Origin of the sequence: Streptomyces sp. Ac-502 (genome assembly GCF_045222935.1) — a bacterium.
In the GTDB taxonomy this organism is placed as follows: Bacteria; Actinomycetota; Actinomycetes; order Streptomycetales; family Streptomycetaceae; genus Streptomyces; species Streptomyces monomycini.
In genome coordinates this window covers 9,286,722-9,402,064 of record NZ_JBHFFO010000001.1, presented here as the reverse complement: position 1 = coordinate 9,402,064, position 115,343 = coordinate 9,286,722, and the positions used below count along the sequence as shown (strand labels likewise).

Annotated in this window: 91 protein-coding genes, 20 pseudogenes and 1 CRISPR repeat array (3 of these 112 running past the window's edge); of the genes and pseudogenes, 66 read left to right on the top strand and 45 right to left on the bottom strand. The window is 71.0% G+C overall.

Going from position 1 to position 115,343, the window contains the following annotated elements; genetic code table 11:
* Together ACEXOX_RS42820 and ACEXOX_RS42815 are read right to left on the bottom strand one after the other, a co-directional pair.
* On the bottom strand, positions 1-40 hold the 5' end (the start) of the coding sequence (locus ACEXOX_RS42820) for a hypothetical protein (RefSeq protein WP_406526018.1). The gene continues 2,099 nt to the left of window position 1, outside the view; only the first 40 of its 2,139 coding nucleotides appear in the window; it begins with the start codon at positions 38-40; the stop codon falls past the left edge of the window.
* A gap of 69 nt (positions 41-109) precedes the next feature.
* On the bottom strand, positions 110-541 hold the full coding sequence (locus tag ACEXOX_RS42815) for a DNA-binding protein (protein ID WP_406526017.1): 432 nt from the start codon (positions 539-541) through the stop codon (positions 110-112).
* Positions 542-656: 115 nt separating this feature from the next.
* Here ACEXOX_RS42815 and ACEXOX_RS42810 point away from each other — a divergent pair, with 115 nt between their 5' ends.
* Entirely contained in the window at positions 657-983 is a 327-nt protein-coding gene (locus tag ACEXOX_RS42810; RefSeq protein WP_406526713.1) for a hypothetical protein, read from the top strand.
* A 127-nt stretch (positions 984-1,110) separates the two neighbouring features.
* Positions 1,111-1,315: pseudogene (locus ACEXOX_RS42805) on the top strand (winged helix-turn-helix transcriptional regulator); the annotation flags it as partial.
* Positions 1,316-1,398: 83 nt separating this feature from the next.
* Here ACEXOX_RS42805 and ACEXOX_RS42800 read toward each other — a convergent pair.
* Together ACEXOX_RS42800 and ACEXOX_RS42795 are read right to left on the bottom strand one after the other, a co-directional pair.
* Complete coding sequence (locus tag ACEXOX_RS42800) at positions 1,399-3,363, bottom strand: PAS domain S-box protein (RefSeq protein WP_406526016.1); 1,965 nt, start codon at positions 3,361-3,363, stop codon at positions 1,399-1,401.
* 262 nt (positions 3,364-3,625) lie between these two features.
* Positions 3,626-3,856, bottom strand: a complete 231-nt coding sequence (locus ACEXOX_RS42795; protein WP_030019628.1) for a cold-shock protein — start codon at positions 3,854-3,856, stop codon at positions 3,626-3,628.
* Between the two features lie 432 nt (positions 3,857-4,288).
* On the opposite strand from ACEXOX_RS42795, the gene ACEXOX_RS42790 reads away from it, so the two are divergent.
* The gene (locus ACEXOX_RS42790; protein WP_406526015.1) at positions 4,289-5,539 is read left to right on the top strand and encodes a cytochrome P450; all 1,251 of its coding nucleotides are present in this window, start codon (positions 4,289-4,291) and stop codon (positions 5,537-5,539) included.
* A 43-nt stretch (positions 5,540-5,582) separates the two neighbouring features.
* Here the strand turns inward: ACEXOX_RS42790 and ACEXOX_RS42785 are convergent, their stop codons facing one another.
* Positions 5,583-6,152, bottom strand: coding sequence for a TetR/AcrR family transcriptional regulator (locus tag ACEXOX_RS42785; protein WP_030019627.1), 570 nt, complete (start codon positions 6,150-6,152; stop codon positions 5,583-5,585).
* 168 nt (positions 6,153-6,320) lie between these two features.
* Between ACEXOX_RS42785 and ACEXOX_RS42780 the strand changes: the two genes are divergently transcribed.
* The gene (locus tag ACEXOX_RS42780; protein WP_406526014.1) at positions 6,321-7,322 is read left to right on the top strand and encodes an alpha/beta fold hydrolase; all 1,002 of its coding nucleotides are present in this window, start codon (positions 6,321-6,323) and stop codon (positions 7,320-7,322) included.
* A 57-nt stretch (positions 7,323-7,379) separates the two neighbouring features.
* On the opposite strand, the gene ACEXOX_RS42775 is transcribed toward ACEXOX_RS42780, so the two are convergent.
* From ACEXOX_RS42775 to ACEXOX_RS42765, 3 genes are all read right to left on the bottom strand, one after another.
* The gene (locus tag ACEXOX_RS42775; RefSeq protein WP_406526013.1) at positions 7,380-7,940 is read right to left on the bottom strand and encodes a GNAT family N-acetyltransferase; all 561 of its coding nucleotides are present in this window, start codon (positions 7,938-7,940) and stop codon (positions 7,380-7,382) included.
* The gene (aac(3), locus tag ACEXOX_RS42770; RefSeq protein WP_406526012.1) at positions 7,937-8,797 is read right to left on the bottom strand and encodes an aminoglycoside 3-N-acetyltransferase; all 861 of its coding nucleotides are present in this window, start codon (positions 8,795-8,797) and stop codon (positions 7,937-7,939) included. Before aac(3) ends, ACEXOX_RS42775 begins: the two co-directional genes overlap by 4 nt.
* Before the next feature lie 77 nt (positions 8,798-8,874).
* A complete protein-coding gene (locus ACEXOX_RS42765) occupies positions 8,875-9,786 on the bottom strand; it encodes a DMT family transporter (RefSeq protein ID WP_406526011.1) in 912 nt (303 codons plus the stop codon).
* Positions 9,787-10,119: 333 nt separating this feature from the next.
* Here ACEXOX_RS42765 and ACEXOX_RS42760 point away from each other — a divergent pair, with 333 nt between their 5' ends.
* Both ACEXOX_RS42760 and ACEXOX_RS42755 read left to right on the top strand, forming a co-directional pair.
* Positions 10,120-10,314 carry a hypothetical protein gene (locus tag ACEXOX_RS42760; protein WP_030019622.1) on the top strand — a complete coding sequence of 65 codons (195 nt, stop codon included), beginning with the start codon at positions 10,120-10,122 and terminating at the stop codon, positions 10,312-10,314.
* A 105-nt stretch (positions 10,315-10,419) separates the two neighbouring features.
* Positions 10,420-12,248, top strand: a pseudogene (locus ACEXOX_RS42755) (hypothetical protein).
* 17 nt (positions 12,249-12,265) lie between these two features.
* Here the strand turns inward: ACEXOX_RS42755 and ACEXOX_RS42750 are convergent.
* On the bottom strand, positions 12,266-12,640 hold the full coding sequence (locus ACEXOX_RS42750; RefSeq protein ID WP_406526010.1) for a hypothetical protein: 375 nt from the start codon (positions 12,638-12,640) through the stop codon (positions 12,266-12,268).
* 66 nt (positions 12,641-12,706) lie between these two features.
* Between ACEXOX_RS42750 and ACEXOX_RS42745 the strand changes: the two genes are divergently transcribed.
* Entirely contained in the window at positions 12,707-13,249 is a 543-nt protein-coding gene (locus tag ACEXOX_RS42745) for a hypothetical protein (protein WP_406526009.1), read from the top strand.
* A gap of 29 nt (positions 13,250-13,278) precedes the next feature.
* Here ACEXOX_RS42745 and ACEXOX_RS42740 read toward each other — a convergent pair whose 3' ends face one another.
* Complete coding sequence (locus tag ACEXOX_RS42740; RefSeq protein WP_406526008.1) at positions 13,279-14,781, bottom strand: PLP-dependent aminotransferase family protein; 1,503 nt, start codon at positions 14,779-14,781, stop codon at positions 13,279-13,281.
* Positions 14,782-14,908: 127 nt separating this feature from the next.
* Here ACEXOX_RS42740 and ACEXOX_RS42735 point away from each other — a divergent pair, with 127 nt between their 5' ends.
* The 4 genes and pseudogenes from ACEXOX_RS42735 (at position 14,909) to ACEXOX_RS42720 (ending at position 18,477) form a co-directional block, all read left to right on the top strand.
* A complete protein-coding gene (locus ACEXOX_RS42735; RefSeq protein ID WP_406526007.1) occupies positions 14,909-15,619 on the top strand; it encodes a YitT family protein in 711 nt (236 codons plus the stop codon).
* A 190-nt stretch (positions 15,620-15,809) separates the two neighbouring features.
* Complete coding sequence (locus tag ACEXOX_RS42730) at positions 15,810-16,736, top strand: LLM class F420-dependent oxidoreductase (RefSeq protein ID WP_406526006.1); 927 nt, start codon at positions 15,810-15,812, stop codon at positions 16,734-16,736.
* Between the two features lie 145 nt (positions 16,737-16,881).
* Positions 16,882-17,702 (top strand): annotated as a pseudogene (locus tag ACEXOX_RS42725) (glycerophosphodiester phosphodiesterase family protein).
* 391 nt (positions 17,703-18,093) lie between these two features.
* A complete protein-coding gene (locus tag ACEXOX_RS42720; protein ID WP_030019614.1) occupies positions 18,094-18,477 on the top strand; it encodes an RNA polymerase-binding protein RbpA in 384 nt (127 codons plus the stop codon).
* Positions 18,478-18,997: 520 nt separating this feature from the next.
* Here the strand turns inward: ACEXOX_RS42720 and fxsA are convergent.
* Positions 18,998-19,591, bottom strand: a complete 594-nt coding sequence (gene fxsA, locus ACEXOX_RS42715) for an FxsA family membrane protein (RefSeq protein WP_406526005.1) — start codon at positions 19,589-19,591, stop codon at positions 18,998-19,000.
* Between the two features lie 58 nt (positions 19,592-19,649).
* Positions 19,650-20,018, bottom strand: coding sequence for a VOC family protein (locus ACEXOX_RS42710; RefSeq protein WP_406526004.1), 369 nt, complete (start codon positions 20,016-20,018; stop codon positions 19,650-19,652).
* Between the two features lie 138 nt (positions 20,019-20,156).
* Between ACEXOX_RS42710 and ACEXOX_RS42705 the strand changes: the two genes are divergently transcribed.
* Positions 20,157-20,405, top strand: a complete 249-nt coding sequence (locus ACEXOX_RS42705) for a hypothetical protein (protein WP_406526003.1) — start codon at positions 20,157-20,159, stop codon at positions 20,403-20,405.
* A gap of 97 nt (positions 20,406-20,502) precedes the next feature.
* Here ACEXOX_RS42705 and ACEXOX_RS42700 read toward each other — a convergent pair whose 3' ends face one another.
* The 5 genes and pseudogenes from ACEXOX_RS42700 to ACEXOX_RS42680 all read right to left on the bottom strand — a co-directional run bounded on the left by ACEXOX_RS42700 (position 20,503) and on the right by ACEXOX_RS42680 (position 26,907).
* The gene (locus ACEXOX_RS42700; protein WP_406526002.1) at positions 20,503-21,468 is read right to left on the bottom strand and encodes an LLM class F420-dependent oxidoreductase; all 966 of its coding nucleotides are present in this window, start codon (positions 21,466-21,468) and stop codon (positions 20,503-20,505) included.
* Positions 21,469-21,648: 180 nt separating this feature from the next.
* Complete coding sequence (locus ACEXOX_RS42695) at positions 21,649-22,407, bottom strand: polyprenol monophosphomannose synthase (RefSeq protein ID WP_406526001.1); 759 nt, start codon at positions 22,405-22,407, stop codon at positions 21,649-21,651.
* Positions 22,404-24,016: pseudogene (gene lnt, locus ACEXOX_RS42690) on the bottom strand (apolipoprotein N-acyltransferase). Before lnt ends, ACEXOX_RS42695 begins: the two are co-directional and overlap by 4 nt.
* A gap of 618 nt (positions 24,017-24,634) precedes the next feature.
* Complete coding sequence (locus ACEXOX_RS42685; protein ID WP_406526000.1) at positions 24,635-26,275, bottom strand: amidohydrolase; 1,641 nt, start codon at positions 26,273-26,275, stop codon at positions 24,635-24,637.
* A 191-nt stretch (positions 26,276-26,466) separates the two neighbouring features.
* Positions 26,467-26,907 carry an Lrp/AsnC family transcriptional regulator gene (locus tag ACEXOX_RS42680; RefSeq protein WP_026170119.1) on the bottom strand — a complete coding sequence of 147 codons (441 nt, stop codon included), beginning with the start codon at positions 26,905-26,907 and terminating at the stop codon, positions 26,467-26,469.
* 207 nt (positions 26,908-27,114) lie between these two features.
* Between ACEXOX_RS42680 and ACEXOX_RS42675 the strand changes: the two genes are divergently transcribed.
* Entirely contained in the window at positions 27,115-27,537 is a 423-nt protein-coding gene (locus tag ACEXOX_RS42675) for a hypothetical protein (protein WP_406525999.1), read from the top strand.
* A 195-nt stretch (positions 27,538-27,732) separates the two neighbouring features.
* Here ACEXOX_RS42675 and ACEXOX_RS42670 read toward each other — a convergent pair whose 3' ends face one another.
* On the bottom strand, positions 27,733-28,839 hold the full coding sequence (locus ACEXOX_RS42670; RefSeq protein WP_406525998.1) for a phosphotransferase family protein: 1,107 nt from the start codon (positions 28,837-28,839) through the stop codon (positions 27,733-27,735).
* A gap of 55 nt (positions 28,840-28,894) precedes the next feature.
* Positions 28,895-30,025, bottom strand: a pseudogene (locus tag ACEXOX_RS42665) (hypothetical protein); the annotation flags it as partial.
* 375 nt (positions 30,026-30,400) lie between these two features.
* On the opposite strand from ACEXOX_RS42665, the pseudogene ACEXOX_RS42660 reads away from it, so the two are divergent.
* Both ACEXOX_RS42660 and ACEXOX_RS42655 read left to right on the top strand, forming a co-directional pair.
* Positions 30,401-30,985, top strand: a pseudogene (locus ACEXOX_RS42660) (pyridoxal-phosphate dependent enzyme); the annotation flags it as partial.
* On the top strand, positions 30,877-31,593 hold the full coding sequence (locus ACEXOX_RS42655) for a pyridoxal-phosphate dependent enzyme (RefSeq protein WP_406526661.1): 717 nt from the start codon (positions 30,877-30,879) through the stop codon (positions 31,591-31,593). The pseudogene ACEXOX_RS42660 and the gene ACEXOX_RS42655, both read left to right, overlap by 109 nt.
* Positions 31,594-31,704: 111 nt before the next feature.
* Here the strand turns inward: ACEXOX_RS42655 and ACEXOX_RS42650 are convergent, their stop codons facing one another.
* Positions 31,705-32,877 (bottom strand): acyl-CoA dehydrogenase family protein, encoded by a 1,173-nt coding sequence (locus ACEXOX_RS42650; protein ID WP_406525997.1) that lies wholly within the window; start codon positions 32,875-32,877, stop codon positions 31,705-31,707.
* Between the two features lie 516 nt (positions 32,878-33,393).
* Between ACEXOX_RS42650 and ACEXOX_RS42645 the strand changes: the two genes are divergently transcribed.
* Positions 33,394-34,662, top strand: a complete 1,269-nt coding sequence (locus ACEXOX_RS42645) for a glycoside hydrolase family 18 protein (RefSeq protein WP_406525996.1) — start codon at positions 33,394-33,396, stop codon at positions 34,660-34,662.
* A 501-nt stretch (positions 34,663-35,163) separates the two neighbouring features.
* A CRISPR array of direct repeats spans positions 35,164-35,435; the repeat unit is 28 nt; unit sequence GTGGTCCCCGCGGGTGCGGGGGTGTTCC.
* Between the two features lie 123 nt (positions 35,436-35,558).
* On the opposite strand, the gene ACEXOX_RS42640 is transcribed toward ACEXOX_RS42645, so the two are convergent.
* The 3 genes and pseudogenes from ACEXOX_RS42640 to ACEXOX_RS42630 form a co-directional block, all read right to left on the bottom strand.
* Positions 35,559-35,903 carry a hypothetical protein gene (locus ACEXOX_RS42640; protein WP_406525995.1) on the bottom strand — a complete coding sequence of 115 codons (345 nt, stop codon included), beginning with the start codon at positions 35,901-35,903 and terminating at the stop codon, positions 35,559-35,561.
* 421 nt (positions 35,904-36,324) lie between these two features.
* Positions 36,325-38,959: pseudogene (locus ACEXOX_RS42635) on the bottom strand (PA14 domain-containing protein).
* A 375-nt stretch (positions 38,960-39,334) separates the two neighbouring features.
* A complete protein-coding gene (locus tag ACEXOX_RS42630) occupies positions 39,335-39,994 on the bottom strand; it encodes a TetR/AcrR family transcriptional regulator (protein WP_406525994.1) in 660 nt (219 codons plus the stop codon).
* Positions 39,995-40,251: 257 nt separating this feature from the next.
* On the opposite strand from ACEXOX_RS42630, the gene ACEXOX_RS42625 reads away from it, so the two are divergent.
* The 6 genes and pseudogenes from ACEXOX_RS42625 to ACEXOX_RS42600 all read left to right on the top strand — a co-directional run bounded on the left by ACEXOX_RS42625 (position 40,252) and on the right by ACEXOX_RS42600 (position 45,757).
* The gene (locus ACEXOX_RS42625; protein ID WP_275127355.1) at positions 40,252-40,773 is read left to right on the top strand and encodes a DUF6230 family protein; all 522 of its coding nucleotides are present in this window, start codon (positions 40,252-40,254) and stop codon (positions 40,771-40,773) included.
* Entirely contained in the window at positions 40,764-41,753 is a 990-nt protein-coding gene (locus tag ACEXOX_RS42620; protein WP_406525993.1) for a DUF6114 domain-containing protein, read from the top strand. Before ACEXOX_RS42625 ends, ACEXOX_RS42620 begins: the two co-directional genes overlap by 10 nt.
* Positions 41,750-42,067 (top strand): hypothetical protein, encoded by a 318-nt coding sequence (locus ACEXOX_RS42615; protein ID WP_406525992.1) that lies wholly within the window; start codon positions 41,750-41,752, stop codon positions 42,065-42,067. The genes ACEXOX_RS42620 and ACEXOX_RS42615 overlap by 4 nt, the downstream gene beginning before the upstream one ends.
* A complete protein-coding gene (locus tag ACEXOX_RS42610; protein WP_406525991.1) occupies positions 42,064-42,666 on the top strand; it encodes a hypothetical protein in 603 nt (200 codons plus the stop codon). Before ACEXOX_RS42615 ends, ACEXOX_RS42610 begins: the two co-directional genes overlap by 4 nt.
* A gap of 219 nt (positions 42,667-42,885) precedes the next feature.
* Entirely contained in the window at positions 42,886-44,274 is a 1,389-nt protein-coding gene (locus tag ACEXOX_RS42605) for a GAF domain-containing protein (RefSeq protein ID WP_406525990.1), read from the top strand.
* A pseudogene (locus tag ACEXOX_RS42600) lies at positions 44,235-45,757 on the top strand (aldehyde dehydrogenase family protein). The gene ACEXOX_RS42605 and the pseudogene ACEXOX_RS42600 overlap by 40 nt, the downstream one beginning before the upstream one ends.
* A gap of 333 nt (positions 45,758-46,090) precedes the next feature.
* Here the strand turns inward: ACEXOX_RS42600 and ACEXOX_RS42595 are convergent.
* The gene (locus ACEXOX_RS42595; protein ID WP_406525989.1) at positions 46,091-46,351 is read right to left on the bottom strand and encodes a hypothetical protein; all 261 of its coding nucleotides are present in this window, start codon (positions 46,349-46,351) and stop codon (positions 46,091-46,093) included.
* 145 nt (positions 46,352-46,496) lie between these two features.
* Here ACEXOX_RS42595 and ACEXOX_RS42590 point away from each other — a divergent pair, with 145 nt between their 5' ends.
* From ACEXOX_RS42590 to ACEXOX_RS42580, 3 genes are all read left to right on the top strand, one after another.
* Positions 46,497-47,885, top strand: a complete 1,389-nt coding sequence (locus ACEXOX_RS42590) for an IS701 family transposase (protein ID WP_406525988.1) — start codon at positions 46,497-46,499, stop codon at positions 47,883-47,885.
* Between the two features lie 76 nt (positions 47,886-47,961).
* Entirely contained in the window at positions 47,962-48,207 is a 246-nt protein-coding gene (locus tag ACEXOX_RS42585; protein WP_406525987.1) for a hypothetical protein, read from the top strand.
* Between the two features lie 8 nt (positions 48,208-48,215).
* Entirely contained in the window at positions 48,216-48,383 is a 168-nt protein-coding gene (locus ACEXOX_RS42580; RefSeq protein ID WP_406525986.1) for a hypothetical protein, read from the top strand.
* A gap of 216 nt (positions 48,384-48,599) precedes the next feature.
* Here ACEXOX_RS42580 and ACEXOX_RS42575 read toward each other — a convergent pair whose 3' ends face one another.
* The gene (locus ACEXOX_RS42575) at positions 48,600-49,430 is read right to left on the bottom strand and encodes an alpha/beta hydrolase (RefSeq protein WP_406525985.1); all 831 of its coding nucleotides are present in this window, start codon (positions 49,428-49,430) and stop codon (positions 48,600-48,602) included.
* 594 nt (positions 49,431-50,024) lie between these two features.
* On the opposite strand from ACEXOX_RS42575, the gene ACEXOX_RS42570 reads away from it, so the two are divergent.
* The 12 genes and pseudogenes from ACEXOX_RS42570 (at position 50,025) to ACEXOX_RS42515 (ending at position 66,397) form a co-directional block, all read left to right on the top strand.
* On the top strand, positions 50,025-50,270 hold the full coding sequence (locus ACEXOX_RS42570; RefSeq protein WP_406525984.1) for a hypothetical protein: 246 nt from the start codon (positions 50,025-50,027) through the stop codon (positions 50,268-50,270).
* A gap of 51 nt (positions 50,271-50,321) precedes the next feature.
* Positions 50,322-51,830 (top strand): ABC1 kinase family protein, encoded by a 1,509-nt coding sequence (locus tag ACEXOX_RS42565; protein ID WP_406525983.1) that lies wholly within the window; start codon positions 50,322-50,324, stop codon positions 51,828-51,830.
* 88 nt (positions 51,831-51,918) lie between these two features.
* Entirely contained in the window at positions 51,919-53,178 is a 1,260-nt protein-coding gene (locus ACEXOX_RS42560; RefSeq protein WP_406525982.1) for a wax ester/triacylglycerol synthase domain-containing protein, read from the top strand.
* A gap of 99 nt (positions 53,179-53,277) precedes the next feature.
* Positions 53,278-53,676: pseudogene (locus ACEXOX_RS42555) on the top strand (beta-ketoacyl synthase N-terminal-like domain-containing protein); the annotation flags it as partial.
* Positions 53,677-53,904: 228 nt separating this feature from the next.
* Positions 53,905-54,959: pseudogene (locus ACEXOX_RS42550) on the top strand (beta-ketoacyl-ACP synthase III).
* A gap of 48 nt (positions 54,960-55,007) precedes the next feature.
* On the top strand, positions 55,008-55,277 hold the full coding sequence (locus tag ACEXOX_RS42545; RefSeq protein ID WP_406525981.1) for a hypothetical protein: 270 nt from the start codon (positions 55,008-55,010) through the stop codon (positions 55,275-55,277).
* Positions 55,274-56,506 carry a beta-ketoacyl-[acyl-carrier-protein] synthase family protein gene (locus ACEXOX_RS42540; RefSeq protein ID WP_406525980.1) on the top strand — a complete coding sequence of 411 codons (1,233 nt, stop codon included), beginning with the start codon at positions 55,274-55,276 and terminating at the stop codon, positions 56,504-56,506. Before ACEXOX_RS42545 ends, ACEXOX_RS42540 begins: the two co-directional genes overlap by 4 nt.
* Before the next feature lie 62 nt (positions 56,507-56,568).
* On the top strand, positions 56,569-63,159 hold the full coding sequence (locus tag ACEXOX_RS42535) for an SDR family NAD(P)-dependent oxidoreductase (RefSeq protein WP_406525979.1): 6,591 nt from the start codon (positions 56,569-56,571) through the stop codon (positions 63,157-63,159).
* Positions 63,041-63,808, top strand: coding sequence for an SDR family oxidoreductase (locus ACEXOX_RS42530; RefSeq protein WP_406525978.1), 768 nt, complete (start codon positions 63,041-63,043; stop codon positions 63,806-63,808). The genes ACEXOX_RS42535 and ACEXOX_RS42530 overlap by 119 nt, the downstream gene beginning before the upstream one ends.
* Entirely contained in the window at positions 63,757-64,221 is a 465-nt protein-coding gene (locus ACEXOX_RS42525) for a hypothetical protein (RefSeq protein ID WP_406525977.1), read from the top strand. Before ACEXOX_RS42530 ends, ACEXOX_RS42525 begins: the two co-directional genes overlap by 52 nt.
* Complete coding sequence (locus tag ACEXOX_RS42520; protein WP_406525976.1) at positions 64,200-65,240, top strand: TIGR03617 family F420-dependent LLM class oxidoreductase; 1,041 nt, start codon at positions 64,200-64,202, stop codon at positions 65,238-65,240. Before ACEXOX_RS42525 ends, ACEXOX_RS42520 begins: the two co-directional genes overlap by 22 nt.
* Positions 65,237-66,397, top strand: a complete 1,161-nt coding sequence (locus ACEXOX_RS42515) for an acyl-CoA dehydrogenase family protein (RefSeq protein ID WP_406525975.1) — start codon at positions 65,237-65,239, stop codon at positions 66,395-66,397. Before ACEXOX_RS42520 ends, ACEXOX_RS42515 begins: the two co-directional genes overlap by 4 nt.
* A gap of 88 nt (positions 66,398-66,485) precedes the next feature.
* On the opposite strand, the gene ACEXOX_RS42510 is transcribed toward ACEXOX_RS42515, so the two are convergent.
* The 7 genes and pseudogenes from ACEXOX_RS42510 to ACEXOX_RS42480 form a co-directional block, all read right to left on the bottom strand.
* On the bottom strand, positions 66,486-66,662 hold the full coding sequence (locus ACEXOX_RS42510; RefSeq protein WP_406525974.1) for a hypothetical protein: 177 nt from the start codon (positions 66,660-66,662) through the stop codon (positions 66,486-66,488).
* 184 nt (positions 66,663-66,846) lie between these two features.
* Positions 66,847-67,176: a hypothetical protein gene (locus tag ACEXOX_RS42505; RefSeq protein WP_406525973.1), complete on the bottom strand. Its 330-nt coding sequence runs from the start codon at positions 67,174-67,176 to the stop codon at positions 66,847-66,849.
* 72 nt (positions 67,177-67,248) lie between these two features.
* A complete protein-coding gene (locus ACEXOX_RS42500) occupies positions 67,249-67,416 on the bottom strand; it encodes a hypothetical protein (protein ID WP_406525972.1) in 168 nt (55 codons plus the stop codon).
* Positions 67,417-67,569: 153 nt separating this feature from the next.
* Complete coding sequence (gene istB, locus ACEXOX_RS42495; RefSeq protein ID WP_402271166.1) at positions 67,570-68,376, bottom strand: IS21-like element helper ATPase IstB; 807 nt, start codon at positions 68,374-68,376, stop codon at positions 67,570-67,572.
* Positions 68,369-69,766, bottom strand: a complete 1,398-nt coding sequence (locus ACEXOX_RS42490; RefSeq protein WP_406525971.1) for a transposase — start codon at positions 69,764-69,766, stop codon at positions 68,369-68,371. Before ACEXOX_RS42490 ends, istB begins: the two co-directional genes overlap by 8 nt.
* A 367-nt stretch (positions 69,767-70,133) precedes the next feature.
* Complete coding sequence (locus ACEXOX_RS42485; protein ID WP_406525970.1) at positions 70,134-71,027, bottom strand: DUF5655 domain-containing protein; 894 nt, start codon at positions 71,025-71,027, stop codon at positions 70,134-70,136.
* A gap of 439 nt (positions 71,028-71,466) precedes the next feature.
* Positions 71,467-72,197: pseudogene (locus ACEXOX_RS42480) on the bottom strand (transposase); the annotation flags it as partial.
* 142 nt (positions 72,198-72,339) lie between these two features.
* Here ACEXOX_RS42480 and ACEXOX_RS42475 point away from each other — a divergent pair.
* Both ACEXOX_RS42475 and ACEXOX_RS42470 read left to right on the top strand, forming a co-directional pair.
* On the top strand, positions 72,340-72,459 hold the full coding sequence (locus ACEXOX_RS42475) for a helix-turn-helix domain-containing protein (protein WP_406525969.1): 120 nt from the start codon (positions 72,340-72,342) through the stop codon (positions 72,457-72,459).
* 142 nt (positions 72,460-72,601) lie between these two features.
* A pseudogene (locus tag ACEXOX_RS42470) lies at positions 72,602-73,080 on the top strand (transposase).
* A 16-nt stretch (positions 73,081-73,096) separates the two neighbouring features.
* Here the strand turns inward: ACEXOX_RS42470 and ACEXOX_RS42465 are convergent.
* The 4 genes and pseudogenes from ACEXOX_RS42465 to ACEXOX_RS42450 form a co-directional block, all read right to left on the bottom strand.
* A pseudogene (locus tag ACEXOX_RS42465) lies at positions 73,097-73,309 on the bottom strand (transposase); the annotation flags it as partial.
* A gap of 36 nt (positions 73,310-73,345) precedes the next feature.
* Positions 73,346-75,190, bottom strand: a complete 1,845-nt coding sequence (locus ACEXOX_RS42460) for an FG-GAP-like repeat-containing protein (RefSeq protein ID WP_406525968.1) — start codon at positions 75,188-75,190, stop codon at positions 73,346-73,348.
* Positions 75,191-75,257: 67 nt separating this feature from the next.
* Positions 75,258-75,977, bottom strand: coding sequence for a hypothetical protein (locus tag ACEXOX_RS42455; protein WP_406525967.1), 720 nt, complete (start codon positions 75,975-75,977; stop codon positions 75,258-75,260).
* Positions 75,978-76,075: 98 nt separating this feature from the next.
* Positions 76,076-76,261, bottom strand: coding sequence for a hypothetical protein (locus tag ACEXOX_RS42450; protein WP_406525966.1), 186 nt, complete (start codon positions 76,259-76,261; stop codon positions 76,076-76,078).
* A 101-nt stretch (positions 76,262-76,362) separates the two neighbouring features.
* On the opposite strand from ACEXOX_RS42450, the gene ACEXOX_RS42445 reads away from it, so the two are divergent.
* Positions 76,363-77,463 (top strand): hypothetical protein, encoded by a 1,101-nt coding sequence (locus tag ACEXOX_RS42445; RefSeq protein WP_406525965.1) that lies wholly within the window; start codon positions 76,363-76,365, stop codon positions 77,461-77,463.
* 43 nt (positions 77,464-77,506) lie between these two features.
* Positions 77,507-78,004 carry a hypothetical protein gene (locus tag ACEXOX_RS42440; protein ID WP_406525964.1) on the top strand — a complete coding sequence of 166 codons (498 nt, stop codon included), beginning with the start codon at positions 77,507-77,509 and terminating at the stop codon, positions 78,002-78,004.
* 55 nt (positions 78,005-78,059) lie between these two features.
* Here the strand turns inward: ACEXOX_RS42440 and ACEXOX_RS42435 are convergent, their stop codons facing one another.
* A complete protein-coding gene (locus ACEXOX_RS42435; protein ID WP_406525963.1) occupies positions 78,060-79,586 on the bottom strand; it encodes an RICIN domain-containing protein in 1,527 nt (508 codons plus the stop codon).
* A 150-nt stretch (positions 79,587-79,736) separates the two neighbouring features.
* Here ACEXOX_RS42435 and ACEXOX_RS42430 point away from each other — a divergent pair.
* The 9 genes and pseudogenes from ACEXOX_RS42430 to ACEXOX_RS42390 form a co-directional block, all read left to right on the top strand.
* Positions 79,737-80,397, top strand: a pseudogene (locus tag ACEXOX_RS42430) (IS21 family transposase); the annotation flags it as partial.
* A gap of 1,081 nt (positions 80,398-81,478) precedes the next feature.
* Positions 81,479-81,767 (top strand): annotated as a pseudogene (locus tag ACEXOX_RS42425) (hypothetical protein); the annotation flags it as partial.
* 759 nt (positions 81,768-82,526) lie between these two features.
* Positions 82,527-83,180: a hypothetical protein gene (locus ACEXOX_RS42420; protein WP_406525962.1), complete on the top strand. Its 654-nt coding sequence runs from the start codon at positions 82,527-82,529 to the stop codon at positions 83,178-83,180.
* A gap of 40 nt (positions 83,181-83,220) precedes the next feature.
* Positions 83,221-84,726, top strand: coding sequence for a glutamate--cysteine ligase (locus ACEXOX_RS42415; RefSeq protein ID WP_406525961.1), 1,506 nt, complete (start codon positions 83,221-83,223; stop codon positions 84,724-84,726).
* Positions 84,726-86,462, top strand: coding sequence for a flavin monoamine oxidase family protein (locus ACEXOX_RS42410; protein ID WP_406525960.1), 1,737 nt, complete (start codon positions 84,726-84,728; stop codon positions 86,460-86,462). The genes ACEXOX_RS42415 and ACEXOX_RS42410 overlap by 1 nt, the downstream gene beginning before the upstream one ends.
* Before the next feature lie 92 nt (positions 86,463-86,554).
* Entirely contained in the window at positions 86,555-87,787 is a 1,233-nt protein-coding gene (locus tag ACEXOX_RS42405) for an amidohydrolase family protein (RefSeq protein WP_406525959.1), read from the top strand.
* 1,103 nt (positions 87,788-88,890) lie between these two features.
* The gene (locus ACEXOX_RS42400; RefSeq protein WP_406525958.1) at positions 88,891-89,571 is read left to right on the top strand and encodes an ATP-binding protein; all 681 of its coding nucleotides are present in this window, start codon (positions 88,891-88,893) and stop codon (positions 89,569-89,571) included.
* Entirely contained in the window at positions 89,568-90,923 is a 1,356-nt protein-coding gene (locus ACEXOX_RS42395) for a hypothetical protein (RefSeq protein WP_406525957.1), read from the top strand. The genes ACEXOX_RS42400 and ACEXOX_RS42395 overlap by 4 nt, the downstream gene beginning before the upstream one ends.
* Positions 90,904-91,728 carry a response regulator transcription factor gene (locus ACEXOX_RS42390; RefSeq protein WP_406525956.1) on the top strand — a complete coding sequence of 275 codons (825 nt, stop codon included), beginning with the start codon at positions 90,904-90,906 and terminating at the stop codon, positions 91,726-91,728. Before ACEXOX_RS42395 ends, ACEXOX_RS42390 begins: the two co-directional genes overlap by 20 nt.
* 139 nt (positions 91,729-91,867) lie before the next feature.
* On the opposite strand, the pseudogene ACEXOX_RS42385 reads toward ACEXOX_RS42390, so the two are convergent.
* The 6 genes and pseudogenes from ACEXOX_RS42385 to ACEXOX_RS42360 form a co-directional block, all read right to left on the bottom strand.
* Positions 91,868-92,697 (bottom strand): annotated as a pseudogene (locus ACEXOX_RS42385) (dTDP-glucose 4,6-dehydratase); the annotation flags it as partial.
* The gene (locus ACEXOX_RS42380; protein ID WP_406525955.1) at positions 92,694-93,758 is read right to left on the bottom strand and encodes a glucose-1-phosphate thymidylyltransferase; all 1,065 of its coding nucleotides are present in this window, start codon (positions 93,756-93,758) and stop codon (positions 92,694-92,696) included. The pseudogene ACEXOX_RS42385 and the gene ACEXOX_RS42380, both read right to left, overlap by 4 nt.
* A 316-nt stretch (positions 93,759-94,074) precedes the next feature.
* Entirely contained in the window at positions 94,075-95,088 is a 1,014-nt protein-coding gene (locus ACEXOX_RS42375; RefSeq protein ID WP_406525954.1) for a cytochrome P450, read from the bottom strand.
* Positions 95,085-95,249, bottom strand: a complete 165-nt coding sequence (locus tag ACEXOX_RS42370) for a hypothetical protein (RefSeq protein WP_406525953.1) — start codon at positions 95,247-95,249, stop codon at positions 95,085-95,087. Before ACEXOX_RS42370 ends, ACEXOX_RS42375 begins: the two co-directional genes overlap by 4 nt.
* A gap of 43 nt (positions 95,250-95,292) precedes the next feature.
* Entirely contained in the window at positions 95,293-95,565 is a 273-nt protein-coding gene (locus tag ACEXOX_RS42365) for a glycosyltransferase (RefSeq protein ID WP_406526660.1), read from the bottom strand.
* On the bottom strand, positions 95,526-96,551 hold the full coding sequence (locus ACEXOX_RS42360; protein ID WP_406525952.1) for a glycosyltransferase: 1,026 nt from the start codon (positions 96,549-96,551) through the stop codon (positions 95,526-95,528). Before ACEXOX_RS42360 ends, ACEXOX_RS42365 begins: the two co-directional genes overlap by 40 nt.
* A gap of 365 nt (positions 96,552-96,916) precedes the next feature.
* Here ACEXOX_RS42360 and ACEXOX_RS42355 point away from each other — a divergent pair.
* The 14 genes and pseudogenes from ACEXOX_RS42355 to ACEXOX_RS42290 form a co-directional block, all read left to right on the top strand.
* Positions 96,917-98,167 (top strand): annotated as a pseudogene (locus tag ACEXOX_RS42355) (flavin monoamine oxidase family protein); the annotation flags it as partial.
* Positions 98,168-98,220: 53 nt separating this feature from the next.
* Positions 98,221-98,469, top strand: coding sequence for an FAD-dependent oxidoreductase (locus tag ACEXOX_RS42350; RefSeq protein ID WP_406526712.1), 249 nt, complete (start codon positions 98,221-98,223; stop codon positions 98,467-98,469).
* Positions 98,466-99,383 (top strand): hypothetical protein, encoded by a 918-nt coding sequence (locus ACEXOX_RS42345; protein ID WP_406526711.1) that lies wholly within the window; start codon positions 98,466-98,468, stop codon positions 99,381-99,383. The genes ACEXOX_RS42350 and ACEXOX_RS42345 overlap by 4 nt, the downstream gene beginning before the upstream one ends.
* Positions 99,275-101,710 carry a ferritin-like domain-containing protein gene (locus tag ACEXOX_RS42340; RefSeq protein ID WP_406526659.1) on the top strand — a complete coding sequence of 812 codons (2,436 nt, stop codon included), beginning with the start codon at positions 99,275-99,277 and terminating at the stop codon, positions 101,708-101,710. The genes ACEXOX_RS42345 and ACEXOX_RS42340 overlap by 109 nt, the downstream gene beginning before the upstream one ends.
* A 100-nt stretch (positions 101,711-101,810) precedes the next feature.
* Positions 101,811-103,067 (top strand): cytochrome P450, encoded by a 1,257-nt coding sequence (locus ACEXOX_RS42335; RefSeq protein WP_406525951.1) that lies wholly within the window; start codon positions 101,811-101,813, stop codon positions 103,065-103,067.
* Positions 103,068-103,108: 41 nt separating this feature from the next.
* Entirely contained in the window at positions 103,109-103,936 is an 828-nt protein-coding gene (locus tag ACEXOX_RS42330; RefSeq protein WP_406525950.1) for an SAM-dependent methyltransferase, read from the top strand.
* Positions 103,937-104,017: 81 nt separating this feature from the next.
* A pseudogene (locus ACEXOX_RS42325) lies at positions 104,018-105,450 on the top strand (NDP-hexose 2,3-dehydratase family protein).
* A gap of 66 nt (positions 105,451-105,516) precedes the next feature.
* On the top strand, positions 105,517-106,452 hold the full coding sequence (locus ACEXOX_RS42320; RefSeq protein WP_406526658.1) for an NAD-dependent epimerase/dehydratase family protein: 936 nt from the start codon (positions 105,517-105,519) through the stop codon (positions 106,450-106,452).
* 85 nt (positions 106,453-106,537) lie between these two features.
* Complete coding sequence (locus ACEXOX_RS42315) at positions 106,538-107,647, top strand: DegT/DnrJ/EryC1/StrS family aminotransferase (RefSeq protein WP_406525949.1); 1,110 nt, start codon at positions 106,538-106,540, stop codon at positions 107,645-107,647.
* A 52-nt stretch (positions 107,648-107,699) separates the two neighbouring features.
* Entirely contained in the window at positions 107,700-108,317 is a 618-nt protein-coding gene (locus ACEXOX_RS42310; protein ID WP_406525948.1) for a dTDP-4-dehydrorhamnose 3,5-epimerase family protein, read from the top strand.
* A gap of 314 nt (positions 108,318-108,631) precedes the next feature.
* Positions 108,632-109,471: an SAM-dependent methyltransferase gene (locus ACEXOX_RS42305; RefSeq protein WP_406525947.1), complete on the top strand. Its 840-nt coding sequence runs from the start codon at positions 108,632-108,634 to the stop codon at positions 109,469-109,471.
* An 87-nt stretch (positions 109,472-109,558) separates the two neighbouring features.
* A pseudogene (locus ACEXOX_RS42300) lies at positions 109,559-111,191 on the top strand (FAD-dependent monooxygenase).
* A 597-nt stretch (positions 111,192-111,788) separates the two neighbouring features.
* The gene (locus ACEXOX_RS42295) at positions 111,789-112,214 is read left to right on the top strand and encodes a hypothetical protein (protein WP_406525946.1); all 426 of its coding nucleotides are present in this window, start codon (positions 111,789-111,791) and stop codon (positions 112,212-112,214) included.
* Entirely contained in the window at positions 112,211-112,534 is a 324-nt protein-coding gene (locus ACEXOX_RS42290; protein ID WP_406525945.1) for a transcriptional regulator, read from the top strand. The genes ACEXOX_RS42295 and ACEXOX_RS42290 overlap by 4 nt, the downstream gene beginning before the upstream one ends.
* Before the next feature lie 100 nt (positions 112,535-112,634).
* Here ACEXOX_RS42290 and ACEXOX_RS42285 read toward each other — a convergent pair whose 3' ends face one another.
* Positions 112,635-113,267 (bottom strand): hypothetical protein, encoded by a 633-nt coding sequence (locus tag ACEXOX_RS42285; RefSeq protein ID WP_406525944.1) that lies wholly within the window; start codon positions 113,265-113,267, stop codon positions 112,635-112,637.
* A gap of 912 nt (positions 113,268-114,179) precedes the next feature.
* On the opposite strand from ACEXOX_RS42285, the gene ACEXOX_RS42280 reads away from it, so the two are divergent.
* Both ACEXOX_RS42280 and ACEXOX_RS42275 read left to right on the top strand, forming a co-directional pair.
* Positions 114,180-114,350, top strand: a complete 171-nt coding sequence (locus ACEXOX_RS42280; RefSeq protein WP_234317722.1) for a hypothetical protein — start codon at positions 114,180-114,182, stop codon at positions 114,348-114,350.
* 466 nt (positions 114,351-114,816) lie between these two features.
* Positions 114,817-115,343, top strand: partial view of a hypothetical protein gene (locus tag ACEXOX_RS42275; protein WP_406525943.1) — the 5' portion only. It continues 22 nt past the right edge of the window; the window shows 527 of its 549 coding nt (coding positions 1-527); the start codon lies at positions 114,817-114,819; its stop codon lies beyond the right edge, outside the window.
* A pseudogene (locus tag ACEXOX_RS42270) lies at positions 115,327-115,343 on the bottom strand (hypothetical protein) (its annotated part continues 130 nt past the right edge of the window); the annotation flags it as partial. The gene ACEXOX_RS42275 and the pseudogene ACEXOX_RS42270 overlap by 39 nt on opposite strands.

Below are 115,343 nucleotides of genomic sequence, written 5' to 3'. Positions count from 1 at the left end.
CGTCGTCGAGCAGCTTGTCGAATCCGAGATCGTCAGGCACGGGTCCCCCGATGCGTCACCGACCGTACCGCTTGTGATGACACGTCAGGTTAGTGCAGAGCCCCGGCCTTCAGGGAGGGTCGGTCCCGGCCGAACCTTCCGTCACAGCGCCGCCGTCCGCCGACTCCCCTTCCGTCTCCCCCGTGGCGCGGACCCGGTCGGCCAGCCGCTCGTAGCGCTGCCGGGCCGCCTGCGGGGTGCCCAGGCCCAGCCCGAAGGCCACCTCGGGCCAGGTCATGCCGCGCCCCCGGGCCATCCGCAGCAGCCCGGCCTCCAGTTCGTCCAGCTCGCCGCGCACCAGCGGCAGCAGGCTCAACGCGGCGGTGATGTCCGCCCGGTCCACCTCCGGCTCGCCCTCGTCGAGCCGTGCCGCCCCGCTCATCAGGAACGCCACCAGCCGTACGGCCTCGTGGGGGCCGAGGACGGCCGGATGCGTCTGTCGCGCACGCTGCTTCTCGGTGGCCGCATGCCGCTCCGTGACACGGAAGAGCGCCGCGTGCACCCGCTACGCACGCGCCTGCCGCGCGTCCGGCGGCGAGAAGGGGTCCGTACCGGATGGTCCGTCGTTCTGCTCGGGGGTGGATGCCATGGAGTCAGCGTGGAACCACCACGGAAGCATGTCGACGCTTCGTTGCAAACGAATTGTTTGCACGACGCCGACCCGCACCCCCGATTCGCTCAACTCCGGTGTCACCGCCGACGTTTCCGACGGGGCGGCGGCCCAGCCGCGCGCTCATGGACGGCGCCGCCACGGCAAGGGCGGACCGGGGCGCCGTCGTCACCGGCCTTCTGCCGCCGAACGCCCCCGGCCCGCCTGGGCCTCGTTCATCTTCCCCGAGGAACGAAGCGAGGCGATACTGCCCACCGCCCCGGCCCTCATGCGCACCACCGCGACGATCACCCGGTCGGCGCAGCACCGGCGACGGCCATGTCCGGAGACCTGATGGCGCGCCAATTCCGGCACAGCCCTCGTCTTCGGCCTCGCTCTGCTCGACCACCTCCCGGAGCCTGGGCGAACTCACGGCTGGGGCGTGTGTCCGTCGACCTGCTCATCGACTCCACACGCGCTCGACACAGCACCTGCGCGAGATGGAGGAGGACGGTCCCGTACACCGCGAGATCCATGCCGAGGTGCCGCCACGGGTGGAGTAATCCCTGACCGAGCAACGGGCACACGCTCCATCAAGCGCTCGGACCGCTCGGCGTGTGGGGCGCCGAGCGGATGCGTCGCGAAGACTGGGAAGCGGCCGCCGTGGCCGAGGCCTCCCACGGGTGAGCGCCCCGGCCGCCGGTCCCCTGCGGGCGCGGCCCCTGTGCCGCAGCAGCGGTGCGGTCGCTTCGTGAAGCGTTTTTCCCCGGTCAGGAGACCGGATCGGCCACCGCCACCGCCTCTTCGCCGCCGCGCGGAGCCGGAGCCGTGTCGCGCAGCCGGGCACCGGCGGCCAGGGCCGAAGCCGTCAGCAGCGTGAACCAGACGGTCTTTCCGACCACGCCGGGGCGCGTGCCCCAGGCGTCGGCGAGCGCTTCGACGAGCATCAGGCCGCGGCCGCTCTCCTCGGCGCTGTCCGCGAGCCGGGCCCGGGGCCGGGGCGTACTGCCGTCGACGACCTCCACGCCCAGCTCCCGGGCGCTGTACCAGACGCGCAGCGTCAGCGGCCCCCGCGCGTGACGCACGGCGTTGGTCAGCAGTTCCGACGACAGCAGCAGCGCCGTGTCGGCGAGCGCGGCCAGGCCCCACGCCCGCAGGGTGCGGAGCAGGAAGTGGCGTCCTTCCGGGACCGAGGACGGCTCGCCCGGCAGGTCCACCGCGGCGGTGTCCAGCGGGGCGGCGGGGAAGCCGACCAGCAGGAGGGTGACGTCGTCGGCGAACGTCGCGGTGTTCGGGAGCAGGGTGCGCAGGACGCGGTCGGCGGCCTCCTCCAGGTCCGTCGTGACGGTGAAGACCTCGCTCAGGGTGGTGGCCAGCAGGTCCAGCTGGGTCCCGATGTCGCTGTGCGGCGTCTCCACCAGGCCGTCGGTGTAGAGGGCCAGCGTCGTACCCGCCCGTAGAGGCAGGCGGACCTCCTGGTGCGGTACGCCGCCCACCCCCAGGGGGATGCCGGTCGGTACCGGCAGGGCACCGACCGTCGCGTCCGGGGCGACGAGCCAGACCGGCAGATGCCCGGCCGAGCAGGCGGTGACCTCGCCCAGCGCCGGATCCGCCTCCAGGTAGGTGCAGGTGACGAATTGTTCCGGCAGCCCGCGGGTGAACGTGTCGAGCGTATGGATCAGCTCGCACGGCGGTGTTCCGGCCAGCGCCAGCGCCCGGGCGGCGGAGCGGAGCTGGCCCATGACCACGGCCGCGTCCAGGCCGCGCCCCATGACGTCCCCGATGATCACGCCGACCCGTCCGGCGCCCAGGTCGATCAGGTCGAGCCAGTCGCCGCCCACGCCCTGCCCCTGGGTGGAGGGGAGGTAGCGGGTGGCCGCGCGGGCTCCGGGGATCTGCTCGGAGGCGCCCATCAGACGCAGGGCGAGGGCGATGTGCCGCTGCTGTGCGTACAGTTCGGCGAGTTCCCGTCCGGCCTTCTTGCGGCCGGTGATGTCCCGCATGGTGGAGCAGGCGCCGGTGATCATCCCGTCCCGGTCGCGGATCGGCCACAGGGTCACGTCGACGTCCAGCACCCGGCCGGCGCTGGTGGCCCGCCGCGTCTCGTAGTGCTCGATCCGTTCACCCCGGCCGATCCGTTCCAGCAGACCGGCCTCCTCGTCCTGGAGATCCGGCGGGATCAGCCGCCCGATGTGCCGGCCGACCATCTCCTCCGCCCGGTAGCCGTACAACCGCTGCGCCGCCGCGTTCCAGAACGTGACCTGCCCGTCCAGCGTCTTGATGAGGATCGCGTCCTGCGCCGATTCCACCACCCCCGCCAGCTCGTCGATCCGCGCCTCAGCCTTCTTGCGGTCGGTGATGTCCCGGGTGATGGAACAGGCGGCGTGCACGACGCCACGCCGGGAACGGACCGGCCACAGGGCCACGTCCACGTCCAGCACCCGGCCGCCGTTCGCGACCCGCCGCGTCTCGTAGTGCTCGATCCGCTCGCCCCGGCCGATCCGTTCCAGCAGACCGGCCTCCTCGTCCTGGAGATCCGGCGGGATCAGCCGCCCGATGTGCCGGCCGACCATCTCCTCCGCCCGGTAGCCGTACAACCGCTGCGCCGCCGCGTTCCAGAACGTGACCTGCCCGTCCAGCGTCTTGGTCAGAATCGCGTCCTGCGAACACTCCACCAGCCCCCGGAACAGCTCCTGCTCGCCCGCGCCGTTCCGCGGAGCCTCCACTGCCGTCATCCGTGCCTCACTTCATGACGCATCGACGCCCCGGGCAACGAGAGTGACGACCTCCCGTCACGGCACCCGCAGCCGACCCGAGTACGTCCCGGCCGTGCCCCGCAAACCCGTGCCTGCGAGAGTGCGGACATTGGAGCACGCGCCGCCCGGCATCATCGGCCTTGTTCACTTTTGTACAACACTGGACTGAACCTTTCTGCTTTCCCGCCCGGTTGCGCCTGGAATCGTGAGGCAGTCGCACGGCGCAGCCGGACGGTCACCGTCAGGCGGGGGAGCGGTACCGGCCCGGGAGACGGTAGATGTTCTCCGCCCGGATGCCCTCGAAGTCCTCCACGAGATTGAAGGAGACGCGCTCCCCCGACGTCAGCGTGCGGGCCGGTTCGTCCCCCTGGATCGCCGAACGGTAGGCGAGGACGTCCGGTCCTCCCCCGGTCTGGGCGACCAGACCGGCACCTCGTTCGTGGTCGAACCACTTGACGACGCCATGGGGCACAGCAATCACCTCTGTCGGGTGGAGTGAGCGGGACATCCCACGGGTGCCCTCTCACCGGTGGTTAAGGGGGCGCATTCACAGGCGCACGTAGCTCGGCCCCGGCGCCCGGCACGGCCCTCGCACAGGCGCGCGCCGCCTCCACGCCGGAGCCTGTACCGGAGCCCGGCCGCCGCTCCGGCCGGCCAGGCCGCTACCGCGGAAGCGCTTCGATCAACTCCACGCCGCGTACGGCGCCGCCGCACCGCCGGAGGGTGTCGCGCACCCCGTCCACAGGAATACTTCCGTTGGTGAACAGGTCGTGTGAACTATTGCGACAAAGGGGAAATGCCTAGAAAAGGCGGGACGTTGCGTGAGCGGCTGCTGCGACGGCCGCGGCCCAGGACAGCGGCGGACGAGACGCCATGGGGCGTCCCGCAGGAAAGGCGGAATCCGGTGCCGAGCACACCGCAGTCGTCCGACAACTCCCCCTCGTCGCCGCCCCGGCAGACGTCACCCCCGCAGACACCGCCCTCGATCGAGCTGCCCTTGCCGCCACCGGGCACCATGGGGCCGCCCGCCGAGTACGTCCGGCTACGTCGGGAGTGTCCCGTCGCGCGCCTACGGGACGAGGACACGCCCAGTTGGTTCCTGACCCGGTACGACGACGTCCGGGCGGTGATCGGGGACGCGCGGCTGATCAGGCCGACCGTCAACGGCTGGTCCTTCCATCCGGAGCAGGACCGGCCGGACGGTCCTGAACTGGTCACGATGATGGAAATGGAGGGCCCACAGCACAGGGCCCTGCGCAGGGCCCTGTGCGAGGCGTTCAGCGCCCGGACCGTGCGGCGCCGCCTGCCGCGGCTCCGCGAGAACGCCGAATGGTTGCTGGACGCGTGCTCCGACGGGGGGCCGCCCGCCGACCTGATCGCCGGGTACACCGAGCCCTTCCCGCTCCTGGTGATGTGCGAGTCGGTGGGCATCCCGTACGAGGACCGCGACTACTACCTCCCCCTGGCGGATGTGGCGCTGGGGGCGCTGCTCACCACGGCGGAGGCGCGGCGGGTCACCCCGCTGCTGCGGGACTACGTACGGTCGCTGATCGTCCGGAAACGACGGGAGCCCGCCGACGACATCCTCAGCGATCTGGTCGGCAGATGCGACCGCGGCGAGCTGGACGAGGAGAGCGTGCTGGGCTTCGGGCTGTCGATGCTCGTCGCCGGCTACCGGACGACGACCATGTTCCTGTCCGACGCCGTCCTGACGCTGCTGGCCGAGCCGGTGCAGTACGCCCGGCTGCGAGACGACCGCACTCTGCTGCCCGGCGCGGTGGAGGAGTTCCTGCGCTACGTACCGGTGATGAACGGTGTGGTGGTGCTGCAGGCCGTCGAGAACTTCGAGCTGGGCGGGCAGACGATCCGGGCGGGAGACGCGGTCCTTCCGGCGCTGGCCTCCGCCAACCTCGACGAGACCGTGTTCACCGCGCCCGAGCGGCTCGACCTGGGTCGGCGGCCGAACCCGCACCTCACGTTCGGCCGTGGCACGCACAACTGCATCGGCGCCCACCTGGCGCGTGCGGAGCTGTCCGTGGGCCTGGAAGCGCTGATGGACCGCTTCCCGCACCTGCGCCTGGCCGCGGGACACAGCCCCACCTGGGACGACGCCTCCCCCGCCAAGTCGCCGCTCACCCTGCCGGTCGACTGGTGACATCGCACCGGCACGGACACACCGCCCCGCCCGCCACCGCCGGTCAGGCCACGCCCGCCGCGTCGAGCAGGGCGGCCGCCGTGGTCACGGCCAGCCCGGCCAGGCTCTCCACCCGCGCCCCGGCACGCGCGCTCGCACCGTCGAAGACCAGGGTCAGCTGACGCGCCAGCAGCCCGGGATCGTGCGCCCCGCCCCGCTCGGCCTCCGCCCGGAAGGCGTCGGTCAGATGCTGCTTCACTTCCTCGGCGACGATGCTCGCCGGATGCCCGGGGTCCTTGAGTTCGACCTGTGCGGCCAGGAAGGGGCAGCCCCGGTAGTCGGCCGTCTCCGCCAGCTTTTCGAGCCGTTCGAAGACGTACAGGATGCGCGTACGCGGCGGGCCCGCCTCGACGGTACGCAGGGCGAGCTGCTCCTCGTAGGCGGGGGCGCGCCGCCGCAGACTGGCCGCGAAGACCTCGTCCTTGCTGTCGAAGAGCTGGTACATCGAGCGCTTGGAGACCCCGGCCGTCCTGCACAGCGTCTCGACCCCGATGGAGGCACCCTCGCGGTAGAAGAGTTCGGCCGCCGCGTCGAGCAGCCGGTCCCGGGTGGACGCCGCGCCTGTACTGGACATGCGGGGAGACTACCGCCGCGCGCGCCTCGTGGAAACTGCCCGGTGTACCCCTGAGTGCAGTACACAAGCATCGCAGGGTCTACCGTTCTCCCACGGGAAACCGATCGGTTTCCCGTGCTGGACGACAGGCAACGGCGCCAGCCGCCGCCCCGAGATGCCGGAGGACACGTGACCGTCACCGTCAAGCACCGCTCCGTGGAAGTCAACGGAGTCAGGCTGCACATCGCCGAGCAGGGCGAGGGGCCGCTGGTCCTGCTGCTGCACGGATTCCCGGAGAGCTGGTACTCCTGGCGCCACCAGTTCGGCCCGCTCGCCGCGGCCGGATACCGGGTCGTGGCGCCGGACCAGCGGGGCTATGCGCGCAGCGAGCAGCCCGCGGACCCCGACGCGTACAGCGTGCTGCATCTGGCCGGTGACGTGATCGCCCTGATCCACGCGCTCGGCGAGGAGCAGGCCGTCGTCGTCGGACACGACTGGGGCGCGCCCGTCGCCTGGGTCACGGCCATGCTCCGTCCCGATGTCGTGCGGGCCGTGGCGGGACTCAGCGTGCCGCCCGTCCTGCCCGCGGGCATGGCGCCGCCGGAGGTCACCCGACGGCTCTACGGTGACGGCTTCTACCAGTGCTACTTCCAGCAGCCGGGCGTCGCCGACGCGGAGCTGGCGCGCGATCCGGCCTCGACGTTCCGCCGCATCCTGGCCAGCGGCTCGGGCGACAACCCGGGCGCCGGCACTCCGCGCCCGTGGATCGTTCCCGACGGTACGACCCTCATCGACTCGGTCCCCGAACCGGAGCACCTGCCCGCCTGGCTCACCCCGGACGACATCGACGCGTTCGTCCGCGACTACGCGGGCCACGGGGAGCGGGCGTTCACCGGCCCGCTCAACTGGTACCGGAACATCCAGCGGAACCACGAGCTGCTGGCCGCCTTCCGGGGCCGCGGCATCGACCAGCCCGCGCTGTACATCGGCGGGGACCGCGACATGGTGATGTCGCTGCACGGCATCGGCGAACTCCTCGCCTCGCTGAAGACGATCGCGCCGAAGCTGCACCGCAGCATCACCCTCCCCGGCTGCGGACACTGGACCCAGCAGGAACGGCCCGCCGAGGTCAACGCCGCGCTGCTCGACTTCCTCGGCCACCTGCCCGGCTCGTCACCGGCCCAGGGCTGACGTCCGCGTCACCTGCTGACCGGCCGCGGGTCACCCGCTGACCGGCCGCGTGTGTCATCAGCTGTCCGGCCGCGTCCGTTGCGCCGCCGGCCGCGCCGCACGGTAGACGTAGTGCGCGCGGCCGGCGGCGGGGCTGTCCGGTTCGAGTTCGCCTTCGGCGACACGGCACAGTCCGGCCTTCTCCAGGGCCCGCCAGGGAGCCTGGTTGGCGACCGGTACGGGGATCAGGACGGCCGGTGCGTACGGATGGTCGCGCCACGTCGCCCGGAGGACGGCCCGGATCATGCGCGGGCCGTGCCGCCGCCCCACCTGTTCCGGGTCGCCGATGAGGTAGTCGAAGGTCATCGTCTCGCCGGTCACCTCGGTGACGGCGGCCACCTCGTCCCGGTAGGCGGGGTGGTCGGCGAACCGGGACCGCTGGACCAGGCCGAGGGGGCGGCCGTCGAGGAGGACGAGCAGGTCCTCGGCGGGCTCCTCACCCCTGGCCACCGGGCCAAAGTCGCGCGCCACGCCCTCCTCCGAGGTGTCGTGGTTCCACCACCGGGCCACGTGCGGCTGCGCCAGCCAGTGCCACAGGAGCGGGAAGTCCGCTTCGGTGACCCGACGCCAGGTGATCATCCGCCGGGCCCCCGGCCCAGCTTCTCCTCCATCCAGGCCACACCGAAGTCCACCACGTCGCGCGCTTCGAAGAGATGACTGTCGGCCGCCCCGACCGTCCCCCTGCGGCCGATGCCCGCGGCGCGCATGTCCCGTCCGATGATCTCGAAGGCTTCCGTCCCTTCGGGCACGAGGGCGGAGTAGTCGAACGCCCCGTCCTCCGAGTCGATGTCGTGGAACCGCCGCCACACCCGTTCCCCGTCGACGAATATCGGCTGCTCGTAGTCCACGAACCGCTTGCCGGGCGCTTCGGCCAGGGCCTCGGCGTGGTGCAGGAGTGTGAGCGCGTCCAGCGGGGCGCCCAGCAGAAGCACCCGGCCGCCCATCGCGACCAGCCGCGCCAGCGGGCTGTCCGTGCCGTGCGGGTCGTCCCACGGGTGGTCAGCCGTCAACGCGGTGGCCGCCGCGCCGAGCGCCGCGAAGCTCGCGTCGGGGTGGCGGCTGCGGACGGCTCCGGGCCAACGGCGCAGCGCTTCCGGAAGGCGGCCGTTGTTGTGGTCCGCCTCGCTCAGCGCGGGGTCGTACGCCGGGTGTTCGGCCCGCAGGGCGTCCTGCCAGGCCTGCGGCCAGTCGGTGAAGCCGTACGGCGGGGCGTCGTTCCAGCCGCAGGTCACCATCAGGGTTCCGCGCTCGCCCACGACGTCGCGGAGGGCGCCGATGACCGTCTCCGGGCCGCCTGACACGTAGCCGATGGCGGACATCTGCGTATGGAACATCACGGTGTCACCGTCGCCGAGGCCGAGCTCGGTCAGGTCCCGGGCGAGGCGGGTACGGGTGACCGGGCCGTCGGAGCGCTTGAGCAAGGCGAGTTCGTCCATGGACGGGAAGGTAGCCGTCGCCCCCGGTCCACGACACCGTATTTCTCCGCGAACCCCCGGGCGCCCTCGGGCGCGGGTCAGTTGCCGGACTGCCCGGCGGACGCCCCTCCCTCCCCCTCCTCAACTCCCTCTCCTTCCGCCCCTTCCGTGTCAGCCCGGGGCAGCACCACGACACCCCACGTGACCATGACCGCGCCGACCCCTTCGAGGATCAGCCACCAGCCGGTGCGCACCCGCTCCCCGTACACCACCATCCCGAGGGCCAGGCTGACCAGCGCCTCACCCAGGGTGAGCGCGGGCTGTGACGCCACCAGCGGGCCGGACTCCATGGCGTTGGCGAGCAGGAACAGCGCGCACCCGCCCGCCGCGACGAAGGCGTACGTCTGCCAACTGGCGAAGAACGCGCCGGGCCCGTGCCGGTCGAAGACGTCGGTCGCCGCCTTCATCAGCGTCGCGGTCAGGGCGTACCCGATCGCGGAGGCGGAGCTGAACAGGGCCGCACGGGTCTTGCCGCGGGGCCTCGGCAGGGCGGCCAGCACGCAGGCGGCCATGACGCCCCCGGAGACGAGCAGCGTCAGCACCCACTTCCCGGCGGGTACGTCGGTGCCGCCGCCGTGCGGTGCCGCCGCGGCCAGCCCCAGCCCGAGTCCGGCGGCCACCATGACCGAGGCCGCCCAGCCGGCCGCGGGCAGCCGCCGCCGCGCCACCGCACTGGCGATGAGCAGCGTGAACGGAAGCTCGGTGACGAGGATGGGCTGCACCAGTGACAGCGAACCCAGCGTCAGCGCCAGGGCCTGGCACGCCGCGGCGCCGACGATGACGGCGATCCCGCCCAGCCACGCCGGGCTGCGCAGCAGATGCCGGAACAGCCGGACGCTGAAGGCGTCGCCCGGCGGCACCTTGCGTGCCGCGATCCGCTGGAGCACGGTGCCCGTGGCGTTGGCCACGGCCGTCAGCAGGGCGAACAGCGCGGAGAGCACAGCTGGCACGAAGGGCTCCTGCGGTCCGGCGCAGCGGTCACCGGCCGCCGCTGCCCCCACGGTGCCAGATCCGCCGCCCGGCGCGGAACCGCACCACCGCGCGCCCCGGACCCGCGCCCCCGCGCCCACCGGACGGCCTTGTCCGCCGGGCTTTCTCCGGCTCCCGCCACTAGCGACCTGACCTGCAATTATGCGGCCCCTGGGGGCCATCCGGGCAGTTGTGTTGCGCCGGCCGGGGGTTTCGCCGGTGAATCACCCGTTCGCAGCTTTTTGCGGCTTGATACGTGCTGTGAGGCTGGAAGGACTGAAGGTGACCGTCCCCATCACCGAGGAGAGAACTCCATGATTCTGTCCATCTCCGGCGTCGTTCTGCTCGGCATCATCGTCTTCCTGTTCTTCCGCAAGGACGGGCTCAAGGTGTCCCACGCCCTGGTCTGCGCCCTGTTCGGCTTCTACCTCGCGGGTTCCGCGATCGCCCCGAGCATCAAGGCCGGCGGGGCGAGCCTGGCCAACCTCCTGGGCGGCATCAAGCTCTGACCTCCGGTCCTCTTCCCCCCTTGCGCCCCGCCTGGCGGGCGGCATCCGGCCGCCCGCGGTCCCCGGAGGGTGGAGCGGCTACCGCACGATCCCCCAGGAGATGATGTGGCCCGGCGTCCACTGCCCCGCATCCTGACCGACAGTGCGCCGATCGCGCGCGGGCGCGAGTTCGCGCGGACCGCGGCGGACAGTGCGGCCGACGTGTTCCATCCGCTGATCACCATCAGCCGCGGACTGCGCCGGCTGCTGGCCGCCGGACGCCGGCGCTGGTCCGCCACGCCCAAGGAGCGGCGCGGCTCACTGCTGTTCGTCGCCGCCGGCAGCGTCCTGGCCGTGGCGCTCGTCCCGTACGGGCCCGTGCTCGCGCTGGTCACGGTGATGGCAGCGGCGGCGTGGGCGGGTCGGGAGCAGCCGGCCGAGGAGCCCGCCGCCGGTCCGGGGAGGCGGAGACCGGCCGCCTGCAAGCGCTGTACGAAGCGCTGGTGCCGTACTTCGCGATCGAGGGTGATCCCAGCCCCCTGTACGCCCACGACGGGGACTGGGAGAGCGCCTTCACCGAGTACGCGTTCGACGAGGCCGGGCGCCCGGCCCGGCTGACGCTGCGCTACCCGGCGTACTTCACCGACGGCGACGCGGCGTCCCGGGCCCGTATCGAGCAGGTGCTGTACGCCAAGTCGGGGCGCGGCAGGGAATACCACTTCGCGTGGGACGAGGAGTCGAACCAGCTGACGCTGGCGGTGCTGCCGCCGCTGCCGGCCGACATCGCGGCGCAGCGGTTCGTGACGACGCACGGCGAGACCGTCCTCGGGTTCACCGATCCCGAAGCCGTCCAGCGGACGCTGCCGGTGGAGGCCGGTGACGAGACCCGGGACGTGCCGCCCGTCGTGTGGCGGACCGGTCTGCGCTCGACCGAGCCGCACCTGCTCGTGCTGGGGCAGCCGGGCGCCGGCACCACGACACTGCTGCGGTCCATCGCGCTGCAGGCCCTGCCGTACGGCGACGTCCTGGTGATCGACGGCGGTGGGACCGGCGAGTACGCGTGTCTGGCGGGACGGACCGGCGTCATGGGCGTCGAGTCCGGGCTGTCGGGCGCGCTGGCGACGCTGGAGTGGGCGGCGCACGAGACCGAGCGGCGGCTGATCACCGCCAACCGTGCGCGGCAGGCCGGTCGGCAGGCCCCGGACGACATCCGCTGGCCGCTGTGGATCATCCTGGACCGGCCCTCCGCGCTGGCCCATCTCGCGGTGGCCGAGGGGCGGGACGACCCGCAGAACCTGCTGCACGTGCCGTTGCGGCACGGCCGGGCGGCCTACGTCACGGTGGTGGTGGCCGACCAGCTCGACAGTGCCGGGCTGCTGAGCGAGCCGGTGCTGACGCACACGCGGGCCAGGGTCGTACTGGGACCGGCCACGCCGGAGGACGTGCAGGCGGTACTCGGCGCGCCGCCGCACACCACACCGGCTGCCGACGTACCGCCGGGGCGCGGCTACGCGCGGCTGGGCACCGGACCGGTGCTCCGCCTCCAGGTCCCGGCCACACCCGACCCGTACGACGACGCCACGAGCGAGGCACACCGGCAGGCCGTACTGGACCTGCTCCCGGAACCGGCGGCCTCGGTGGAGGAGGACGCGACCGAAGACCTGAGCGCGGCAGCCGGCATGGCCAGGTCGGACGCCGCGGGCGGGACGGACGAAACCGTCGCGGACGGGGTGGACGGCGCCGTCACGGGCGGGACAGATGGTGTCGTCACGGGCGCGGAGGGCGGAACCGTGGCGGGTGGTGCCGTCGGGGTCGACGTCCTGTTCGGCGCCGTCGGCCCGGCCGCGCCGTCCGGCTCCGAGGCGGTCACCGAGCCGTCCGGACCGGCACCGGCACCGGCACGGTCGACGCGGGGCACGCGGAGGGCTGAGCTTCGCCAGGCTCGGGGCGGCTGAAGCTTCTTGCCGACCGGTCAGCGACCGCGCCTCAGCCGCGCCGCCCAGCGGCCGGCTCCCCGCCGTACGCGGTGCGGACGCCGCTGGTACGACCGGCCCTCCGCCGCGCCCGCCGGTCCGCTCCCGCCGGGGCTCCGTCCCCAGTGGCCGTCAGGCGACAGGGCCGGTGCCGTACGTTCCGCCTGGGCCCGGATCTCCAGGTGCGACTCGTGAGCCGTGACGCGGAACGCCTCCTCGTACGAGGCCAGGGCCCCGCTCATGGCCCCGCCGGCGAGGCCCCGGCGGCGGATGTGCACGGCCGGCCACGCGCAGCCGCCCAGAGCCGCGGCGAAGAAGCCCAGGATGATCAGTAACGTCAGGTCGCGTCCATGGTCACGAGCCTGCTGGGCCACGCGGTGCACCGTCCCGGGCCGCCCGTGCCCCGACGGGAGCCGAAGCGGTCCCGGTACCGTTCCCTCATGATCGGCCCCCGGCTTCCCCTCCTCTTCCTCGACGTCGACGGCCCCCTCATCCCCTTCGGGGCGTCCCCGCAACAGCTTCCCGGCGGGTATCCGACGTACGGCCCGGGACGGCGGCAGCCCCGGGGAGCCGGCTCGAATCCGCTGATCAGCAGGATCGATCCGGCCCACGGCCCACGGCTGTCGGCCCTGCCGTGCGCGCTGGTGTGGGCCACGACGTGGATGTCCGACGCGAACGACTGCGTCGCACCGTGGCTCGGCCTGCCGGAACTCCCGGTGGTGAGTTGGCCGGAGCCGTCCGACGAGGACGGAGCGGGGCGGGTGCACTGGAAGACCCGCGTCCTTGTCGACTGGGCCGCCGGGCGTCCGTTCGCCTGGGTCGACGACGAGATCACCGACGCCGACCGGACGTTCGTGGCGGCACACCATCCGGGGCGGGCCCTCCTCCATCACGTGGATGCCCGACGAGGCCTCGTGGAGGCGGACTTCGCCACCCTCGGCCAGTGGCTACGGACCGGCGTACCGGCACGAGGTGACCACTGACCACACCCTGGGACCGTGCACGCGCCCCCTCACGCCACGAAGCTGTGCGGCGTCTCCACCTCTCCGGCGGCCGTCCCGGACGCCACGTGCCGAGCGGCGGCGGCCAGCCGGGACGCGGCCTCGTCGGCCACGGCTCCGCTGACGGTGAAGGGCAACCGGACGAACCCTTCGAACGCGCCGTCCACGCCGAACCGCGGCCCCGAGGGCACCCGTACGCCGAGCCGCTCCCCCGCCTCCGCGATCCGCGAGCCGGACAGGCCGCCGGTCCGGGCCCACAGGGTGAGACCGCCGGCCGGCACGCTGAACTCCCAGTCGGGCAGGTGGCGGCGGAGCGCCGCGACGATCGCGTCGCGGTTCTCGCGGGCCTGGTCGCGGCGGATCCGCACGGCCTGCTCCCAGCCGTCGCCCTCCAGGAGCGAGACGATGGCGAGCTGTTCGAGGACCGGCGAGCCGAGGTCGGCGAAGGCGCGGGCGGCGACGAGGCTGCGGATGAGGTCGGGGGCGGCCCGGACCCAGCCGATGCGCATCCCCGCCCAGAACGCCTTGCTGACGGAGCCGACCGTGATGACGTTGCTGCCCGCCGGGTCGAAGGCGCAGACGGGCCGCGGCATCTCGACGTCGTCCAGGCGGAGTTCGGCCATGGTCTCGTCGACGACGAGGACCGTACCGGCGGCGCGGGCGGCGTCCACCAGGCGGCGGCGCTGGTCCTCGGTGGCGAGGGTGCCGGTCGGGTTGTGGAAGTCGGCGACGACGTACGCCATCCGGGGCGCGGCGTCCCGCATGACCTGGCGCCAGGCCGGGATGTCCCAGCCGGCGAGGCGGTCGGTGAGGGCGACGGGGACGAGCCGGGCGCCGGCGTCGCGCATCAGCTGGAGGATGTTGGCGTACGACGGGGAGTCGACCGCGACCCGTTCGCCGGGCCGGGTGATCTGCCGGCAGAGGGCGGCCACCGCGCCCATGGCGCCGGTGGTGACCATGATCTGTTCGGGCATCGTGGGGATGCCGCGGGCGGTGTAGCGGTCGGCGAGCGCCTGGCGCAGGGCCGGGAGGCCGGCCGGGTAGTCGCCGTGGGTATGTGCGTACAGCGGGAGGTGTTCCATGGCGCCCTGCACGCCGCGCGTCAGCCAGGGCTCGGGGGCCGGGAGGGCCGCGCAGCCGAGGTCGATCATGGAGCCGGCCGCCTCCGGGGGCAGCGGTTCCAGGCCGCGGGTGGGCAGCGGGTTGCCCGCGGGGACGGCGGTCCAGCTGCCGGAGCCGCGGCGGGACTCCAGGAAGCCTTCGGCACGCAGCGCTTCGTAGGCCGCGGCGACGGTGGTGCGGCTGACGGACAGCGCGGCGGCCAGTTCGCGTTCGGCCGGGAGGCGGGCGGCGACCGGAACCCGGCCTTCCAGGACGAGGAGGCGGACGCCGTCCGAGAGGCCGCGGTAGGCGGGGATGCGGCGGCCGGCCGGCGCCACGGCGTCGCGGGTGTCCTGCGACCGGAGCAGCCGGGCGAGTTGCGACGCCCCCACTGCTGAAGTCCACTGCGCCATTGTAAGCAGTCCACCTTTCCCGGATTGGCCCTGGAAACTGATCATCTCCGAGCCACAGAGTGTCACGCGCCAGTCCAATCATGCCAGGAGGGGGAAGGTCTTGTTCAGCACACGGAGGTCCGGCGCCGTGGAGGGCGCAAGCGACAGCGAGGGGGACGCGCCGTCCGGACGCCACGCGGACCCCACGCCCGCCCGGCGGCTGCCGCGCCGTCTCGTCCACCTCTACACCGGACTGGTCCTGTACGGCCTCAGCATGGGCCTGCAGCTGCGCGCCGGGCTCGGCCTGGAGCCGTGGAGCGTCCTCAACCAGGGCATCTCCGGGCACGTCGGCCTGTCGATCGGCACCGTCACGATCGTCTCGGGCGCGCTGATCCTGCTGCTGTGGATCCCGCTGCGGCAGCGTCCCGGACTCGGGACGGTCTCCAACGCCGTACTGCTCGGCCTGGTGATGGACGCGACGCTCACCCTCGTACCGGAGATCACCGCGCTCGCCGTCCGCATCCCCTTGCTCGCCTTCGCGATCCTGCTGAACGGCATGGCGACGGGGCTCTACATCTCCGCCCGCTTCGGGCCCGGTCCGCGGGACGGGCTGATGACCGGCCTGCACCGCCGTACGGGGCGGCCGCTGCGGCTCGTAAGGACGTGCATCGAGGTCGCCGTGCTCACCGTCGGCTTCCTCCTCGGGGGCTCGGTGGGCGTGGGCACCGTGCTGTACGCGCTGGCCATCGGGCCGCTGGCCCAGTTCTCGCTGCGCTTCTTCACGATCGGCGGGCAGCGCGGGCGCGTGGTGGCGTCGTCCGAGCCGGCTCCCGCCTCCGCGCCCGCGCCGCTCTCCTGAATCCCCGCCCCTCGGGCTCCCGCCCCCTCGCCGCCCCTCCGAGGGCAACTCCCTTACCCTTGTACCGATTTATCACCTCACACCCCCGCCCCCGACCGCGCCAACTGTTACGCTCACCCTCTCAATCACCCCTCTGACCTGGCCTTTTGCTGCCCGGCGACGAGGGGTGCAGCAACCGAGGGGAGCGACAGTGAAGATCGGGATCAACGTCCTCAACTACGGGGAGGGCACCACCCCCGAAAGCATCGAGACGTGGGTGCGCGGCGCCGAGGAGCTGGGCTACCACCTGGCGATGATCTCCGACCATGTGACGCTGCCCCCGGAGGTCGCGGGCGCCTTCCCGCCGCCGTTCTACGACCCGTTCACCACGCTGGCCTGGCTCGCGGGCCGGACCAGCACCATCGAGCTGGGCACGACGGTCGTGGTCCTCCCGTACCGCCACCCGCTGCAGACCGCACGCGTGACCGCGAACCTGGACCGGTTCAGCGGCGGACGGCTGGTGTTCGGCGTGGGCCTCGGCTGGTCGCGGCAGGAGTACGCGGCGCTCGGCATCGACTACGCGTCCCGCGGCCGGATCACCGACGAGTACCTCGCCTGCATCAAGGAGCACTGGACGCAGCCGGTGGTCTCCTTCCAGGGCGAGCACGTCGCCTTTACGGACATCACCACCGGGCCCGGACCGGTCCGCGACCCGCATCCGCCGGTCTGGGTCGGCGGCCTCAGCGACGCCGCGCTGCGCCGGGCCGGGCGGTTCGGGGACGCCTGGCATCCGTACACCCTGGGCGCGGACGCGATCCGTGAGCGGCTGCCGGTCCTGGAGGCCGCGGCGGAGGCGGCCGGCCGGCCGACGCCCGCGGTGACACCCCGGATCGCACTGCACCTCACGGAACGGCCGGTGGTGGCGGAGTCCCGGCTGCCGGGCCACGGCACGGTCGACCAGGTCCGCGCCGACCTGGAGGCACTGGCGGAGCTGGGCGTGCCGTACGTCGTCCTGGACACGTACCTGTCCAGCTATGCCGGGCCGGTCCCGCCGGAGGAGAGCCCCCGGCACGACCTCGCCCAGCTGGAGGCCGCGGCGGAGCGGATCCTCGATCTTCCCGGTGAGACGCTGCGCTGAGGGCGGCGGGGGGCAGCAGGCCGAGGACGGCGGGCGGTGGGCCGGGCAGCGGTCGCACCGGCCCCATGGCGCGGCGCCGAAGGCCGGCCGTGTCCGTGGCCGGTCGCCGACGGCCGGCCCGCCCGCCCTGTATATCCTCTGGCCAATGCGCTCCCAGCAGTTGACCACCCGCGGGTTCCCCGTACGGCACCCCTACCTCGATCACCCGGCCCCGCTCGCCTTCGCCCACCGGGGCGGCGCCGCGGACGGGCTGGAGAACACCGCCGCGGCCTTCCGGCGCGCGGTGGCGCTCGGCTACCGCTATCTGGAGACCGACGTGCACGCCACGTCGGACGGCCGGCTCGTGGCCTTCCACGACGCCACGCTGGACCGGGTGACCGACCGGGGCGGGGCGATCGGCCGGCTCCCTGGCAGGCCGTCCGCCGGGCCCGGGTGGCGGGACGGGAGCCACTGGCGCTCTTCGAGGAGCTGCTGGAGGAGTTCCCGCAGGCGCGCTGGAACGTCGACATCAAGGCGGAGGCGGCGCTCCGGCCGCTGCTGGACCTGCTGCGCCGTACGGACGCCTGGGACCGGGTGTGTGTCGGCTCGTTCTCGGAGGCCCGTGTCGCGCGGGCCCAGCGGCTGGCCGGCCCGCGGCTGGCGACCTCGCTCGGGACGCGCGGCGTGCTGGGGCTGCGGATGCGCTCGTACGGCCGGGGTGTGCCCCTGGACCGGCTGCTGGGGGCGGCGGTCCGGCGCAACGCGGTGTGTGTGCAGGTGCCGGAGCGGCAGTCCGGCATCCGCGTGGTCGATCCGCCGCTGATCCGGGCCGCGCACGCGTGGCGTTTACAGGTGCACGTGTGGACGGTGAATGATCCGCGGCGGATGGCAGCCCTGCTGGACCTAGGTGTCGACGGGATCATGACCGACGACATCGGCGCGCTGCGGGAGGTGCTCACCGCCCGGGGGTCCTGGCCCGCGGAGTGAGGCCCGCCCCTCGGAACGGTCGTCCGCGCCGTCCTGACGAGCCGTTACCGCAGTGGGGCGGTCGCGTCGAGGGGGACCCGGATTTAGGCGTGGGGGCTGCGGGCCGGTAGTGTACGCCTTTGGCTCACCAGGCGGACCGTTACTGCGCGCTGAACTATGGAAAGCGCTGGGTGACATCTGCTGCCAGATGTGACAAACCGGGCATTGGTGGGTACAACAAGGGGCGGCACGAAGGAAGGCAGCGGCGCGCAGCGCCTCCATCAGGCGGTGGTGGGCGACGAGTGGGCACATCTCCCGGTGAACGGGAATCTTCACCGCCGACCGGACGTTGACCGGATGACGACGACAGCGACACCTGTCCTGTGGGCGACAAGCCCGGGAGGCACGATTCATGAGTGAGCGAGCTCTTCGCGGCACGCGACTTGTGGTGACCAGCTACGAGACCGACCGCGGCATCGACCTGGCCCCGCGCCAGGCGGTGGAGTACGCATGCGAGAACGGACATCGCTTTGAGATGCCGTTCTCGGTAGAGGCCGAGATTCCATCCGAGTGGGAGTGCAAGGTTTGCGGTGCACAAGCCCTCCTGGTGGATGGCGATGGCCCTGAGGAAAAGAAGGGCAAGCCCGCGCGTACGCACTGGGACATGCTCATGGAGCGGCGCACCCGCGAGGAGCTGGAGGAAGTGCTGGCCGAACGGCTGGCCGTCCTGCGCTCCGGCACCATGAACATTGCCGTGCATCCGCGCGACAACAACAACAATCGCAAGTCCGCCTGACGAACGGACGCGCGAACGGGCCGGGGCCACTGCACCACGCAGTGGCCCCGGCCCGTTTCCGCGTCCGACCCACTTCCGCGTCCGGCCCGTTCCGCGTACACATCCGACCCGGTACACACCCGGCCCGACGCGCCCCGCATCCCACCGCCGACAGCCCCGCCGCACCCTCTCCCCGGGTGTGCGTCAGGTCACCTTCCGCCCGCGGAATCATCCGGGCAACCGGAACGCTGAAACGGGTGCGGGTGCCGGTGGGACAGTGTCCCCGGGCCTCACCATTCGCCCGTGGGGACGATCGTCCGGCTGAAGCCCCACGGAGCCTTTCGCCGAGAGGCGACCGCCATCGGCATCCGCACCCTCGGACCGCCCCGGCCGGTTCCCCCCGATCGGCCGGGGCTTCCGCGCGTCCCGGTGCCCTGCGGATTGCGTCCACTCCCCCTCGTCGCCACATGGCGTGACGCATCGCGCACCCGGAGTACGTCCGGGCGCTCAATCCGCCCTGTCCCGCTCTCAGTTACCGCGCTCAGCGCGTCAGCGGCGGGTCCTCACGCCGCGGGGCGGGCCCTTCATCCTCGCGCACGACCTCGCCCTGGACGACCTTGCCGTCCGGCTGGTGCATACGGGCCTGCTGGAAGGCGTCGCCGAGCGAGCCCGGCGTACGGCGCGCCTGGCGGGTCAGGAGGCGCTCAGCGCGGCGGTGGAGCAGTTTGCGGGTGGGCGGGAAGAGGCAGAGCAGCCCGGCGACGTCGGTGACCAGGCCGGGGAACATCAGCAGCAGTCCGCCGAGCATGGGCAGCGTGTTCCCGCTGTCCGAGGAGGTCCGCTCCCCCGGGTTCGCGGTCGCGCCCGAGGAGGCCGCGGGGTCCCCGCCCGCCTGCATGGTCTCCGTGAGGTTCTTCCAGGCCCGCCGGCCCGCCCGCTTGATCACGTATCCGCCGGCGACCACACCGGCCAGCAGGAGCAGAAGCACCGTCAGGCCGCCCGCGGCGTCGGCGACCAGGGTCAGCAGCCAGATCTCCAGCACCAGCCAGGCGGCGATGCCCAAGGGGACGAACCGGCGGGCGCGCGAGCGCTGGGGCGGACGGGACCGGGGCGGCGGCGTGGCTGCGAACGTCATGGTTCAAGTGTGCCTGGCCCCGGCCGCGGCGCCCGCCCGCGGGTGGCCTCCTGGCACGTCACGCGTCCTCGAAGACGATCAGACAGAACTCGTTGCCCTCCGGGTCCGCGAGGACCGTGGTCGGACAGCCCGCGTCGTCGAACGGGCCGCGCAGCACCCGCGCGCCCAGGGCCACCACCCTGCTCAGCGCGGGCTCCATGGCGGGCACCCGCAGGTCCAGGTGCATCCGGTTCTTGCCCTGCTTGGGCTCGGGCACCTGCTGGAGCAGCAGCTCGGGGCCGCGGCCCTCCGGGTCCGTCAGGGCGGTGTACGGCGGTGTGGTGCGCGTGATCCGGTAGCCGAGGACCTCGCTCCAGAAGTCCGCCAGCGCCTTTCGGTCGGCACAGTCCAGCACCATGACCAGTTCCTTCGACGTCACCGCTGTCATCACCGTCTCCTCTCGCTCGTACCCCCGCGCACGGCCGTTCCGGTGCGGTCCTGATCGCCGCGGAACGCATGTGGCCGCGCCCGTCGGGCACCCGTACCGGAACCCCTACCCGCCCCTCTCACCAGGAGGCCGAACACGATGGACAAGCGCAGCGAGACACCGGAGCAGGGCGGCAGCGCCGTTCCCCGGGATCTGCCGGACCAGCAGGCGGACCCGCACGGCAGCACGCCGGACCCCTGGGAGGGCCGGAGCCCGGACGACGGGGACGACCGCTCGGAGCACACCGACGTGCCCGACACCGACGTCTCCGGCACGGGCCGCCGCGGCGCGGCGCACGACCGCGACACGCAGACCGACGAGCCGACCCCGGACGAGCCCGCCGACTGATGCGGCGGGCCCGTGCGCCCGGGGGCGCTCCCTGCCGGGCGGCCGGGGCCCCGCGGTCATCGGATCCGCGGGGCTCCCGGCGCGCCCGGAGCCCGTGTCACAGCTCCCGCAGCGCGGGCAGCAGCTTCTTCTCCGCCCAGTCGAAGAACTCGCGCTGGTGGTCGCCGCCGACCTGGACCACGGCGACCTCCGTGAAACCGGCCTCCGCGTACGGACGCACCGCCTCGACGAAGTCGTCCACGTTGTCGCCGCAGGGAATCGTCTCGGCCACGTCCTCCGGCCGGACGAACTGGGTCGCCCCGGCGAAACCGGCCGGGTCCGGCAGCTCGGAGTTGACCTTCCAGCCGCCGGCGAACCAGCGGAACTGGTCGTGGGCGCGGCGTACCGCGGCGTCCCGGTCGGGGTCGTAGCAGATGGGCAGCTGGCCCACCCGCGGCTTGCCCTGGCCGCCGTGCTTCTCGAAGGAGCTGATCAGCTCGCCCTTCGGCTCGGTCGCGATGACCAGGTCGCCGAGGCGGCCGGCGATCTCGCAGGACCGCTCCCCCGACACGGCGACGCCGATCGGCGGGGCCTGGTCGGGCAGGTCCCAGAGCTTGGCGGAGTCCACGTCGAAGTGGTTGCCGTGGTAGCTGACGGTGCCGCCCTCGAAGAGCGCCCGGATGATCTCCAGGGCCTCGGTGAACATCTCGTGCCGGGTGGTCTTGCCCGGCCAGCCGTGTCCGACGACGTGTTCGTTGAGGTTCTCGCCCGCGCCCACGCCCAGGCGGAAGCGCCCGCCGGAGAGCAGCTGCATGGTCGCGGCCTTCTGCGCGACGACCGCCGGGTGGTAGCGCACGGTCGGGCAGGTCACGTACGTCATCAGGGGGATGCGGGAGGTGGCCTGCGCCGCGGCGCCCAGCACGCTCCAGGCGTACGGGGCGTGGCCCTGGGACTCCAGCCAGGGGGCGTAGTGGTCGGAGGTCACCGAGAAGTCGAACCCGGTCTCCTCGGCCCGGACGACGTGGTCGACGAGATCACGCGGGCCGGCTTGCTCAGTCATCATCGTGTAGCCGATTTGCACCATATGGCGCGAGTTTCCCGATCATGCGACCGCAAAACTCGGTCCTTGCGATGATGCCCGGCCGGGCCCGGAACACTCCGCCCGACCGGCCTAGCGTGTGCGCCCGCGAACGACAGGCACCCCACTGCCCTCCCCCGGGCCTACGACGGCGAGGGCCGGGCCCGACCGGGGCCCGGCGCCCCCTCAGCGCCCGCGGAGCTTGTTGACCCGGGAGCCGACGCCCCAGCCGGTGACCCGCCACAGGGCCTCCACGACGATGTCCTTGCTCATCTTGCTGTCGCCGCGCTCGCGCTCGACGAAGGTGATGGGGACCTCGACGACGTGGAAGCCACCCTCGACGGCACGGCGCGCCAGGTCGACCTGGAAGCAGTAGCCCTGCGAGGAGACCTCGCCCAGACCGAGCCCTTCCAGGGTCTCCTTGCGGAAGGCCCGGTAGCCGCCGGTGACGTCGCGCAGCGGCACGTCCAGCATGGCCCGGCAGTACGTGCTGCCGCCGCGGGAGAGGTACTCGCGGTGCTTGGGCCAGTTGACCACCCGGCCGCCGGGCACCCAGCGGGAGCCGAGCACGAGGTCGGCGCCCTTGAGGGCGGTGAGCAGCCGCGGCAGCTCCTCGGGGCGGTGGGAGCCGTCCGCGTCCATCTCCACCAGGACGCCGAAGCCGTGCTCGATGCCCCAGCGGAAGCCCGCCAGGTAGGCGGCGCCGAGCCCTTCCTTGCCCTTGCGGTGCAGCACCTGGACGTGATCGTCCGCCGCCGCAAGCTCGTCCGCGACCTTGCCCGTACCGTCCGGGCTGTTGTCGTCCGCGACGAGGATGTGCGCCTCGGGCACGGAGGTCCGTACCCGCGAGACGATCGGTTTGATGTTCTCCGCCTCGTTGTAGGTCGGAATGATCACCAGGGTGGTCCCGAGCGGACCGTACTTCCGCTGACCGCCGTCTGTCACTGCTGCCCCTTCTCGTCCTTCGTACGCCCGCGCCGGCCGATCACTGCCGCGGCCACGCAGGACAGAAGTCCCACGATAGCGAGCACCCACTCGGGAAGGGCACCGACGCGGTCGGCCACGGTCTTTTCGTCACGCAGCGGCAGGCTCGCCTGCAGCACCCCCGGGTGAACTCCGGGATCTTGTGGGTGACCGTACCGTCCGGGGCCACCACCGCGCTGATGCCGCTGGTGGCCGCCGTGACCACGGCACGGCCGTGTTCCACGGCGCGCAGCTTGGACATGGCGAGCTGCTGCTCGGGCTGTCCGGTGCGCCCGTAGGTGGCGTTGTTGGTCTGGACGACGAGGGCGCGGGCGCCCGCGTTCACGGTGTCGTGGACGATCTCGTCGTAGGCGACCTCGAAGCAGATGACGTCGCCGAGGCGGGCGGACCCGACGTCGAGGACGCCGGTGTGGTCGCCGGGGTAGAAGTCGCGCGGCACCCGCTGGAACCGTGTGATGATCTTGCTGAGCTGCTCCCGGAACGGCACGTACTCGCCGAACGGCACCGGGTGCTGCTTGGTGTACGAGGCGCCGGGGCCCTTCTTGGGGTCCCAGACGATGCCCTGGTTGAAGACGTAGCCCGGCTTGTCCGGGTGGTCGACCAGGGCGCCGACCAGGACGGGCACACCGATCGCCTTGACCGCCTCGTCGATACGGTCGTACGCCTGCGGGTAGCGGAACGGATCCAGGTCCGAGGCGTTCTCCGGCCAGATCACCAGGTCCGGCTTCTTGGCCTTGCCCGCCTTCACGTCGGCGGCCAGCTGCTCCGTGGCGGTGGCGTGGTTGTCCAGGATCTGCATCGGTCGGCCGAGGAAGTCCATGCCGGGCCGCTGCACGTTGCCCTGGACGACGGCGATGTCGACGCGGTCGTCCGCGTCGGTGTGCACCGGGACCAGGAGTCCCGAGACGGTGACCGCGGCGGCCAGGCCGACGGCCTCCACGGCGGGCAGGGCCGCCCGTACCGACCTGCCGGGCCCGCGGCGCAGCCGCCACAGGACGGCGGCCGCCGCGGCCAGCAGAGCGCCGCTCAGGGCGACGGCGAACGTCACCAGCGGCGCGCCGCCCAGGGCCGCGAGCGGGGTGAAGGGCGAGCCGGTGTTGGCGAAGGCGAGGCGCCCCCAAGGGAAGCCGCCGAAGGGCACCCGGTCGCGGACCCACTCCTCGGTGACCCACAGACAGGCGGCCCACACGGGCGCGTACTCCACGCGGGAGGTGACGGCGAGGCCCGCACCGAGCAGGAGCGTGTACAGCGCCTGCACGAGGGCCAGCCCGAACACCGCGTCCCAGCCGACGACGTGCAGCCACTTCAGCAGCATGAAGAAGAACGGCAGCCCGAACGCGAAGCCGGTCCAGGCACCCTGACGGACCGTCCTGCCACGGGTGAGCAGCCCGAGGGCCGCGACACCGACGAGGGACAGCGGCCACAGGTCGTACGGCGGGAAGGCCAGCGCCAGGGCGAGACCGCTCAGCACGGCGAGCGCCGTACGCGGCACCTCACGGCGGACCAGCGCCGCGAACCGACGGCCGCGCCCTGGCACGGCTGGTGCGGCGGTGTCGGAGCCCGATGGCACGGTCCCGGCCTTCCTTGCAGGTCGTGCGGTGGTGTCGGGCACGGTCGCGGCCTTCCTTGCAGGTCATGCGGTGGTGTGCAGACCGTACAACGGGGTTGCGCGATTGCGGACCGGGGGTGCCGACGGGTATAAGCTGCGCCGCCCGCGCGCGGCGGGCGGCGGGGGCGGGCACCGTCCAGCGGTGCGGATCGGGGCCCGGTGCCCTTCGGGCCGACCTGGGACCCGCTGGCTGCGGGTCGACCGAAAGCCGTTGTCTACTGAGCAACCGGGCCCCACCCGGGTCGCACCTTCCCCCTGGCTCGTGACGAGCAGGGAGGGACCCCCATCCGGACGAAACCTTTCCGTCGTCCCCGTTCCGCAGGTGCTGGACCTGGCTCCCAGTGACGGTGCGCCGGTGCGGCACACGTCCCATGGCCCAGCTGCGTTCGACGACTGCGCGGCGGTCTCCCGGTCTGACGTCCTGTGGTGGACCCGGCCGAACCTACCGGCCGCCGACCGTGCGCTGTCAACAGTTGCCCGGACCGCGTGGTTTTCGCGTCGCCCCAGGCCGGCGCCCGCTCTCCCAGGTGGGGCAGGCGCCCACCGGCGCGTCCCGCGGTGGTACGCGCCCGCGTGAAGTCACTCGTTCGGCCGTCCGTACACCGTGCGACCGCCGACCACCGTCCACAGGCAGTCCGGCAGGTCCCGGCCGGGGGTCAGGTCGGGCAGGCCCGGGGTGCCGGAGCGGGGGTCGGTGGACCAGCGCTCGACCCGCTCGTCGGGGGCCTGTACGACGAGGTCGCCGGTGCGCCAGACCGCGTAGTCGGCGGGCGCGCCGGGCACCAGGACGCCCGCGTCGTCGCGGCCGATCGCGCGCCAGCCGCCGCGGGTGTGCGCGGTGAAGGCGGCGCGGGCGGAGATGCCGTGCTCGCGGGTGCGGTGGAAGACCGCGGCCCGTACGGTGCCCCACGGGTCCAGCGGGGTGACGGGGCTGTCGGAGCCCAGGGCGAGCGGGACGCCGGCCCGCAGCAGCGCGGCGTACGGGTTGAGGGTGCGGGCGCGTTCGGCGCCGAGCCGGGTGGCGTACATGCCGTCCTCGCCGCCCCAGGCCGCGTCGAAGGCGGGCTGTACGGAAGCGGTGAGGGCGAACTCGGCGAAGGCCGCGACGGTGGCCCCGGTGAGCATCTCGGCGTGCTCGACGCGGTGCCGGGCGGCCCGGATCCGGCCCAGGCCGACGCGGTCGGCGGCGGCCCGCACGCCGTCGGTGACGGCGGTCAGCGCGGCGTCGCCGATGGCGTGGAACCCGGCCTGGAGTCCGGCCTCGGTGCAGGCCGCGACGTGGGCGGCGACGGCGGCGGCGTCCAGGTGGGCGGTGCCGGTGTGGCCGGCGTCGGCGTACGGGGCGTGCAGGTGGGCGGTGTGCGAGCCGAGGGAGCCGTCGGCGAAGAGGTCACCGGCGGCGCCGATCGCGCCAAGGGCGCGGACCCGGTCGGCGTCCTTTGCGTTGGTGACGGTTTCGGCCCAGTAGCCGACTACGCGCGGTCCTGGCTCACGGGCGGCGCGGGCCAGCAGGGCGGTGAGGTCGTCCTCGCTGGAGATGTCGGGTCCCGCGCACTCGTGGAGGGTCCCGATGCCCCGGGAGGCCGCGTGCGCGAGCGCCGCGGCCTGGGCGGCGTCGCGCTGGGCGGGGGCGACCGTGGCGTACGCGGCGGCCCGCACGGCGTGGTGCGCGTCGCCCGTCAGCGGCTGCTCGGCGTGGAACCCGGGCAGGTCACGAATGCCGGGTACGAGGTCGAGCAGGGCAGTGGTGACGACCGCGGAATGCACGTCGACCCGGGTCAGGTAGAGCGGGCGGCCGCCGGTGGCCGCGTCCAGCTCGGCGCGGGACGGCGGCCGGTCCTCGGGCCAGGCGGTGGCGTCCCAGCCGTGTCCCAGGAGGATGCGGTCGGCCGGGCGGGCCGCCGTGTACTCCCGTACCCGGGCCAGCGCGTCGGGGATCGTGCGGGCTCCGGACAGGTCCAGGCCGGTGAGCGCGAGGCCGGTGGCCGTCGTGTGCACGTGTGCGTCCGTGAACGCCGGGGTGACGAGCGCGCCGTCGAGGTGGACGACCTCGTCCACGCCGTCGGCGAAGGATTCGGCGGCTCCCTCCTCGCCCACCCAGGCGATGCTGTCGCCCTCGACCACCATGGCGGTGGCGAAGGGGTCGGCGGGACTGTGGACCTCTCCGCCGCGCAGCAGGACGGTTCGGGGCCGGGCCGGATCGGGGGTGCGCTCACTCATAGCGGACAGTTTGGCCCCTGCGGGCGGCGGGCCCGCGCGCGGGGTCGGGATCTCGACGCACGGCGCACGCGCGCCGGAGCGCCCCGGGCGCGGTGCACGCCCGGGGCGCACGCTTCGAGTGCCCCGACCGTGCGCCGGGCGGGACACTCGGGGCGTGCGCCGGACGGGTGCCGGTGCGCGCCGGGCGGACGTCAGATGCGCGGCGGCCGGGCCTCGTACGGCGTGGAGAGCACGACCGTGGTCCGGGTGGAGACCCCGGCCAGCGTGCGGATCCGGGTCAGCAGGTGTTCCAGCTCCAGGGGCGTGGCCACCCGCACCTTCAGGATGTAGTTCTCGTCGCCCGCGACGCTGTGACAGGCCTCCAGCTCGGGCACCTCGGCCAGGCGGTCGGCGATGTCGTCCGGGGCGCTGGGGTCGAAGGGTTTCACCGAGATGAACGCGGTCAACGGCAGCCCCACCGCCTCGGGGTCCACGATGGCGGCATAGCCGCGAATGACACCGCGCTGCTCCAGACGGCGCACCCGCTGGTGCACCGCCGAAGTGGACAGGCCGGTGGCCTTGCCCAGGTCGGTGTAGCTCATCCGCCCGTCCTTGACGAGCAGATCCACGATTTGTCGGTCCAACTCCTCCACCCGATCAACCTACTGTGCTCGGGCGCGTGTGCGCACCGTACGCCGGATCGTGGCCGCGCTCGCGCGGCTCGTGTGACCAATACCACACGCGTGCTCCCGTTTCCCGCGGGTCTCGGCGATTATGCGCGGGGCATGAGGGGAATTGCTCGTGTTGGCCGGAGCCGCCCGCCATCGGAAGCCGGCGGCCGTGCGGCCCACCCGAGGGGGATGACCATCATGCGACGTCTGAAGACCGAATCCGCGCTGCTCGGCCTCGATGCCCAGGAGGGCGACAGTCCCGGCTTCACCGGCGAGGACGATCCGTACGACTCCTTCGAGACCATGGAGATCTTCCGGGTGACCTGCCCGGACTGCGCCCAGCCGATCGCCATGCTGGCCGACGAGGACACCCTGCCCGAGCACGCGCTGTGCCCGACGCCCTGGAACCCCTTCTGCCTGTCGGTGTGCGAGGGCTCGGGGCGGCCGGTGGCCGACGCCTCCTCGGCGGACGACTCGCTGGAGGCCCAGGAGCAGGACGCCGGTGTGCTGCTGACCCTGCCGGAGGGGCTGGACTGGCGCCGGCAGCCGTTCTCGCACGTGGGCGGGCCGGGTACGCGTCCGTCGCGCGTGCCACGGATGCGCCGGCCCTGAGGCCCGCGTCCGACCGGCGGGAGCGGGTGGCCGCTCCCGCGCCGTCCCGGCGCCGCTTGCGGAGGGCCGCCGGACCACCCGGCGGCCCTCCCTCGTGACGGCCCTCACCCGTAACGGCCCTCACCCGTAACAGCTCTCTCCCGGAGCGGCCCTCACCCAGCACGGCCCCCGTCACGGCCCTCCTCGTTACGGCCCTCACCAGCGCCGGTAACGGCCCTCGATCATCGCCTCCAGTGTGGCCCGGTGCATGATCAGCGCGTCCGGGTCGGCGGGTACGGGCGCCTCCCCGAAATGGACCTGGCGGTAGGCCACCCGCAGCATGACGACGGCGTGCCGCAGGGCCGCGTAGAGGGTGTGGAAGTCCATGGCGCGCGGTGCGTGGCCGGTGAGCCGGGCGTAGCGCTCCTCGACCCGGTCGCGGCGCAGCAGGCCGGGCAGACCCCGCTGGCCGCCGCTCTCCGCCAGGTCCTGGAAGAACCGGTGCAGATAGACCATCCAGCCGAGGTCGAGTTCGCGCGGGCCGGGTACGGCCATCTCCCAGTCCAGCACGGCGGCGGGCGTGAAGCCGTCGTAGACGATGTTGCCGATCCGTGCGTCGCCCCAGGTCAGTACGGTCTCGTCGGCTGCTTCGGACTCCGTCGGCCAGTGCTCGGCGAGCCAGGCGAAGCCGCGCTCGATCAGCGGGGACGGTTCCCGTCCGGCGACGACCCAGGCGTAGTAGGCCCGTTGGGCCGCCACGTGCCGCCGCAGTGCGCTCCCGCTGCCGGGCAGGGCGAGGAAGCCCGTCTCCCCGACGGGCACCTGGTCGTGGATCCGGGCGAGGACGGAGACCGTGCCCGCTTCCAGGTCCGCGCGCTCCGCGTCGGTAGCGGCGTGCAGCCAACTCCCCTCGTACGTATAGGGCATGACGTCAGGCGGTACGCGGCCCTCGGCGCGCTCCATCACGAAGAACGGTGCGCCGAGCGGCCCCGGGTCCTCCTCCAGCCACAGCGTGCGTGGCACGGGCACGTCGGTGTGCTCGGCCACCAGGCGCAGCGTGCGGTACTGGCGGGCCATGTCATAGGTGGGGAATACCGTGTAAGCGGCAGGGTCGGCAGCCAGACGCAAGGCACAGGAGCGGACGGGCGGACGGGGGTGGTCGATGTCGAAGAGCAGGGTTTCGCTGGACATGCCGTTGGAGGCGGGGACGGTCGCGGAGACCGCACGGGCACCGGGCAGGCGGGTGGCCAGCCACGCCGACAGCCGCCGGGTCAGCTCGCCCGGGTCGCGCGTGCTGGTGCGGGGCCGGGACGCGCCGCTCACGACCGCTCCTTCGGGGGGCCGGGCCGTCCGAACGGCCCGGTGCCTCAGCGGGCGATGCCCCGACGGCCTCCGCCACGTCGGCGTGCCCCGTGAAGCCGCTGGGATCGTGGCGGCCGAAGCTGCCGTGCTCGAAGATCCCGTATCCGGTACGGCCGTCGAGGGTGAAGCGGGCCGCGTGGTCGGTGACCCCGTAGGCCGCCCGCGGATGGGCGGCGGGGTCGGCGAGGTCGTAGGTGCGGCGGTCGGTCCAGCCGCGTCCGCGCCAGGTGCCGTGCTGCCAGTCGTCGGCGGGCGGGTAGCCCGCGCCGACGGCCAGGGGTGAGGAGGTGAGGATCTCGGCGGCGAGTTCGAGCGGTTTGCGTGACGGGTCGGTGAGGCGCAGCACGGCGCGCTCGGGGTGGCGGGTGCCCGGCCGGTAGGTGATGTCGGTATGCGGCCAGCCGAGTTGGATGTCGTGGGTGCCGTTGCGTACCAGCAGGGCCTCGTTGAGCGTACGGTGCCCGTCGGCGTCCTCCTGGACGACGACCATCACGAACCGGTCGTCGAAGCGGACCGGGCACCAGATCCAGTGGAAGCCCTCCGGCCGCGCTTCCTCGGCGGCCCGCCCGCCGTCCTCACCGGGTATCGGCCGCACGCCCCAGCTGCGGTCCCGGGTGCCGGTCCACTCCCCCGCCGTGACGGTCAGCCGCTCGCCGCCGGCGTGGATGGTGCCGGTACAGGTGCCCGCCTGGACGAACCGGCGGCCTTCGAGGACGAGCCGTCCGCCCCGGTACTGGGTGTGGTGCGGTTCCCAGACGGCCGGGAAGGCGGCGTGCCACACGAGGTCGCAGGAGAGGCCGTCGGGGTCGGCCGGGTCGGCGGCACAGTGCAGCCGGAGCCGTTCGAGGGGCCGGTCGACGGTGATCGTCAGCGGTCCGACGGTGAGGGCGAGGCGGTCGTCGGTGAGCGCGTCGGAGGCCCGTACGGCGTGCAGGCGGTCGCCGAGCCGCAAGGTGGCGTAGGCGTCGATGACACCGGTGTTGGGGTAGACACCGAGGCCGGCGACGAGCAGCGCGCGGCCGGTATGGTCCATGACGTGGAAGATGCAGCGGTCGTAGGCGTTGCGGTCGCCGGTGGCGACGTACCGCATGGACAGCGGCACTTGATGGACCGGGTATTCGTCGAGCGCGATCGGCCGGTCGGTCACGGGACACCTCCTGGACGCGCGGGCGGGCGCGGTCCGGTGGCCACGGGGGCGCGCGGTTCCGCCTCGGCGGCGACCGTTTCCGCGGGAGGAATTGACGGTACGTCAGGAGTACGCGCGGGACCATAGCCGTACCCGCGTCCGGCCGGGCGGGGGGCACAACCGTACCCACGCCCGTCCGGGCTGGCTCCGGGCCGGGACGGCACCACACCACGACAGCATCACCCGCCCCGAATCGCCCCGGCTCCGGCTCCGGTTCCGGCTCCGGCGGACACGGCGCCTCCCGTTGCGCTGTACGGCGGACACACCGCCGTACAGTGGGAGCCGTAAGCCATCGCGGGCACCGGCGACGCAACGGTGACGGAATGAGGGGGCACCATGACGACGGCCGGCTCCGCACAGGGCCCGAGCAGCCTGCACTGCCTGCGCTGCGGCCTGGAGGTGAGAGGGTTCACCGGCTGCCCCCGGTGCGCGGCGGAGGACATCGGGGCCAACGCGATGCCGCCGCTCGCCGACCTGGAGGGCCTGGAGCTGTCCTCGTACCCGGGCGGCCCGTGGGGCTGGCCGGAAACCCTGCCGGTCAGCGGCCCGCCGGTGACGCTCGGCGAGGGCGACACCCCGAACATACGGCTGCGCACCGACGCGGCCGCGCTCGGCGACGGGCTCGCGCCGGAGTGCGGCAGCGAGTTGTGGGTCAAGTACGAGGGCGGCAACCCGACCGGCTCGCACAAGGACCGGGCGATGGCGGTGGGTGTGGCGGCCGCGCTGGAGACCGGCGCCGACACCGTGGTCGCCGCGTCGTCCGGCAACGCGGGCGCGGCGGCGGCCGCCTACGCGGGCCGGGCCGGGCTGCGGTGCGTGGTCTTCACCGACGAGGGACTGCCGCCCGCGCTGGCCGCGCAGATGGATCTGCTGGGTGCCGAACAGGTGCGGTGCGAAGGCGGCTTCCTGGCCCGCAACGCCGCCATGGCGCGGGCCGTCGAGGAACACGGCTGGTATCCGCTCACCAGCTTCTCCGCCCCTCCCCCGGCGGCAATCCGTATGCCGACGAGGGCTACAAATCGGTGGCGTACGAGCTGGCACGCGACTTCGCCGGGCGGCGGATCGGCGCGGTGGTCGTACCGACCTGCCGGGCCGACCTGCTGTCCGGGATCGAGCGCGGTTTCCGGGAGCTGGCCGCGGCCGGTCTGGTGTCCGCGGCGCCCCGGATGGTGGCGGCCGAGCCCGCCGGGGCGGCGCCCTTCACCGCCGCCCTGCGCCACGCCGACCGCGCGGCCCAGGAGCGTACGCGTGTGAAGAGCCATCCCACCGCCGCCTTCTCACTCGGCGAGGAACGCCCGTGCTGGCAGGGGCTGGACGCGCTGTGGCGGTCCGGCGGCACGGCCGTCGCCGTGGCCGAGAAGGAGTTCGTGGCCGAACAGCGGCGCCTCGCCGAACAGGGAATGCTGCTGGAGGCGTCCTCCGCCGTAGCGGTCTCCGTGGCCCGCCGGATGCTGCGCGAGCTGCCGGAACTGGTGGTGGCGATCGGTACGGCGACGGGCATGAAGGAGCTGGCGTCGGCAGGCGAGTGACGGCACCACACCGCCAGGCCCGCCGCCCCGGGCGGCGGACGGCTTCCTGCCCGTCCACCGTACGGAAACTCTTCCCCCGGGATCCCGCGGGCGCCCCCGCACCCACGCCCCTCAGCGGGACTCGGGCCCCACCAGGTGCCGCGCGACGACCATGCGCTGGATCTGGTTGGTGCCCTCGACGATCTGGAGCACCTTGGCCTCGCGCATATAGCGCTCGGCCGGGAAGTCGAGCGTGTAGCCGTACCCGCCGAGCAGCTGGACGGCGTCCGTCGTGACGCGCATCGCGGCATCCGTGCAGAACAGCTTGGCCATCGCCGCTTCCTTCGCGAACGGCAGACCGGCGTCCTTGAGACGGGCGGCGGCCAGGTAGAGCGAACGGCCGGCCTCGATCTGGGTGGCCATGTCGGCGATCATGAAGCGCAGGCCCTGGAAGTCGGCGATCGGGCGGCCGAACTGCTGCCGGGAGGCGGTGTACTCCAGCGCCTCGTCCAGGGCGGCCTGGGCGATGCCGATCGCGCAGGCGGCGATCCCGAGACGGCCGGAGTCCAGGGCGGACAGCGCGATGGTGAAGCCCTGCCCCTCGTCCCCGATACGGCGGGCGTCGGGAATCCGTACGCCGTCGAAGTGCAGCTGGGCCGTGGGCGAGCCCTTCATGCCCATCTTGCGCTCGGGCGCGGCGGCGGTCAGCCCTTCCGCGTCGCCGGGCACCAGGAAGGCCGTGATGCCGCGGGCACCCTTGTCGCCGGTGCGCGCGAGCACGGTGTAGAAGTCCGCGACACCGCCGTGGGTGATCCACGCCTTGGTGCCCTCCAGGGTCCAGGTGTCCCCGTCGCGTACCGCGCGGGTGGTCAGGGAGGCGGCGTCGGAACCGGACGCGGGCTCGGAGAGGCAGTAGGCGCCGAGGAGACCGCCGCCGAGCATGGCGGGTAGGTGGGCGGCGCGCTGCTCCTTGGTGCCGAACGCGGCGAGCGCATGGCAGGCGAGGGTGTGCACACTGACGCCGAGGCCCACGGTCAGCCGCGCGGCCGCCAGCTCCTCCAGCACCTGGAGGTACACCTCGTAGGGCTGCTCCCCGCCGCCGAACTCCTCCGCGTACGGGAGGGACAGCAGACCGGACTCGGAGAGCAGGGCGAAGGTCTCCCGGGGGAACCGCCCCGCCTCCTCCTGCTCGGCGGCGACCGGCTTGATCTCACGGTCGAGGAGATCCCGCACCAAGGTCAGCAGGTCGCGGGCCTCCTCCGTGGGCAGCCTGCGGTCCACCGGCCGGGGGCCGTACTCGGTCATGGCGGCGCTCTCCTCCCTGTCGGGCGCTGCGACGGCGCCCGCGAGGGTGAGGCGGCGCCGCCGGTAGTTCGCACAGTGCTCAGCAGATGATCCCCCACCGGATCGCGGAGGGCGGTGACCTGCAGCTGTGGCGCTGTGAGTATGCCCGATCGACAGCGTCCCGTCACTGGTTGATCGAGATCTTGTTCCGGGCGGCCGGAACTTCGTCAGCACCGGAACCGACAGGCTCCCACCGACATCGGACCCGGCCAGATCCCCACCCCGCCGCCCATGCCTCCCCCACACCCCCTCCCGCGCGCCTCCCCCCGCAAGCCCCTTTCAGCTCCTTACATCCCCTTACGTCCCCCCGCACATCCCCTGGCGGCCGGGAGCTGTACGCGCCATGAAATTGGTCCAAACCATTGACCGCACTGGTCTAGTCCTTCTACGTTCTCCCCCGCAACACTCAACGCGTCCATGCCAATTCGGAACGCGTGTCCGTCCCGCACCGCCCTCGACCCCCTCCGAGGAGACGACATGCCCAGACCCGTCCGTACGCGATCACCGCGTCGGCTGATCGCCGCCACCACCGCACTGTGTACGGCCGCCCTGGCCGGCACCCTGTTCGCGGGCACCGCCGCCGCCGACCCCACCGGCAGCGCCAGCCCCGCGGCCGCCGCCCAGTCGGCCGGGACCCAGGCCGCCGGCGACAAGGTGGTCGGCTACTTCACCAACTGGGGCGTCTACGACCGCAATTACCACGTCAAGAACATTCAGACGTCCGGGTCCGCCGACAAGCTGACCCACATCAACTACGCCTTCGGCAACGTCCAGGGCGGCAAGTGCACCATCGGCGACGCGTACGCCGACTACGACAAGGCCTACACCGCCGACCAGAGCGTCGACGGCAAGGCCGACACCTGGGACGCGGGTGCCCTGCGCGGCAACTTCAACCAGCTGCGCAAGCTCAAGAAGCTGCACCCGAACCTCAAGGTGATCTGGTCCTTCGGCGGCTGGACCTGGTCCGGCGGCTTCGCCCAGGCCGCCAAGAACCCCAACGCCTTCGCGCAGTCCTGCCTGGACCTCGTCCAGGACAAGCGCTGGGCCGATGTCTTCGACGGCATCGACATCGACTGGGAGTACCCGAACGCCTGCGGCCTGACCTGCGACACCAGCGGCCGGGAAGCGTTCACCAACCTCGCCAAGGCGCTGCGCTCGAAGTTCGGCGGCAAGCTGGTGACGGCGGCCATCAGCGCCGACGCCTCGGCCGGCGGCAAACTGGACGCCGCCGACTACAAGGGCGCCGCGCAGTACCTCGACTGGTACAACCCCATGACGTACGACTACTTCGGCGCCTGGGACGCCAAGGGGCCGACGGCGCCGCACTCGCCGCTGACCTCGTACAACGGCATCCCGAAGGCCGGTTTCAACACCACCGACACCATCAAGAAGCTCAAGAGCCTGGGCGTCCCGGCCAACAAGCTCCTGCTGGGCCTCGGCTTCTACGGACGTGGCTGGCAGGGCGTGACACAGGACGCGCCGGGCGGCACGGCGACCGGCGCGGCGCCCGGCAAGTACGAGGCCGGCATCGAGGACTACAAACTCCTCAAGACCCGCTGCCCGGCAACCGGCAAGGTCGGCGGCACGGCATACGCCAAGTGCGGCAGCCAGTGGTGGAGCTACGACACCCCGGAGACCATCGGCACCAAGATGGCGTACAAGAACCAGCAGGGCCTGGGCGGCACATTCTTCTGGGAGCTTAGCGGCGACACGGCGAACGGTGAGCTGATCAAGTCCATCAAGTAGGCGGTCACGGCAGGCACGACCTGCGCGCCCGGACAGGGCGCAGCCCCTCGAAGCACACGGGGTCAGGGAAAGCCGTAGCAGCAGTCGCCCCAGAGTAACGATGAAGCCGGGCCCGTTCTCACGGGTTCGGCTTCATCTCCATACATCACATCCATACACACGCACGAACGGGAAATCTGCTCGCGATCTCCGACAACTCCTCCTGCCAACACGGGCCATGGGAGTGCAGAGCCCAGCGCCCGCGAAGCGCGTTAAGGTACCGACAGAGCTACACTTCCTCGGCGACAAGCGCCGGGAAGCGGCTCCATCGAGGCCCGACCCCCTGAAACACACCGAGCCCACCCCTCGCCCCCAACCCCCACCTCCCGCTCACGCCCCGCTCCCACACCCTGCACGAACGGAGCAGCCCGTCGATGCCTGCGCGTATGCCGGTTATGTCGAATTCAGCGGAAGTAAGTAAAACCAACAGCTCCGCCTGCTGAAGCTGCCGGTCAGGGGCCTGTGGTCCCCGCGGGTGCGGGGGTGTTCCACATCACCAGCCCGCCGTCCGTGCGGAGGTGCCGGTGGTCCCCGCGGGTGCGGGGGTGTTCCCTGCCCGCCATCGCCACCGCCCACCCCGAACCGGTGGTCCCCGCGGGTGCGGGGGTGTTCCCAGGTGGTGCGGGGCCCGGCCGCAGGCGATGCCGTGGTCCCCGCGGGCGCGGGGGTTTCCCCCGGCCTGCCACCTCCGCGCCTGGCTGTACTGGTGGTCCCCGCGGGTGCGGGGGTGTACCAGCATGTCCCCGCGCAGGCGCCGTTCCGCCCCAGCGCGCCACCTCCCGTCGATGCAGTCGGGAACGGCTGCGAAGGTGTTCACGAGCCGGGGCGTCGAAGCGGTTCGGTTCTGTTCGTGCGGGTCAGTCGAAGATGACCGACCGCAGTTTGAGGCGCTCTGAGGCGCCGCCGGTGCGTGGCCGCAGGCGGAAGGAGTCGCCCTGGCAGTCGGTGCCGGTGAAGACGGTTGCCCAGGCGTCGGTGCGGTTCTTCGGTGAATGGCCTGGCTGTGGGTTTTCCTGGCCGACGCCGTGGAGGTTGATGCAGTGACCGCTGGGCGGGTTGTTGAGGAAGCCGCTGGCCTCGTCCCCCTCCACAGTCACGTAGGAGAAACGGAACTGCCCTGTCGCTGCGTAGGCCGAGCCAGGAGTGGCGGTCAGGAGTAGGGCGGCACCGAGCACGGTGGTGAAGGCGGAGCGAAGACGCATCAGCGGGTCTCTCTGCAGGTGGGAAAGTTGCCGCTGGCACCTCTGCCCGCTCCAGTGCACGCGCACCCATGCATCACCCTCACGAGTGACGGCGAAACGTGCCTGCACTGCCCCGAACGGCGTCGACGGTTGGTTCGTCGGCGTCGCTGCGCACCATGCCACGTGCCTGTTGACGACGGTCGCGGGTGGGATGTTTTCGGGGGCTTGGACTTGTGTGCTGCCGGTGTTCGAGGCTCAGTCCCTTGTCGGGTTCCGGCGAGTCCGGGCCTATACGACATTCCCGGCGGCCTATCGCCGTTTCGGCCCAGTACCTCGGCGCACTGGCTGTGCACGTCCCGGCCCGCCGGCGGCCCCCAGCGGCACGCTTCGGGTGTTCCCGCGTGTCCCGGGCCAGTCGCAGAGCCCGGGGCGCGCGGGGCCGTCACCCTCCCGCCGCCGCTCCGGCGGCGATGACCTCGCGGTTGACGGCGCGGACGCGGGCCGGATCGACCTTGAGTTTCCGCCGGTCGTACGTCCAGAAACCGTTGAGTTCGTTCTCCAGGTCGGACACCTGCGTGTAGACCGAGCCGGACAGTTCCTCGCCTGCCTGGCGCAGGTAGAACCTCCGGGTGTTGTCGACGTATTTCCGGGTCAGCGCCTCCGGGTCTGCCACCCCGCTGTAGATCACGGTGGGGGTGCCGGGCCACATGTGGCCGGGGGTGCGCAGCGTGAAGCCGCCGTGTTCGCCGTCCATGGCGGCCCGGCGTTCGTCGGGGGCGGGCGGGTCGACGTTGTTGTAGTCGTGGTGATCGATGATGTCACCCTTGCCCGAATCACCCTTGGAGTCACAGCAGTTGACGCCGCTGTGCGCGTTGACGACGCGCGAGGGGTCGGCGGCCTTGACGGACTCGGCCAGCCGGCCGGTGGCAGCACGGTCCCACTCGCCCCAGCCCTCGTTGAAGACGACGTAACCGCCGACAGCCGGCGAGTTGTGCGTCTGCCGCATCATCTCCCTGCCCTGGTCCGTGAAGGCCCGCTGCCCCCGCTCGTCGGTGATGATGCCGGAGACGAAGTCCTGCCACACCAGCAGTCCGAGCCGGTCCGCGTGGTAGTACCAGCGGGGCGACTCGACCTTGATGTGCTTGCGCACCGCGTTGAAACCGAGCCGCTTCTGCCCCTCCAGGTCGAAGCGGAGCGCCTCGTCGCTGGGTTGGGTGTGCAGGCCGTCCGGCCAGAAGCCCTGGTCCAGCATGGCGAGGGAGAAGAAGGGCTTGCCGTTCAGTACGAGCTTGGGGTGGCCGCCGACCTTCTGTACGCCGATGGAGCGCATCCCGAAGTAGCTCTTGACCGAGTCCCTCGACCCGCCGTCGCGCAGGGTGACTTCGAGGCCGTACAGGTACGGGTCGTCCGGCGACCACAGGTGCTGGTTCCGCACCTTCAGGTTCAGCTCTGCGTTGGCCGGTCCGGTGACCCTGCCGACCACCCTGCCGTCCTTGTCCCGCGCCACAGCCGTGACCTTCGCCTGCGAGGAGGCATTACGGGACTCCGCCGACACCTTGAGGGTGCTGCTGCCGATGTCGGGCGTGCTGACGATCCTGTCGATGGCCGTCCTGGCGACAGGTTCCATCCAGACGGTCTGCCAGATACCGGAGGACTGGGTGTAGAAGATGCCCCCGGGGCGCGGTGTCTGCTTGCCCTTCGGCTGGTTGGCGCCGCCGGTGTCGGTGACGCCGACGATGATCTCCTGCCGGCCGCCCTTCTTCAGCGCGTCGGTGATGTCGGCGCTGAACCCGGCGTAGCCGCCGGTGTGCTGGGCCACCTGCTTGCCGTTGACCCACACTCGCGCCTCGTAGTCGACGGCACCGAAGTTGAGCTTGAGGCGCCGCGCGTTGCCGACGTGCCAGCTCTTGGGGACGGTGACGAGCCTGCGGTAGAACATGTGGTCCTCGTGCCGCTCGATCCCGGAGAGCTGCGACTCGACGGGGAACGGCACCGTGATCTTCTCAGCCAGCCGCTTGCCGAACGCGGGCTGCTCGCCCTTACGGGCCCCGGCGAACTCCCACCGGCCGTTGAGGTTCTTCCACTCGGCCCGCTTCTCCTGCGGGCGGGGGTACTCGGGCAGCGGGTTGTCCGGGGCGGCCTTGTCGCCCCACTCGGTGGTGAGCCGGTGGGTGGAGAGGTTCCCGGCCGCGCGGATCACCACCGGCACGGGCTTCCCTCCGCTGGACAGCCCGCCCTTGCCGTCGTAACCGAACCGTACCCGCTGCCCCTTCTGGACGGGCCCGGCCAGTGCGAGGACCACCGAGCGCGGGTCGTTACCGTCCCTGACGACCGACTCCACGGGCATCTGTGTGTTGTCGACCTCCAGCATCAGGTGCTCCATGAGCGCCTCGGCCCCACGGACCTCACCCTCGAACGTCGCCCGCAACCGGCGCCCGTCGGCACCGACGGTGAGATCCACCGGGTACGGCTCGAAGCCGTCCGGCAGGGTGAAGGCCGACTCAGGTACCGGCTGCCTCCCGACGTCCGGGCTCTGCCAGCTCAGCACCATGTTGGAACCGCCGGTGTCCTGGAACATCTCGTACCGGAAGTCGTACCGCCGGCCGGCGGTGAGTTCGAGGGGTCGCTCTTGACCTCGACGTCCCAATCGGGCTTCCAGTGGTCGATGACCGGCTTGCCGTCGATGAAGAACCGGAAGCCGTTGTCCCCCTTGGCGAAGAAGGTGAACTTCCCGCTCCTGGGCACCTCGATCTTGCCGCTCCACCGGGCCGTGGTGTGCTCCGTGCGCCCGGTGGTGAGCCGGAAGACGGAACTCAGGTCGGGGAAGTCGACGGCCGGTTCCAGGGTCGTCCCGCCGAGTTCGGCGAAGTCGCGGGCACCGGGCTCGGACATCCGGAAGTACTCGCCCTTGAGGCCGCGTCCGTCTCCCTTCGCGGCCTTTGACATGCGGTCGGCCCCTCCCCCACCGCACGCGCAGGCGGTGCGAGGCTGAGGCTACTGACTGGCAACGCTACGGCGAGGGCGAACAGGAGGGCTCGCAACAGCAGTTGAGGGGGCGAGTGCCGGGGGCGTCTCACGCGGTGTCTTCGGTGCAGGACACCTCTGGCACGCAGGCTCAGGCGACACGAAGAAGGAAACATAGACAAACAGTTAGGCACAACGAGCACCGCAAAACAACAGTTCTGCACGAGAATTGGCCCGCCACCAGTCGCGTTCGGCCATTCCCCGTCACCGTGCGACACGAAGCGGTACCGCGCCACGGGCAACGGCCTTGCATCGCCCGCGCAGGGGGCAGCCCGCGGCCTCATCCGGCGCACGACGCACGACGCACGGGGGCGTGCCCCGCCGTACGACACGCCTGCGTCCGCACCCCCTTCCCCCTCCCCTTTTCCCTCCCGCCCCCACCCCCTCTACTCGCGCGCCCCCGGAGCGAGGCCGCGCCCCCGTACCCCTCAGCTGACAGGCGGCCGACTGGGCGCAGGGCAGGTGGGCTCGTACTCCTCGATCAGCCGCAGGGTGTCCCCCAGCCCCCGGACCAGCAGCGATCCGACCGTCTCCCGGTCCAGCTCCTGCCGCGCGATCCATTCGAGAGTGACGCCCTCGACGCTGGAGAGCCAGCCGACCAGCGCCGTACGGGCCAGCGCGGGCATGTCCGCACGCCCCCAGGCGGCGTGCGCGATGGTGCCGAGCAGCCGTTCCCGTACCTCCGCCCGGATGGCGAGCACCTGAGCATCGAAGCCGACACCGCCCGTGACGATGGCGCGGTAGGCCGCCTGGTGGTGCTGGGCGTAGCGCAGATAACCGTCGATCGTGTGCTGCACCCGCTCCACGGGCGGCAGGTCGTGGGTGCTCGCCGCGCGCCGGACCAGTTCCGCGACGGCGTCCTCGATGATCGCGAGGTAGTAGCCGCGCTTGTTCTTGAAGTAGTAGTAGATCAGGCCCTTGGCGACACCGGCCTGGCGGGCGATGTCGTCCATGGACAGGGCGTCGTAGGAGGTGTCGGCGAACAGTCTCCTTCCGGTGGCGATCAGTTCGGCACGACGTGCCTGCGAACGCTCGGTGACGCGGGCGACCCGTGGGACACCGGGTCCGCGCTGTTGACTATTATTCAATTCGAGCCCTAGTCTCCAACTGCCGCGAATTTTCCGCAGTATGGCAGAAGTACGCCACCTGCGGCTTCGTCCCGTGGCGGCTCCACCAGGCACTTCCCTCGCGCGCTCGCACGTGTCCACGGCTGCGCCGGCAGCCGCCCCATCGCTGCCCCGGGGAGGAAGCAGTGAGCAAGAAAAGGCGGCCGTTGCCGCAGGGACGCACCTCCTGGAAGAAGACCGCGGTCACGGCCATCCCCGCGGTGCTCGCGGTCGGCGCGATGGCCTCGGTGATGGCCGAGGGCGCGCTCGCCGCGTCGTTCGCCGTCTCGGGCACCAACTTCCAGGTCTCATCGGGCAAGCTGACCAGCCAAGGGCTGGCTTCCTACGTACACACCGACCGCGACGTGAGCGGCAAGGGACACTCCGTCGCGCTGCTCGGCCTCGGCAGGGCCACACTGAGCGACATCTGCCAGGCGGCCGAGGTCAAGACGCCGCTGGGCACCGTGGTGTTCAAGCTGACCGCGGGCGGCGACGCCGGACAGGTCACCGCCGACAGCCTCGTCATCGACGCCGAGGACCTGGTGGGCGACGCCCGCTTCGGCACGGCGCAGATCGGGCGGGACGCCTCCACCCTCGACCAGGTGCCCGGCGTCCAGGGCGAGAAGGGCAAGTTCGGCCTCCAGGCCGGGGACATCGAGGTCGCCGGGGTCAGATCCCACGCATGGTCCGCCACCGGCGGCAACTTCCGCCTCAAGGGCCTGCGGCTGGACGTGAGTCTGGACGGCAAGAAGTGCTTCTGACCACCCGGCGCCCGGCCGTCAGGCTCCCCTGGCCCGAGCGACGGGCGGCGTTCCGCGGCTGGCGGCGGACCCGGCCGTTCTGGGCCGGACTGCTGCTGGTCCTGGGCGGCGCGGAACTGCTGCTCATACCGCTGTCGCCGCTGACCGTACTGATCAGCCTCGGCCTGGGCGGACTGGCCGCCATCGGCATCGGGCTGGCGCTGATCGTGGCCGGGCTGTTCCTGTGGCTGCGCCCGGCCGCGCACCACTACGTGAGCCTGCACGCGCTGATCCTGTCCGTCCTGTCGTTCGCGGCGACCAACCTGGGCGGGTTCCTGCTGGGAATGGGGCTGGGCATCGCGGGCAGCGCGATGGGATTCGGGTGGACGCCGTTGCGGGAAGAGGGGGAGGGAAAGGACGGGAAGGACGGGAAGGACAGTGAGAGCAACAGGGTCGACGGGGACGACAGGGACGACAACAGGAACCGGAACAAAACCCTCGCCATAACCCTGCCGATCGTCCTGACCGCGATCATCACCACCCCCACCGAACCCGCGCACGCGGCAACCGGCATCCCCGCACCGTCCACCCCGCCGACGGTGACCACGACGATGTTCGCACCCAAGGGCTTCATGCTGGCCGGCGTCACCGAGGTGCAGACGGCCGACGGGCCGGTCAAGGCGATGGTCCTCCGCATGAAGGCCGCCTCGCTCACGGACTACCGGCTCACCACCCGTGACGCCGGCGGCCCCCAACTCAGCCTCGGTGCCCGCAGTCTGGACCTCAACGGCAATGTGACGCTGTACCTCACCAAGTTCAGCGGCTGTCTGGAAGGGCTGATCTGTCTGACCTTCACGCCGGACACCCTCCCGGTGCCGCCCGTCGTACCGCCGTTCGTCTTCATGACCGACGTGGACGCCGAACAAGCCCTGGTCGCCTCCGACCTGATCGTCGCGGACGGGCTGACCCTGGACGCCGGGCCGGGAGCTGGGACGGCATGATCGGGTTGCCGGCCGCGCTGTTCTGGGCGTACGCCATCGGCTCGACGTTCGCGCTCTCCGCCGCCCGGCAGCTGCAGTTCCTCGAACGCCGCGCCGCCGACCGCACCGGCCTGCCCGCGCTGCTCGCCCCGCGCCTCGTCAGCCGTGCGGCGAACCCGTACCTGTGTCTCACGCTCCTGTACGCCGCGGTGCTGCTGGTACCCACCGGTCTCTTCCTGATGTGGCAGAACCCGTCCTGGTCGACGATGCACATCGCCGACGGGCACCGCGGTGTCTGGGCGGGCTTCCCCTCCTCTACGCGGGCGGTGTCGTGACCGCCGCCCTCCTCGGCTTCCTGATCGCGCAGGCGCTGTGCCTGGTCGGCGCGGGCTACTGGGCGTATCTGAACTGCGTCGGCGGCTCCTTCCTGCTCTTCGGCACCCTCGTACACGGCTGGGACGGCCAGGGCTACCGCCGCTTCCTGACCACGGACGGCGCCGCACTGCGCGCCTGGCCGCAGGACAGCGTCATCAACAACGTCCTGCGCTTCCTCACCTCCGGCACCTTCCTCACCCTCCTGTTCCTCGGCGCCGCCGTCATCGGCACCATGCTGCTGGTGGAGATCGGCTGGCTCGCCGAAGGGTGGCTGCTGCCGGGCGGTGCCCAGGACCGAAAGGTCCCGCGCTTCCTCGCCGTAGCCATCGCGGGAGCCGGCCTCTACGGGCTACCGCTGGCCGGCGCCGTCCTGGCGAGCACGCTGGTCCGCTTCCTCGGCTACCCGGTCGGTCTCATGGTCTTCGCCGCCGTGGCAGGAACGCTCCTGCTGCCGCGTCGTTCCCCCGTCCGCAGGCTGTACGGGCTGGTGGGCCTCCCGAAGGCGCACTGGCGGGCCACCTCGGACCTCCTCCCCGAGAGGCGGACGGCCCCCACCTGACCGTACGCCCGCCCCGACCAGCGACCCCGACCATTCCCCGGCCTTTACTGCCCCGCCCCGTACGAGCACCATCGGCGTACGGGACAGCGACGGTAGCCGGAACTGGAACCAGAGCCGGACCCGGACCCGGACCCGGACCCGGAACTGGTACCAGAACCGGAGCCGGACCCGGAACTGGGAACCGGAACAGGCACGGGAACCGCAACGGAGAGGTGACGCGTGGTCAACCCTTGGCTGGCGATGGAGACAGGAACCGACCCCGCAGAGCGCACCCGCACCCTCCGGCACGCCCACGAGGCGTTCTTGGCCGGCGGGCCGGTGGCACACCCCGTGCGCCAGGTGGTGGCCGACTCCTGGCGCCGGTCGGCGTCCGCGCGCGCGACACTCGACGGGCCCGCGCCGATCGACCTCGACGAGCCTGAGCTGCGCGTTTACCGCGACGGGCACCCGCTGGCCCGCGCCATGCCCGTCTTCCGCGACCTCCTGGGCACCATCGCCCACGACGGCGCCCACGTCCTCGCCGTCTGCGACCCGCAGGGCCGGATGCTCTGGGTCGAAGGCCATCCAGGCGTCCGTCGGCATGCCGAGCGCATGAACTTCGTGCCTGGCGCGCGCTGGGACGAACGGCACGCCGGGACGAACGCACCCGGCACCGCGCTGGCCGCCGACCACGCCGTACAGATCTTCGCGACCGAGCACTACAACAAGCGTGTACAGCAGTGGACCTGCGCGGCGGCGCCCCTGCACGACCTGCGGACGGGCCGGCTGCTGGGTGCCGTGGACATCACCGGCGGTGACCACCTCGCCAGCCCGCACAGCCTGGCCCTCGTCCAGGCCACCGCCCGTGCCGCCGAGGCACACCTGGACTCGTACGTGAAACACGCGGCGCCCGCGGCACACCTGACCGTGCTCGCCCGGGACGAGGCCGTCCTCGTCACGGACGGCCGGACGCTGCGGCTCGGCCGCCGGCACAGCGAAATCGTGCTGCTGCTGGCCCGGCATCCGGAGGGTCTGACAGGCGACCAACTGGCCACGCTGCTCTACGGTGAACGCGACGTCCGGCCGGTGACCCTGCGCGCGGAGCTGTCCCGGCTGCGCCACCTCGTGGGGCCGCTGCTCGCCTCGCGCCCGTACCGCCTGACCAGAACCGTCGAGACGGACGCGGACGCCGTGGAGACGGACCTCACCGCCGGCGACCTGTCCGCCGCGCTCCGCGGCTACCGCGGCCCTCTCCTCCCCCGCTCCGAGGCCCCCGGTGTACGCCGCCTCCGTTCCCTCCTCGAAGACCGGCTACGGCGCTCCGTCCTCACCCACCGCACCCCGGAAACGTTACGCCTGTGGGCAGACACCCCCTGGGGCGAACACGACCTGGAGGTCTGGGAGGCCCTGAAGGCCACAGCCCGCCCGGGAGACACCACACCAGCCTCCACCGCGACACGCCTCCGCACGGCGTACGACCTCCCTCCGCTCCCGCAACGTCCGGGCAACGTCCGCTCCCCTAGCCTGCGCACCGGCGCCCCGCCGCGGGAGCGGAGGCGCGACCGACCCGACAGCGATGGGGAGCTCTCATGGCCCGTTACGCGAACCCCGGTGCCGCCGACGCCGTGATGTCCTACCGGAGCCGGTACGACCACTGGATCGGCGGTGAGTACGTGCCGCCCGCGCGGGGCCAGTACTTCGAGAACCCGACCCCGGTCACCGGGCAGCCGTTCACCGAGATCGCCCGCGGCACGGCCGAGGACGTGGACCGTGCCCTCGACGCCGCGCACGCCGCCGCGCCCGCCTGGGGCCGTACCTCTCCGGCCGAACGCGCCCAGGTCCTCAACAAGATCGCCGACCGTATGGAGGACAACCTCCAGTCCCTCGCGGTCGCCGAATCCTGGGAGAACGGCAAGCCCGTCCGCGAGGCGCTGGCCGCCGACCTCCCCCTCGCCATCGACCACTTCCGCTACTTCGCCGGCGCCGTCCGCGCCCAGGAGGGCACCCTCTCCCAGCTCGACGACGACACCGTCGCGTACCACTTCCACGAGCCGCTCGGCGTCGTCGCCCAGATCATTCCCTGGAACTTCCCGATCCTCATGGCCGCCTGGAAGCTGGCTCCCGCCCTCGCCGCCGGCAACGCCGCCGTCCTCAAGCCCGCCGAACAGACCCCCGCCTCCGTCCACTACTGGATGAGCCTGGTCGCCGACCTGCTGCCGCCCGGCGTCGTCAACATCGTCAACGGCTTCGGCGTGGAGGCCGGCAAGCCCCTGGCCGCCAGCCCGCGCGTCGCGAAGATCTCCTTCACCGGCGAGACCACGACCGGCCGCCTGATCATGCAGTACGCCTCGGAGAACCTGAAGCCGGTCACCCTCGAACTGGGCGGCAAGAGCCCCAACCTCTTCTTCGACGACGTCTCCGCCACCGACGACGACTTCCTCGACAAGGCCCTCGAAGGCTTCACCATGTTCGCCCTCAACCAGGGCGAAGTCTGCACGTGCCCCTCCCGCGCCCTCCTCCAGCAGGGCCACTACCAGGACTTCCTGGCCGCCGGCGTCGCCCGCACCGAACAGATCGTCCAGGGCAACCCCTGGACACCGACACGATGCTCGGCGCCCAGGCCTCCAACGACCAGCTCGAAAAGATCCTCTCCTACCTCGACATCGGCCAGAAGGAAGGCGCCCGCGTCCTCACCGGCGGCACCCGCGCCGAACTCGGCGGCGAACTGGAAGGCGGCTACTACGTCCGCCCCACCATCCTCGAAGGCACCAACGACATGCGTGTCTTCCAGGAGGAAATCTTCGGCCCGGTCGTAGCCGTCACCTCCTTCACCGACTTCGACCACGCCATGACCCTCGCCAACGACACCCTCTACGGCCTCGGCGCCGGCGTCTGGACCCGCGACACCAACACCGCCTACCGCGCCGGCCGCGCCATCCAGGCCGGCCGCGTCTGGACCAACTGCTACCACGCCTACCCGGCCCACGCCGCCTTCGGCGGCTACAAGCAGTCCGGCATCGGGCGGGAGACGCACAGGATGATGCTGGATCACTATCAGCAGACGAAGAACCTGTTGGTGTCGTATTCGCCGAAGAAGCTGGGATTCTTCTAGACGCACGAGAAGGGCGCCTGACCTGCACTTATACAGACCAGGCGCTCTTCGCGGCACTCCCCCGAGCGAAGCAGCCGTATGTACTGCTCCTCCCACCATGTCCCACCCGTACACCCGTCCTGACCAGCCGTTCCGGGCCATACGCGGGCCAGATTCCCGTTCAGTCCCCAGCCGTGGCCTCCGTGCTGCCGTCCCACCGGCGCATCGATTCCTCAATCAGGTGGTTGGCGTGATCACGAGCCTCGGCGAGGAACTTGGCGTAGTAGCGAACAGCACCTGGACGCTCTGCCCGGCCCGGCGGGCGCACTCGGCGGGAACGACGCCGGACGCCAATCAGAACGAAATTCCCGCGTGACGAAGGTCGTAAGGGCGCCTGGCCAGCTCCTGCGCCTGCTCGCCGAGGGCGAGTGCGGATTCGCGCGCGCGTCGCCACGTCACGTTGTAGGCGGAGATGTCGGCGTAGTTGCCCGCCTGGTTGCGAAAGAGACGGCCGTCGGGCGCCACGCCGAAGCGTTCGATGTGTCCGCGCAGCACGTCGACAAACGACGGCGGTATCGGGACCGGCCGGGTGGCCTTGGCCGCACGCCGCTTCAAAGAGTGGATTTCGTACCGGTAGTTCGTTGAACCCGGCGGTAGCGGGGTTGACACCTGGTCGGGGCGGAGGGAGTGGGAGCCGGCAGCCTCGCCGAGTGGGGGCATGATGACTGAGCGACGGACGTGTCCGCCTGCGCCGGGACCGTTGGAGGAGTACGCGGCCCGTTTCGATGATCTGTTCCTCACCCTCGCCCAGCGGCGTGGGTTTCGTGAGTATCTGACCGGGCTGCTCGCGCCGCGGGACCGGAACAAGACGCTGACCTGCCTGGCCGGGGCCGGGCCGGTGCTGGGCGCGGGCCTGGCGAGCGTACAGCGACTGCAGTACTTCCTCTCCGAGTCGCGCTGGGACAGTGAGCAGGTCAACGCCCGGCGGCTGGAACTGCTGCGGACCGACCCCGCCTTGGCCCCCCACGAGGCCGGGGTGCTGGCTATCGACGACTCCGGGGACCGCAAGGACGGCACGGCCACCGCGCACGTGGGACGGCAGTGGCTGGGACGGCTGGGCAAGACCGACAACGGCGTGGTCACGGTGACCACGGTGTGGACCGACGGCCGGGTGCACTACCCGCTGCACGCACAGCCCTACACCCCCGCCCACCACTTCCCGCGCGGCCGGCGCGATCCCGGCTTCCGGACCAAACCGCAGATCGCTGCGGCTCTTGCGGCCCGGGGCAAGGACGCGGGCTTCGCCTGCCGGGCGGTGGTGGCCGACTGCGCCTACAGCGTCAGCGACGACTGGTATCTCGCCCTGCGCGAGGCCCACCTGCCCTACGTGGTCCCTCTCAAGCCGCACCGCGGCACCTGGGCACCCGCCGACCAGCCGCACACCCCCATCGACGCCGCCCACGCCCTGGCCTGGCAGGACGCCGAGCACCCCGGCGACTGGACGCCCATCGAACGGCACTTCCGCGACGGGCACACCGAGACCTGGTGGGCCGCCGACGCCACCCTCGGCGGCTGGCAGCCCCACGGCCCGTGCCGCCTGGTCGTCGCCACCACCGACCCGGGCACCCTGCCGGAGAAGGCCACCTGGTATCCGGCCACCAACCTGCCCCACCCCGACGCCCCGCACGCCGCCACCAGCACTCACCCACCCGCCGACCTCACCGAGATCGTCCGCCTCTACGGACTGCGGCCCTGGATCGAACAGAGCTACCAACAGATCAAGGACGAACTCGGCTGGGCCGACTTCCAGGTCCGCTCCGACACCGCCATCCGCCACCACCAGACCCTGGTGAACTGCGCGTTCTCCTTCTGCTGGGACCAATGGTCCGCTCCACCCGGAACCCTGGACGCCACCGCGCCCGACCCCTGCGCCGATGACCGGCCAGAGAGGGGCCCCGCCACGCCCCGCCTGCGCCAACTTCCCTGCTGGCCCAGGGCATTACGAGCCCTCCGCTCCTGGCTCACCCCCGCCACCACCCCGCACCGCTGGTGGCGAGCCTGGACCGACACCGACCCGCCACCCGAACTCCAAGCCCTGATCGACACGGTCACCACCGGCAGACCCCTTGATCTCTACCGCCGGGTTTAACGAACTACCGGTAGGAGAAGACCGGCCGGAACATGTGTCCAAGACACTGGCACGCACTCACGATGACCGTGGCTTCATGAGCAGCATCGTCCAGAACGGCTTCCAAGCGATCGCCAGCGGCGACCCTGACCGGGCCGCCGCGGTCCTCACCGAGGACACCGAATGGCTCAACGCCACTGCCATCGCGCTCAAGACGACCCACCACATGGTCGGCAGGAAAGCGATCGTGCGCTTCTTCGCCGACGGCCTCCCCGTCTGTTCGCGCGCGACGTCATTCTCACCTTCCACAGGTTCCACGCCGCCGGCGAGCGGGTGGACGTGAAGGCAACCATGACGGCAACGCTCGCCAACGGCAACCACTACAGCAACGACTACTGCTTCGTCTTCGAACTCCAAGACGGGCTGACCCACCGGGTTCGCGAATACACGAACACCGCCCGCGGACACCACATGACCTTCAGCGAAGTTCGACAGCAGCCGCCCCCGCCCCGGCCATGACCTCGGTCCCCACGAACAACAAGCCTGGGCCGACGAGACCACCCCGGCGCCCCTGGCCCACCACCATCCGCCATTAACCGCACCCTGCGTACCCAAACCGAAGAACCCGCCGATTACGCCGCGGCGGGCGATGGTCGCGCGGCTGGAGGCCGACGACACCTGGAGTCGGGGGAGAGCCTCTGGGCTGTCGAAGCTCGTGCTGAGACGGGTGAATGGTCATCGGCCCGTATGGGCCCGGCGGAGGTGGTTTGCCATGAGGTCGTACACGTGGGCGGCAAGCGTGGTGTCGTGCCCGAAGATGTTGTAGGCGTGATCGGTCCTTGGCAGGTCACAGTGCTCGGCGAGGGCGCCGACGTCGCGCAGTTTCCGGGCGTAGACGATCCCCTCGTCACGTAGAAGGTCTTGTTCGCAGGTGATCACCACAGCGGGGGCGATACCGGAGAGGCCATCGGCGTTGGTGCCGTCGGCGGGAGAGGCCAGCGGGTCAGTGCGGTCCTCAGGATGGGGCAGATAGGCGCCGATGAGGATCTCGCAGAGCCACGGTCGGATGACGGGCCTTGAGACGGTGGACCGTTTGGCCCAGCTGGACGTCGCCGCGTCCAGGGCCGGGTAGTGCAGGATCTGCAGGCCGAGGGCGGGTGTGCCGATTGTCCTGGCCTGACGGGCGGCCGCGGCGGCGAGTGCCCCGCCCGCGCTCTGGCCGCCGACGGTGATCCTGCTGGCGTCCCAGCCGTTCTCCGCCCCGTGCTCGGCGACCCATTGGACGACTTCCCATGCCTGCTGCGGAGCGGCGGGGAAGGGGTGTTGCGGTGCCAGAAGGTAGTCGACGTTGAGGACCGCGGCGGGCGTGCGGGCGGCGAGGTAGCGGCACAACGGCTCGTCCTGCTCAGGATGTCCGATCACAAAGCCACCGCCGTGGAAATTGACGTGCACCGCAGGCGTGGAGTTCCAGCCAGCGGGCGGGTAGTACACCGTGCTCTTCGCGGCGCCGAAGCTGGTGGGAATGGCCAGGGTTCTGTAGAACGCGGGTATCTCGGGAAAGGACATGGACGCGGTCGTCTTGGGGGTTCGTGTTTTCTGGAGAAACCAAGCCAACGGCCGCGCGACGCAGGGGGCAGACAGCAGGGACATCGATAAGTTCTCGTTTCATGAGCGCGCCGGAGAGCTGGTTGCGCGTGCCGGAGGCCGTGGCACGAATGGGGCCATCAGAGGCATTCGGGCAAGGGCTGACACCCGGGACCTCCGGGTGGAACCCGGCACCTTGTAGGTTCCCGCCCTGCCGTTTTCCAATGCGCCGATGAGGTGCGGCGGGAGCGCGAAGTGACCGGGCACCGAGCAGTCGACGGTGCGCCGGCCATTCCGGTCACCTTCGACAGCACCGCACACGCAAGGGCGCGGATGACGGAGCGCGGAGGCATGCCGCCACACGCAATGGCTCGGGGCAGCGCTGGCCGTGCACCCGCGCGCCGTGCGTTCGCCGGTGCCGCACCGTCGGCCCAGGGGTACTCCTGGAAGCACCGTTTCGTAAGCCTGTTCGGCAGATCAAGGTGCCGAGCGGTGCCAACGGTCAAGAATGCGGCAGGCGGCGCCCATGCCCGCCGGGGCCGTGCCCTGTTCGTTTCGGCTTCACAAGGAGACTTCATGTCCCAGAAGGCCACCACGACGCGCGGGGGTCTGACCCGCTTGATCCACGTCGTCGTGGACGAAGTACAGGACATCGTCGAGGGGGCGCTGGATCGAGTCGACGACGCCGAAAGGGACTTCCGGCGTGGACTGACCCGGCTGGTGGAGAACCGGCAGCAAAGTGCCGGCAACCGCGTGCAGAGCGTCCCTGATGTCGGCCTCGCCGACTCTTCTCAGAGCGCCCCTCGCGGTGAATCCGACTGACAAGGCGCGTCTCAGGGTTCAAGGGCCGCGGCGGCGGACGGCGGCAACGGCATGAGCGATGCCCGCCTGGCGACGGTCGTGCGCGTCTTCGGTGCACTCCTGTGCGGGGAGGCCGGCAGGCGTCTGTCGTCGCGCCGGCCCCGCGGGCCCGGCGCTCCGCTGGCGCGTCAGCGCGAGCGGGCCCGAGCCCTGCGTGAGTCGCTGGAAAGTCTCGGCCCGCTCTACATCAAGGTGGGGCAGATGCTTGCCACCCGTCCCGACCTCGTCTCCGCACCGGTCATGGAGGAACTACAGCGTCTGCATGATCACGCGGCAGCGGAGCCGTTCCCGGCTTTCACTCCGGTTCTGGAGGAGGAGTTGGGCCCGCACTGGCCCCGCATGTTCGCGTGCGTGCAAGGCGGCCAGCCGTTGGGGACGGCTTCCTTGGCCCAGGTCTACGGTGCCCGCCTGCCTGACGGCCGCGAGGCCGTGATCAAGGTGCAGCGGCCGGGTGTGCGGATCACCGTCGAAGAGGACATGCGGCTGCTGCGACGTGCTGCCCGCCTGATCGCGCACGGCGCGCCGGGCTTGACCGCCACGCTCGATCTGGGGGCGCTGCTTGGCGTGTTGTTCGATGCCATGCGCCCGGAGCTGGACTTCACCCGTGAGGCACGCAACATGGAGGAGGCTCGGCCCACGGTGGAACGTTTTCGCACGCTGTACGTCCCCGCAGTTCTGTGCGCGACGCCACGCGTAATGGTGCAGAGTATGGCACCGGGCTGTTCCATCCGTGACTTCAAGCGACATGACCTGACAGCCGATGAGCGGCTCGCGATCGGCAGCGACCTGCTGGCTCTCATGCACCGCGGGTACTTCGTCGACCGTCGCTTCCACGCCGACCCACACCCCGGCAACATCCTCATCCAGAGCGACGGGCGGGCCGCGGTCATCGACTGGGGCATGGTCGGGCGCATCGACCGACGCACCAGCGCAGCCGTCCTGCTGCTGATGCTGAATCTGACCCTCAACGACGGTACGGGAGTCGCCAACGCGTGGCTCGAGACCGGGCGCCTCACCACTACGGCCGACCCGGCCGGATTCATCAGCGACATCACCGCCATGGTCCCACATCTGGCGACGGCGACGCTGGCGGAGCTCGACTTCGGGCAGACCTTGAGTGCGGTGATGCGCCACTCCGCCCGCCGCGGCATCGGAGTCAATCCCGCGGTCGCCGTGCTGGGCAAGTCCTTCGCCAACATTGACGGCTCAGTGCGCTGCCTGGCACCGGAGGTGCAGTTCACGCAGGTGATCCGCCGGCATCTGCAGGCCATACTCCTCGACTTGGCCGAAGAACTGCTCTCTCCCGCGTTCGCCGGTCGCTCGGCACTGGAGGCGATGATGGGCCTGTCCGCGGCCGGCGGCCAACTCCGTTCCCTGGCGAACGGCCTGACCGATCCCGGGCACAGCGGCCCGCTGCAGTTGTTTCATCCCGGCGCGAGACCCGCCGTACGGCGTGCCGCTCTGCTGGCCGTGGCCTGGGCCGTGCTGCGCCGGCACCGCCCCACCGCCTCCCGGCCGTGAGCCCCGCCCCGGCCCTGGCCTCCCCCATGCACCGCCGACAGTCGGAGAGCAAATGACCAGCACCGCAGCCTCTGTACCGCTCCGTCTCATGGCACCGCTGGACCAACTGATGTGGAAGCTGCAGTGCGACGCCCCGCATCAGGCGACCGTCACCGTACTCGCCTACCTCGAACCACCGGCTGACCTCGCCCGGCTCACCTCCTGGCACGAGAAGCTGATCCGGGACTACCCGCGCCTGACCCACCGCGTGGGCGGCAGCGCGCACCGTCCGTACTGGGAAACGGACCCGCATTTCGCCCTCGAAGACCACCTCGTGCACATCGGCCTGGGCAAGGAAGCCGGGGAAAAAGCCTTCTCCCGCCTGCTGCACTCCCTGGTCAACACGTCCTTCCCCGCGGACAGAGCCCCGTGGCAGGCATATCTGATCGACGGGGTCCAGGGCGGGGACGGAGTGCTGTACATCCTCAAGATCTCGCACGCCCTGGCCGACGGGCTACAGATCGCCGGCCTTCTGAATGGCCGTATCAAGGCGGGTGGCCCGCCACCGTCGAAACACGTCCCGGACCCGCGCGGCGGGTTGCGGCGCGACCGGGTCACCCTGTGGCGTCAGTGGGGGACGACGCTGCTCCTGCCCGCTCGCCCCCGCAAACGAGCTCCGGCCCCCAGCAGGGCCCGGCGCTACGCCTTCTTCACGGCGGACCTGGAGCCGATGCAACGGACAGCCAAGATCACCGGCGGAACTGTCAACGACGTGCTCCTGTGCGCGATCGCCCGCGCCACAGGCCGCTATCTGGCGGTCCGGGACGCAACCGGTCCCTCCGCCTTCAGAGCCCTGTCGCTGGTGGCTCTGCGCAGGCCACGCGCCCCGCACGCCGCCAACCACTTCACCCTCGCCAGTATCACTGTCCCCGCGCAGCAGACAGAGACCACAGCTGCCCTGCGAGCCGTCCGGGCAGCCGTCACCGCTGCCGGCGGGCCGCAACCGGCGGACATCCTCAGCCTCGCCGCCAAGGCTGCGCGATACCTCCCAGCACCCCTACTGATCTCCGGCATCAAACATCTGGGGCGCCGCCATGACTTCATGGCCACGAACGTGCCCGTAGGCAAGGACCCGATCACCATCGGAGGCCGCCGCGTACAAGCCCTGTTCGGCGTCGCCCCGCTGGCCGGCACCCCTGTGATCACCACGTTCGTCTCCTACCGGGGCACCTGCCACATCTCTCTCAACGCCGACCCCGCCGCCATCACCGACCTGCCGGCCTTCACCGACCAGCTCCGCACGGCGCTCCACGAGATCACCGCCGAGACTCCCGCCAGAGGGTCCACACAAGGCGGGCCCAGAAGGTGAAAGACCGCGCCCCCTGAACGGCGGCATCGTCCCGCCGGACGCGAGCCCCCATCACGCCGGAGAACGCTGAACCGTCCTTCAGACGACGGAGTTGAGCAGATGCGCACGTCCACCCCCGGTTCCCATGGCGGCCCTGTGCCAGGCCAGCCCGGCGATGGTGACCTGCCCGGCGACGCCATCACCGTGATCGGCATGGGTGGCCGGTTCCCCGGAGCACCGGATCCGAAGGCCCTGTGGCAGCTGATGGCCGAGGACCGTGACGGTGTCGCCGACGCCCCAACCGGCCGAGCATGGTTGCACTCGCTGTGCGACCCCCGGCCGCGTACCCCGGGGAAGGCGCCCACACGGCGCGGTGGTTTCCCTCCGGGACTCCATCTGTTCGACGCGCCGTTCTTCGGGATGTCGCCGCGCGAGGCCCGCCGCATCGACTCCCAGGCGCGCCAGTTGCTGGAGATGAGGTACGAGGCCGTGCAGGAGGCCGGAGCGCTGCTCGCAAGGCTGGAGGGGCAGGGCTGCAATGGGCCTCCACAGACTGCGGCGCGGGCGCCGTGTCTCTGTCCCGGGCCAGGACGCGCGCGCTGCCGCGCCTCGCGCCACGCATTCCGCAATGCGGTACAGGTTCCACACGCCCCCTACGAGGCGAGCGCTGCCTGTGGTTCACCGCACCTGGCTCGACCGCAGTGGACGACCCCCGTTCATCATTCAGAAGGACGTCGTATGGACACGATGCGTTTCGGCCAGGCACCCGCTGCGGTGCTGTGCGGAGTTGGTGGCGCAACGCCCGAAGGGGTACTGTCCAACACCGAGCTGGCGGACCGGTTCGGCACCACCCCGGACTGGATCGAGAGCCGGACCGGGATCGTCGAGCGCCGGGTGGTGAAGCCGGGGCAGGCGACGTCCGACCTCGCGGTGGAGGCGGGCCGGGCCGCGCTGCTGACCGCCGCCGGGCCCGCACCCGACGCGGTCGTGCTGGCCACGTCCACACCCGATCACCCGACACCCGCGACCGCCCCCGACGTGGCCTGTCGCCTGGACCTTGGCAACATCACCGCCTTCGATGTCGGCGCGGTGTGCAGCGGCTTCGTCTACGGGCTCGCCGTCGCCACCGGCCTCGTGCGATCCGGGCTCGCACGCCGAGTACTGCTGATCGGCGCGGACACGTACACGACGCTCGTCGATCCGGGCGACCGGGGCTCGGCGATCCTGTTCGGTGACGGGGCCGGCGCGGTCGTGCTGCGAGCCGGGGAGGCCGGGGAGCCGGGTGCCATCGGCAGTTTCGACCTGGGGAGCGACGGCTCGTCCAAGGACCTGATCCTGATGCCCACCGGCGGTTCCCGGCAGCGCTCCAGCGGGGCGGTGCCTCCCGCGGACACCTTGGACCGCGACCGATACGTCCACCTGGTCGGCAACGAGGTCTTCAAGCACGCCGTACGCCGACTCACGGACTCCTCGCGTGCGGTGCTCGCGCGCGAGGGATGGCCGATCGAAGCGTTGGACCGGGTGGTCACGCACCAGGCGAACCAGCGCATCAGCCGGGCCGTTGCCGAGCGGCTCGGCATTCCGGGGGCCGCTTCCTGTCCAACGTCGACCACGTCGGCAACACCGCAGGGGCCTCCATTCCGCTGCTCCTGGCAGAGGCAGCGGGCGCCGGACACCTCACCCGCGGGGACCGGGTCCTGCTGACCGCCTTCGGCGGCGGCCTCACCTGGGGGTCGGCAACTCTCACCTGGCCCGATCTGCCCCGCCCGACCGTGGCGTGGACCGGGCCCCAGGAGAAGTAGGAACCAGCGCCTGAATCGAGTCGTACCGACCGGAGAGGCAGCACCGCCATGACCGAGCACCCCACCACCGAACAGCACACCGCCGAGCCGGAGGTCCTCGACCGACTGACCGACATCCTGCATCGTCGATTCGACGTCCCGCTGAACCTGCTCATCCCGTCCACCGTGTTCGCCGCCCTGGAGCTGGACTCCCTGGCCGTCGAGGAGTTCAACATGATGGTCGCCGAGGACTTCGGCCACGAGCTGTGGGACAACTACAACCCCGAGACCACCCTCGCCCAGGCCGCGGAAGCCGTCGCCCGCGGACTACGGCTGTGAGCGGCGCCTCGCCCCCGAAACCGGTGGTGACAGGAGTCGGCATCGTCACGCCCGCCGGGCGCGGGTGTGAGCCCAACTGGGCTGCCTTCGTAGCCGACTTGGGCGGCTCCGACCCCGGTACCGCGGCAGCCGATCCCGTGCTCGACGGGCTGCCGTGGCGCTATTCCTGTCGGGTGCCTGACTACGACCCGCAGGCCGCCGTCGGAGCCTCCCGCGCCTTGCGTTTCGACCGCCACACCCAGTTCGCGCACCTGGCGGCGCTGGAAGCCCTGGAGCAGGCAGGTCTGCACCCCGCCGATTGGGACAGGGAGCGCGTCGCCGTCGTGTGCGGGACCGCCGCCGGCGGTCCCGAGACGGTCGCCGAACAGCAGCGGTTCCTCGACACCAAGGGCCACGACCACGTATCCCCCTATTTGCTGCCGCGGTGCCTGCCCAACATGGCGGCCGGAGCACTGGCCATCGAACTGGGCGCGCGCGGCCCGTGCCTGTCGACCGTGGCGTCCTGCGCGTCGGGATCGGCGGCCGTGGGCGTCGCCGCAATGCTGATCCGCTCCGGTGCCTGTGACATCGCTCTGGCGGGCGCCGCGGATGCCGCGATCACCCCGCTGTACGTGACCGGCTTCGGGCGGATGGGTGCGCTTGCCGAGGACGGCCGTTGCCACCCCTTCGACAGCGCGCGCGCCGGGTTCGTGGTGGGGGAAGGAGCCGCTGTGCTGGTGGTAGAGAGCCGACGGCATGCGCTGGGACGCGGCGCACGGCCCCTGGCCCGGGTCACGGGGTACGGTGCCACCTGCGACGCCCACCATGTCGTAGCTCCCGATCCCACGGGCGCGGGAGCCGCGACCGCCATCCGCGGCGCCCTGCGAGCAGCCGGCGCGGCGCGCCAGGACGTCGACTGCGTCCAGGCCCACGGAACCGGGACGCAGGGCAGTGACAGCGCGGAAGCCACAGCGATCCACTCCGCCCTCGGCTCCGACTGCCCGGTCACCTCGCACAAGGCCCTGACCGGGCACACACTCGGCGCGGCCGGCGCCGTCTCCGCCGCCCTCACCGTCCTCAGCCTGTGCCGGGGCATCATCCCTCCCGTCGCCGGGCTGCGGACACCCGATCCGGATCTGCGGCTGCGACTGGTCCGCAGGCCCACCCGCCCGCCCCGGCTGGAACTCGCGCTGAGCCAGACGTTCGGATTCGGCGGCCACAACGCAGTACTCGCGCTCGCGTCACCTTGATCCGCATAGCACCGGCCGCCGTCCGGCGCTCCTTCAACACCACGGGGCAACCCGCCGGAGCGGTGCGACCGCACCAGAGGAGGACACACCATGCCCGGACTCCCCCGACCCTCCGCTCCCTCCCACCGTCGTACGACAACGCGATCGCAGTCCTCGGGTTAAGCGGGCGGTTTCCCGGCGCGGCCGACGTCGACTCTTTCTGGGACCTGCTGGTCACAGGGCAGGAAGGGGTGTCGGAGGCGCCTGCCGACCGTCCCTGGATGCACGACCTCTACGACGCCCGGCCCCTGACCGCCGGGAAGCTGCCGAGTACTCGGGGCGGATTCCTGCCCGGCCTGGATACGTTCGACGCGGCCTTCTTCGGGATGTCGCCCCGTGAGGCGCGGCGTGTCGATCCGCAGCTGAGATTGCTCCTTGAGACCGCGCAGGAAGCCGCGGAGGACGCCGGCCTGCCCATGGAATCGCTGGCAGGACCGGAGACCGGCGTCTTCGTCGGCACCCTGCACGGTGACTACTGGCTTCGCCAGATCGAAGACCTGCCGTCCCTCGACCTCTACACCGAGACGGGAGGCACTCGCTGCGCTCTCTCCGGACGGCTGGCGTACGCCTTCGGACTGCGCGGTCCCACCCTGTCGGTCGACACCGCCTGCGCCTCCTCTCTCACAGCGGTTCACCTCGCGTGTGCGGCGCTGCGGGCCGGCGAGTGCCAGGTCGCGCTGGCCGGCGGCGCCAATGTGATCCTCAGCCCGTACAGCACGCTCACCTTCGCCAGGTCCGGGGCGATCAGCCCCGAGGGTCGCTGCCTGTTCGGCGACGCCGGGGCGAACGGCTACGTCCGCAGCGAGGCGGGCGGGATGGTGTTGCTGAAGCCGCTGGCCCGGGCGCTCGCCGACGGCGACCGGATCCGTGCCGTCATCCTGGGCAGCGCGGCCAACAACGACGGCTTCACCGGCGCGGGCATGGCCGCCCCCAACACGACGGCCAAGGCCGAACTGATCCGCCGTGCCTGCGAACGTGCCGGGATCGCACCCGCCGAACTGGACTTCGTAGAGGCACACGGCACCGGCACCGTCGCCGGGGACACAACCGAACTGACCACACTCGCCGAGGTGATCAGCTCGCGCGAGGGCCGTGAAAAGTGTCTGGTCGGCTCCGCGAAAGCGTCGATTGGGCACTGTGAGGCGGCAGCCGGCGTGGTGGGTCTGATCAAGGCCGTGCTCTCGGTGGAGCACCGGACCGTACCGGCCCTGCCCTTCCTCCGGACCCTCACTTCGGCGGTCGACTGGGACGCGGTGCCGCTGCGACTGCCGCAGGCCAATACCCCGCTGCCTGCGGCGGGCCGCGTACTCGGCGCGGTCGAGGGCTTCGGCGCCACCGGCAGCAACACGATGGTCGTCTTGACGAGCGCGCCGGACACCGTGCCTGACCCCGACGCCCCAGAGAAGGCAGCAGGGAGCCCCGCATCTCTGCTGTTGCCGCTGTCAGCCCGCTCGCCCGCCGCTCTGCGTGACCTGGTCCGGCAGTACATCTACCTGCTCAGTGGCCCGGACGCTCCGCCCCTCGCCGACCTGTGCGCGGCCGCTGCGACCCGACGCGACCACTACGAGCACCGCATCGGCGTCGTCAGTGCGTCCGCCGAAGAAGCGGTGGAGGCGCTGGAGGGTTTCCTGGTCGGGCGGGAACGCGCCCGCACGGCGACCAGCTCCGCCACCAGAGGGCCACGGCCCCGGATCGTCTTCGTCTTCCCCGGACAGGGGGGCCAGTGGGCCGGCATGGGGCGTGAACTCCTCGCTCTGGGCGGCCCGTTCAGCGATGCCCTCCGCGCCTGCGAAGAAGTGATCCGCGAGTACGGCGGATTCTCCCTGCTCGATGCTCTCGCCGACGAGGACGAGGCATGGCAGCAGGACACGGCCAAGGTCCAGCCCGCCCTCTGGGCGATGGGCACCTCGCTCGCGGCGCAGTGGCGAGCCTGGGGGGTGACGCCCGACGCGGTGATCGGCTACAGCCAGGGCGAGATCCCCGCGGCCCAGGCCGCCGGGGCGCTGACCCTGCGGCAAGCCGGCCGCATCAGCTGCCTGCGCTCCCGGCTCATCGCCGACCAGGCCGCCGCCGGCTCCATGTGCTGGGTGGAACTGCCCAGGTCGGAGATCACGAAACTGCTGGAGATACTGGAGGCCACCGCCTCCGTCTCCGTGGAGGAGAGCGAGGGAACGACGGTCCTCGGAGGCGCCGTCGAACAGATCGACCGCATCATGTCCGGCTGCGAGGATCTAGGCGTCAACTGCCTTCCCGTCCAGGTGAATTACGCCGCACACAGCCCCAGCGTCGACCCCGTGCGTGAGCCACTCCTTGAGGGACTCTCCGATCTGACGCCGAGCGACACCGAGGTGCCTTTCGTGTCGACCGTCGCGGTGGAGGAACTGCCCGGGACCGCCCTCGACGCCGACTACTGGTGGCACAACCTGCGCGACACCGTGCGACTCGCGAGCACAGTGACCATGGTGGCCAACAGTCAGGATCGTCCGGCGCTGTTCGTGCAGATCTCGCCGCACCCCGTCTTGACCGCGCCGCTGAAGGCCGCGGGCGCGTCCACGCTCACTTCCTTGTGCAGGCACCGACCCGAGCTCCCCGCACTGCATCAGTCTTTGGCCGCGCTGTACGCGGCCGGGTGCTCGCTCGATTGGCGGGCGGTTACCGGTAACCCGGCCGGGCCGGTGCGCCTGCCGCATTACCCCTGGCAGCGCCGCCGCCACTGGGCACAGGCCGAATCCTGCGCCTGGCCTCCGCTGGGCGCCGAACCCAAACTCCTCCCGACCGACGCGGCCCGCACCTCACCGCCCCTCACAACCAGCGCGACGGAGGTCCCCCCGATGACAACCACCACACCGATCGCAGGCCACCCTCTGCTCGGCAAGCGGAGCATCGATCAGGGTCGCGAGAGCTGGCAGGGTCCGCTGGACGGATCCGCCCACGCTCTGCTCGTCAACCACCGGATCTCAGGTCAGCCGATTCTCCCGGGAGCGGGATCCATCGAGTTGGGCCTGGCAGCGGCGCATTCCCTCGGCTCGGGGCAGGGAGTGGAACTGCGCGAGATCAAGCTCCTTGACCTGCTGATCCTCGACGACGCCAGGCCCGGCGGACAGGAGTTGAAGGTGTCAGCCGAGGCCGAGGAAGACGGCCTTCGCCTCCTGACCGTGACCGCACGTGACACCCGTGACGGCCGGTGGAGCGAATGCGCCGCGATGAATCTGGTGATACCGGAGAAGGAGGCGGCCGGTGCGGCCGCGCCGGCGCTGGACCTGTCCGCGACGAAGGAACGCTGCCCCGACTGGCAGCCGGGCAAGCGCTTCTACCAGGAGCACCAGCGCGCGGGCAACGAGTGGCGAGGCGCATTCCGCGCGATCACCGAGCTCTGGCGAGGGCCGGGAACATCCACCGGCGCACCCGAGGCACTGGCCCGGTTGCGTACCGTGCCGGACGACGGCTACCGGTTCCACCCGGCGGCTCTGGACGGCGCGCTCCAACTCGCCGCAGCGGTCCTGCCGAGCGGCGGCGGGCGTGGCTGCGTGCTGCTCGGTCTCGACCTGCTGCGGCTGCACGTGGCCTCAGTGTCCGGTGAACTCTGGGCGCACGCCGTGGTCCGGGAATCGGAAACGGTGGACATCACCGTAGTGGACGCCACCGGCAAGGTGATCGCGGAGCTGAACGGCATACAGGTCAAGCAACTCGGTGACGCCCATGCTGAACGCGCCTCGTCCAGCAGTGCTTTGACGACCGCGGCAGGGGACGACGCACCGCTCTCACTGTGCTGGCGCGACACGGGGCCCGTTGTGGCCGACCCCGCTCCGGGCCGCTGGCTCTTGCTCTCGGACGACGCAGACCCTCTGGTGGATCGCCTGGTCGCGGCACTCGGCGCCGCGGGGCACAGCCTGGTCCGCACCGCGTCCGGCACCCGCGAGGATTTGGCCCGCACGCTCACGGACGCCTCACGAGGAGGCCCATTGAACGGAGTACTCGTTCCGGCCGCCCTGGAGGACACGACGGACGCGGGCGCATCGAGTCGCGCGGTTCACTGGGCATCCGCGGACCTCTGCGCGTCGTTGCTGCCCTTGGCCCAAGCGCTGCGCGAGAAGCGCCCCGTCCCTTCACTCAAGGTGTTCGTATTGACGCAGGGCACGCAGCAGGCCGTGGCCGGCGATGCGTGCCCGGCTCCCTGGCAGGCGCCACTGTGGGGGTTCGCACAGGCTCTACGCCGTGACGTCCCCGCATGTGACGCGGTGTTGGTGGATCTCGACGAGAACCCGGACCCGGCGGCTGTGGCCGCTCTGCTCGCCTCACCGCTGTGTGCTGCCGAGGACCGGATCGCGTTGCGCGGTGCCGCTGCCTTCGTCCCGCGTCTGAGCCGCGCTGCGGCGGACCGGCCCCCGAGCGCGCCGTCGACGCGTTCCCCCTCATCCGGGCAGGTCGAGATCGAGGTGTCCCATGTCGCCGACGCCCTGGACGAGGCACCGGGCCTGGCCGGTTGCTGCGGGACGGTGACGCTGGCCGGCACAGGGGTGACCGCGCTCAAGATCGGCGACGAGGTGGTGGCGTCGACCGATGCGCTGCCCGGCCGCAGGGTCGTGGTCGACGGGCGGCTCGTCCTGCCGAAGCCACAGGCGCTCGCCCCCGCCGAGGCCGCCGCGCTGCCGGTCACGTACGGCGCCGCCTGGTACGCCCTGCGGGACTTGGCCCGGACCGCACCGGGCGAGCACGTCCTCGTCCAGGACGCCACCACCGGGTTCGGACTTGCCGCGCTGGCCCTCGCCCGGCACCACGGCGCCGAAGTGCATGCCACCGCCCGGGCGCCGGAGGATCGGGAACTGCTGCGACTCCTGGGCGCCGCGGTTACGGAGAGCGGTCAGCGCGACATGGACGTGGTGCTCGCCGGGGACGGACCCGGGCCGCCGAACGAGCGCGAACTGGCACCCCTCGGCAGGTATGTCGATGTCGCTCCGCGACGCGCGCGCACCACGACCGTCCACGCTCGGACCGCTGACCTGCCGCCGGGCGGTGCCCGAATGCGGCTCGACCTCGGTGAGCGCCTCACGCGTGACCCGGAACTGCTCGCCGCCGCCTGGGCCGACCTCCTGCCGCTGCTCTCCGCGGGAGTGATCGATGTGCCTCGGATTCGGGTGTGTACGGCTGCACGGGCCGACGACGGAATCGGTACTGCCGTCCTGTGCCCGCCCGTTGAGGATGCCTCCGACATGGCGACACCCGGCATCCGTCCCGACGTCAGCTACCTGGTCACCGGAGGACTCAGCGGAGTCGGTGCGCTCGTCGCCCAGTGGCTGGTACAACAAGGAGCACGCCACCTGTTGCTCACCGGGCGCAGCACTCCCGGCCCGGACCGCGGGCGGGCGACACTGCTGGAGGACCTACGGGCTAAGGGCCCCGAGGTCGCGTACGCCGCCGTTGACGTGGCGGACGAGCAGGCCATGCGACGGCTCCTGGACCGGCGGGAGCAGGACGGGCTGCCGCCGGTGGCCGGGGTCGTCCACTCCGCCGCGGTCCTTGAACCGGCCCCCACGGCCGAGCTGTCCGAGCAGGACATCAGCGCGACGCTCCTGCCCAAGGTCGGGGGCGGCTGGGCGCTGCACCAACTGTTCGCGGACCGGCACCTCGACTTCTTCGTCCTGTTCTCCTCGGCCTCGTCACTGCTCAGCGGGCTTTACCTGGGCAGTCAGCTCGCGGCGTACGCAGCGGGGAACGCCTTCCTGGACTCCCTCGCGATCCACCGACGCGCGGCCGGGCTGCCGGCCACCGTCGTCAACTGGGGATACTGGAGCGGTACAGGACTCGCTCACCGGCTGAGCGAGCGCGGCGGCCACGACGTCCGCCCGGCCGGAATGCAGGACTTGCGGCCCGAGGAGGCGCCCGCACTGTTCAGGCGGATGCTGTCCGTACAAGGGCAGTTGCTGGTCTTCCCGGCAGACTGGGCCGTGTACGTGGACGCGGTGCCTCAGGACGCCGACGCACCGGTCCTGCGTGAACTGCTCGGCGCACCATACACATTGGCCGTCCCGCCTGCTCCGGCCGTTCCGATCGTGCAGCACGTCAAGTCCGTACCGACCGAACCGACTGCGTCGGAGCCGACGCGCGTGCCCGCCCCGCGAGGGGAGCACTCACCGACTCGAAAGCGACTGCGCCCGAAGACCCCCACGCCGGCGCCGACGCCCGCCCCGCAGGAAGGCGCGGCCCTGGAAGAAGGCGCGGCCCTGGAAGAAGGCGCGGCCCTGGAGGAAGCCCTGGTCGCCCGTGTCGCTCTGCTCCTCGACGTGTCAGCCGAAGAGGTCGACCGGCACCGCCCGATGAACCGGCTCGGCATCGACTCCCTCATGGCCGCCGAACTGGGCACCTGGCTCCGCCGCGAGCACGGGCACGACCTCACAGTGCCCCGCCTCCTCAAGGCACCGGGAATCCACGCACTGGTCACCGAGCTGGCCTCATCGTCCGTCACCGAGCCGGTCGGTGCTGCAGAGGGAGCACCTGATGACCGCGCTCGGCCAGGTCCTGCTGACAGGGGCAACCGGCAGCCTGGGCGGGCAGCTGTGCCGGGAACTCCTCGCACGCACCCCGGCGACCGTGCAATGCCTCGTCCGGGCCGCTGATCCCGACCACGCGCGCAGGCGGATCCTCGACCGGCTCGGCAGCCTCGACGACCCGCTGCCCGCCACCGGGCGCAGGCTCACCGCCGCCCCTGTCGACCTGGCGGCTCCGCTACTCGGCCTGGACCGGGACACCTACGACGCACTGGCCCAGAGCATCACGGCGATCGTCCACTGCGCGGCCGAGGTGGATCTCGCCGCCGACTACGGGCGGCTCGCGCCCGCGAACGTGACACCGACCCGGCAGCTCGTCTCCCTGGCCCGCCGCCGGACCGAACTCACGGGCCGCGCCCCGCACTTCCACTACGTGTCCACCCTGGGCGTGTTCCTCGACGCCCGGCGCGCCGGTACCGAGGAAGTCGACGAAGGAACCGAGGTCTCCGAGCGGACCTCGGGACAGCTCGGATACCCACGCTCCAAAGCGGTGTCCGAGCTGGCGCTGCGCGCGGCGGCCGAGACCGACGGTCTGCCGGTCAGCGTGTACCGGCCGGCTTTCGTCACCGGCCACTCCCGCACCGGGCGGACATCCTCCGCCGATCTACTCACCCCCTGCTGTGGGCGGCCATCGCCCTGCGCGCCGCGCCGCAGGAGGACCTCGTCATGCCCGCGGAACGCGTGGACGTGGTGGCACGAGCCGTCACCGCGCTGTTGACAGCGCCGGAGGCGGCCGGCCGCGCCTTCCACCTGGTGCACCCGACGTCCCTCACCTTGCCGGCTCTGTTCGAGGCGCTGCGCAGGGCCGGGCACACACTGGAACCGGTCTCCGCCGCCGAGTGGTGGCGGCGCGTCCGCTTCAACGCACAGCACCCCGCGGTGCACCCGCTGGCCAGCCTCAGCGAGGTGGCACGGTTCATGCTCTCCACCGACGAGGACCACGTCCCGCCGCGCTTCCACGCGGAAGACACCTGGAAAGTCCTGCGTGACCGGGGCGTCACACCGGAGCCGTTGGACGACGCCTTCCTGGACCTGCTGGTCTCGCACGTGGACCCGCCTGCGGCGGCCCTGGAGCGGCGCCGCCCCAAGCCCCTGCCGCACCAGCACCCTTGCGGATCGAGGGGCTCCTGACTCCGTTCCGCTTCGGTCCCGATAGCGGATTCACCGACCCGGTGGCAGCGGCGACGACCTGCGAAGCGGCCGGATACGGCACCTTCTGGGCGCAGGAGCAGAACCTGGCTCCGGTGGTCGCCCTCTCCGCCGCCGCACCAGCCACGCGCTCCATCGGTCTCGGCAGCGGCGTCCTGGTCGCCCTGGCCCGCTCGCCGATGACCGTGGCCCAGTCCGCCCACGACCTCAACGTACTGTCCCGCGGACGCTTCGTCCTCGGTCTGGGCCCCCAGTTCGCGGCGAACCTGACCTACCGCTTCTCGATGCCCGGCGACCGCCGACTGGCGAGGCTGCGCGAACACGTCGCCGCGCTCAGGGCGATCTGGTCGCACTGGAACGAGGGGGAGCCGCTCTCCTTCCGGGGCGAGTTCTACACCCACACCCTGACCAACCCGTTCTTCACCCCTCCCCCGAGCCCCTACGGAGCGCCCCCGGTGATGCTCGCCGCAACGGGCCCGCGCATGGCCGAACTCGCCGGAGAGATCGCCAACGGGCTGATCGCCCCGCCCTACGCCAACCGCGACCACCTCCTGAAGATCCTCCTTCCGGCGGCCGAGCGCGGACTCGAACGTTCCGGACGGTCGCGCGAAGACTTCACGATCGTCCTGGCCCCGCTGCTGGCCATCACGTCGACGGACACCGAGCACGCCCGCCAACTCGTCGCCCTGTGGTGCGGGACCCGGGCGTACCGGTTCATCTTCGACGCCTACGGCCTCGGCGGTCTCTCGGACGACCTGGCCGAACTGAGCCTGTCCGCCGATCCCGACCGCTGGCGGCGGATGGCCGACCGGATCGACGACGACATCCTCGACCTGTTCGCTGTACGGACCGAGCCCCAACGACTGGGCTCCGAACTGCGCGTCCGATTCGGCGGGCCAGTGAACCGACTCATCGTCCCCGCCCCCACCGGGCCCGACAGCCCGTACCACCCGGGCGCACTCGGCCTGGCCGCCGCCGACCCCCACCTGGAGACGACATGAGCGATTCCGTCCTCGAGCGGGTCCGCTCCTTCACACGACGCGAGCTCCTGGGCCACTACGCCGACTTCGACACGCTGGCCGACAGGCCACCGTTCGACCTCTACCGCCGCTTCCACCAAGCAGGGCTCTCCCACTGGTGGGCACCGCGACCCGACGGCGGCCTCGGACTCGGCCTGGAGCAGAGCGTGGACCTCGTATCCGAGCTCGCCTACGGCGACCTCGGGGTGGCGTTCACCCTGCTGACACCGTGGACCGGATCCCTCATGGTCTCCCAGTTCGGCACCCCCGAACTCGTCAAGCGGCATGTGCTACCGATGGCCGCCGCCGGCGGCTTCTGCGCCATCGCCGGCAGCGAGCACGAGGCCGGCAGCGAACTGGCCCGGATCGCCACCCGCGCCGAGCTGCGTGACGACACTGCCGTGCTCAATGGCGTAAAAGCGTTCTCCACCAACGCCGACTTCGCTGACTTCCTTCTCGTCATCTGCCGCGACGCGGACGACGAGGCGACGTTCCGCACCGTACTGGTGCCCCGCGACACTCCCGGCCTACGGATCACCAAACGCTGGCCTGTGATCGGCATGCGCGCGAGCTGGACCTACGAGTTCGTGCTCGAGGACTGCGAAGTCCCCGTCGGTCATGTGCTCTCGGGCAACGGCGTACGCATCCTGGAGGCCGGGATCAACGCCCTGCGCATCCTGATCGGGGCCACCACGGTCGGTATTGCCCGACGCATCCGGGACCTCTGCATGGACTATGCCGCGACGAAACCTCTGGGGGCAGGGACTCTCCTGGACAACGACGTCTTCGGTGCGAAACTCGGCCAGATGGAGATGGAGATTGTCGTGATGCGCCATCAATGCATCGCAGCTGCACGCGAATTGGATGACATCCTTGCGCGGCCGGACGCCGCCGAGGTCCTGCTCCGGCGCGGCACCCTGCGTTCGGCTGTAGTCACCAAGATGCACTGCGGACAGGCGGGCTGGCGCATCGCCTCGGTCGCCTCGGAGATGTTCGGCGGCCTCGGCTACACCTCGGAACTCCCTATGGGCAAACTTCTGCGCGACATGCGCTACGCCTCACTCCTGGACGGCGGCGACGACGTGCTGCGTCAACTCGTCTACACGCGCTACGTCGTACCCCCGAAACGGAGGATCTGAAGCCACCCCGAGCTATCCCCAACACAAGGGACACATTGCAACTTCGTACGGAACACAGGGACCTCGAACCGGCACCCCGGCACACGGGTTAACCGGGCCTGCTCACCCAGCGGATGACCAGGGCGCAGGCAAGCCCGAAGGCCGCAAGGATGCCGACCACCTCCAGACCCCATCGGACCCAGGCGAGCCACTGATCAGTGAGGACGACCAGCAGGAGGCCGCCGGTCAGCGCCAGCACGGCCATGATGCAGGCGAAGACAGCCACCCGGGCCCCCTGCGACAGGGGACGGTCCCACCCAGACGGTGAGGGTGATGCCGATCTCGAAAATTCCTCAGTGTCGCTCTTCGTCCCAGTTGGTTCACGAAGTGAACCAACTGGGGAATGTGGGGAGCGGAAAGCAGAAGGACTCACCGATCGCATGTCGGTGAGTCCTTGAGTGCGGGATGCGTCAGTGGGACGAGACGAACCCTGTTGACTGGTCGAGATGAAAGGGTGAGCCGGGGCTCTCGGGCGTCCAGCCCTGAGTGAGAGCGGTGCGGATGGTGTCAGCCACCTGGGATGGCAGGACTGGGCTGCTTGGGGTTCCGAACCAGTTGCTCGGATGCGGCTGATTGGTAGTGATCACCAGCGTGGTTCCTGGATTGTCCGCATGCTCGACCGCGTAGGTGAGAGGCGAGTGGACGAGTCCCTGGTCGTAGGTCGGCCGTCCGCGCAGGCGCCATCGGTAAGTGGTGTCGTCCACGTTGATGAGCCGCGATCCCTTTTTGACCAGTGCCATGTCCACATCCTTTCCCATGCGACAGTAGTGAACGGCGACTGATCGTGTCCTGCCGATTCCCGTCGGACGGTGTCAGCTTCTGCGCATCGGGATCACGTCCCGGCTTGTTGCTGGGATGGTCGGTCGCGCGGCCTCGGGAGTGGCCAGCAGGGCGACGATGGTGACGGGCTTGCCGCAGTGCGGGCAGTTGCGGACGGCTGTGGGCGCGAGCGGTGTCGGGTCTGGTGACGCTGGCGTCATCCGTTCGCCTTCAGTGGCGTCGGAGGCTTCGTCGCGTTCGCGGCGTCGGCGCCGAGCGGCCTCTGCTTTGCAGCGGGGGTGCAGTAGGTGTGTCGGGCCGCCGCATTGCGGTTGACCTGGAATGACGTCCAGCAGATGGGGCACTCCCGGAATTCAGCCAGCACGTCCGGTCACTCCTTTGCGGAGGTTGTCGGCATGCGACTGGTGTGAGCGGAGCCGGTAGGAGGGTCCGTCGATGCCGACGACGGCAGCGCGGTGAAGGAGCCGGTCGAGCATCGCGGCGGCAACAGTCGCGTCGCCGAAAGCTCCGGCCCAGTCGGCAATACCGACATTGGTCGTGAGGATCGTGCTCGACTTCAGATACCTCTGGTTGATCACCTGGAAGAGGGCTGAAGCGCCGTCGCCCGGCAGCGGGAGATAGCCCAGTTCGTCGATCACGAGCAGGCGGGGGCCTGCGAAGAACCTCATGATGCTTGACCATCGGCCTTCGAGTGCTGCCTTGTGGCACTTGGCGGCGAGTTCGGCGGCGGTGGTGAAGTAGACGCGGTGGCCGGCGTCGACCGCGGAGCGGGCGAGTGCGACGGCCAGCATCGTCTTGCCGACGCCGGGCGGGCCGACCAGCAGGACGTTGGAGGCGTTGTCGAGGAACCGCAGGGTGGCCAGGTCTCGGATGAGTTTCTCGTCGACGCCGGGCTGGGCGGCGAAGTCAAAGTCGTTCAAGGTCCACGGTTCTGGCAGGCAGGCGAACCTTAGCCGGGAGGAGAGTTTGCGGGCTTCGGTCGCCTCGACCTCGATCTCGAGGAGTTTCTCCAGAGCGGTGGTGAGCGTCATCCGCTCAGCTCGCGCCTGGTCCAGGACGCGGGGAAGGGCTTCGGCGGCGTCGTTGAGTTTCAGGTAGGACAGGTGGCCTCGCAGCTGCTGGTAGCGACGGGCCTCGCTCATCGGCATGGGATCACTCACTCTCACGCTCCTGGTCTTGATGGGTGGGGTCTTGCCGCAGCCGGTCGGCGACGGCGGCGTAGTGGGACAGGTCGATCACGACCCGGTGCGCGACGTCCGATTCAGGTCGGCCGCGAAGCTTCTCGGCTTCTGCCTGGGCCGCTGCCGATGGGGGCCGGCGGACCTTGGTGCGGCATGGTGCCTTGTCCGAGAACGAGGCGAGTACGGCTCGTTCGAGGGCGATGACGTGTCCGGCGTCCCGGATGGTCTGCCCGGCTCCGTCCGGTGCCCGGCGGTGGTGGGCGATGACCGCACGGCCGGCGGTGACCACGTGCAGGTCGTCCTCGCCGAGCCGGATTCGGACGGTGACGTGTGCGCCGGTGAGCCCGGGCGGGACGGAGTAGTAATTACCGGCGAAGGAGACGAGTCCTTGGGGACTGACGACGCGGGTCTGCTCGAGCTCGGCGGGGAACGGGCGGGTCGGCAGTTCAAGCAGCGGCTCGGCTTCTGCCAGCGCGGCGACGGTGGTCGGGGCTCCGTCGAGTTTGCGTTTGCGGCTGTCCATCTGCACGGCCAGTTTGTCGATGCCGTTCTGGCCCGCCTCGATGCTGATGCCGTCAGGGACGGTCCGCCACCAGCGTTGGGCTGCCGAGTGGTTGGCCTTCTCGGCGACGCCCTTGCGGTTGCCCCGGCGGGGCGGGCAGATGTCGACGCCGGCTCCGTAGTACTTCGCGACGGCACCGAAGGTCGGCAGGATCCGTCCGGTCGGCGGGTGGCAGACGGCGGCCATCCGGTCGAACCGCCACCTTCGGGCTGTTCCGCCCAGGCGACGCAACACGGCGTCGATAGATTGAACCAGGTGCGGGAAGGTCTCGGCCTCCGCGAGCACGGCCCGCCATCGTCCCGAGTGGGCCAGGGCACCGACGAGGAGATGCGCGTGGGCACCGACGCCCCACTCAGCGGGCGGGTCGGGGAGCTCGACCCAGTCGAACTGGATCTCCTCGCCCGGAGGATGCGCGATGATCGCCACGTCGCGGCCGCTCGAAGCCCGGCATGGTTCGCAGTGCGGGCGTGCTTTGTATCTCCGCAGGGCCCGGGTGAAGGTGGAGTAGCCGCCTGCATAGCCGAGTTCCACCACTTCCTCGAAGAGCGTCGAGGCCCACAAGTGAGGGTCGTCGCTGAGTCGTTGGCGGCAGTACTCCAAGAAGGGCATGAACGCGTCCGGCGACTGACGTCGATAACCGGAAACTCGCTCGCCATTCAGGTACGCGCGGATCGTCTTGCGGTCGTGCCCCAGGTGCCGGGCGATCGCCGAGATCGACCAGCCCTGACGACGCAGCGCGTGAGCATCCACGTCTTCCTCCCAGGTGAGCATCCAGGGCCCTTCAAGCAGGCCGAACTCCGTGCTCACGCAGGCTCTCCACGACACGCCGGCACCAGTTCGACACGCCGGAAAGGATCACGCAAAGGGTGGGGAGATCACCTGAGCAGGTTTGGCCACCTGGAGAGCGGCACCTGAGGAGATTCAAAGAGCGCCATCAAGGGTTCAGAACGCATACCGTGACACTCCCTTCGTATACGCGACAGCCGGGTAGGCGCGCGATGCACCGCGCGCCTACCCGGCGCTTTGTATCAGCGGCCCCCGGTCAGCCAAACCGGGAAATCACCGCTTCACTGGAAGTCCACCGCCACTTCTGCCCCGCCGTCGAAAGGCAACCGACACCAGACCTGCCCACCACTTCATCCCCGGCCAGGACGACGCCCTGCAGCCTCTCGCGCTACGCCGCGGCGTAGCTGAGGCGGAACAGATCCCGGGCCCGCTCCAGATCTCGCTCCGAGCGCAGTCGGACCTCCAGGTCGCCGGTGCCGTGGTGGCCCAGCCCCGTCACGTCCCGGGTGAAGCCGGGCACCAGGCCAGCCTCCTTCGGGTCGGCCTTGAGGTAGACGAGCAGCTTGCTCTTCTGCGGCGGGCACACGCAGGCGAAGTTCCGCAGCCGCCGGTACGCCCGGTAGAGGCGGTTCTCGGTCGTGGTGACGTCCTGCCCCAGGCCCAGCAGCGTCTCATCGACCGCGGCGGCCAGCTCCGCCATCGCCCCCTGCGCCCGGTGCCCGCGCGTCCTCTCGGCCACGCGCCGACGAAGGGCCGTCCCGGTTGTCGCCGTCTGCCCGGTGACGGAGGCCACCGCCTCCAGGCCAACGAGCCGATCGCCATAGAAGCGGTAGCGGACCAGGTCGATACTGCGCCGGTGCTCGCGCACCGCATGCACGTCGTAACGGGTGAAGTCGCCCGCCACACAGATCAGCCGCGGCGCGCTCCACCGCACCCAGGACGCGGCGGCCGCCCCCAGGCGCTCACGGACCAGGTGGCCGAACTCGGCCCGGTGGTCCATCAGCCACGCCAGGTAGAACAAGCCCTGATTTATGACGCCCGAGTCGACGCCCCGCTTGTACTCGACGATAACCGGCGATCCGTTCTCGTTCAGTCCGAGCGAGTCGATCCGTCCGCCGTGCACCGGTCCGGTGCTGTATTCGCTCGCCAGGAACCGCACGCCCAGCATCGTCTCCATGTGCGCCTCGACGAGATGCTGCACATCCGCCTCGATCTCAGCAAGACGCGGCGCGACCTCGCTCACGCCGCCGTTCATCGTGTGGAACAGCTTCAGCCCCGACACCTTCCCCTCCTCGACTCCGCGACTCCGCGACTCCGCGACCTGCAACGCCTGCGAGGACCAAGACTGTTTCCGCAGAGGGCCGCGAAACGGTGAAGATGATGTGAGAGCCTGGCCGTAGCTACTTGGAACCCTCGTGTCTCCCCGGACATCGGGAGTCTGTCGTTCCCCCATGCGTCCCCCACGCCCCGGAGGACAGCTCGGGAAGAGCACGTTTGCCCAGGTCAGGCGCCACGCAGTCGATGATGGATCGAGTGCCTTTTAAGCACTTGACCTTAAGCCTCGATCTTTCGTGACGGTCTAGCGACGTAGTCGGTAGACCGTTTCGCTTTCTGTGGCTGATGGTGGGCAGGCCAAGGGCCCGAGTGTCGTCTCGGGTGGACGCCGGGTTCCACTGCTCCGGTCTGGACTGTTTCCCTCATAGGGGCGGGAAGGCTGCCGGTCAGCCGGGGTTCGGCAGGAGTGCAAGACGTCCGAGGGCCGTGGTGACCTCACCGGTCCAGGGCCAGTGGCGGTCGAGGCGCAGGATGCGGCGCCGGCCGGTGGTGACGAGTTGCCCAGCCACGGAGGACAGGCGGAAGCGCAGACGGCGGGGTTTCCAGAGACGGGCCTGGCCGGTCAGGGCGAGCATGGGCATCCAGGCCAGCAGGACGAGAGCGAGCTGGACGATCTCCAGCCACACCTTGTTCTGCGCGGTGTCGTGCAGGGGCAGGTTACGTAGGCCGGTCACGCGGGCGGCCCGGATCCGGTCCTCGGCCCGGGCTCGCAGGCGGTGACGGAGCTCGAGCTGGGGGACCGGACAGTCAGCGGTGTTGGTGGCAAAGCACGTGATCCGCATGCCGCCTGCGTCTGTGGTCCTCAACTGGGCTACCGGATGCGGACGTTCCTTGCGAACGATCAGCCTCATGCCCTTCGGCCAGCCGTCAAGGAGGTCTCCGGTGAGTTCGGCGACCCACGCTCCGTCGCGGACCTCGCGGCCGGCCTGGACGGCCGGGGTCCAGGCCGATGCCGGGATCTTCAGGACATGCTGGTGGATGGCCTCGATGATCACCAGCCAACGGAGTAGGACAGCCGGCGCCCGCGCCGGACGAGCCATGCCACGAACCCGTGGGCTCCGCCCGCGGAGTCGCAGCGGATGAGGGTCTGCCGCCCGCGCCGGTACTTCTTGGGCAGTTACTGACTTCGGCTCGTCAGGGTGATCTTTCCTGAAGTGCCCGGTAGGGGATGGGGTGTTGGTTGCATCCCGTGGTGTGTGAGGTATGCGGGTGGGGGCGGGCTGACCGCTTCGGGACGTCGGCGCCGGGAGACGGTACGGGTGCAGGCGGCTGAGCTGTTCGAGCAGGAGGCCAAACCGCCCGAGGTCGCCCGGCGGCTGCGCGTGAGCCGGAAGTCGGCCTACCAGTGGCGGTGGCCGAGCGCGACGAGCAGGCCGTGACCGTGTGGAAGGAGGCGACCTGGGCGCAGGTAGCAGGACCCGGGCGGCCTGCGGGGGCTGCCTCTGCTTCGAGGACGAGGCAGGCTTCACCCGCCGGCCGCCCAGAGGACGTACCTGGGGCCGGCGCGGCCACATCCCGGTCGTGACCGTCAGCGGGCGGCGCTCGGGACGCCTGCCGGTGGCCGGGCTGATCGCCTGGCGGCCGGGTTCCCGCACTCGGCTGTGCCACCGCCTGCTCACCCACCCTGCGGGCAAGGGCACACGACGCAACATGAGCGAGCGCGACTGCATCGCCCTCCTGGACAGCGTTCATCAGCTCGTCAGGGCACCCGTCGTGCTGGTGCGGGACCGGCTCAACACCCACGTACGATGCGGGAACTGATCGCCGGACACGACTGGCTGACGGTGTTCCTGTTGCCGGCCTACTCACCACAGCTCAACCCGGCCGAAGGGGCATGGGCCCACATCAAACGCAGCCTGGCAAACCTCGCCGCCGTCGCCCTCGACCGTCTCGAGACGCTCGTCCGCAACCGGCTCAAACGCCTCCAGTACCGGCCCGGCATCCTTGATGGGTTCATAGCCGGAACCGGCCTGCCACTGGACACACCAGCATCACCCTGACACACCGAGATCAGTAAGCGAGGGCGAGGCGTGTGGCCTCGACGTGGTCGGCGGCGGTGTTCGAGTCTGCGTTCCCGGGCCTGAGCAGAGCGGCGACGGGTTCCCCGGTCCCGCCCGGTCCGTGGTCAACGAATCCCATCAACGGGTGGTGCCCGTAGGTCTTCTTCCAGGTCGGGGCGGCATCCTGCTTGTCGGAGTGGGCCGGCACGAGCACGCCGTCCAAGCCCACATCATCCGCACACGTGACTTGGAGGTTCTTCGACGGTTATCGGGTCCTGAAGCGGCGGTAGAGGTTTCGGGCCACGTGCACGCCCGGGCCGCCGAAGCCGACGATGTCGACGCGTCCGTCTCCGGTGATGTCGGCGAGGAAGCGGGGGTGACGGTCGATCCGCCAGGCGCCTGCATCATCGTTGTAGCCGAATCCACGGCACACCAACTGGGCCTGTTCGAACTTGCCGCCGCCGAGGCTGTGCGACACCCAGACGCCCTCGTCGCCGAAGCCGACGATGTCGGGGTTGCCGTCGCCGGTGACGTCGGCGAGGAGCCGGAGGTGTTTTCCGCCCGTCCACCCTTGGGCGAGTCCGAAGTCGTTCAGGACGAGCTTTGCGGGCTCGAACGTGCCGTCGCCGCGCCCGCGGGAGACGGCGACGCCCTGCGGGCCGAATCCGACGATGTCCAGTGCTCCGTCGGCGGTGGTGCTGACCAGGAATCGGGGGTGTTCTTCGACCGAGCTCCACCCCTGGTCGCCCCCGAAGTCGTCGAGGACGTACAGCGGGTCGGCGAACGTGCCTTCCTCGTCCTGGAGGGAGATCCAGACGCCGTCGTCGTGACAGCCGACGAGGTCGAGCCTGCCGTTTCCGGTGGTGTCGGCGAGGAAGCGGGGGTGCTTGTCGACATGCCAGCCGCCCGCATCCTCACTGTGCCCGAACGCGCGGAAAGCGGGTTCGTCGCCGATCGGCACGAACTTTCCTTCCTCGTCCTGGAGGGAGATCCAGACGCCGTCGTCGTGACAGCCGACGAGGTCGAGCCTGCCGTTTCCGGTGGTGTCGGCGAGGAAGCGGGGGTGCTTGTCGGCATGCCAACCGCCGGCCTGCGGGCTGCGTCCGAACGCCTTGAGGGCCGGCTCACCACTCGCAGGTGCGAACGTACCGCTCTCGTCCTGGGCCGACACCCGGACTCCATCAGCGGCAAGCACGACGGCATGTGGCTTGCCGTCACCCGTCACGTCCGCGAGGGTCCACAGGTCCGCGGGGCTCGCGGAGGGTGCGGATGGGTGCAGGACGCGTTCGTCGTCGTCGAACGTCCCGTCGCCTCTGCCGGACGAGGTCACGGCCCCCTTCCCGGGTTTGAGTCCGACGATGTCCGCCTGCCCTTCTCCTGTGGTGTCGGCGAGGAACCGCGCACCGAGCCCCGCCCACCAGCCCGATTGCCCGCTGGGAGAGCGGGTGGTGGCTCCGCCGCTGTTCCACCCGCCGGCGTCCTGGTCGCTTCCGAACCGTTTGAGGACCAGCAGGACGTTGCTGAAGGAGGGGGTCGTGTCAGGTGCCGGCCGGAGTGCGGTCGAACGGGACAGGCGCCAGGACTGGCGGCTGTTCCAGTGGCTCAGTGGTGCCCAGTGCAGCACGGGGTCGCTGGCGCGTTCGGGCTTGGCCGTCACAAATCGCCACCGCTGGCTTTCCGCGCTGTCGTCGTACTCGCGCAGGACGATCCGGGTGCCGTCCTCGCCGTCCTCGCCAGAGTCGGCGAGGTCGAGAACGGCGCCACCGGTGGTGTCCTCGATGACGTAGAGGCCCGCTTCGCCCTCCACGGGGACGACGTGCCACTGCTGGGCCTTCTTGCCGGCGGCGGCTTTGTACTGGCGGACGCCGCGGTCCGTGGCGGCGGGGTTGTCGAGCACCTTGCCGTCGGCCGCGTTGCGGATCACGTACGCCTGCTCGTCCGGCGCGGCTTGTACGGGGGTGAGCTGCCACTGCTCCGGGCTCGGGCCGTCATCGGGGTAGTCGCGGACGACGAGCGCCCCGTCCGCGTCCGGCGCGGCTCTGGCGCCGAGGGGCTGCCCCGTGGCGGCGTTGACGATCTCCAGCTTCAGTTCTTCCGTGGGCACGGGCATCGTGGTGCCTCTTCCAGGCGGTGCGGGCGTGGGCTCGGTACGGGCGTAACGCGGCGGCGGCCGCAGGTCACGTGAAGACGTGGTGGTACGGGACGCTCCACTCGCTGGGCAGCCGCGGGTAGAACGTGTTGATGACCGTCCCGGTGAAGTCCCCGCCCCAGTTGTAGGTCAGACGCGCCTCGCTGTCGGCCGTCACGGCGTGGTCCTTGAACCCGAGGATGGTGTCGGGGTGGGTGATCGGCACGAAGGTGATCCCGCCCCATGGCGTCACCGTGACGACCCAGAGCTGGGTGTCCTCACTCGCGCCGTTCTTCCCGCGCCACTTGTCGCCGACCTTGCCGGGCAGACCCACCTGGACGGCGTCGGCCGTGCTCTTGGGGGCGTCCTGGTGGACGGTGACGCGCCTGCGCGTCGGCTTCGGCGCGCCGTCGTCGCCGCGCCCGGCGTCGGCTCCGCCCGCGCCAGCTGGTGGGGGTGTCACCTGGCCTGCGGCGCTCTCGATGAAGTACAGCGGCCGCTGCCCGAAGAAGCCGCCGGGGGTGATGTACCAGAGGTGGCCCTGTGACTCCTTGGTGACCGGGTCGAGTGCGGTGGCCAGCTTGACCCCCTTGTCGTGGCTCTCCTCCTTCAGCTCGGCGGGCCGCAGGTGGCCGCCGTTGAAGGCGTGGACGAGCATGACCGGCCGGCTTTCGAGCAGGGCAGCCACGATCGCGTTGTCGTAGCTGTTCACCGCCACCGGGCCGCCGACCACCAAATTCGCCATTGCCGTGCGTTCTTGGGTGTACATCGCGGAAACCTCACCTGTTCTTGACGTGGAGAACAACGCGGGAGAACAACGCGTCGGACGCTCAGTACAGTGATTTACCACGCGGCATAACAGTAAGGTCAATAGCCCTCGATCGAAACGGCTCCGAAAAGCGAATGCGCGACCGAAGCAAACACCATCAAAACCGGCAAGGTGCAGGTCACACCACCCCTTGGTGTGAATTCCGGGCAATCGTCGACGGGCAGCCGGGCTGTGCGCTGAATCGCCATCACCCGATTGAGCGCGATATTCAAAGAGGCCTTCACGGGCAATGGAGCCCGTGTTAGCTTCGCTTGCGGGAACGTGTGCAGATGTCTGTTTCCATTTCACCAAGCGCTGTTTCGACCAGATTAGTCGAGGACAGAAATTGCCTTCCACCGCGTACAACCTGGAACGGGCCAAGCGCCAGCCCCTGACGAAGAAGAACCTCCGGGAACTCAACATCGAGCAGACCTGGAAGTCCATCCTGGACCACCCCAACCTGCTCTACGTCGACGACTACGGTGTGCGGCACAAGCCCGTCGGGTTCTCCGTGAACAAGCTGAGCTTCGGCGATTTCACCGGCCGCTCCGCGTTCGAACTGGGCTGGCTCGCCTACATGAACCTCGGTGAGCCGCTGATCGAGGAGCGGCGCAACATCAGCCAGCCCCCGCCCGACACGTTCTCCTCCCGCACCTACGTCAACCGCAGCCAGAAGTCGGACATGAACTTCACCGACTCGGTCGATTTCACCGTGTCCAACGGCGCCACGTGGTCGCTTACGGGGGACTCCAAGCTCACCTTCGGCGGCAGCGTCAGCGCGCAGCTCCAACTGCAGCTTCAGCTGCAGCTCGGTCTGAACCTTCAGGCGCAGCTTCAGACACAGCTGAAGAACGAGATGACGAACAAGAACACGAACACATGCACCAACAAGAACAGCAAGGACAGCGTCGGGGTGGATGTTGCGAACGCGGTCGACATGGGCATGACCAACGGGATGACGAACTCCGCATCGGGCTCGGTGACAGGCTCGACGGCGTTCACGACTACGGGCAGCGCCTCCGGCACCGCGGGGCTCAACGCCTCGCTGGCGCAGGGCATCGCGGCCTCCACCGGCGGCTCCCTGACCACCGGCTGGGCCTCGAAATCGCAGATCTCCGGGACGGTCCCGGCAGGCTCCCGCGTGGAGACCCTCGTGACGCAGCGCCGTACCCGCAAGCAGTACTCCTACGAGATCCCGGTGTCCTTCTCCGGCCTGCTCGCGGTGCAGTACGCCGTACCGGTGGCGGTCCTGGCTCCCCCGCAGCGCGGGGCCTACCCCGGTCTCGACCGGCTGGTCGCCCGTGACATCGGCGACATCGACCTGGCGGGCGGCGGCTTTCGCATGAAGGGGCTGGCCGAGGTCGTCTCCGCCCTTGAGGTCCACCACACGATGTTCGACGGCGAGAAGCTGACCGACAGCCAGCGAACGCCAAACAAGCAGCCATGACCGGCGGGCGGTAGCGCCACGACGACGACCAGAGGGGACGACCATGGTGTTCCACAACGTCTTCAACTCCGCGAGCAACAGCGCGGGGCTCTTCACGGTGACCCCCGGCCGCGACAGGCCGCAGCCGGGAGCGGACATCGACTTCGAGGACGCCGACGACGACACATACGACGACACGAGCTCGAGCTTGTTCACCCGCGGGATCCACGGGGCTTCCTCCCGGGCGAAGATTGTGCAGGAGCAGTTGCCCGAAGCGCGGGTCGTCCTGGGCTTCCTCGGCGCCTTCATCCACGGCACGCAGACATCGGCCGACACGCAGGCCCAGTACGCGCGGAACCCCGGCTCAGTATCCGAGGCGGCGGCCGCCGGCATGCAGAAGTCGAGTGAGACAGTGACGGACCACAGTGGCCTCAAAAAGCCCGACGACCTGAAGGACATGCCGAAGAAGGACCAGTGCATGCGGCCCAAGGCGGAAGCTCCCAAGGCCGAGAAGGCCGAGGCGCCCAAGGCGTCTGCGGAGAAGCCGGACCGTCCCGAATAGTGGCGGCGTTCCGAGGGGCCAGGGGCGTTCCTGCCGCTGGCCCCTCGTTCATGTGTCACACGGGAAGCAGTTGCCACTGCCGGTCGCGGTGGTCGCCCTCCGCCACATGCTGCTTGATTACGGTGCGGGCGTTGGTGTCGACGCGCAGCAGCAGACCACTGTGGCGATTCGCGATCTCGTAGACCCGCGGGATCTCGGTCGCCGAGCCCACCGGGACGAGTCTCCACTGCTGATGGTGTGCGTCACCGCCCTCGTAGGCGCGCTGGGCGAGAACGGCCCCGTCCGCCGTTCCCGCTCCGACGACTTCCAAGACCTTGCCGCTGCGCACGTTCTCGATCGTGTACAGAACATCGCCCTTGTCCTGGCCCGCCACCACCAGCCGCCACCGCTGGTGGGCCCTTGGGGAAGCCAGGGTCTGGTGGATCTCGGCCCCGTCCTTGGTGGACTCGCGCAGCACCCCCATCCGCAGCCGGCTGCGGACGCTGGCCCAGGAGACCACCGTGCCCGAATCGGGCAGCCCGGCCATCCGCGCCGACGCGATTTTCCGAAGCCGGTGGCCGCCCCAGGAGGCGATGTAGAGGGCATCGACGCAGTCCACCGCGAGCCCGAACGGGCCGTTCAGCTGGGCCGAAGCGGCCGGGCCGTCATCACCGTCGGAGCCTTTGACGCCCGTGCCGGCGACCGTGCTGATCATTCCGTCAGGGGTGATTCTCCGAATGCGGTGGCCGCTGTGCTCGGCGATGTAGAGGGTGCCGGTGCTGTCTGCCAACACCGCCAGGGGGTTGTTCAGCTGGGCCTGCGTGGCTGGGCCGTTGTCGCCGCCGGAGCCCTTGGTGGCCGTGCCGGCGATCGTACTGATCTTCCCGTCGGCGGTGATCTTCCGGACCCGGTGGTTGCCGGAATCGGCGATGTAGAGGTCGCCCGCGCCATCCACCGCCACCCCGTACGGGTTCTTCAGCTGGGCTGCAACCGCTGGTCCGCCGTCTCCTCCGAATCCCGCGGACCCGTTCCCCGCGACCGTACTGATCTTCCCGTCAGTGGTGACCTTCCGGACCCGGTGGTTGGTGTACTCGGCAACGTAGAGGGCGCCGGTGCCGTCCACCGCCACCCCGAACGGCTTGTCCAACCGGGCGGCCGTGGCGGCGCCGCCGTCGCCGCTGAATCCCGCGGTGCCCGTGCCGGCGACCGTGCTGATCTTCCCGTCGGTGGTGACCTTCCGGACCCGGTGGTTGTCGGAATCGGCGATGTAGAGGGCGCCGGTTTTGTCCACCGTCACTCCGCGCGGGAAGTTCAACTGGGCGGCGGTGGCGGGGCCGCCGTCGCCTCCAGGGCCCGGTTTGCCTGTGCCGGCGACCGTGCTGATCTTCCCGTCAGTGGTGATCTTCCGGACCCGGTGGTTGGTGCGGTCGCAGAGATAGAGGGTGCCGGCATGGCCCACCGCGACCCCCGACGGGTTGTTCAGCTGGGCCGAAGCGGCCGGGCCGCCGTCACCGCCGAAGCTCGGGTCCCCGGTCCCCGCGACCGTTCTGATCGCAGGCGACGAGCCCTCGTCACCTGTGGCTGCCGTCTGGGGAGTGCTCATCGTCATCCCTTCACCGTTCACCGGCCGCCTGCTACAGGCGGTCGTCGCACGGTTCCAGAAAGTCATAAGAGCATTGGGGTCGGCAAGTCCACTCCCGAGTGGTTTGCGGAGCGCGTTGCCGAGGCACCACACCGGAACGGCAGCCGCCCCACGGTGCGGCGGTATGTGAAGCTGCGCGGGCAGGGCTCGGACCCGACCCGGCGCCTCGAGCGGCCGAAGATGATCGAGCCGTTCCTGCCGAAGATCGAGGAGCTCATCGAGCGGTCCCAGGCGAAGATCGGCGCCGATGTGGTCCACGAGAAGATCACCGCGCTCGGGTTCACCGGCACCGACCGCACCACCCGGCGGGCGGTGGCGATCGCGAAGGTGTCCTGGCGGGCGGGGAACCGGAGGGTGTTCAGGCCGTGGACGCCGGAGCCGGGCCTGCGGCTGCAGTGGGACTGGGGCGAGGGGCCGCGGATCAAGGACCGTCGGACCTGGCTGTGGTGCGCGTGGCTGGCCTGGTCCCGCTTCCGGGTGGTGATCCCGGTGCTGGACAAGACGCTGCCGACGATCGTCGCGTGTCTGGACACCACGCTGCGGCGGATCGGCGGGGGCACCGACGTATGCGCTGACCGACAACGAGAAGACCGTCACCATCGACCATGTCGCCCGTGTCGCGGTGCGCAACCCGGCCATCGTCGAGGTCGGGCACCACTACGGCATGAGCATTCGTACCTGTCTTCCGGCCGATCCGCAGTCCAATGGCGGCAGCGAGGCCACCGTGCGGATCGCCAAGCGGGACCTGGTGCCAACCTGGGCCCACCTACGCAACGCCGGATGATGTAAGCCGACCTCATGAATGGCCGAAGTCCCACTGCGGGCACCCCCATGCCTGGGGGCTGTTTCCTGGCTCGCGCGGACCTTGTGGTCAGCGAAGTCATGGGCTCCGAACATTCGAGGCTCCTCTCTTGATTCGCAGGGCCGCCTCACCGGCCTCGAGGTGCTCCCCCTCGCGTGACGCTATTCCCCAGACTTGAACCGACCGCACCTGAGCGGTACGGCACGCAGGACAGACCCCCGGCTGTCGGCGGTCTCCGGAGCACATAGAGCGGCCGCCGCCCGTGTGGGGTTGAACACCCGGGCCATCACCCGCCAGCAAGTCATAACGATGGTCGAGGCCAAGATCCGGTCCATACACGGACCAGCACTCCCCCACGGGCTGTCCCCGTCGGCATTGCCGCAGGTCCGCACCAGTATGAACCAAGTACCACCAACCGACGAAGAACTTGTTGGTGTCGTATTCGCCGAAAAAGCTGGAGTTCTCCTGAGCCCACGAAAAAAGGCGCCTGACCTGGGCTTTCCCCCGTCAGGCGCCTTCCGTTGGGCTCACTCAGAGTCAGGCCCGGTTTGCGCTGTACGTTCGATGTGCGCCCTGAGCATGCGTACGAACTGCGGCGGTACGGGCACCGGCCGGGTCGCGCTGACCGCACGGCACTTGAGCGAGTGCGCTTCGTGCGCCGCACCGTCGTCCGTCCATTCCTTGCCCGAGGTGACCACGCCACCCGACAGGTTCAGCAACCCCATCCGGTCTCGGGCAGATGGCATTGGTCGAGCCGGAGGTGAATGACCTCCGCGGGCCGCATGGCCGCGTAGTACATGCACCCGAAGGGTCTGGGCGGGGTTGGGGACAGCGGCTGGGTCCACTTTCGGCAAAGTAATCTTTCTCCACCGCAGTGTTGAGAGCCTCATTGAATGCGGCCCGCTTGCGCCGTGCCGTCTTGGCCGCAGCGGCCGTGCCGTCCAGCTTGCGGCACATGGCATCCAGCGCCCTGCGCAGCACATCGGCTTCCGCGAGAGAGCTGTCGGACAGGGAGTGGCGCTTCATCCAGTCGAGGGCTTTGCGCCACTCGTCGGCCGGCTCCCGCTGGGCGATCGAAGCCTGCTTCCAGGCCGCCAAGAGCGAGTGCGGCCTGGACCAGTATGAGGTCCGCCGCTACGTCGGCTGGTACCGCCACACCACCCTGGCCATGCTCGCAACACGCCTACCTCGCCGTCATGACCGCCGCGGCGCTGGAAAAAGAGGAGCAAAAACGCCCCCACCGGCCTGGCGCCCCTCACCGTGGCAGTAATCCGGCGCACTGCCGGCGGCTGGTCGATCCCTGCCTGAACACCGGACAGACCGCTGGCCTCGCGCACTGAGCTGGTCCCGATGGCGCAGACGCCCTCAAGCCATCGCGCAACGGTCCCACTACAGCCGACGGCATCGCGCCGCGGCGGGGTTTTCGAAAGCTCCACCCGACGGCACGTCAGCTACCTAGGCTGAGAAAACACCGCCTGACCAGCAGGAATCGCGTAGCGCGACTGGAGTACCAGGTGCCCACCCACCGCTACTGTGCTGGTGCCCGCCCAGGCGCCGTACCGGCTACACCCCGATAGTCGCCTCGCGCCGCGGCTCCGCTCCCCCGCACCCTCAGGCCGGGGGTGCCCCGTCCGGTGCTTGGCGGAGATCTCCCCCTCGATGCGGTGTTGAAAAGGGCCTGCTCGGCTTAGTCTCGGCGTTGGCCCGTCGTTTTCGGGCCACACCATCGTTCGTTCCGCGAATGTCTCATTCTTTTCCTCCAACGGGTGGGGCAGTTGCCGACAGATGCGTACGCGCGTCCCGTTGCCTGCGTGATGCCGTTAAGTGTGAGTTCCGGACAGTCGGCAGGACCCGTTGCGCTGGTCAGAAAACGTGCATGCAACTGTGTTCACGCAGTTGGAATGCCTGGATTCAGGTTCTGTAGCCAGTTCAACCGGTCCTCCGGCGGCGAACGGTCATGGCGGATTGCCGTCCCGGCCGTCTGAGCAGCACCGCTGCGGGAACACACGTGTACAGAGAATCTTTCTGTGGGGCGGGACGCACTTGCGCAGTCCCGTCGGCATCAGTCGATGTACGCACACTCAGGAATCGAGGCTTTCTTGCCTGCCACCGAGTTCATCGAAAGGGTCGGCCTCAATGTGTCCGACCACCTCAGCGCCAATGAATTCCTTTCCCTGGCGCGGGAGAAACGGATCGGGAAAGAACACTTGCAGCGGTTCGCGCTCGCCGAGTTCCAGTCGCAGGAAGCCGAGTTCACCGCTTACGGGCTGCTGTTGTCCCGGTTCCCGCACGAGGTACCCGGCGGGTTCTTCTCCTTCGTCGGTCACGAGCTGATGAAGGCGCGTCACCGGATGGTCAGCGGACTGGCCCCTGCGCTGGGCATGTCGCCGGACGAGATGCGCCGCATGCCGCGGCTGGAACCGGTGCGGCGCTTCACGGAATTCATTTCGTGGACGGCGTTGCATGCCGGAGCCGGGGAAGCGGCGCTGCTGGCCCGCACCGACTTCACCCTGTGGTGCAACACGTGCGCGGTCCTCGCCGACGTCCTGCGCGAGGCGCAGGACACGCCCGCCGAGGCGGTGGCCTACATCGACGCCTACCGGGAGAACCCGCCGGAGGTGGCCGACGGCGTCCTGCAGGTGATCGAGTACGGCCGGGCGAACCACGAACCGGACGAGTGGATCACCCGGAGCGCGGTGCGGATGGAGCCGGCGCTTCGCGACTGGTGGAGAGCCGTGGCCACCGCCGGGTGAAGAAGGCCACGACAGTCGAAGCACGGAATGCGGGGCTGGTATGGGGCGCCACGTCGGTGACGTCACGTTCGCCGCGGAAGACTTCTCCCGCTTCCGCAGCCGCCTGCGGCAGTGTCTGGAGACCCTGCCGCGTGTGGTGGGCCATGGTGGCTTCGGTGTGCTGCCGGCCATGGTCGGTGCGGAACTGGAGCTGTCTCTGGTGGATGCGAGCGGCCGTCCGGCCCCGGTGAACACGGCCGTCCGCGCGGCGCTGGACGACGAGCGGATCGCTTTGGAGGTGGCGCGGTCCAACGTCGAGGTGAATCTGACCCCGGTCACTCTGGCGGGGCGGCCGTTCACCGCGCTGGCCGGGGAGGCTGAGTCGATGCTGGCCCGTATCACCGCGGTGTCGCTGCCTCGGTACGGGGCGCGGGCCGTGCCGATCGGTACCTTGCCCACACTCCGGGCGGCGGACCTGACGGCGGGCGCCTTGACCCCGCAGCCGCGTTTTCACGCGCTGGAGGAGGCGTGGGCCAGGCGCCGGACCGCACCGTTTCCTGTGCGTGTAGGAGACGGGGCACAGGGCGTCGTGGCGGCGGAGTCGGTGGCGGTGCAGGGAGCCGCGTGTTCCTGGCAGGTGCATCTGACGGTGCCGCCCGACCGGTTCTGCCGCACCTTCAACGCCGCCCAGGTGGCCAGTGGCCCCGCCCTGGCCGCAGCAGGCAACTCGCCCCTGCCGTTCGGGTGTCGCGCGTGGCAGGAAGCACGTATTCCATTGTACGAGCACGGCTTCGGTGACCGGCAGGGCACCGGGAGGCAACGGGCAAGCCGGCCCCGGGTCGGCTTCGGCCACGCCTGGCTGCGCGGCGGGCCGCTCGCCGCGTTCGAGGATGCGGTGCGCAACTACGATGTCCTGCTGCCCGCGCCCCGCAGCGCCGACAGCCGGCCAGGGGAGCCGTATCCGGCGTTGGAAGAACTGCGGCTCCACCTGAGCACGCTCTGGCCGTGGAACCGTCCGGTGTACGACCCGGCCGGAAACCTGCGGATCGAGTTCCGGGCTCTTCCCTCCGGGCCGACCCCGCTGGACATGGCGGCGAACACTGCCTTCCTGATCGGCCTGACCTACTGGCTGGCGGCAGAGGAACGGGACGTGGCGCAGTGCCTGCCGTTCGCCCACGCCAGAGCCAACTTCTACCGGGCCGCCCGTAATGGCCTGGACTGTGCCTTGTGGTGGCCGCCGTGTCCCGGGGAGACGGTCACTCGCGAACATCAGGCGGCCAGTCTCGTCAGGCGGCTTCTGCCGCAGGCTCGGGCAGGACTGCGGCTCGCCGGCGTAGCCGCCGACGAGGCGGACGGGTTCTTGCACCTGCTGCAGTGCCGGGTGGCTTCAGGCCGGACAGGCGCATGGTGGCAGCGGCGCGCCCACGAAAGCCTGGGTGACCGCACCGGCCAGGCCGCCGGTCTCCGCGAGTTGGGGGAGCTGACCGAGCGTTACGCACGGCTGGCGGAGCACCGGGCCCCTGTCCACACCTGGAATCTTCCCTCAGACGTCCGACGGAGACCGTGATGTACGAGAGCGCGCCCCCAGCCACGGACCTACAGGTCGACTTCCCTTTCGACTACGCCGCCTTCGTCGCGGGTGACCGGCGCGTGGGACGGCTGCCCGACGAGGCTCTGGGTGCGCGGGTCGCGGTCATCGGGGCCGGCGGCAGCGGTCTGACGGCGGCCTATGAGCTGATGCGGGCAGGATGCCACCCGGTGCTGTACGAGGCCGAGTGCAGTACGGACGGGCCCGGCGGGCGCCGCCTGGGCGGACGGATGGACAGCCGGCGCCTCGCCGAGGCGGACAGTGCCGTCGTCGAACTGGGCTGTATGCGGTTTCCCGACTCCGCGGCGCTGGTGCGCCAGTACGCGCGCACGTTCGGGGTACGGCTTCGTCCTTTCCGCGACAACTACGTCCCCGAGGTGACCCCGGTGACCGTGCTGGACGTCGACGGCCGGCAGTACCCCGCCCAGCAGATCACCGACCTCCACGCCCTTCATGACGGCTTCCGGACCGCGCACACCCGCTGGCAGGACGCGCTGACCCGCATCGGTCTCTTCCAGCTTCAGCGGGACGTCGCCGCACGGGACCTGGGCGCCGTGCGGCGGCGCTGGCGCGACCTGACGGCACGCTTCGAACAGTGGTCGTTCTACCGGTTCCTGCGCGACGCCGCAGGCGCGGGGCTCTCCCACGAGCAGGCCAGGCTCCTGGGCACCGCGGGTGTGGGGCCGGTCGCCTGGGACTGCTTCTTCGACCTCAGCATCGTGGAGATCCTACGGATGCTGCTGTGCACCGAAGGAGGCACCCAGCTCTACGCCCCCCAGGGCATCAGCCGCCTCGCCGAAGGATTCTGGGCCCACCGCACCCCCACCGCGCAGGGGCACATCCGCAGCCTCGAAACGCTCAACCACGGCGCCCTGCGGCCCGCCGTTCGCACGCTGGACGTCACCGCGGACGCCGCCGGAGGCGTCGTGGCGCACAGTGAGGACGGCCGCAGCGAACGCTTCGCCGCCGCCGTGTTCACCCCGCAACTGCGACTGCTGGAGACGGGCATGGAGCTTCGCTCCACCGATGCCAGGGCTCCGGCCCTGGGGTCCCGGATGTGGCGGGCCGTACGCCGGCTGCACTACTTCCAGTCCGCCAAGACCGCGCTCGTCACCCGGCGCCCGTTCTGGGCAGGCACCTCACTGGACGGTGTCACCCTCACCGACCGGCTGCCCCGCGCCGCCTACACCCTCGACTACGGACCCGCCCCCGGCCCCGGGGGCCGCCGGGCCGTGCTGGACCTCAGCTTCACCTGGGCCCAGGACGCGATGAAGGTCGCACCGTTCACTGTGCAGGAACGGGTCGCCCTGTTCGTCCGCGACCTGGCCGCCATCCATCCCGAAGCGGCGCCGGATCTGCGCGCGCACGCGGCCGCCGACCCGGCGGTCACCGTCTCCTGGGAGGACAGGAGGAATTTCCAGGGGCTGTGCCGCTTCTCCTGGCCGGGCGACCACCCCTACCAGCGCGACCTGTTCTGCCACTTCATGAAGGACTTCACCGGCACCCCGGCCGTGCCGGGCGAACCTCCCAACGCCCTGTTCCTGGCCGGCGACGACACCTCCTGGTCCCCGGGCTGGCTCGATCACGCCCTGGCCTCGGGCCTCAACGCCGCCTGGGGCGTCCTGCGCCAGCTCGGCGCCCGCAGCGACCCGGGCAACCCGGGCCCCGGCGACGTCTGGCACGACCCCCGCTACACGCCGATCACCGTGCCCTGAGCACAGCGCACCCCGCCCCGCCCCGCCCCGCCCGGCCTCGGCCCGCCGCCCGGCCCCGGCCCCATCCCACCTGGCCCTTTCCCGGAGACACCATGCCCGCATCCCCCGGCCGAGACCTCCTGCTGCGGCCCGACCGCATCTGGGACGCCGTCCAGGACGGCCCCGTCACGGAACAAGCCGTCCTGGTACGCGACGGCCGCATCGCAGCAGTCGGCCACCACCTCACCGCCACAGCGCAGACGGACACGGTGGCCATGCCCGGCTGCACCCTCATGCCCGGCTTCATCGACTGCCACGTCCACCTCCTGGACGAGACCGCCGAGACGGCACCATCGGCCTACCAGGCCCTCACCGCCGTCCCCGCCCTGCGCACCCTGCTGCACCACGGCTTCACCACCGTACGAGACCTGGGCAGCGCCCACCTGCCCCTGAACGTCTCACTGCGCCGGGCGGTGCAGGACGCACTGATCGAAGGCCCCCGCATCATCGCCGCACCGAACATCCTCTCCCCGCCCGGCGGACACAGCGACAAAGCACCCGAACTCGCCCAGCGCTACGGACACCAGATCGGCACCCTCGCCGACGGGGAGCACGAGCTGCGCCGCGCGGTACGCGAACAGTCCCGGGCCGGCGCCGACTGGATCAAATTCGCCGGCAGCGGCGGCTTCACCTCAGCCGTCGCCAGCCCCGACAGCACCTCCTACACCCAGGCAGAGATGCACACCATCACCGACACCGCCGACGACCTCGGTCTGCCGTGCGCCACCCACGCCCTGAGCGACCGCGCCGTACGACGTGCCGTCGCCGCCGGCGTCCGGAGCGTGGAACACGGCTACTTCGCGACCGCCACGACCTACCAGACCATGAAGGAGGCAGGCATCTTCCTCGTGCCCACCCAGTACGTACAGACCTACTTCCTCGACCGGCTCGACGACGACAGCTTCTGGACCAGCGACAGGGCCGCGATGCGCCGCACCTACCGGGCCCACGCCGAGCACCTGCGCGAAGGGCTGCAAAGACCCGCCCGAACCGGAGTCACCATGGCCTTCGGCACGGACGCCGGGCTGTTCCCCTACGCCGACAACTGGCGCGAGTTCCCCACCCTGATGGCCAACGGGTTCTCCTCCCTGCGCGTCCTTCGCTCGGCGACCAGCACCGCAGCCGCCCTGCTCAAACGCCCGGACCTGGGCACCCTCACGCCCGACACGGCAGCGGATCTCGTCGCGGTGGAAGGCAACCCCTTCCACGACATCACCGCCACCGGCCGCATCCGCCACGTCATCCAAAACGGCCGCCTCATCACCGCGCACCCCACCACGTCATGACACGGTGGGCACCGCGCAGGACGTGTTCTCACCGGCCCGCCCTCCCCGTCCTTTGGCCTCAAAGCTCCGCTCCCGAAGCCAGCGTGAGTGTCTCATCGGCGGAGCAGGCCGGCGTGAGGTCGACGGGCAACGGGAGCGGCGGCAGAATCAGCCGTACCCGCCCTGGCACCAGATGCACCGGCCGGGGGCATCTGCGTTGCCTGCGCGGGACCGTGCCCACTGCCGGGCAGGCTGTTGTCGCCGGAGTCGAGCGGCACGGCACACCCAGCGAACCGGCGACGGACGCCGGCTGTGGGACCGCCCCCGCTGTCTCGCAAAACAGCCCGATGCGGGTCTCCTGGCCCGCATCGGGCTGTTCAGTCGGTAGGCACGGGCCGCATCGACCGACCATCCGCATCGGGCGCGTCAGGGGCTGGCTTCTCGCCCGCAGCGCGTACCCGAAGGCTGGAAACGCGTTCTAGACGGCTGGACTCCGGTGGTGGGCTGGTAGGGTCTGCGCGAGCCAGTCGGGGTCGGCGGCGAAGGCGCGGGCGCGCAGGCGGTCCAGGGCGCTGGCCAGCGGCAGCTCCGTCCCCAGGACCGGTGGCGTCGTGCGTCCCGGGGCCCTGAGCGCGCCGTCTGGTTCAGCTCCGGCCCCCGCGCGCACTGCTCGCCGGAACCTGTGGCACGCTTCGGGACCGCGTCCGAGCAGGGATACACGGACGGAAGAAGAACGTCATCAGATTCGTCCACGCCGCCTGCCGCGTAGTTCCAGCCGATGTGGTTCTTCCAGGGAATCACCCGGGTGCCTCGTGGGGAGGCTGGCGACCATGCCGTCACTGCGGGCGCACGAGAACCAGCGAACCCGGGCGGCGCATGGCTGGAACCGCCCTCCCGCGGCGCCCCGAACGGTTGGCCATTGAACCTTCGCTCGCGCCGGGGCGTATTCCCGGCAGCACGGTGGAGGCACCTCCGTCAGGGGCCGTCCGCACGAGTCGCCGGTGCGGCCGTCTGCCGACGGACCTCTCGCACAGGCCCGTCGCACGCCTGCCCGTGCACCCGGGCAGGGCTCCGGGGCCGGCCGTGGTACTGGTCCGTTCCTCGAACCCGTCAAAGGGAGCGTCATGGGGTCCAACGCACAACCGTTACCGCAGGTCCGCGGCCGGGATCGGCAGTTGGCGCAGGTCCGCGCCAACCTGCGGCGGGTGGCGAGCACCCGGCACAGTGGCGTCCTGGTCGTGGAGGCCGCGCCCGGGGCGGGCAAGTCCCGCCTTCTCAGGGAGGCTGTCACCCTCGCCGGCGGCAGCGGTTTCGCTGTCGTCAACGGCACCACGGCCGGCCCCGGGACCGTCTCCGATGGACCGGCGGCGCTTGCGATCCGCTCGGGCATGTCGGGTCCCGCCGACCACCGGTGTCACTCCCCGCAGGTGACGTCCGTGATCGAGTCGGCGCGGACATGGTTGCGCGACGACAGTGAGCGCCGGCGCGTCCTCGTGGTGCTCGACGACCTGCATCTGGCATCCCGGCCCGCCTGGACAGCGTTGTGCGAGCTGATCGAGGCCTTCAGTACCCGGCCGACGCTATGGCTTCTGGCCTTCTCCTCGGACCGTGACGCTGTCTCGTCCGAGGCGGTGCGAATCTGCCTCGGCAAGCTGAGGAGCAGGGTTCCGGTGGAAGCGCTGCACGAGCTGGGGCCGCTCTCGGGTGAAGCGTTGACGCAATTGGTCACCGATGTGACCGGTGCCTCCCCCAGCTCGGCCCTCCTGGCCCTGGCCGAAAGCGTCAACGGCACCCCCGGGCAGTGATCGAGCTGATGCGCGGGCTCGTGGAGGACGGCGATGTCTGCCTGGTCGACAACACCTCGCGCTTGCATCCCGACGTCAGCGGCGGCACCGCGGACGGGGCCGGTGTGTGCCTGCCCGCGCCGGTGCCGAAGCGTTTCGCCGGGCTGCTCGAAAAGGATCTCCAGTCGCTGTCCGAGGCGACCCTGAAGGCTCTTCGGGTGGCAGCGGTGCTCGGATCCCCGTTCGCACCGGAAGATCTGTCGGCCCTGCTCGGCCAGACACCGGTCGCCCTGCTGGCGGCGGTGGACGAAGCCGTCAGCCGTAAGCTGGTGGTCTGCGGCGAGCACGATCTCGTGTTCCGCAGTGAGCCGATCTGGCGGGCCCTGCTCGACTCGGTGCCCTTACCGGTGCGCGCGTTGCTGCGCCGGCAGGCGGCGCAGGTGCTGCTGTCGCGCCGCGACGGCCTCGCGCGCGCCGCCCTCCAACTGGTGCACATCGTCCAGCCCGGTGACATGGAGACCCTGCGTATCGTCTCCGAGGGGTCCCGGAAACTGCTGGCCGCCGATCCGTCGACCGCGGCGTCACTGGCGATGCGCTGCATGGAGTTGCTGCCTCCCGGGCAGGCCGAGCGCCTGCGGTGCGCGAAGACCGCGGTCGAGGCGTTCACCCGAGCCGGCCACCTGGAGAAGGCGGTCACCTTGGCCGAGGACACCATCGACGAGGCCACCCGGCTCGCGGCCCTGTCACCGGGCTCGCTCGCCGAGGACGTCGCCGCACTGCGGGCGGCGATGGCGGCCGCACTGCTGTTGCAAGGAGACGCGCCCAGGGCGCACCGAGCCGCACGCGACGCGCTGACGGCTCAGGAGGCCGGCTTCGGGCGCCGCCAAGCCGTGATCGCTCATCTCGCCGCCTCCTGGCTGACCGGTGACAGTACCGCGCGCAAGCGGGTCCAGGAGATCCTCGACGCCCCCGGGCGGCACCCACAGGCCGTGCACGTCGGCGCGATGGCCTTCCACGCGTTCGGCCAATGGCGCGCCGGCCGGGCGGGCGACGCGCTGCAGACCCTGCGCCAGGCGGTCGCCCTCGGCGGCGGGGACCGGGTCGCACAGTTTCTGGATCCACGCTGGTTCCTTGCCTTCACGCTCACCCGGCTCGACGAATACCAGGAGGCACAAGAGGTCATCGAGTGCTGCGCACCGTTGGCCGCCGCGCAGGCAGGCCCGGCCGCCGCCGTCGCGGCCGTCCTGCGAGCACCGCTGTATCTGGCCCAGGGACGCCTGGAGGCGGCCGAACAGGCGGCGCGGAACGGTGTGGGCGCCGCCGGCCCGTGTGTGCCGATGCTCGCCCCCAGGCGTGGCTGGTGCTGGCCCTGACCGCGCTGCGCCGGGGGCGCTCCCCCAGGCCGAGGATCACCTCAAGACTCTGGAGAAGGACTTCCCGACAGCTTCCTGGAGTCCCTGGTGGTCCGCACGCCTGCTGCTGAACGCCCAACTGGCCGAGGCGCGGTCGGACTTCGGTGCGGCCGCGGAGATACTGGCGGAGATCGCTTCGGAGGCCGGTGCGCTGCGCGAACTGGCCCTGGAGGACTCGGCGGCCGCGGCCTGGTGTGTGCGCTGCGCGCTGGCGGCGGACCGGCCGGACCTCGCCCGCGCCGTCATCGAGGCGACCGAGGACCTGCGACGGCACAACCGCGGCGTTCCCGCGGTGCTCGCCGCAGCCCTGCACGCTCGCGCGCTCGCCGACAAGGACGCGGACGCGCTGGCCCAGGCCGGCCGGCTGCACCGCAATCCGTGGGCCCAGGCCGCGGCGGCCGAGGACCAGGCCGCCCTCCTGCTCGACCGTGGCGACCAGGAGAACGCAGTCAGCGCGCTGGACCGGGCGCTGGGTGCGTACGGCGCGCTCGGCGGCGAACACGACGCCGCCCGCGTACGGGCCCGACTGCGCCGGCTCGGGGTGCGGCGCCGGCACTGGACGCGCACCGAACGCCCGGTCTCCGGCTGGGAGAGCCTGACCAAGACCGAGCGGAAGGTGGCGGAACTGGTGGCGGGCGGTCTTACCAACGCGCAGGCCGCCCGCCATCTGTTCATCTCCCCGCACACGGTCGGATTCCACCTGCGGCAGATCTACCGCAAGCTCGGCATCCGCTCCCGTACGGCCTTGACCCGCTTCACCCTGTAGCGCCTACGGTCGCAGCCGCTCACCTGGTCCCCTGCATCAGCGGCCGCCACCACCGGCGGTTGGCGGCGTACCACGCGACCGTCTCGGCGAGCCCCCGCTCGAAGGTGACCCGCGGCGTATGGCCCAGGGCCGTCAGCTTGGCGTCGGTCAAGGAGTAGCGGCGGTCGTGGCCCTTGCGGTCGGGCACGTGCTCGACGCACCGCCAGGGGGCCCCGAGCGCCTCCAGCAGCCGGGCGGTCAGCTCCCGGTTGGTCAGCTCGGCGGTCCCCGCGACGTGGTAGACCTCGCCCGCCTCGCCGCGCTCGGCGACCAGCCGGACGGCCCGGCAGTGGTCATCGACATGGATCCAGTCGCGTACGTTCCGGCCGTCGCCGTACAGCGGCACCTTCAGGCCGTCGAGCAGACGGGTGGTGAACAGCGGGATGACCTTCTCCGGGTACTGGTACGGCCCGTAGTTGTTCCCGCAGCGGGTGATGCTGACCGGCAGTCCGTGGGTGCGCGCGTAGGCCAGGGCGATCAGATCACCGCCGGCCTTGGCCGCGGCGTAGGGGAGTTCGGGTTGAGCGGGGCCGACTCGTCCCAGGATCCGGCCTCGATGCTGCCGTACACCTCGTCGGTGGAGATGTGCACGACCCTCGGGGCGCCGGCGTCGAGGCATGCCTCCATGAGGCACTGCACGCCCAGGACGTTGCTGCGGACGAAGTCGCCCGCGCCGGTGATCGAGCGGTCGACGTGTGTCTCGGCGGCGAAGTTGACGACGACGTCGTGGCCGGGCACCACCTTCCGGAGCAGTTCGGCGTCGCAGATGTCGCCGTGGACGAAGGTGAACCGGCCCTCGGCGGGCGCCAGGTTGGCCGGGTTCCCGGCGTAGGTCAGCTTGTCGAGCACGGTCACCTCGTCCGCGCCGGCGTAGGACCGTACGAAGTGCGAGCCGATGAAGCCGGCGCCGCCGGTCACAAGGATTTTCATGAGGTGACCTGCACCTTGCTGTGGTCGCCGAGGACCAGGCGGTGGGCCCGCAGGGCCCCGGGAGTGGACGTCACCTCGACCTCGCGTCCGATCAGCGAGCGTTCGACGCGCCGCACCCCGGCGAGGGAGGCCCCGCGCAGCACGATGGAGTACTCGATCTCGCTGTCGGTCACCGCGCAGTCGCTGTCGATGGAGGTGAACGGGCCGACGTAGGAGTCGCAGATGTGGGAGCCGGCCGCGATGATCGCCGGGCCGACGATCCGCGACCGGGTGACGGTGGCGCCCTCTTCGACCACCACCCGGCCGACCAGTTCGCTGGAGCCCACCTCACCGGCGCAGTCGGCCGCGATGCCGTCCAGGACCAGGCGGTTGACCTCCAGCATGTCGTCGACGTTGCCGGTGTCCTTCCAGTAGCCGGACACGACGTCGGAATCCACCCGGCACCCCGCGTCGATCAGTTCCTGGATCGCGTCGGTGATCTCCAGTTCACCGCGCCAGGACGGCTTGATCCGGCACACGGCGTCGTGCACGCGGGCGGTGAACAGGTAGACGCCGACCAGCGCCAGGTCGCTCTTCGGGTGCTGCGGCTTCTCCTCCAGTCCGATCACCCGGCCGCGCGGATCCAGCTCGACCACGCCGAACGCGCGCGGGTCCGAGACCCGGGCCAGCATGATCTGGGCGTCCGGTCGGTTGGTGCAAAACCGCCGCACGAGCGAGCTGATGCCGCCGACGATGAAGTTGTCGCCGAGGTACATCACGAAGTCGTCGTCGCCGAGGTAGTCCCGGGCGATGTGGACGGCGTGCGCCAGGCCCAGCGGTGCCTCCTGCGGGAGGTAGGTCACCTCCAGGCCGAAGCGGGAGCCGTCGCCGACCGCCGCCTCGATCTCGGCGGCCGAGTCGCCGACGACGATGCCCACCTCACGGATCCCGGCCTCGGCGACCGCTTCCAGGCCGTAGAACAGGACCGGCTTGTTGGCGACCGGCACGAGCTGCTTCGCCGAGGTGTGCGTGATCGGCCGCAGCCGGGAGCCGGAACCGCCGGCCAGCACGAGCGCCTTCATCGGCACCCCTTCGCCGGGGCGGCCGCCCCGGGGCGGCGCACGGCCCCGCGCCCGTCCGGCTCAAGCAGGTCCGGCCGGCTGCCGAAGGCCCCCGGCCTCAGCCGGGGCGTCCCCCGGTCGCGCGGTGCGTCAGCCACAAAGCTAGGAGCCATCATCTTCCCCATATCCGTGAGCGGGCCGATTCCGTGGCGCGTCCTGGTGAGAGCATGTGTCATGGCCCCGGCAGGGCGCCCGCCGCCCGGCACGGCCGGGCCTCTGCTTCCCGCGTCGGTCGGCGCGGGGACCCGCCGCCCGGCGTGCCGCGGCACGGTCGCCTTCAGGTCAACGTGGCGGGCAGGGCGCTCAGCCGGCGGATCATCCACTCCGATTCCCACTGGACGGCGGTGTCGCTGCTCAGCCGTGCCCGCGGGAACCGGCGCAGGAAGCCGCGTACCGCAATCTGTGCCTCCAGCCGGACCAGCGAGGCGCCGATGCAGTAGTGCATGCCCAGGCCGAAGGTCAGGTGCCCCTGTCCCTTGCGGGCCGGGTCGAAGCTGTCGGCCTCCTCGCCCGGCCCGCGGTTCGCCGCCGCGATGCTGACCTGCACCGGGGCGCCCTTGGGGATCAGATAGCCGCCGAGGTCGAGGTCCTCCATGGCGAAGCGCCAGGTCGGGTGCGGGAACGGCGGGTGCACCCGCAGGGCCTCCTCGATCCACTCCTTGATCTCCTCGTCGGTTCGCGGCCGGTCCTCGGGCGGTCGGCGCAGCGCCTCGTACAGCGATGCGGAGATCGCGCTCCCGGTCGTCTCGTAGCCGGTGATGATCATTCCGACCGTCCAGACGATGACCTCGCCCTCGGTGATCGCGTCCGGCCCGTCGGAGGCGGACAGGAAGCCCGTGATCACCCCGTCCCGCAGCGGGGCCGGGTCGCGCACCCAGTCCCGGACCGCGCCGAACAGCGCCCCGACTGCCTCGGTGCGGGCCGGGTAGTCGGAGGAGTAGAGCATCACGTCGGTGATGCTGCGCAGCCGCCGCTCCGCCTCCAGGGGCAGGCCGAGCATCTCGGAGATGAACGCCAGCGGGATCCGGTGGGTGTAGTCCGTGACCACGTCGACTTCGGCGGCGTCCGCGGAGCGGGACTGCTCCAGGTCGTCCAGGAATCCGTCGACCTTGACGCTGACCCGCTCGCCCCACCGCTCGGTGTTACGGGGGCTGAGCACCGGTGCGTGCAGCCGCCGGATCCGCGCGTGGTGCTCCCCGTCGCTCATGATCATGGCGCGGGCGTACTCCGGATCGGGCTGCGATCCCACCATCAGACCCGGCTTGCGCATGAAGTCCGGGACCAGGCTCACGTCCTTTTCCATCCGGGGTGTGTCAGCGCGATCCGCACCAGTTCGGGATCGCACACGACCCAGGCGTGCCGGCCGAGGTAGGGGATCCGCACGACCGGCGCGACGCGGGCGGCCGCCAGCAGGTCCGGCATGCAGTCGAACGGCCCCGGGTCCACCGGCATGCTCGCCAGGGGGCTTGTGCCAAGCCGGTTTTCGTCGTGGCATTCACTGTGTGACACCTCCGGTGGGGACCTGGCCCTGGGAGCCGGCCATGGACTCGATCAGTTCGGCGGCCCGTCGCGGGGCGTCGCAGCTCTGGAACTCGCGGGACATCTCGCGTGCCCGCCGCCGGTAGCGCTCGTCGTTGAGCACGGTGGTCACCGCCTCGCGCAGGCCGGCTTCCGTCACGGCCCGCCGCTTGAGGACGACACCGGCCCCGGCCCACTCGACCCGCGCCGCTACATCGGGCTTCTCCTCCGATCCCGGTGCGACGACCAGCGGTACCCCTGGGCGAGGGCCGCGTTGGCGCCGTTGTAGCCGCCGTTGGTCACCATCACGTCCACGTGCGGCAGCAGGTGGTGGTAGGGGATGAACCGCTCCAGCCGCACGTTGTCCGGCAGCGGCCGCAGCCGGTCGACGTCCACGCCGCTGCCGGTGGTGACCACGACGAGGACGTCCTGCCCGCCCAGGGCCCGGACGGCGGGCGCGAGCAGCCGGTCGACGTCGTTGGCGGTGGTGCCCTGGGTGAGCAGCACGACCGGCCGGCCTGCCTGCAGCTCGTCCCACCAGCCGGGTGGGTCGAAGTGCTCCGGGGGAAGGCCGAGGAGTCCGCCCACGAAGTGGGTTCCCGGCAGCAGGTCGCTGCGCGGGAACTCGAAGGACCGCACGGTGCCCATCAGGTACAGGGCCGGCGGGCGCGCGATGTTCGCCATGGCGCCGGTCCGCAGCCGGGGCAGTCCCACCCGGGCCCGGGTCCGGTCCGCCTCCCGGCGCATGCCTCGCATCACCACCTGGTCGGCGACGAACCTGAGCAGCGCGTTGCGTGCCCGCCCCAGCAGCGACGCACTGGGCATTGCGCCCCGCCCGAGCGGGGCGGTGTCCCTGCTGCCGGCGATGTAGACCGAGTTGTTCAGCCAGACCAGCGGGATTCCGGTGCGCTCGCCGGCGAAGCAGGCGCCGTAGCACATGTCGTCGGCGAGGATGCACTCGGCCGCGAACCGTTCGAGCACCGCCAGGAGGTCGTCCATCTGGCCCGGTGCGGTGCGGTAGAAGATGTCCCGGACGCCGGTGGTGAAGTTGGCGGCCCCGGACAGCCCGGCGTGGCCGGGGAACGCTTCCTCCCGGCTCCGGCCGCCGAAGTCGAGCCCGGCGTGCATGGGTTCGAAGTGCGCCCCGGTCCGCTCCACCTGTTCACGGAAGGCGCGGCCGGTGTACCACCGCACCTCGTGGCCGCGCCGGGTCAGTTCGCGTGCGACTTCGAGCATGCTGACGACGTGTCCCGGTGCCGGTGTGGTAGCGATCAACACACGCATCAGCTCTCGCCTCCGTCGGGTCTGGTGTCACCGTTGCCGGCGGACGGACCGGGCGCCCACGGCCCGGCCGTCCGGCCACGCACGCCAGCATCACCCGGCCCTGGCTCCGGGTGGGGGAACGGGGCAAACCCCGCACGTTCGCGCGGGGTGGCGATGCCGGGCCGCCCTGATGGCGCCGACGTGTCGCCGATCAAACCGTCCGTCCCCGGGCCCGGCGGGGGATACGAACGCGCCGCCACTGCACGAACAATGACCGACAAGCAATCCCCGGCATCGCCCTTTCCGGGACCGGGAAGGCGCTGACGTTCATCCAGGACATGCTCCCGGCCTCGGACATCGCGTACTGGAGGAAACCTGTGACGGCACCCTCGCAGAAGATCGACGGGGCGGATGAGGCGCTCGGCGGGCCGAAGAAGGTCACCGTCATCGGCGCCGGCATCGCCGGCCTGGTCACGGCCTACGAACTGGAACGCCTCGGACATCAGGTCCACGTCATCGAAGCAAGCCCAGGCATCGGCGGCCGCATTCACACCCACCGGTTCTCCGGCCGCGGCCAGGCCGGGCCGTTCGCCGAACTCGGCGCGATGCGGATCCCCGCCGGGCACCGGCTGACCATGCACTACATCGCCGAACTCGGGCTGCAGCACCAGGTGCGTGAATTCCGCACCCTGTTCTCCGACGACGCGGCCTACCTGCCCACTGCCTCCGGCTACCTCCGGGTGCGCGACGCGCACAAAACCCTCGTCGAGGAGTTCGCCGCCGGGCTGCCGAGCCGGCAGTACCAGGGGAACACCCTGCTGTTCGGCGCCTGGCTGGACGCCAGCATCAGGGCCATCGCACCCCGCCAGTTCTACGACGCCATGCACGACGAAATCGGCGTGGAACTGCTGAACCTCGTCGATCACATCGACTTGGCGCCCTACCGCTGCGGCAGCGCGCACAACCGGATCGACCTGCACTCCTTCTTCGCCGACCACCCCCAGGTGCGGTCGTTCTGCCCGCCGCGCCTGGAGCGTTTCCTCGACGACGTCCTGGACGAGACCAGCTCCACCATCGTGCGGCTGCGCGACGGCATGGACGCGCTTCCCCGGCAGCTCGCCGCGCGGATCCGGGGACCGATAGCGACCGGCCAGGAAGTGGTCGGTATCGATGTCCGCGACGACACGGTGGTCCTGCGGATCCGCCAGGGTGTCAGGTCCCTCACCCGGACCTGCGACTACGTGGTGTGCACCATTCCGTTCACGGTGCTCCGGAGGATGCAGTTGTCCGGCTTCGACCCGGACAAGCTGGACATCGTCCACCAGACGAAATACTGGGCCGCGACGAAGGTCGCCTTCCACTGCCGCGAAGCCTTCTGGGAGAAGGACGGGATCAGCGGGGGCGCGTCCTTCACCGGCGGGCACGTGCGGCAGACCTACTACCCGCCCACCGAAGGCGATCCGGAACACGGCGCGGTGCTGCTCGCGAGCTACGCCATCGGGCCGGACGCCGACGCGCTCAGCCGGCTGGGCGAGGCGGAGCGCAACGCGGTCGTCACCAGGGAACTGAGCGCGATGCACCCCGAGCTACGCCGGCCGGGCATGATCCTGGGCGTGGCGGGCCGGGACTGGGGCGCGCGCCGGTGGTCCTGGGGGCGGCCACGGTCCGCTGGGGCCAGGAGGCCGCCCTGCGCGAGGCGGAGCGGCGAGAGGCGGCCCGGCGGCAGAAGGGGCTGTTCTTCGCCGGCGAGCACTGCTCGTCGAAGCCCGCCTGGATCGAGGGCGCGATCGAGTCGGCGATCGACGCCGCTCACGAGATCGAGTGGTACGAGCCGCGGACCCACCGCGTCTTCGCCGGCACCCGGCCGAGCCCCTCGCGGGAGTCGGCATGAGCGTCTTCGACCTGCCCCGGCTGCACTTCGGCGGGACGGCGACGACGCACCTGCCGACCGGCGCGCGCAGCGGCCTCGTCGATCTGGCGACCAACACGGCGCTCACCGACGACGGACAGCCCTTTCCCGCGCACCGCCCGCCCGGCGAGTACCACGACCATCTGGACCGGCTGGGGCCGAGGTTCGACAGCTCGGGCCGCCCGGCGCCCGACGGACCCTTCAGCGCGGCCAAGGGCGAGGACTTCGCCGGCAACGGGCACTTCTCCGTCGACGCGCGGATCACCGGCGTCGAGGTCCGGGCGGGCGATGTCGACACCGCCGACCCGGTGGTCGGCCGCGGTGTCGACATGTGGGGGCACTACAACGAGTACCTGGCCACCACGGTCAACCGGGCCCGCGTCTTCGACGTCGACCCGTCGTCCGACTGGACCACGACGCTCATGGTCGGGCAGTTCTGCTTCGGGCGGGACGGCCGCTCCCACGACGTCGGGTACATGGCCACCGGAGGCGTCCGCGGCTTCCATCCCCCGCGGTGGCACAACGCCCGCCACGTCCGGGACGTCGGCGGTCACTGGCTGGCGGAGCGGCTGCGCCGGTCCGTGGTGCACCAGTTCGCCGTGACCGAGCAGGACGAACTGACCTGGCTCGACGAAGCGGCCGCCTCCCCGGCCGTACGGCACCTGCGGGCCGCGGCCGCCGCCGAGGGGGCCGGCGGCCTGGTGGTGCAGTTCGCGCTGAGCCATCTGGCCGCTCCACTCGCGCCCGACCGGCCTGGCCGGTGGCGGTTGCGCGGGACGATCGCACCGTGGCGCCCGCACGAGCCGCGTACCTATCCGGCGGGCCGGCTGCTCGTCCCGGAGCGCCACGCGCCCGGCCGGACCCCGGTGAGCTGCACAACCTCACCGTCGAGCTGACGGACGAGCACGTCACCCTCAACATGATCACTGCGGTGCCCACCCGTGCCCCGAAGACAGCCCCCGGGACCGCGGCCGGCCCTCCCGCCCCGGTCGACATCGGCGATCTCGAACTGCGCACGGCGGACAGCGACCGGCTGGTGGCCCGGGTGCCCCGGCAGGCGTACCTCGGGGAGAAATTCGCCCTGGCCGGCGGTTTGGTGACAGTCCCCATCGAGCTGCCGGCGGACGCCGCGGCCGACGAGGCGCTGCGCCTGGTGGGCACCGGCCCGAACGGCCCGGTGGTGCACCTGCGCGAAAAGGAGATCAACGTCCAGGCCGACGACGCGAGCCTCTTCCTGGAACATCCACGGGACCCGGACGACGCGGACCAGGACGTCGGCGTACTCGTGCGTTCCTTCGTGCGGGGGCGCCCGGCCGCCGTCGCCGAAATCCACGTACGGCAGTTCTTCAACCCCCGGGCCCTCCCGCGCGACCCGGCCGCCCGCTCCCCCGAGGCACGGTGTTCCGATGTCGGCATCGTCCACCTGCGCGTGGGGCGGCAGGACGGCTCCGGCCCGTGGTCCGACACCTGCCTCCTGGACACCGACCACGCGGGCCTCGGATGGTTCACCCTGCGGGGCGCGGCGGCCGGCACCGCCCGCGTCCTGCTGTCCGCCGGCGCCGACGACCTGCCGTGCGACGTGGACCGGCCCGGCTCGGCGGCCCTCGGCCACGACCACGACGACGCGCTCGGCTACTGGCCCGGCGCCGGCTACCTGTCGGTGCGGGTGCTGCCCGACGACTGGCGGCTGGCCGGCATCCGCCAGGACGAAGTGTCCTTCGACCTGGTCTACACGGAGGTCTTCGCGTTCTACGAGCACCTGTACTCCTTCATGAAGGCGGAGGTCTTCAGCCTGGCGGACCGGTGCAAGGTGGAGACATACGCGAAGCTGATCTGGCAGATGTGCGACCCGCGCAACAAGGCGAAGACGTACTACATGCCGCCGACGCGGGACCTGTCCGAGCCGAAGGCACAGCTCCTGCTGACGTTCCTGCGGGCCCAGCAGGCGCCGGACGAGGTCCTGCTGACGGAGCCCGCGACCGGCCGCGCGAGCGGAAAGATCACCACCCGCGGCCGCCTCGTCGAGGTGCTGCGCGACGCCGCCACGATCGAACTGGCCGTCATGCTCCAGTACCTGTACGCGGCCTACTCGGTGCCCACCCACGGTGCCGGCCTGGAGTACGTGCGGCGGGGCACGTGGACACCCGAGCAGCTCCGGCTCGCCTGCGGCGACGGCGGGGAGACCCTCGACGAGGGCATCCGCAGCATGCTGCTGAACATCGCCCGCGAGGAGATGATCCACTTTCTCCTCGTCAACAACATCCTCACCGCGGTGGGCGAGCCGTTCCACGTGCCCCGGCTCGACTTCGGCACCGTCAACCACGAGCTGCCGGTACCGCTGGACTTCTCCCTGGAGAGGCTGGGGCCCGGCAGCGTCGAACGGTTCGTGCAGATCGAACGGCCGGAAGACCTCGTCCACGACGTACGGCGGGGCGACACACCGGCGGCCCCCGCGACCCACGACGACCGGCACCCCTACGCCTCGCTGAGCGAGCTGTACACGGACATCCGCGAGGGCCTGCACCGCGTCCCGGACCTCTTCCTGGTGGGGAAGGGCAGGGGCGGCGGGGAACACCACCTCTTCCTGCGGGAGTCGGTCAACCGGCACCACCCCGACTACCAGCTCGAAGTCGACGACCTGTCCAGCGCGTTGTTCGCGATCGACGTCATCACCGAGCAGGGAGAGGGCGGGGTCCTGGACGCGCGGACCGCCGAGCACTCGCACTACGCCTCATTCCTGCGGATCTCCGACCTGCTCTGCGGTTCGCCGGCCACCCGGGCCCGCCCGGGCGGCGAACGGTGGAACCCGGCCTACCCCGTCGTACGGAACCCGACCCTCGGGCAGGGGAACGCGGCCATGGAGACGGTCACCGACCCGGACGCCCGGTCGGTCATGGAGCTGTTCAACCGTTCCTACTTCATGGCGCTCCAGCTCATGGTCCAGCACTTCGGTGAGTGCCCGGACGCGAGCCTGCGCCGCTCCGACCTGATGAACGCGGCGATCGACATGATGACGGGGCTGATGCGCCCGCTGGCGGAACTGCTGGTGACCCTGCCGTCGGGACGGCGGGGCCGGACCGCCGGGCCGTCGTTCGAGCTGTCCGAGCAGCCCGCGCCGGTGTCCCGCCCGGACGTGGCCAGACGCGGCATCGCGCTGCGCCTCGACCATCTCGCGGTGGCCTGCGGCAAGCACCCCTGGTGCCCGCCCGGGTGGGTGAGATGAGCGCGTTCTGGGCCGACCGCTTCCGACCGCCGGGCCGCCAGGCGTCCCCGGCGGGCCCGTACGGAGCGGCGACGCCACACTCATGAGCGAAGGAGACCGCATGCCATCCGCGACGCTGCCGCGGTTCGACCTCAAGGGCTGGGACGGGGAGGACATCGCCCACCCGTACCCGGTGTACCGGCGCTACCGGGAGGCCGCGCCGGTGCACCGCGGGGCACCGGGCGCGGGCGCGCCGGACACCTTCTACGTCTTCTGCCACGACGAGGTCGTCCAGGTGCTGTCGGACCGGCGGTTCGGCCGGGACGCGCGCGTGGCGTCCGGCGACCCCGGCGCGGCGCCCGTCCCGGTCCCCGCCGAGTACCGGGCCCTGCGGACCGTCGTGGAGAACTGGCTGGTGTTCCTGGACCCGCCGCGCCACACCGAACTGCGCTCCCTGCTCGGTACGGAGTTCTCCCCTTCGATCGTCACCGGTCTGCGGCCCCGCATCACGCAGATCGCACACACGCTGCTGGGACAGCTCGAACGGCACCAGGAGGCCGACCTCGTCGAGGGCTTCGCGGCGCCGTTTCCCATCCTCGTCATCTGCGAACTGCTCGGCATTCCGCAGGACCACCACAGCTGGCTACGCGCCAACGCGATGGCCCTCCAGGAGGCCGGCAGTACCCGTTCGCGCAACGGCACCGGCGGCTACGCACGGGCCGAGGCAGCCGCCGGCGCGTTGACCCGCTACTTCCGGCAGGAGGTGACCCGGCGGCACGGGGACGACCACGGCGACCTGCTCACGCTTCTGGTCCGCGCCCGGGACGGCGGTGCGCCGCTGAGCGTGGACGGGATCGTGGGGACCTGCGTCCACCTGCTCACCGCCGGACACGAGACCACCACCAACTTCCTGGCGAAGGCAGTGCTGGCGCTGCGGGCCCACCCCGAGGTCCTCGAAGCGCTGCGCGCCGCTCCCGAACTTACGCCGGGGGCGGTCGAGGAACTGATGCGCTACGACCCTCCGGTGCAGGCGGTGACGCGATGGGCCTACCGGGACGCCCGCCTCGGTGTGCACGAGGTGCCGCGCGGCAGCCGAGTGGTCGCCCTGCTCGGCTCGGCGAACCGGGACCCCGCGCGCTTTTCGCGCCCCGACGTCCTGGACGTGCGCCGCCCCGCCGACCGGCACCTGGGCTTCGGACTGGGCATCCACTACTGCCTCGGCGCGACGCTGGCCCGCGCGGAGGCCGAAATCGGTCTCCGGACGCTGCTGGACGGCATGCCCGGGCTGGGCCGCGGCAGTCAACAGGTCGAGTACGCCGACGACATGGTCTTCCACGGGCCGACACGGCTGGTGCTCGGCAGATCCGACCTGCCGTGACCCGCGGCGCCCCACCGACACCGCGCGAAGGAAAGGCACTCATGACACAGCAGCCCGGCACCAGCCCCGACTCCGTCGGCCAGGCGTACGACGTGTTCGCCGACGCCGGGGCCACGACCGCCCTGGGCGGCAACATCCACGTCGGCTACTGGGACGACGACCCCGGCCTCCCGATCACCGAGGCCACCGACCGCCTCACCGACCTCGTCGCCGCCCGCCTCGGCCTCCGGCCGGACCAGCGACTGCTCGACGTGGGCTGCGGCAACGGCCTCCCGGCCCTGCGTATCGCGGGTGCGCACGAGGTCCGCGTGACCGGCATCACCGTCAGCCACCAGCAGCTCGCCCAGGCGGACAAGGAGGCGGACGGCTCCGAGGTGCGCGACCGGGTCTCCTTCCGGTTCGCGGACGCCGTGGACCTGCCCTTCGACGACGGTTGTTTCGACGGGGCCTGGGCGATCGAATCGCTGCTGCACATCACCGACCAGACCGCCGCCCTGGCGGAGATCCGCCGCGTCGTCCGCCCCGGCGGGCGTCTGGTCGTCACCGACCTGTGCCAGCGGCAGCCGTTCACCGGCGAGGACCGGGCCGTGCTGGACGGCATGCTGGACGTGTACGAGATCGCCGGGATCAACACGCCCGACGAGCACCGCGCGCGCCTGGCCGAAGCGGGCTGGCAACTGCTGGAGCTCACGGACATCGGCGAACAGGTCCGCGCCAGTTACGGGCACGCCGCGGCCGCCTTCCGGGACATCGCCGCCTCCCTCGACGCGCCGGCGGCGGAGCAGATCAGCGCGGCAGCCGACCTGATGGACGCCTTCGGCAAGCACCCGCACGCGGGTTATGTCCTGATCACCGCGCAGCGGACCTGACCCCCGGGCGTGGCCGGCCGGGCGCGTGCCGGCCGGGCGAACACCGTTCCGCTCTCGCCCCCGCAGACAGGGAGTACTTCGATGTCGTCTTGCCTCGGCCCACCACCTGCCGCCCCCGTCGCCGTACGTCCGCGCAGGGACCGCTCGCTGGCCGGCCGTCTCGCCCTGTCGGCAGCGGCCCACCGCGGGGTGCGGTCGCGGACCGAGGACGTCCACGCCTGGCTGGCGGAGCGCCGCCGGGCCCATGTCTTCCGCGTGGAACGCATCCCGTTCGCGGAGCTGGGCGAGTGGCGGTTCGAGCCCGGCACCGGCGATCTCGTGCACCGCAGCGGGCGGTTCTTCACCGTCGAGGGCCTGCACGTGGAGGAACACGACGGGCCCTACGGCGACGGCCCCCGCCGGGAGTGGCAGCAGCCCGTCATCAGGCAGCCGGAGGTGGGCGTCCTGGGCATCCTGGCCAAGGAGTTCGACGGGGTGCTGCACTTCCTGATGCAGGCCAAGATGGAGCCGGGAAACCCCAACCTGCTCCAGCTCTCGCCGACTGTGCAGGCCACCCGCAGCAACTACACCAGGGCCCACCGGGGCGCGGACGTGCGGCTGATCGACCACTTCGTGCGGCCCGACCGCGACCGGGTCATCGTGGACGTGCTCCAGTCGGAACAAGGCTCGTGGTTCTTCCGCAAGTCCAACCGCAACATGATCGTCGAGACGGCCGGTGAGGTCCCCGCGCCGGACGACTTCCGCTGGCTCACCCTCGGCGAGATCGCCGAACTCCTGCACGAGGACGACATGGTCAACATGAACGCCAGAACCGTGCTGTCCTGCGTGCCGTACCGGGACACACCGCCCGGCGCGCTGCTCTCCGACGCTCAGCTCCTGTCGTGGTTCACCGGCGAGCGCTCCCGCCGCGACGTGCGGACCCGCCGCGTACCGCTGGCCTCCGTGCGCGGCTGGAAGCACGGTGTCGAGGCGATCGAGCACGAGGACGGCCGCTACTTCAAGGTCGTCGCGGTCTCCGTACGGGCCGGCAGCCGCGAAGTGGTTCGCTGGGACCAGCCGTTGATCGAACCCGTCGGCACGGGGGTGACCGCGTTCCTCGTGCGCGAGATCGACGGGGTGCCGCACGTGCTGGTGCAGGCCCGGGCCGAGGGCGGCTTCCTGGACACGGTCGAGCTGGCGCCCACCGTCCAGTGCACGCCAGGCAACCACGCCCACCTGCCGGAGGCGGACCGCCCGCCCTTCCTCGACGCTGTCCTGAACGCCCCCGAGGCGCGGATCCGTTACCAGGCCGTCCACTCCGAGGAGGGCGGGCGCTTCCTGAACGCCCGGAGCCGGTACCTCGTCGTCGACGCCGAGGGGACCGGGGCCGCGCTCGACCCGCCCCCGGCTTCGCCTGGGCCACCCCCGCCCAGCTCAGGGCCCTCACCCGGCACGGGCACTACCTCAACGTGGAGGCCCGCACGCTCCTGGCCTGCCTCAACGCCATGGCGATACGGACCCGGGGAGAGGTGTGACATGGCACGCACACCGGCAGCCGCCGAACCGCTGATCACCGTGCTCGGCGCCTCGGGCTTCGTGGGATCGGCCGTCCTGCGCGCCCTGGCGCACCGCCCGGTCCGCCTGCGGGCGGTGGCGCGCAGGCCGAGCGTGATTCCCCCGGCCCGGCCGGGACCACCGCCGTCACCGCCGACCTCACCGACCGGGCGGCGCTCGCCGAGGCCGTCGCGGGCTCGGACGCGGTGGTGCACCTGCTCCTGGCGGACGGCGGGTGGCGGGCGGCCGAGACCGAGCCGGAGGCCGAGCGCGTGAACGTGGGCGTGATGCGGGACCTCCTGGACGTCCTGCGGCCGGCCGCGGGCGACGGGACGCCCCCGCTGGTGGTGTACGCGGGCGCCGCCTCGCAGGTCGGCGTGCCGCCGCGGGAACCACTCGACGGCAGTGAACCCGACCACCCGGAAACCGCCTACGACCGGCAGAAACTGACGGCGGAGCACCTGCTGCTCAAGGCCACGGCCGAAGGCCGGGCGCGCGGCATCAGCCTGCGTCTGCCCACGGTGTTCGGTGAGGGAGCGGCGCCCGGTACCGGCGACCGCGGTGTCGTGTCCGCCATGGTGCGGCGGGCGCTCACGGGCCTGCCGCTCACCATGTGGCACGACGGCACGGTGCGGCGCGACCTGGTCCACGTCAGCGACGTCGCGGCGGCGTTCGCGGCGGCCCTCGACCACCCGGACGCCCTGGTGGGCGGCCACTGGCTGATCGGCGCCGGCCGGGGCGACGCGCTCGGCGACGTCTTCCGGCTCATCGCCCGGACCGTGTCCGACCACACGGGGCGGCAGCCGGTCGCCGTGGAGTCCGTCGAACCGCCGGCCCACACCCCCGTGACGGACTTCCGCAGCGTGACCATCGACTCCTCCCCGTTCCGGGCGGTCACCGGCTGGCACCCCCGGACCTCGCTTCCCGAGGGGCTGCGGCGCACCGTCACCGCTCTGGCCGGGCAGGAGAGCGAGACCCGGTGACGACACGCACCTCTGATGGACGACACCCACCGCAGGCGTGCGACCGCAGCACGGCCGTCCGCCGCAGTCCTGGAAAGGCTGGCACATGACCACGCGTGTTTGGGATTACCTGGCGGAGTACGAGGACGAGCGTCCGGACATCCTCGACGCCGTAACGACGGTCTTCGGCTCGGGGCAGCTCGTGCTGGGCGCGAGCGTGCGCGGCTTCGAAGCGGAATTCGCCGCCTATCACGGGACGGCCCACTGCGTCGGTGTCGACAACGGGACGAACGCGATCAAGCTCGGGCTGCAGGCGCTGGGCGTCGGCCCGGGCGACGAGGTGATCACGGTGTCGAACACCGCGGCACCGACCGTGGTCGCCATCGACGGCACGGGCGCCACCCCCGTCTTCGTCGACGTGCGCGAGGACGACTTCCTCATGGACACCGGCCAGGTGGCAGCGGCCATCACCGAACGCACGCGGTGCCTCCTGCCGGTGCACCTGTACGGGCAGTGCGTGGACATGGCCCCCTTGAAGGAGCTGGCCGCCCGGCACGGGCTGGCCATCCTGGAGGACTGCGCCCAGGCCCACGGCGCCCGGCAGGGCGGCACGCCGGCCGGCATGACCGGCGACGCGGCCGCCTTCTCCTTCTACCCGACCAAGGTCCTCGGCGCGTACGGCGACGGCGGCGCGACCCTCACCTCGGACGCAACCGTGGCGGAACGGCTGCGGCGGCTGCGGTACTACGGCATGGAGGACCGCTACTACACCCTGGAGACGCCCGCCCACAACAGCCGCCTGGACGAGGTGCAGGCCGAGATCCTGCGGCGCAAACTCAAGCGGCTCGACACCTACATCGCCGGCCGCCGGGCCGTCGCGCAGCGCTACGCCGATGCTCTCGCCGACACCGGTCTCGTGCTCCCGCGCACCGTCCCCGGAAACGAGCACGTGTACTACGTGTACGTGGTGCGCCACCCCCGGCGTGACGACATCATCGAGCGCCTCAAGGGGTACGACATCCACCTCAACATCAGCTATCCGTGGCCGGTGCACACCATGACCGGGTTCGCCCACCTCGGATACGCCCCGGGGTCCCTGCCCGTCACCGAGGCGCTGGCCGGCGAGATCTTCTCGCTGCCGATGTACCCCTCGCTGCCGCGCGACCTCCAGGACAAGGTCATCCACGCCGTGCGCGAGGTGCTGGCGACGCTGTGAGACCCGCCGACCGCCAGTCCGCCGAGCCGTTCACCCAGCCACGGGAGCAGACATGAAAGCACGCGAACTCACCGTCGAGGGAGCACTGGAGTTCACCCCCCGCGTCTTCCCCGACGAACGGGGCCTGTTCTTCTCCCCGTTCCAGGAGGAGGCGTTCGCCGAGGCGCACGGCGGTCCGCTCTTCCGCGTCGCGCAGACCAACCACAGCGTCTCCCGGCGCGGCGTGGTGCGCGGAATCCACTACACCGTGACACCGCCCGGCACCGCGAAGTACGTCTACTGCGCGCGCGGCGCGGCCCTGGACATCGTGGTCGACATCCGGGTCGGCTCGCCCACGTACGGCCGGTGGGACTCGGTGCTGATGGACCAGCAGGACCACCGGACCACCTATTTCCCGGTGGGGGTGGGCCACGCGTTCGTGGCGCTGGAGGACGACACCGTCATGTCGTACATGCTCTCCGGGAGCTACGTACCGGAGAACGAACTCGCCCTGTCCGTCCTGGACCCGGCGCTCGGGCTGCCCGTCCCCCGGGACACCGAGCCGATCCTGTCCGAGCGGGACGGCGCGGCGATCACGCTCGCCAAGGCCCGGGACCAGGGCCTGCTGCCGGACTACGGCCGGTGCCAGGAGATCGAGAAAGGCTGGTCACCGGAGGCCGCGGACGCCTGACGCCCGGCCCGACCGGCGCCCCCGAGAGACCCATACCCCCGGCCTGCCCGGGCGCGCATGGGCTGAACGGTGTTCCGCCCACCCGGCCGGACCGAACCGGCGGCGCGCCCCCACGTGAACGAGCGGGTTTTCGTCCGCACCGCTGCTCCGCGGCCCGCGCGGCCCGATGCTGAGGGCTACGGCGGCCGGGCCGGGCCCGCCGCCACCCCGCACCGGCCGCGAGGGGGCCACCTCCCACCGGCTTCACCGAACACCCTGACCGCACCAGTCCCCCGCACCACGCTCCGCACCCGTCGAACCGAAAGGCCGTTGCCATGACCGACCCCGCCCAGACGCTGCCCGTGCCGGGAGCCGTCGGCAAGCTCTACGACCGGCTGACGCTGAACGCCATGAACGACGGCACCTTCAACACCAACGTCCACATCGGCTACTGGGACACGCCGGACTCCGAGGCCTCGATCGAGGCGGCGATGGACCGGCTCACCGATGTGTTCATCGAACGGCTGAAGGTGGACGGCTCGTCCCACGTCCTCGACCTGGGCTGCGGCGTGGGAGGCCCCGGCCTGCGGGTCATGGCGCACACCGGCGCGCGGGTCACCGGCATCAGCATCAGCGAGGAGCAGATCAAGGCCGCCAACCGGCTGGCGGCCGAGGCCGGGGCCGCCGACCGGGCCGTGTTCCGGCACGCCGACGCGATGAAGCTGGACTTCCCCGACGGGACGTTCGACGCCGTGATGGCCCTGGAGTCGCTCTGCCACATGCCGGACCGGCAGCAGGTGCTCACCGAGGCGTGCCGGGTCCTGCGCCCCGGCGGCCGGCTCGTCCTGACCGACGTGTTCGAACGCTTCCCGCGCAAGGAGGTGCGGCACCCGGGCATCGACAAGTTCTGCAGCGGCCTGATGTCGACCACGGCGGACATCGACGACTACGTCGCACTGCTCCACCGTTCCGGCCTGCGGCTGCGCGAGATCCTCGACGTCACCGAGCAGACCACGCTGCGCCTCGCCGAAGAGATCGCGAAGCTGTCGGCCGTCGAGGACCGCCCCGCAGCCCTCGACGAGAGCAACTTCTTCACCGACGACGCCTTCCGGCCGTCCGACCTGGCGGGCGTCGACGACTTCGGCTGTCTGCTGGCCACCGCGGAACGCCCGTAGCCGATGACCGTCCCGGGAAGGCGCCCCGCGCGCCCTCCCGGTTCCACCGACGGCCGGGACCGGCCCACGAAGAAAGGCAAGGACGACATGACGCATTCCGGTGAGCGGACCGACGTGCTGATCGTGGGCGGCGGCCCGGTCGGGATGGCGCTGGCCCTGGACCTGAGGTACCGCGGGATCGACTGCGTGCTCGCGGACGCCGGTGACGGAGAGGTCCGGCACCCCAAGGTCAGCACGATCGGTCCGCGTTCGATGGAGCTGTTCCGCCGCTGGGGCGTCGCGGACGCCGTCCGCGGCGCCGGGTGGCCGACCGATCACCCCCTGGACATAGCCTGGGTCACCCGGGTCGGCGGTCACGAGATCTACCGGTACCGCCGGGGCACCGCCGGGAACCGCCCGGCCTTCGCGCACACCCCCGAGCCCGACCAGATCTGCCCGGCGCACTGGCTCAACCCGGTGCTGACGCGGGCCGTGGGCGTCCACCCGGACGGTCCGCTGCGGCTCCGTACCACCGTCGACCGCGTGCTGCGCACCGACGACCACATCGACGCCACCCTCACCGACCACGCCACCGGCACGACCGGCACCATACGGGCGCGGTTCCTGGTCGCCTGCGACGGCGCCGCCTCCCCATCCGGCAGTCCTGCGGCATCGACGCGCCGGCCCGCCACCGTACACAGATCTTCCGCAACATCCTCTTCCGCGCGCCCGGACTGAAGGAGCGGCTCGGCGACCGCGCCGCGCTCGTCCACTTCCTCATGCTCTCGTCCACGCTGCGCTTCCCCTGCGCTCGCTGAACGGCAGCGACCTGTACAACCTGGTCGTGGGCGTGGACGACGGCGCCGCCGGCCGTGTCGACGCGCTGTCGCTGATCGGCGATGCCCTCGCCGTCGACACCCCGGTGGAGCTGCTGAGCGACGGTGAGTGGCACCTCACCCACCGCGTCGCCGACCGGTACCGGGCCGGACGCGTCTTCCTCGCCGGCGACGCCGCGCACACCCTCTCGCCCTCCGGCGGCTTCGGGCTCAACACCGGCATCGGCGACGCCGCCGACCTGGGCTGGAAACTCGCCGCCACGCTGAACGGCTGGGCCGGGCAGCAGTTGCTCGACACGTACGAGACCGAGCGCAGGCCGATCGCCGTGCAGAGCCTGGAGGAGGCCAACCTCAACCTGGAGCGCACCCTGCGCAGGCGGCTGCCGCCCGAGGTCCACCTGGACGGGCCCGAGGGCGAGCGGGCCCGTGCGCAGATGGCGCAGCGGATGGCGGGCAGCGGCGTGGAGCGGGAGTTCGACGCCCCCGAGATCCACTTCGGGCTGCGTTACCGCTCCCCCGTCATCATCGAGGACCCCGACGTGCCGGTGCGTCACGGCAAGCCGGACGCCGGCTGGCGCCCGGGCAGCGAGCCGGGCTACCGCGCCGCGCACGCGTGGTGGGACGCGGACACGTCCACCCTCGACCTGTTCGGGCGCGGATTCGTCCTGCTGTGCTTCGCCGCGCACCCCGGGGTAGAGGGGGCCGAGCGCGCGTTTGCCGAGCGGGGCGTGCCGCTGACCGTACGGACCACGGGCGACGGGGAGATCGCCAAGCTCTACGAACGGCCCTTCGTGCTGGTCCGCCCGGACGGCTGTGTGGCATGGCGCGGTGACGAGCTGCCCCGGAACCCGGAATTCCTCGTCGATACGGTGCGAGGCGCCGGGGTCGCGCACGGACACCGGTGAACGGGCACGACGGCCGAGCAGGAAACGCGGCGGACCACGCCGGAGCGAATAGCCCGCCGTCTTCCGGCCGCCGCAAAGGGAGCCGCTGTGGCAATGACCGGTTCCTGGCCCCGCACTCGGCGCGTCGCGGCTGGCCCGTTCGGTTCAAGGGCCGTGGTCGGCCCGAGTCAGGGCGAGAGATGGCCTCGTGTGGGTATGCGTCTAGCCTCTCCGGGCTCGGATTGGTGCGTGAAACGACCACAACCGGTGTCTAACTTGTCCCTCGGTTCCGGCTTCCTTGCAGCGGTGACTTCAAAGGCTCACCTGACCCACGTGGGCGCCCTTTCGGGCCGGGCCACCAGGGCCCGTATCCGGCGAGTTGTGTGAGAGTGGGTGAAGGTCCCGACCTTCCGTTTTCCTCCGGCCTTTCGGCCCGTCGGCCTTCGCTTCTTGTATCTTCCTTCTCCCGCCAGGGCTTCAGCCTCCCTTACGGTCGGCCTACCAAGCCGGTGGCTGTCGCCGGGCCGCGCCACCTCGCGGCAGTTCAGCAGCCTGCAGCCGCGCAGTGCGAACTCCAAGCAGTTGCGCTTTTGGTAACCAGGTGCGAGTGACTTAACCATGACGCATGACGAGTCCCGCCCCGGCGCGGCCGACCAGCTGGCCGCGATAGCCGCCGCTCCCGACCTCAACCGGCCGGCCTCCGCGCGTGAACGTGCCGCCGGGCCGGCCACACTGGCCGTCCTGTACACCGGCCTCGTCGTGGCTATGGAGTGCGACCTGCCCCGCCCGGCCGGGATCGCGGTCTTCGTCGCCGCCCTCGCCCTGCTGCTCGCCTGGAACAGCCATCACGACGGCGCCGCGCGCAGGCGCCCGCAGACCCGGGTGGAGAACGCGGCGCGGTTCGCGGCGGTGTGCCTGCTGGCACTGCCCGGCGTCGAACTGGTCTTCGGCGAGGGACCCGGCACCCTCGTGGCCCACCTGGTAGCGGCCGCCGTGCCCACCGCGGCCGCCGCCGTCTACCTCGTCCTGCGCTGGAAGCGGTGACGACGGCCGACGGCGCGGCATCGTTGCCGCCACGGGAGGCGCTGGTCAACGTCATCCACTCGCCCACCCGCCTGGCCATCCTCGCCACCCTCAACCGGGTGCAGCACGTCGCCTTCGCCGACCTGCGCGACAACCTCCATCTGTCGGCCCCCGAACTCTCCCGTCAGATCGCCTTCCTGGAGAAGGAGGGCATGGTCGAGGTCGCCAAACTCCGCGTCCGGCGCGTCGCCGTCACCCATGTCCGCCTCTCCGACAGCGGCCGGAAACGCTTCGCCGCATACCTGGTGAACCTGAACGCGATCGTGCACGGCGAGGACTGACCGTCGCGGGTCCCGGCCGACGGATGCACGAGCGGGGGCTTCGTCCGTCACGGCCGAAGCCCCCGCTGCGTCACCTCCTTGCGAACGAGGTGCGGGCCGTTCAGCCGGCCAGGGCGAAGGAGGCCGCGTCCCGGCCGGCGAAGGACAGGGGCGCGAAGCCGGCCGTGTCCACCTGGGCCACCGGGCGCTCCGGCGCACCCTTCCAGATGCAGTAGATGGAGGCGCCGGCCAGGACCGCGGCCATGCCCGCGACGCCGCTCTTGACCGCGATCTTGACACCGCGCTTGGCGGCTTCCTTCAGGCCGATCTCGGCGACCTTGCGCCAGTCCTTCTTCTTGATGTGCTCGTTGATCTTCTCGGCGAGGCCGCCGATGCCGCCCAGGCCGATCGCGTCCAGCAGGCAGCTGGCGTAGGAGCGCTGCACGCCCTCCCGCTGCGCCTCGGTAGCCTCGTCGAAGTACGGCTTGAGGGCGTCGGCGAGCTCGGCACCGAGTGCGGCCTTGGTGACCTCGTAGTCGAAGTTGCCGTCGGCGTCCAGGTGCTCGCCCCGGTCGAGCGCTTCGAGGTAACGGGTCAGCTCGTCGATCTGCGCCTGCGTGACCTGCCCGGCCTGGGCAGCGGGGCGGTCCGCACTGCCGCCGGCGGCGTAGGCCTGCGATGCGCCGGTCGCGCCGACGGCCAGCGCGGTGAGGGCGGATACGGCCACGGCGCCGAGACGGGTACGCTTGTTCATCTGTGCATGTTTCCTTGCGTGTTCGTGCACAAGGGGGTGGAAGTCGCGGCGATGCCCCGGCCTACGAAACCACAGGTTCCGCCCCGGCTTCCCCCTGGGCACTGCTGTTGCCCAACGGTTGGTCTAGACCGCCGGGCTGGACAACGCGAACCAATCACCCCAGGTCAGGCGTTTGCCAACCTTCGGTAAACTTCGGCAAATGCCGCGTTCGGCGGTAGAGGACGCCTCCGCCGCGACAACCCGGCCCACGCGCGACGCAGCGCCGCTGCGGCCCCGGCTTTCACCGCCGCTCCGCGCCTGCCCCCCGCCGGAAGGGCCGGGCCACCAGTTCTCCGCGTCCTGTTGGTAGGTCGCCGTTGAAGCCCCCGGGGCTGTTTCGATCAGGTGCTTTGGACGCGGAGGGTGCCTTGGGCGGTGATGGCGGCCGGACCGGCCAAGGCCAGGGTGCCGTCGGCCGCGACAGGCCCCGGGCGCGGCGATGAAAGCAGGTATGCCGCCCTCTGGCCGTGATCTTGACCGGAGTTCTGCACCCGCGCCCGGATCGAACACCCTGAACTCCGTGCTCAGCAGCCGCGCGACCTGCAATTTCATGACGCGCGTCGCTCAGTGCCCGGAGACCGCACTGAGCGTTCGGCGTCACATGCTGGCCATTCGCACCCGGATCGGTTACTGAAGCGTGCCCAGTCTGTCACTCTCGTACCGCACGGATGGCCCGACAAGAAGGGATCTGCGATGCAGTCGATCACCCGGTTAGCGTCCCGAGCCACCGTCTTGGCAACCGCCTTCGGAGCCGCCGTCGCCCTCGCCAGCGGGCCGGCTGCAGCCTCGCCCAGCCTCAAGGGCTGGTCGCCTCAGTGCGACTGGGGAAAGGCCTGCATCCGCCTCGCATCGGACGCAGGACGATGGTGGAACATGAACAACTGCGGCTACAACCCCATCAACGACCGCTACTCCTGGGGCAAGGCCCACGGCAACTCCTTCACCGTCACCTACGTCAACGGCACGTGGGACCGGGTCGAGGCATGGACCGAACGACCGCTGGACGGCAACAACACGGTCATCAAGGTCGACGTGCACTGCTGAAGCCGAAAAGCAAGCAGGACGAAACTCACCACGGCGGCGGGGCCTGCGTTCTCGCCCCGGCATCCGGGCCACCGCCCTGGCCCTTCCCGGGCCGCTGTCGGCGGCGGCCCGGCACAGCCGCTTCCTTCCAACCCAGCGGCTACCTGAGCTGCTCGTCAGGTGCCAGCGCAGTTTGGTGAGACCCAGTCGGCAGCGTAGGTGCCCCGCCGCCTGTGACGCTGCGGCCTGCTGTCCCTCCCCGCGGCCGCGCCCGCCGGAGCTGGTGGCCGTTCGGCCGCCGGCGCTGAACCTCACGCTGTCGCCAAAGCTCTCCGTCTGCCCGAGATCACCCTGAGGTGCTGTGCCGGTCCAGCCAGAAGGTGATGCTGTAGGGGACGGATTCACTCACCGCGACCGTTCCCCGAACGGGAACCGCTGCGGCTGCTGTGGCCCAGGTACAAGAAGGCGGCTGCCGTACTCTGCCCGCGTGGACGGTACGGATGAGTTGAGGAGTCTTCCCGACTGGCGGGTGCTCGTCGTCGGGGGCGCGTCGGGGATGGGGAAGACCGGTGTCGGGCGGGCCTTGGCGCGACGGTACGGGGTCCCCGTCGTGGAGGTCGACGACATCGTGGAGGCCCTCCTTGCGGTGACACTGCCCGGGCACCTGCCCGAGGTCCACTTCTGGCGCACCCACCCGCAGGCCGCCCGCCAGACGCCCGAGTCGGTGGCCGAGCGGCAGATCGCGATCGCCGAGGCGCTGGCGCCGGCGATCGAGGCGGTGGTGGCCAACCATGTGGGCACCGACACCCCGGTGATCCTGGAAGGCGACTACGTCCTGCCCAGACCGGCGACGCCCAAAGGTGCGGTCCGGTCCGTCTTCCTCCACGAGGACGACGAGGCGCAGGTGACGGCCAACTACCTGGGCCGCCCGGTACGCCTCGTACTGAGTCCAGGCACGTTCGAGTGTCTCGATAGCCGCATCGATGGCGCCACACTCTTCAAGATGGTCAAGCT

Coding starts and splice junctions, on each gene's coding strand:
- ACEXOX_RS42745 (WP_406526009.1), top strand. CDS start 12,707: ATGATCGGCCCCCGGCTTCCCCTCCTCTTCCTCGACGTCGACGGCCCC.
- ACEXOX_RS42380 (WP_406525955.1), bottom strand. CDS start 93,758: ATGAAGGCGCTCGTGCTGGCCGGCGGTTCCGGCTCCCGGCTGCGGCCG.
- ACEXOX_RS42455 (WP_406525967.1), bottom strand. CDS start 75,977: ATGTACACCCAAGAACGCACGGCAATGGCGAATTTGGTGGTCGGCGGC.
- ACEXOX_RS42285 (WP_406525944.1), bottom strand. CDS start 113,267: ATGAACAAGCGTACCCGTCTCGGCGCCGTGGCCGTATCCGCCCTCACC.
- ACEXOX_RS42525 (WP_406525977.1), top strand. CDS start 63,757: ATGCCCGCGGAACGCGTGGACGTGGTGGCACGAGCCGTCACCGCGCTG.
- ACEXOX_RS42370 (WP_406525953.1), bottom strand. CDS start 95,249: ATGCCGGTGGACCCGGGGCCGTTCGACTGCATGCCGGACCTGCTGGCG.
- ACEXOX_RS42810 (WP_406526713.1), top strand. CDS start 657: ATGTCGACGCTTCGTTGCAAACGAATTGTTTGCACGACGCCGACCCGC.
- ACEXOX_RS42415 (WP_406525961.1), top strand. CDS start 83,221: ATGGGGCGCCACGTCGGTGACGTCACGTTCGCCGCGGAAGACTTCTCC.
- ACEXOX_RS42740 (WP_406526008.1), bottom strand. CDS start 14,781: ATGGCGCAGTGGACTTCAGCAGTGGGGGCGTCGCAACTCGCCCGGCTG.
- ACEXOX_RS42460 (WP_406525968.1), bottom strand. CDS start 75,190: ATGCCCGTGCCCACGGAAGAACTGAAGCTGGAGATCGTCAACGCCGCC.
- ACEXOX_RS42585 (WP_406525987.1), top strand. CDS start 47,962: ATGAGCAGCATCGTCCAGAACGGCTTCCAAGCGATCGCCAGCGGCGAC.
- ACEXOX_RS42650 (WP_406525997.1), bottom strand. CDS start 32,877: ATGACCGAGTACGGCCCCCGGCCGGTGGACCGCAGGCTGCCCACGGAG.
- ACEXOX_RS42500 (WP_406525972.1), bottom strand. CDS start 67,416: ATGACGCCAGCGTCACCAGACCCGACACCGCTCGCGCCCACAGCCGTC.
- ACEXOX_RS42615 (WP_406525992.1), top strand. CDS start 41,750: ATGATCGGGTTGCCGGCCGCGCTGTTCTGGGCGTACGCCATCGGCTCG.
- ACEXOX_RS42700 (WP_406526002.1), bottom strand. CDS start 21,468: ATGGTGCAAATCGGCTACACGATGATGACTGAGCAAGCCGGCCCGCGT.
- ACEXOX_RS42305 (WP_406525947.1), top strand. CDS start 108,632: ATGACCGACCCCGCCCAGACGCTGCCCGTGCCGGGAGCCGTCGGCAAG.
- ACEXOX_RS42785 (WP_030019627.1), bottom strand. CDS start 6,152: ATGTCCAGTACAGGCGCGGCGTCCACCCGGGACCGGCTGCTCGACGCG.
- ACEXOX_RS42760 (WP_030019622.1), top strand. CDS start 10,120: ATGATTCTGTCCATCTCCGGCGTCGTTCTGCTCGGCATCATCGTCTTC.
- ACEXOX_RS42505 (WP_406525973.1), bottom strand. CDS start 67,176: ATGGCACTGGTCAAAAAGGGATCGCGGCTCATCAACGTGGACGACACC.
- ACEXOX_RS42705 (WP_406526003.1), top strand. CDS start 20,157: ATGGACAAGCGCAGCGAGACACCGGAGCAGGGCGGCAGCGCCGTTCCC.
- ACEXOX_RS42410 (WP_406525960.1), top strand. CDS start 84,726: ATGTACGAGAGCGCGCCCCCAGCCACGGACCTACAGGTCGACTTCCCT.
- ACEXOX_RS42440 (WP_406525964.1), top strand. CDS start 77,507: ATGGTGTTCCACAACGTCTTCAACTCCGCGAGCAACAGCGCGGGGCTC.
- ACEXOX_RS42545 (WP_406525981.1), top strand. CDS start 55,008: ATGACCGAGCACCCCACCACCGAACAGCACACCGCCGAGCCGGAGGTC.
- ACEXOX_RS42645 (WP_406525996.1), top strand. CDS start 33,394: ATGCCCAGACCCGTCCGTACGCGATCACCGCGTCGGCTGATCGCCGCC.
- ACEXOX_RS42570 (WP_406525984.1), top strand. CDS start 50,025: ATGTCCCAGAAGGCCACCACGACGCGCGGGGGTCTGACCCGCTTGATC.
- ACEXOX_RS42405 (WP_406525959.1), top strand. CDS start 86,555: ATGCCCGCATCCCCCGGCCGAGACCTCCTGCTGCGGCCCGACCGCATC.
- ACEXOX_RS42515 (WP_406525975.1), top strand. CDS start 65,237: ATGAGCGATTCCGTCCTCGAGCGGGTCCGCTCCTTCACACGACGCGAG.
- ACEXOX_RS42580 (WP_406525986.1), top strand. CDS start 48,216: ATGACGGCAACGCTCGCCAACGGCAACCACTACAGCAACGACTACTGC.
- ACEXOX_RS42560 (WP_406525982.1), top strand. CDS start 51,919: ATGGCACCGCTGGACCAACTGATGTGGAAGCTGCAGTGCGACGCCCCG.
- ACEXOX_RS42310 (WP_406525948.1), top strand. CDS start 107,700: ATGAAAGCACGCGAACTCACCGTCGAGGGAGCACTGGAGTTCACCCCC.
- ACEXOX_RS42315 (WP_406525949.1), top strand. CDS start 106,538: ATGACCACGCGTGTTTGGGATTACCTGGCGGAGTACGAGGACGAGCGT.
- ACEXOX_RS42335 (WP_406525951.1), top strand. CDS start 101,811: ATGCCATCCGCGACGCTGCCGCGGTTCGACCTCAAGGGCTGGGACGGG.
- ACEXOX_RS42330 (WP_406525950.1), top strand. CDS start 103,109: ATGACACAGCAGCCCGGCACCAGCCCCGACTCCGTCGGCCAGGCGTAC.
- ACEXOX_RS42710 (WP_406526004.1), bottom strand. CDS start 20,018: ATGACAGCGGTGACGTCGAAGGAACTGGTCATGGTGCTGGACTGTGCC.
- ACEXOX_RS42400 (WP_406525958.1), top strand. CDS start 88,891: ATGGGGTCCAACGCACAACCGTTACCGCAGGTCCGCGGCCGGGATCGG.
- ACEXOX_RS42640 (WP_406525995.1), bottom strand. CDS start 35,903: ATGCGTCTTCGCTCCGCCTTCACCACCGTGCTCGGTGCCGCCCTACTC.
- ACEXOX_RS42530 (WP_406525978.1), top strand. CDS start 63,041: ATGACCGCGCTCGGCCAGGTCCTGCTGACAGGGGCAACCGGCAGCCTG.
- ACEXOX_RS42295 (WP_406525946.1), top strand. CDS start 111,789: ATGACGCATGACGAGTCCCGCCCCGGCGCGGCCGACCAGCTGGCCGCG.
- ACEXOX_RS42685 (WP_406526000.1), bottom strand. CDS start 26,275: ATGAGTGAGCGCACCCCCGATCCGGCCCGGCCCCGAACCGTCCTGCTG.
- fxsA (WP_406526005.1), bottom strand. CDS start 19,591: ATGACGTTCGCAGCCACGCCGCCGCCCCGGTCCCGTCCGCCCCAGCGC.
- ACEXOX_RS42575 (WP_406525985.1), bottom strand. CDS start 49,430: ATGTCCTTTCCCGAGATACCCGCGTTCTACAGAACCCTGGCCATTCCC.
- ACEXOX_RS42565 (WP_406525983.1), top strand. CDS start 50,322: ATGAGCGATGCCCGCCTGGCGACGGTCGTGCGCGTCTTCGGTGCACTC.
- ACEXOX_RS42720 (WP_030019614.1), top strand. CDS start 18,094: ATGAGTGAGCGAGCTCTTCGCGGCACGCGACTTGTGGTGACCAGCTAC.
- ACEXOX_RS42435 (WP_406525963.1), bottom strand. CDS start 79,586: ATGAGCACTCCCCAGACGGCAGCCACAGGTGACGAGGGCTCGTCGCCT.
- ACEXOX_RS42345 (WP_406526711.1), top strand. CDS start 98,466: ATGAGCGTCTTCGACCTGCCCCGGCTGCACTTCGGCGGGACGGCGACG.
- ACEXOX_RS42675 (WP_406525999.1), top strand. CDS start 27,115: ATGACCATCATGCGACGTCTGAAGACCGAATCCGCGCTGCTCGGCCTC.
- ACEXOX_RS42625 (WP_275127355.1), top strand. CDS start 40,252: ATGGCCTCGGTGATGGCCGAGGGCGCGCTCGCCGCGTCGTTCGCCGTC.
- ACEXOX_RS42280 (WP_234317722.1), top strand. CDS start 114,180: ATGAACAACTGCGGCTACAACCCCATCAACGACCGCTACTCCTGGGGC.
- ACEXOX_RS42775 (WP_406526013.1), bottom strand. CDS start 7,940: ATGATCACCTGGCGTCGGGTCACCGAAGCGGACTTCCCGCTCCTGTGG.
- ACEXOX_RS42800 (WP_406526016.1), bottom strand. CDS start 3,363: ATGACGGCAGTGGAGGCTCCGCGGAACGGCGCGGGCGAGCAGGAGCTG.
- ACEXOX_RS42360 (WP_406525952.1), bottom strand. CDS start 96,551: ATGCTCGAAGTCGCACGCGAACTGACCCGGCGCGGCCACGAGGTGCGG.